We start from the raw sequence: 114063 nt of genomic DNA on the forward strand, positions 1-114063 counted from the left end.
AAGTTTCCCTGACGGATGACGGTGACGTCCCATCATTCGACATCCTTCCTCGACCGACGCGCGGTTGGCGACGTTTTGTGGGGGTTGTTGGGTTGTTGTGCTTATGGAGTCCGATGAGCTGTGCATTGTCGTTGCTTACGTGAGCTGGCATGTCGTTCCGTCCCCGCACCAACTCACTGGCACGACGCACCCGGCGCAGAGCTGACGCGCCTCCTGTTGCGCGATCATTCGTTCACGTAACCCATGTACTTGTCCCAGTCCCAGTTCGGACCGGGGTCTGTGTGGTCGTTACCGGGGACCTCGGCGTGGCCGACGATGTGCTCGCGGTCCCTCGGGATGCCGTATTTGTCGGTCAGGCTCCTCGTCAGCGCGGCCGAGGAGCGGTACATCTCCTCGGTGAAGTACGACGGGTCGTCGACGTAGCCTTCGTGCTCGATGCCGATCGCCGTGGGGTTGCCGTTACCGACGTGCCAGGCCGTGTCGCCGTCGTCGACCATCTGAGTCACCTGGCCGTCGGAGGAACGCACCACATAGTGGGCACTGACCTCTGCCTCCGGGTTCTTGAACCAGTTGATCGTGCTGTCGTAACTGCCCTGCGTGACGTGGATGACGATCTGTGAGATCGGCGCGCTCCGGCCGGGGGTGTAGTTCGCCGGGTTGGCCGGGTCGAAGTTGGGCGGTGCCGGTGCCGGTGCCGGTGCTGGTGCCTCGGCCGGTGCCGGTGCCGGTGCTGGTGCCTCGGCTGGTGCCGGTGCCGGAGCCGGGGCGTCGGCGGGTGCCGGTGCCGGAGCCGGGGCGTCGGCGGGTGCTGGTGCTGGTGCCGGTGCTGGTGCCGGTGCTGGGGCAGCGGGGGACGCTGGTGCTTGGTCCGGGAGGCCGTCGGCTGCGTGTCGTTCCGGTTCCTCGACTGGTGCCGGAGCGGGTGCGGGTGGCGGTGCCGGGGTGTCCGGGAGGCCGTCGGCTGCGTGTCGTTCCGGTTCCTCGACTGGTGCCGGAGCCGGAGGGCCGTCGTTCGCAGGCGGCGGTCCTGCAGGTGCCGGAGCTTGTCCCGGCGTCGGAGTCTCAGCAGTCGGCGGCGGTCCCAGAGGTCCCGGAGCCGGGGGACCGTCACCCGCGGGCCCGGGGGCCGGTGCTGGGCCGTTGTTTCCGGGCCCGGGCGGCGGACCTGGGGCGTGATCCGGTGTTTGAGCGTCGTTGGCGGGGCCGGGTGCCGGAGCGTTGTTGGCCTGGTCGGGTGCCGGGCCGTCGTTTCCGGGCCCGGGCGGCGGACCCGGAGTGTGATCGGGTGCCGGGCCGTCGTTTCCAGGCCCAGGCGGCGGACCTGGAGCGTGATCCGGTGCGGGCCCGTCACCCGCAGGCCCGATCAGGCCACCGTTCCCGGGACCAGGCGGCGGGCCCGCAGGTCCCGGTGGCGGACCGTCACCCGCAGGCCCCACCAGACCACCGTTCCCGGGCCCGGGCGCCGGTGCGTCGTTCGCGGGTGCCGACGGCGGGGAGGACGAGCTGGTGCCGGGCTGGTTGGAGAGGGGCCTTGGGCCGTCTTCATTGCCGCTGGGAGCGTTCTGGTGACCCTGGCCGCCGACGTTCCCCGGGCCTGCCTGGGCGCTCGATCGGACGCTGCCCTGAGCGTTGGTATTCGAGTCAGGACCAGGCCCCGAATCCGGGGCGGAGTTCGAGCTCGTAGTCGAGTTGGATCCGGGCCCGGAGTCGTCCGCGGATGCCGTTCCGGCGGCTACGGCACTCGCAACGATGGCGCCCGCGATGACGAATCCACTGCGCAGAGCGGCAGATCCCGGCAATCTACGATCCTTTGCCACTGTTGGACGACGGTGACGTCCTGCCATGCGTCTTCCTTTCTTCGACCGACGCGCGTTCGGCGCCGATTCTGTGGGTTTGTTGCGCTTCTGGCGTCCGATGAGCCGTGCATCGTCGCTACCTATGTGGTCCGGTCTGCTGAGATGGCCGCCCCGAACTCCTCCCGGGGCCGAGCTTGTTCAAGCAGTGCTCCCTTCTGGTCGGAGACCGGCGCTGACTTCCGATCAGTGCACGAACCGGCGGAGCCGCTCCGGCGACAGCGAGTCGCCGGTGCGGATGCACCAGACGACGTGGTTGTCGGAGACGGTGGTCTGCGGGACCGGTCCGGCGCATGCGTCGACCGCCAAGGGACAGCGGGTGCGGAACACGCAGCCGGACGGTGGATCGAGCGGGCTGGGCGGGTCGCCGCCGAGCAGGATCCGCTCACGGTCCTTCTCCGCGGCCGGGTCCGCGTCGGGTACCGCGGACATGAGCGCCTGCGTGTACGGGTGCGCAGGCTGGGTGTAGAGGTGGTCCGTGGTGCCTGTCTCCATGAGGCGGCCGAGGTACATCACGACGACGCGGTGGCTCATGTGCTCGACAGCGGCGAGGTCATGGGAGACGAACAGGTAGGTCAGTCCGAGTTCGCCCTGCAACTCCCGGAGCAGATTCATGATCTGCGCCTGGACCGAGACGTCGAGGGAGGCGGTCGCTTCGTCCAGGACGATCAGGTCCGGATTTGCCGCGAGGGCTCGTGCGATGCTCACGCGCTGGCGCTGACCGCCGGAGAGTTCGTGCGGGTACCGGGCGGCGGTCCGTTGTACGAGCCCTACGAGATCGAGGAGTTCGGCCACTCTTCGGTTGCGTTCGGCGCGTCCGGAAAGCAACCGGTGCACGTCCATGGGCTCCCGCACGGTCGCGCCGGCGGTGCGCCTCGGATCGAGTGAGGCGTACGGGTTCTGGAAGACCATCGCGATCCGTCGTCGCAGCTCGCGCGATGGAGCACCTCGCGCTGCCAGTACGTCCTGGCCGTCGAGGCGAACCGTTCCGGACGTGGGCGTCACCAGACGGGTCAGCGCGTTGCCCACCGTCGACTTGCCGGACCCTGATTCCCCCACCAGACCCAGCGTCTGACCACGGTCGACAGTGAAGGACACGTCCTCGACCGCGTGCACCCACGACCGGTGACGCCCCTCCCGCGGGCCCGGGAACCGTACGCACAGGTTCCTCACATCCAGCAGCGGTACGGACCGCGTGTCCCGGGCCGTGCCCGGACCTGGTTCGTATCTCACTGGTCCTCCGGGCAGAACGTGCGCGTGTAGTGGCCGCGCCCGACCTCCACGAGTTCCGGGACCTGGGTCTCGCACCGCGGATCTGCCTTGAGGGGACAGCGGTCGAAGAAGACACAGCCGGACGGCAGTTCACGGGGGTCGGGCGGTGTGCCCGGAATGGCGGTGAGTTGGTGGTGTCGCCTGCCGAGGACGGGACGTGCTCCCAGCAGGCCGCGTGTGTAGGGGTGTGCGGGCGTGCTGTGCAGGGTCTCGACGGGTGCCTGCTCGACCACTTGTCCGCCGTACATCACTACGACGTCGTCGGCGAGCCCGCCCACCACGGCGAGGTCGTGGCTGATCCAGACCACCGCCATGCCCAAGCGCTCCTGCCGTTCGCGCACGAGGTCCAGGATCTGCGCCTGCGTCGTGACGTCGAGCGCCGTGGTCGGCTCGTCCGCCACGAGGACGTCCGGTCCGCAGGACAGCGCGATCGCGATCATCACCCGCTGCCGCATTCCCCCGGACAACTGGTGGGGGTACGCGTCGAGTCGGCGGTCGGGGTCGGGGATGCCGACCGTTTCGAGAAGGGCGCGCGCACGGTCGCGGGCGGCCCGCCGGGTGGCGCCGAGGTGTTCCTCGATGCCCTCGGTGATCTGCCGTTCGACCGTGAGGAGCGGGTTGAGCGAGGTCATCGGGTCCTGGAAGACGAAGCCGAGCCGCCGTCCCCGTATGCCTTCGAGTTCACGCCGGGACAGCGTCAGCAGGTCCCGGCCGCCGAGCAGGGCGCTGCCGGTGACGGTCGCCGGCGGTGGGACGAGCCCCGCCGAGGCGAGCACCGTCATCGACTTCCCCGAGCCGGACTCGCCGACCACGCCCAGCGTCTGCCCCGCCTCGACGGACCACGACACCCCGCGTACGACGCGGGCCGCGCGCTTGCCCCGGCCGAGCACGACCGTGAGGTCGCGCACGGCGAATCCGGGTGTGTTCATCGGCCCCTCCTGGACTCCATGGCGGAACGCTGTCGGGGGTCCAGGACGTCCCGCAGCCCGTCCCCGACGAGGTTGAACGCGAGCACCGTGACGAAGATGGCGAGCCCCGGGAAGACGCTCATCCACCAGGCGTCGGTGAAGCCCTTGCCGTCGAAGAGCATCCGCCCCCAGGACGGTTGCGGCGGCTGCACGCCGAGCCCGAGGAAGGACAGCGCCGCCTCCGAGAGGATCGCGAACGCCAGGCTCAGCGAGGTCTGGACGATGACCGGTGCCGAGACGTTGGGCAGCACGTGGGTGCGGATGATGCGCAGCGGTCCGGCGCCGATGGCGGCGGCGGCCCTCACATACGGCTCCTCGCGCAGTGCCAGCGCACTCGCGCGCGTGACGCGGGCGAACACCGGCACGTACACCACGCCGATCGCCACCGTCGCGGTGGTCACCCCGGGCCCCAGCACCGCGACGATCGCGATGGCCAGAAGCATGATCGGGAACGCGAAGACCACGTCGACGAGCCGCATGATCACGGTGTCGGCCCAACCGCGGAAGTAGCCGGCGACGAGACCGAGAACCACTCCGACGACCAGCGCGATGCTCACACTGATCAGGCTGACCTCCAGGGAGACCCTGGCGGCGAGGACGACGCGGCTCAGGACGTCGCGTCCCAGGTCGTCGGTGCCGAACCAGTGCTCCAGGCTCGGGGGTTGCAGGGCACGGGTGACGTCGACGGCGTTCGGACCGTAGGGGGCGAGTTGCGGGCCCATTAAGGCGAGGGTCACGAGCAGGGCGACGACGCCGAGCCCGGCTGCCGACACGGGGCGCCGCAGCAGATGGCTCCACGCGGAGAACGGACGGGCGCTCATCGGATCGATATCCTCGGGTCGATTCGCGCGTACAGCAGATCGACGGCCATGCTGACGAGCAGGAACAGCGCCGCGACCAGCAGCACCGCCCCCTGCACCACGGGATAGTCCCGTGCCGAGACGGCGTCGAACGTCAGTCGCCCCAACCCGGGCCAGGCGAAGACCACTTCGATGACGATGACCCCGCCCATGAGGACCGCCGCCTGCACGCCGATCACGGTGATGACGGGGACCATCGCGTTGCGGACCACATGCCGGCTCCTCACGATGCGGCGCCGCAGGCCCTTGGCGCGGGCGGTGCGCGCGTGTTCGGAGCCGAGGGATTCAAGGACGGCGCTGCGGACGAAGCGGGTGATGATCGCTCCGGAGACCAGGCCCACTGCCGTCGCGGGCATGATCACCCTGGAGAGCCAGCCGAGGGGGTCCTGGGTCAACGGCACGTAACCGGACGGCGGCAGCCACCCCAGCGTGCTGGAGAAGAGCAGGATGAGCAGGATGCCCAGCCAGAAGTCCGGTACGGAGACGCCGAATTGGCTTACGACGCGCACGATCGTGTCGCTGATCCTGCCCTGGTGCGTCGCCGCGTAGACGCCGAGGGGAAAGGCGATTCCCACGGCGATGACCATCGCCGCGAAGGCCAGGGACAGCGTCGCCGGAAGGCGTTCGAGCAGTACGAGCGTGACCGGTTCCCCAGTACGGAAGCTCACGCCCAGATCACCGGTGACAGCGCTGCCCACGTAGTGGAAGTACTGGCTGACCAGCGGCCGGTCGAGCCCCGACGCGGAACGCAGCGCCTGGTAGGACTCCGGCGTGTACTGCGTGCCCAGCGCCACCCGCACCGGGTCTCCCGGCACGAGATGCATCAGGGCGAAGACGACGACCGTCACGCCCAGCAGTACGACCGCGGCGTGCCCGGCACGGGCCAGGGTGAAGCGCAGCATCAGTCGGCCGGCCTCACGTCACGGAAACGGGTGGCACCGTCGCTGCGGACCTTGTATCCCTCCAACTGCGGTGCCCACACCTGCACGATGTCGGGGTTGTAGAGATAGATGTAGCTCGCGTCGTCGGCGATCTGCCGGGCTGCTTCCGCGTAACGGTCCTTGCGGGCCTTCCTCCCGGACTCCTTCTGGCCCGCCTCCAGCAACCGGTCGACCTCGGGGTTCGCGTACTGCTGGAAGTTGAAGTTCCCCTTGGAGTGGTGCTGCGCGTAGTAGAAGTCCTCGGCGTCCAGATTGCCGAGCCAGCCGAGCATCAGCATGTCGTATTCGCCCTTGCCCTGCTTGTCCAGCCATGTGGCGAAGTCGACCTCGCGGGGCTTGACGGTGATCCCGGTCTTCTCGAGCTGGGACGCGATCACCTGGGCCGTGATGATGGTCTCCGGGTACTCCTTGGTCACCAGCATGTCGATCGTCAGGTCGTGCACGCCCGCCGCGGCGAGCAACTTGGCCGCGCGGCGCGGGTCGTGCGAGTAGGGCGAGTACGCGGTGTACCAGGGGTTGGTCTTCGGTATGGCCAGCTGGTTCACCGTCGCGTTGCCGTACTGCGTGGCCTGGACGATGGCCTTGCGGTCGATGCCGTAGGCGATGGCCCGTCGGACTCTCGGATCGTCGAACGGACGGCGGTCCTGGTTGGCCGCCAGATACCAGTAGTCGTTGCCCACGGCCGTGTCGAGCTTGAGGTCCTGGTTCTGCGAGACCCTCTCGACCTGCTGCGGCGGGATGTTGTCGGTCCAGTTGATCTCACCGGCCTCCAGGTCCGCGACGGCTGTCGTGGGCTCGGATATGAACCGGAACGTCAGCGTTGGGATCTTCGGAGCACCGCCCCACCAGTGCGGGTTGGCCTTCAGCCTGACCGACTCGCCGGGGTTGTAGTCGTCGAAGGAGAAGGGCCCGGTGCCGACCGGGTGGGTCTTGATCTTCCCGCTCTCGACGTTCTTCTTGTTGACGATGGCAAGCCCTTTGTGGCCGCCGATCCTGGAGAGCAGGTTGTACAGGGGCTTGTCGAGCTTGAGCACGACGGTCGAATCGTCCGGCGCCGAGATGTCCTTGACGCCGTCGAAGCGCCAGGCGTTGCCCAACTTCTCGTCGATGATGCGCCTGTACGAATAGACGACGTCGTCAGCGCCGAACGTGGAGCCGTCGTGCCAGGTGACGCCCTCGCGGAGGGTGAACGTCCAGGTGAGCCGGTCCTCGCTGACCTTCCAGCGCTCGGCCAGCGCCGGTTTCATGGCGAGGTTCCGGTCCGGCTCGACCAGTGTGTCGAAGGTGTTCTCCAGAACCTCGAAGGAGAAGTACGCCGATGTGCGGTGCGGGTCGAATTGATCCGGCTCGCCGGCGATCGCGGCCACGATGCCGGAGCCGTCCTTGCTGAGTCCGCGGTCCACTCCGGTGCCGGGCGAGCAGGCACCGAGTAAGGCCAACACGAGTGCCGCGCCTGCCCATCGGCTCAGCCGTCTCACGCCCTACCTCCCCCGTTTCGGGTGACTGGTCGTCGACACCCGCCATCATTAAGATGAAGGTGCATCATTATTGCGAAGCACGGCGGGCACGTTACGAACCTCGGCGAGTGAGGTCAAGACAGTGCCCGGAACCCGTTACCCGGAGATGACACGGGCAGCGGCCCGGCCGATCAGAGAGGAAGACGTGTGACCTATTCCCTGGTGGTACGGGACGGTGACGGGAGCTTCGGCGTCGTCACCGCGTCGAAGTCCCTCGCCGTGGGCGCCTCCGTACCCGCCGTGGCCGCGGACGCGGGCGCCCTCGTGACACAGGCCCACACCAACACGACGTTCGCCGAGCGTGGGATCACGCAGCTGCGTGCCGGATTCGACGCGGCTCAGACGGTCGAGCGCCTGATCTCCTCCGACCCGGGACGTTCACTGCGACAGCTCGCGGTGCTCGGTCCGACGGGTGAAGCCGCTGCGTGGACCGGCACCGACTGCACGAACGCCGCTGGACATCTCCTCGGTCCCGGATGCGTCGCCGCCGGGAACTGTCTGAGTGGAAGGCCAGTTCTCAGCGCGCTGCGGGACACGTTCCTGGCCTCGGTCGGCACGCTCTCCCATCGCCTGATCGCGGCCCTCGCCAGCGGCGAGGAAGCTGGTGGGGACCGTCGCGGCAGGCAGAGCGCCGCACTGCGCGTCGTCGGCCCGGCCGACGACGGCAACCTCCGAAGCGCGGCCCGTGTCGACCTGCGGGTGGACGATCACGAAGACCCCGTCGGCGAGTTGCGCCGCCTGCTCGCGCTGCACGATGTCTTCACAGGCGCGGCGGACCCGTCTCGGCATGGCCGCTGAAGGCGGTGCCGCCCGCCGCGTGGTTCACCGCGATAGCCCGAACCCGGCCTGCCGTACGGCCAGTTCGGCGTGCCGCTGCTGAACGCCCCGCCCGTGACGGGGCGTTCAGAAGGCCAGGGGGATGACCGCTCCGAGCACCACGGTGGTCTCCGTCCCGGGGTTGGCCCACCAGTGGGCGGCCGTGCAGTCGTAGGTGATCGTGTCGCCCTGCGACAGTTCGACGATCTCCTGACCGATGCTCACCTTGAGCCGGCCTGACAGCACGACGACGCACTCTTGGCCCAAGTGGCGATAGGAACGTCCCTCATTGCTGAACCCCGGAGGCACCTCGCTCCGGATCACTTGCAGACGTCCGCTCGACGGGGTCAGCAACTCGCGCAGCACCTGCGAGTCGCGTGTGTCATCGCTCGGCGCGGGCAGCCGGGGGCCGAGACCGGCGCGGACGACGTGGTGCTCGGGCTCGGGTGCTCCCTGGAGCAGCTGCACCAGTGGAATGCTGAGTGCGGCGGCCAGACGCTGCAGCGTCTGGAGGGAGGGATTGCCCTGACCGCGTTCGAGCTGGCTCAGCGCGCCCGTACTCACGCCCGCGCGGGACGCGAGCGCTTCGACGGTCATGCCCAGGACGCGCCGCGTCGAACGGACGGTCGTCCCGATGGTGGCCAGTTCGCCGTCACGGTCTCCGGCGGGAGCGCCCCGGGACTCTGCGAACTCCCCTGCTGAACCGTCGGGTTCCCCGGCGGGTTTCCCCGGCATCCATCACCCCTCGGTACACCGCTCCGGTCGGACGCCCTCATGAGCGCCTCAGGATTCTATGCGTCCGCGGTAGCGCGCCCGGAGCGCCGGCCCCCACATCCGTACGTGGCGCCGATTCCGGCCAGATCCGCTTCTTGCGCCCACCGTTGACCGGCTGGGCCCCGTGCTCGTGGCGAGGGAGACGTCCATGCCCGATGATCGCGCTCCCGTGGCGGTATCGCACGTACTTCGCCCGGTTGGCCCAGAGTCGCCTGTACGTACCGGGCCGCGCGCGGACACTCTGGGACGGACGGATCACGGAACCGAACGCCTATCCCGAAGGGAGGCCCGTGGACGGTGAGCACCGGCCGCCAGGCGACGGCGGTGTGCACGGTGACAGCCGGGACGGCAACTGTGGCAGTGGCAGTGGCAGTGGCAGGGCTGTGGCAGTCGGCATGCTCGTACTGACCGTGCTCACTGTCGTGATGGCCGCGGCCGCGGCCTGGCGACTGCTGTCGTAGATCCGGTCGCGTATGTGCCACAGCCGTGGACAGGCCGTTCCGCAGCCCACCCGACCCCAGCCACCTGTGTCCCCGTGCCGCTGTACACCAAGATCACGCTGTTCTAATCTTGGGCGCCTGCCCGGTGGTTGACGCTTCGTTCGGGAGGTTCGCGTGGTTCCGGAGCAGCAGGAGGCGGGTGCCTCCGCACGCACTTCGACGCCGGGCGACGAGACGACCTCCGTCGTCATCGTCGGGGCCGGCCCCGCGGGTCTCACTCTCGCGAATCTGCTCCACTCGGAGGGCGTCGGCTGCGTGCTGCTGGAGGCCGAGAGCCGGGAGTTCATCGAAGCGCTGCCCCGCGCGGGTTTCCTGGAGGAGTGGGCAGTACGGGCTCTCGAACGGCGAGGTCTCGCCGGCCCCGGTCTGCTCGGGGCGGAGGCGCAGGGCGACTGCGAGTTCCGGCTGGACGGGACGCGTCACGTCTTCCGCTACGGCGCGCTCTCCGGCCAGCGCCACATCGTCTACCCACAGCAGTTGCTGGTGACGGACCTGGTGCGCGCCTTCGCCGACGAGACGGGCGGCGACGTGCGGTTCGGCGCCAGGAACGTCGCGGTGCACGGCATCCGCACGGACCGTCCCTCCGTCTCCTACACCGATCCGGAAACAGGGCAACAGCGCACCGTCTCCTGCGACTTCGTCGCGGGCTGCGACGGCGCCCGGGGGTCCTCGCGTGCCGCGATCCCCGAGGGCGGCATCGAGATCTTCCGGCACGATCTGGGAGTGGGCTGGCTGGCGCTGCTGGCCGAGGCGCCGCCGTCCGCGGAGAGGGTCGTCTTCGGACTCCATCCGCAGGGCTTCGCGGCGCACATGGCCCGCGGGCCGCAGGTCACCCGCTACTACCTGGAGTGCCCGCCGGGGGATTCACCGGACAACTGGCCGCACGAGCGCGTCTGGAGCGAACTGCGCACGCGGCTCGGCGCACGCGACGCGGGGCCGCTGAACGAGGGCGAAGTGGTCGAGCGCCGCGTGCTCGACATGCACAACTACGTCGTGGAACCGATGACTTACGGCCGATTGCATCTCGCGGGCGACGCGGCTCACCTCGTGGCGCCCGTCGCGGCGAAGGGCATGAATCTCGCGCTGAACGATGCGCTGCTGCTGTCCGACGCCTTCCGCGCGTACTACCGGGAGGGCGACGAGAGTGGCCTCGAGGGATACTCCGACGCCTGCCTGAGGCGGGTGTGGCAGTACCAGGACTTCAACAAGTGGGTCTCGGAGATCGTCCACGGCCCGTCCTCCGGCGACCCGTTCAGGGCGGGGACGGCCGCCGCCCGGCTGCGGCGCATGACGCGGTCCGAGAAGGCGGGGCGGGCCGTCGCCGGGCTGTACATCGGCAGCGACGCCGACCACTGACTGCCCGCGGGGCGGTCGGCGGAGGTCTACGCGACGCCGTCGACGAAGAGCAGACGGCGGTCCAGGGCCGTGGCACGCAGCGCGAGAGCCTCGGCGTACTCGGGGGAGTCGTACCAGCGTCGCGCCGAATCCATGTCGGGGAACTCCACGACGATCAGAAGGGACTCCTGCGGCCAGGCGCCCTCGACCACTTCGGGGCGCTGCCCGCGGGAGAGATACCTCCCGCCGTGCAACTCGATGGAGGCGGTGGCCAGTTCGCGGTAGGTTCCGGCCTTCTCCTCGTCTAAAACGGTGACTTCGGAGATCACGTAGGCGGACATGGCACCGAGCCTAGTGACCGCCCCTCCGTCAGTCGCGGGGAAAGTTCTCCGTCGAGAGCGTCAGGCCGACGGGAGTGTCCGACAGGTCGACCTGTTCGCCGAAGTCCACGGTGAGATCCCGGCCGTAGCCTCCGTCCTTCGGGTGCGTGAAGAGACGGCAGCGGCCGACGTACGGGTCGACGATCAGGTACGCGGGGACGCTCGACGAGGCGTACGTCGCCAGCTTGGGGCCGTAGTCGTTGGCGGCGGTCGAGCGGGAGACGACCTCCATGACGAACTCGATGTCCTGCGGGGCGAAGAGACCGCGTGCGTCGGGGGTGGCGTCGTCGGCGATCTTGACCAGGTCGGGGGCGAACCCGTTGAGATGGCCGGGGAAGTCGATCCGTACATCGGAGTCGATCTCGGCTGTCTCGCCGAGATGGTTCTCCAGTTGCCGCAACACCCTTCGGATGATCTTCCAGTGGGTGCGACGCTGCGGCGACATGTGCACGGACCCCTCGACGATCTCGACCTTGTAGCCCTCGGGGACGGGCATCCGCTCCAGCCGCTCGAACAGCTCGTCCAAGGTGAGCTCGTCGGGCTCTGTCATCTCGATCCTGTCGGTCATGACGGTCACGGTGACGCTCCTCCCCGCCGCGCCGGATCGCGCAGCCGCGCAGTACAACGATACGCACAATTCGGGAGTTACGGCCGCCCCGTCCGTGTAAAGCCGTGGGGTTCGCCCCTGCGCTCAACTCAGGCGCAGCGCAAGGAAGAAGTCGAGCCTGTCCTCCAGGCGGGACAGGTCGCGGCCGGTGAGCTGTTCTATTCGGCCCATGCGGTACCGGAGGGTGTTGACGTGCAGGTGCAGCTGGTCGGCACAGCGCGTCCAGGAGCCGTCGGCCTTGAGGAACGCGGCGAGGGTGGGGAGCAGTTCGGCTCGGTGGCGGCGGTCGTAGTCGTGCAGCGGCGCCAGGAGACGTGCGGTGAAGGCGCGGCGGACGTCGTCCGGGACGAAGGGGAGGAGCAGCACGTGCGAGGCCAGCTCCTGATGCCCGGCCGCGCACACCCGTCCCTCGCGTGCGGCGGCGACCCGCCGCGCGTGGCGTGCCTCTTCGAGCGCGCCGTGCAGCCCGTCGGCGGAGTGCACGGTCGCGCTCACGCCGAACGTGAGCCGCTCGCCGTCGGCCAGCCCCCGTTCCAGCGGCTCGCGGACCGCGGCGAGCAGGGTTTCCGCGTCGAGGCCCTGTCCGGCGGAACGGAGAGCGTCCGGGTCGGCCGTGGCCTCGGTCGTTCCCGGTTCCGGTGTCGCGTCCCCGTCGTTCGCCGTGCCGCTGTCGTGTGCGAGGGCCGGCAGCGGCACGAGGGCGACGGCCTCGCTGCCGGTGTGCGCGACCGCGGTGCGGTCGGCCGTCTCCTCGCCGGTCGTACGGGGGTCGAGGAGGATCTCCTCCAGGAGCGACCGGCATTCGCGGCTGTCTCCGTGACGCGGGCCCTCCAGCCGCGCGACGACGACCTGCCAGTGGGGGGCGCTGCCCAGGCCGGGCAGCAGCACCGGGGCGGCGACGCGCAGGCGTGCGGCGATCTCGGCGGGCGGTGCCCCCGCGTGGAGGAGCTCCAGCACTTCGGTGGCCAGCCGGCGGCGGACCGCGCGGGCGGCGTCGCGGCGGTCGCGTTCGACGGCGATCAGCTGTGTCACGCCGTGCAGAAGGTCGAGGCGTTCGTCGGGCCAGTCGCCCGCGTCGTCGTCCACGGCGAGGAACCAGTCCGACAGGCCGGGGGCATCCTGCGGTGCGGCTTCGCCCCCCGGGCCGGGTGGCGGGCCGGTGCCCTGGACGGGGAAGAGCGAGTATGTGGTGCCGTCCGCGGTGACCCGGTGCGGGCGGAGGCCGGGACGCCTCCCGCGTGCGGTCAGGTGCGCGGCCGCCAGGCGGGAGCGCACCCGCGGTGTCAGGGGTCGCCGCCGCGGGCCGCCACCGGCTCCTCCGGAGCCCTCACCGGTGCTGCCGCCCGGGCCCGCCACCGTGCGGCCCGTGACGGACAGCACCCACGCCCGCAGGTCCAGGTCCGAGCCGAGGAGGTCGAGTACGACGTCGGGGCCGCCCCCCGTGGGGCCGGAGGACATCATCCGCCGGTGCCGGTCCACCACGGCGGCCAGGTCGCCCGCCCGTTCCGTGGAGACCTGCCGCAGTACATGCTCGGTCACGGTCGCGAAGGCGACGTCCTCCGTCACGGCGAACAGGGGCAGCCCGTGCTCGGCACAGGCCGCCACCAGCGGCTCCGGGACGAGGCCCAGCTCGGCCTCGCCCGCCGCCAGCCCCGCGACGCCGGCGCCCACGAGGATGCGGACGAAGGGTGCGGCATCCTCCGGCGCCCGGTACCAGGCGATGCCGGTGAGGACCAGCTCGTCCCCCGACAGGTAGCGGCCGGGGTCGCGCAGGTCGGTGGTCATGACGCCGCGCACCGTCCGGTCCAGCTCGTCCTCCCCGGTGAGGAGGCGCAGACCGAGGGAGCCCGTCTCCAGAAGTGCGCTCAGGCGCATGATCGTTCGCCCCGTTCTGTGGATGTCGTTCTGGCTCCGCCCTGGCTCCGGCCGGTCCTGCCGAGGCTCCGGGAGCGGAAGGGGGAGCGTAGCTGCGCGGGCGGAGCGGGGTTCCGGTGCGGTCCCGTGCTGTGCTCCGTGTGATGCCGCGAGCAGCGTGCTCCACGGTGTTCGTACGAATCTACAAGACGGCGGACGCGGAGGGGCAGGAGCTTCATGGTTTCCGTGACTCCCCGCCGCGGGCCAGGCATCGGTGTACTGAACCGGTATCGCCCGCACGGCGCGTACGCCGACGAGCCGGGCACGTCCGAGACTCCCGCGTACGTCAGCGACCCCAAGCGAACAGCGAATAGAGAAGAGCCCCATGGACTTCCTGCGTCCCGCCAGGTGGGAGGAGGCGCTCGCCGCGAAGGCCGAGCACCCCACCGCCGTGCCCATCGCGGGCGGCACCGACGTCATGGTCGAGATCAACTTCGACCAGCGCCGTCCCGCACAGCTGCTGGACCTGAACCGCGTCACCGAGCTGCACGAATGGGAGACGGGGGAGGAGAACGTGTCTCTCGGCGCGTGTGTCCCCTACACGCGGATCATCGAGAACCTCCGGCGTGAACTGCCGGGTCTCGCGCTCGCCGCACACACGGTCGGCTCCCCGCAGATCCGCAACCGGGGCAGCGTCGGCGGCAACCTCGGCGCCGCGTCTCCCGCAGGCGACTCGCATCCCCCGCTGCTCACCGCGGGTGCGGAGGTCGAGGCCGAGTCCGTACGCGGCTCCCGGCGCATCCCCGTCGAGGACTTCTTCACCGGCGTCAAGCGCAACGTGCTCGCCGACGACGAACTGATCAAGCGGGTGCACATCAAGAAGGCGGGCGGACCGCAGCAGTTCTCCAAGATCGGCACCCGCAACGCCATGGTCATCGCCGTGTGCGGCTTCTCCGTCGCCCTCCACCCCGAGCGGCGCGCGGTGCGTGCCGCTGTCGGCTCCGCGGCGCCCACGCCCTTCCGTGCGTCTGCGGCCGAGGACTTCCTGAACGCCGCCCTTGAGGAGGAAGGGCTCTGGGACAACGGCAGGGCCATCCCGCCGTCGGTGACGCAGCGGTTCGCCGCACTGTGCTCCGCGGCGTGCAACCCCATCGACGACGTGCGCGGCAGCGCCGCATACCGCCGGCACGCCGTCGGCGTGATGGCCCGCCGGACGCTCGGCTGGGTCTGGGAAAGCTACCGGGGCAGCGCCGTGGGCGGCGGCGCCGGCACCGACGAAGGAGGCGCCCGATGCGCGTGACATTCACCGTCAACGGACGGCGGCACGAGGCCGACGACGTGTGGGAGGGCGAGTCGCTGCTCTACGTCCTGCGCGAACGCATGGGTCTGCCGGGCTCCAAGAACGCCTGCGAGCAGGGCGAATGCGGTTCCTGCACGGTGCGACTGGACGGCGAGTCCGTGTGCGCCTGCCTGGTGGCCGCCGGGCAGGTCGAGGGCAGGGACGTCGTGACCGTCGAAGGGCTCGCCGACTTCGCACGGCAGCGCACTGAGGCCCCCTCCGCGGCCGCGTCCGTATCCACCTCTGCTGCCGATGAGCAGCGCTGGCAGGCCATGCCCTCGGTGGACGCCGACGTGCGCCTCTCGCCCGTACAGCAGGCGTTCATCGACGCGGGCGCCGTCCAGTGCGGCTTCTGCACCCCGGGTCTGCTCGTCGCCGCCGACGAACTCATCGAGCACAACGCGCGGCCCTCAGACGCGGACATCCGCGAGGCCCTCTCGGGGAACCTGTGCCGCTGCACCGGCTACGAGACAATCCTCGACGCCGTGCGCCTGGCCGCTGCCCGTACGGACCACGCGGAAGGATCCTCACCGGGCCCCGGAGCGGGCCCCGCACAGGGAGAGGTGGTCTGACGATGGCCGGCGCGAACCCGACCCGCGTCCCCACCGCCCTCAACCAGGGCACCGCCACCAAGGGCGGCATCGGCGAGTCCACGCTGCGGCCCGACGGGACGCTGAAGGTCACCGGCGAGTTCGCCTACGCCTCCGACCTGTGGCACGAGGACATGCTGTGGGGCTGCACGCTGCGCAGCCCGTACTCGCACGCCGAGATCCGTTCCGTCGACGTGTCGGAGGCGCTCAAGCTTCCCGGCGTGTACAGCGTGATGACGCACGACGACCTGCCCGCCAAGACGCACTTCGGGCTGGAGATCCAGGATCAGCCGGTGCTGGCGAAGGACCGCGTGCGCTACCACGGCGAGGCCGTGGCCATCGTCGCCGCCGACCATCCGGAGACCGCCCGCCGCGCCGCGGCGAAGATCCGCGTCGACTACGCCGAACTGCCGCCCGTGCACGACGAGGAGAGCGCGACCGCCCCGGGCGCGCCCGTGCTGCATCCCGGACGCGACGACCATCACGCGTCGCACGTGTCGCACCCCAACATCGTCCACAGGCAGCCCATCGTGCGTGGCGACGTGGCGGCGGCGAAGGCGAAGGCCGACGTCGTCGTGCGCGGCGACTACGAAGTCGGCATGCAGGACCAGGCGTTCCTCGGTCCCGAGTCCGGGCTCGCGGTGCCCGCGGAGGACGGCGGCGTCGACCTGTACATCGCCACGCAGTGGCTGCACGTCGACCGCGACCAGCTCGCCCCCGTCCTCGGACTCGCGCAGGACAAGGTGCGGTTGACGCTCTCCGGAGTGGGCGGCGCGTTCGGCGCACGCGAGGACCTGTCGATGCAGGCGCACGCGTGTCTGCTGGCGATGGCCACCGGCAAGCCCGTGAAGATCGTCTACAACCGGTACGAGTCCTTCTTCGGGCATGTGCACCGCCACCCAGCCAAGCTCACCTACGAGCACGGCGCCGACAGCGACGGCACGTTGCTGTATGTGAAGTGCCGCATCCTGCTGGACGGCGGCGCGTACGCCTCCTCCTCGCCCGCCGTCGTCGGCAACGCCGCGTCACTGGGCGTCGGCCCGTACGACGTGGACAACGTCGACGTCGAGGCGCTCGCCCTCTACACCAACAACCCGCCGTGCGGCGCCATGCGCGGCTTCGGCGCCGTGCAGGCCTGCTTCGCCTACGAGGCGCAGATGGACCGCCTCGCCGCCGAACTCGGCATGGACCCGGTCGAGTTGCGGCAGCGGAACGCGATGTCGCAGGGCTCGCTGCTGCCGACGGGACAGCAGGTCGATTCCCCGGCCCCGGTCGCGGAGATCCTCCGCCGCGTCAAGGCGATGCCGATGCCGCCCGAGCGCCAGTGGGAGACCTCCGGCACGGCCGGCAGCGGCACCGGTGTGGACGTACGGGCGCTGCCGGGCGGCCTGTCCAACACCACGCACGGCGAAGGCGTGGTGCGCGGAGTGGGATACGCCGTCGGCATCAAGAACGTCGGCTTCTCCGAGGGCTTCGACGACTACTCGACGGCCCGTGTCCGCCTCGAAGTGATGGGCGGAGAGCCAGTCGCCGTGGTGCACACCGCGATGGCCGAGGTCGGGCAGGGCGGCGTCACCGTCCACGCCCAGATCGCCCGCACCGAACTGGGTGTCTCGGGTGTGAGCATCCTGCCCGCCGACACACAGGTCGGCTCCGCCGGTTCGACGTCCGCGTCGCGTCAGACCTATATGACGGGCGGCGCCGTGAAGCAGGCGTGCGAGGCCGTGCGTGAGCGGGTTCTCCGGCTCGGCAGGGAGAAGTTCGCCGACGGGCACCCCGCGTGGGCGTCCGGCGGTGAACTCCTGCTGGAGGGTGGCAAGATCGTCACCGAAGCGGGCGAGGTCCTCGCGGCGCTCGCCGACGTCCTCGGTGACGAAGTCGTCGAGGAGGAGCTGGAGTTCAGGCACCGGCCGACCGAGCCGTTCGACCTGAAGACCGGGCAGGGCTTCGGCCACGTCCAGTACTCCTTCGCCGCGCACCGCGCCGTCGTCGAGGTCGACACCGAACTGGGCCTGGTCAAGGTCGTCGAACTCGCCTGCGCGCAGGACGTCGGCAAGGCCATCAACCCGCTCTCGACCGTCGGCCAGATCCAGGGAGGCACAACGCAGGGCCTGGGCCTGGCCGTCATGGAGGAGATCCTCGTCGACCCCGACGGGAAGGTACGCAACCCCTCCTTCACCGACTATCTGATCCCCACGATCCTGGACACCCCCACCATCCCCGTGGATGTCCTCGAACTCGCCGACGCGCACGCCCCGTACGGGCTGCGCGGTGTCGGCGAGGCGCCGACGCTCTCCTCCACCCCGGCAGTCGTCGCCGCCATCCGCGACGCGACCGGTCTCGCCCTGAACCGGGTCCCGGTCCGTCCCGAACATCTGACAGAAACGCAAGCGATCTAGCGCCCCGGCCGGTGCGGGACCCCCGCACCGGCCGCAGGCACCCCCGTACCGTCTCGGGCCGTCCCCCGGGTCGTGCATCCCAAATCCCCGCAGTGCCACGGCACTTCGGGGTGCCCCAGCGAAACTTGGGAGAACGCACACCATGACCCAGTCCAAGACCGCACATCCCGATCCCACGGGACACGCGGGTTCCACCGCTCCCGAACCACAGGCCGCCAGGGGACGCTCCTGGCTCGACCGGTACTTCCGGATATCCGAGCGCCACTCCACGCTCGCGCGCGAAGTGCGCGGCGGCGCCACGACGTTCATGGCGATGGCCTACATCGTCCTGCTCAACCCGGTCATCCTCTCCGTCCCCGACGCGGGGAACGCCACCCTCGACGCCGGGCAGGTCACCACGGCGACCGCCTTCGCCGCCGCGGCCACCACCCTGGTGATGGGCGTGCTCGGCAATGTGCCGCTGGCCCTCGCCGCGGGACTGAGCGTCTCCGCGGTGCTCGCCTACCAGGTCGCGCCCGAGATGACGTGGCCCAACGCCTTCGGGATGTGCGTCATCTACGGCGCGGTGATCATCCTGCTCGTCGTCACCGGGCTGCGACGGCTGATCATGGACGCCATTCCGCTCGCGATGAAGCACGCCATCACGATGGGCATCGGACTCTTCGTCACCCTCATCGGTCTCGTCCAGGCGGGATTCGTGACGAGCATGCCCGGGCCCGGCGGAGTCGCCGGCGCCAAACCGCTCCAACTGGGCACCCACGACATGCTCACGGGCTGGCCCGTGCTCTGCTTCGCCGTCACCGTGCTGCTCGTCTTCGTGCTCCAGGTGCGGCGGGTGCCCGGGGCGATCCTCACCGGCATCGTCGGCGGCACGGTCGTGGCGGGGCTCGTGCACCAATTCGCCGGGCTCGACAAGAAGGACTGGGGTGGACGGAACGCGCCGGAGCTCTCCGGAAGCGTCGTGAGCACCCCGGACTTCGGCCTGTTCGGCAAGGTCTCCTTCGACGGCATCACCGACGTCGGCGCCGTCACGGTCGGAGTCATCGTCTTCACGCTCGTCCTCGCGGGCTTCTTCGACGCCATCGGCACGATCATCGGCATCGGCCAGCAAGCCGGACTCGCCGGCAGCGACGGCCGCATGCCGGGTCTGAACAAGGCCCTGGCCATCGACGGCGCGGGCGGAGTCGCCGGCGGACTCACGGGTGCGTCCGGGCAGACCGTCTTCGTGGAGTCGACGGCAGGCGTCGGCGACGGCGCCCGCACGGGCCTGGCCAGCGTCGTCACGGGACTCGGCTTCACCCTCTGCCTGTTCTTCACGCCGCTGGCCCGGATCATCCCGACGCAGGTCGCCGCCGCGGCGCTCGTCGTCATCGGCGCGATGATGATGACCAACGCCCGGCACATCGACTGGAACGACCTCGCCACCACGGTCCCCGTCTTCCTGACCACGGTGCTGATGCCGTTCACGTACTCCATCACCGCGGGCATCGCCGCCGGCAGCATCTCCTACGTCGTGATCAAGGCCGCACAGGGCAAGTGGCGCGACGTGGGACCGTTGATGTGGGGACTGGCCGCCGTCTTCCTCCTCTACTTCGCGCTCAACCCGCTCGAAGGGTGGCTCGGCGTGAGGTGAGGCGGACGGTCACGTGGGACCGCACCGGCAGAGGGACGGACCGGGCCGCGCACCGCCGCCGGGCGTAAGCTCGCAGGCCGCAGCCCAGCGCATGCGAGTGAGGAGTCATCGATGCTGGACATCGCCGCCGAACTGCACCGTTGGTGCGAGGAGGAGCGCGACTTCGCCGTCGCGACCGTCGTCGCTGTGAGCGGCAGCGCGCCCCGCCAGCCGGGCGCCGCGCTCGCCGTGGACGCCGGCGGCGAGGCGGTGGGCAGCGTCTCGGGGGGCTGCGTCGAGGGCGCGGTCTACGAACTGTGCCAGGAGGCGATGGAATCCGGGCGCAGTGTCCTCCAGCAGTTCGGCTACAGCGACGAGGACGCCTTCGCGGTCGGGCTGACCTGCGGCGGTGTCATCGACATCCTCGTCACGCCGGTCCGTACGGGCACGGACGCGTATGCGATGTACGCGGGCGCGGTCGCGGCTGCCGCCGGTGGCCGCGCCGTTGCCCTCACCCGGGTCGTCGAGGGACCGGAGGATCTGCTGGGCGGTGCCATGTTCGTACCGGCCGACGGTCAGGCCTCCGGCACCCTCGGCGGCTCCGCCGCCCTCGACGACGGAGCCGCCGCTCAGACCCGCGCCCTGCTGGACGCGGGACGCACCGCCACCGTCGAAACCGGTACGGAGGGCGGCCCGCCCGGTGCCGGCGGGCGCGGCGCCGCCGGCGACGGCGACCCGCTGTGCGGCCCGTCGGTGACGCTGCTTGTCGAGTCGAGCGCGCCGCGGCCGCGGATGCTCGTCTTCGGCGCCATCGACTTCGCGAGCGCGCTCGCCCGCACGGGCGCCTTCCTCGGCTACCGGGTCACCGTCTGCGACGCGCGTCCCGTGTTCGCCACCGAGGCCCGCTTCCCCGACGCCGACGAGGTCGTCGTGGAGTGGCCGCACCGCTATCTCGACTCGCAGGAACTGGACGCCCGCACGGTCGTGTGCGTCCTCACGCACGACGTGAAGTTCGATGTGCCGCTGCTGGAACGGGCGTTGCGGCTGCCCATCGCGTACGTGGGCGCCATGGGTTCGCGCCGCACCCACCTCGCGCGGCTGGAGCAGCTGCGCGAGGCGGGTATGAGCGATGCCGAACTCGCCCGGCTGCACTCGCCGATCGGCCTCGACCTCGGTGCCCGCACCCCCGAGGAGACGGCACTGTCCATCGCGGCCGAGATCGTCGCCGTACGGCACGGCGGCACCGGCGTTCCGCTCACGGGGGCGCACACCCCGATCCACCGCGAGCCCGGAACGGTTGGCCGCGGGGCGCGTGGGCTCGGCGAGGTGGCATAGGCCGTCCCGTCGGCGGTCGCCAGTCACCACGGAGGCGTGGGCGCTCAGGGGCGTGGGGCGGGGACCGGAGTCAGGCCTCCCCGCGGGTGAGTGCGGCCGCCCAGCCGCCCTGGACCATGGTCTGGAAGTACCACTCGCCGTCCCGCTTGACCAGGATGTCCGAGTAGCTCATCGACGTGCTCTCCGAACCCACCGTCATGGTCGACTCGGTGAACACCACGGCGATGCTCCGGGAGAGGAAGTGCGGTGTGCGCCGGGACTCGAAGTGGACCTCCTCGCCACCGCCGTCACCCATCACCGCGGACATGGTGCGCACGAACTCCTCACGGCTCCACTGCCGGGTCACGCCGGACCCGGGAGCGGCGTCGTCCGTGACGAGGTTGAGGGGGAACAGAGCCATCGAAGCCATCGCCTCGACGTCCGCCTTCGCGGCGTGGCCGTCATAACGCGCGAACCATGCCTCCAGGTCACGGTTGTCCTGGTCCGTCGCTGTGCGGGTCGTCGATTCCGGCACGGAGCCTCCTCGTTATTGATCCAATTTGACTACTCGCTTCGGCAAGAGTCCCTCCTGTGTACCAATTAGTCAAACTTGATTAACGGAGATGGGTGGGGCTGCGGGCGTGCGCTGAGAGGGCCGGCGAGCTCAGAACAGCTTGAGCTGCAGGTGGCACCAACCAGGCCCGCGCACTGGTCAGTTGCTGAACCTGTCGATGAGCTGCCGCAACGTCTCGAATGCCGGCTTGGGGGAGTAGTCGTCGGTGGTGAGTCCGAACTGGTGGAACAGCCCCGGGTTCGCGCTGTCGGCGTCGCGCAGCGCGAAATGTGTGTAGCCGCTGAGTCCGACCTGCTCGGCGTGGGCCGCGATGACGTTCACCACGGTCTCGACTACGTCGGCCTGCTTGTGCGTGGGCCGGTCCGGCCCGGTCGGCCAGCCGTGCTCGGTGATGTGCAGCGGCAGATGCCCCAGGCCAGCAGGTGCCAGCACCACACCACGATGGTGGCGAAGCAGCCCCTCCACCGCGGCCGCCAGGTCGGGAGCGGCCACGGGTCGGAAGACGTCGGGGAAGAAGTCGAGCCCGACGTAGTCCAGATCGCCGACGAACTCCGGGCCCCCGTGGCGTGTCAGGTCGGTGAGGAAGGAAATGCCCTCCCCGAAGAGGGGAGTCGTGTTGAAGCCGACCCGCAGGTGCTTATACCCGAGTTCACGTGCTCGCGTCTTGGCGGCGCGCACCCCGTGGACGATCGCGTCACGCACCCTGGGGTGGTGGCCGTCCAAGTTGGGGTTCGAGGTGATGTTTGGCTCCTCGGTGATCTGCAATGTGTCGGTCAACGGGCCGTACTGCGAGACCAGTTCGCGCAGGAAGCCGCAGTAGCCTTCCACGTCCCCGTCGGCCGACTGGAATTGGGCGACCAGGTCCAGTCGGCGACCGCGAACGGCGTACCGGGCTGCGGCGGAGGGGGTTGCGGTCGCGTGCGGCCCACCGAGGCTGGTGGAGTCGTCGAACCCGACGTATGCGCGCACCAGAAACGGGCGCCCCGCCACTCCCTGAAGCTGGTTGAGCGCGCTGGCGATGCGAGTGGGATCGTCGGGCGGTCCGCTCGCCAGGCCACCGGTGTCGTCACCGGCGACTCCGCCCGGGTAGATGCCGAAGAGCAGCCCCTCACGCGCCGTCGGTGTCATGCGTGTGCTTCCTCTCTGCCGAATCCGGCAACGGCGATGCCGCCGCGGAGTCGGGCCAAATGAGCGTGCGCGCGCGGATTTCCCCGATGACCGAGTCGATCCACGCCATCTCGGCGCGAGCGACGCACAGCGCGTACTCGGCTTCGATCACGTGGAGTCGTGGCACTCCGGTCGCCAACGCGTCCGTGAGACGCCCCTCGTCCGCGGCGGTACGTTGCCGAAGTCGCCCGGCCCGCTCGGTCAGAGCGTCGACCGCACCGCTCGGCCCGAGCGCGCCCAGGTATGTGATTGCGCCCAGGAACTGCGAGAACTCCCGTTCGGGGTTGCGAACCCGGGAGTCCAGCCGTCGCACCAGTTCGACGTGCCCTGCTTGTGTGAGTGCGTAGACGGTCCTCTCGGGGCGTTTTCCGGAGCGCTGCTGGCCCTGCACGCTCACCCAGCCCGCTTCGACCAGGGCGGCAACGGTGTTGTAGAGCGTGCCCCGCGTGATCACCGCTGTGTGGCTCTCACTTCGCTGCCGCAGTTCGGAGAGCATCTGGTACGGGTGCGAGGACTGTTCCAGCAGAAGACCCAGCACTGCCAGCACGATCGGGTTGTCGAGAGCACGGCGAGGCATGGTCGAACTCTATCAGTCCAAATAGACTATTTCCCCGTCCTGTTGCGGCGGACGGGAAGGCTGGTGAGGGTCAGGCGTGACTCGTCACAGGGGGATCGGTGTGCTGGTCCGGCGCCGATGTGCTCCGGGTATCAGCGGCCCAGGTGTTCGGCCTCGAGCGTTCAGAACAGCTTCAGATCCGCCAGCACGGCCAGGTGGTCCGAGCCGTCCAGTTCGAGGAACTGCGCGTCGACCGCCGTCAGCGGGTCGCTGACCAGAACGTGATCGATCTGGGCGCCCATGGGGCGCAGCGGCGTGTTGTTGGGCCATGTCGGCGTGCGGGACTGGCCGGTGAGGCGGGCGGAGTCGTTCAACCCGGTCCGCAGCAGGGAGCGGAAGGCGGCGTGGTCCTGGGAGGAGTTGAAGTCGCCCGCGACGATCGTCGGCGTGCTGCCTCGCGAAGCGCCGTACGCCCGGAGCGTCTTGAGCTCCTTGCGCCAGCTGCCCAGGGACTCCGGGCTGGGCGGCATCGGATGGGCGACCTGCACCTTCACACTCGTGCCGGCGATGTCGGCGACGGCGCTCGGCATGGCCATACGCCCCGGCAGCGAGGACTTCTTGTCCAAGGGGAACGCGCTCAGCAGCGCCGAACCGCTCGCGCCGCCGCTCTCGATGATGTTCCGGTGCGGGTATGTCTCGTACATCCTCGCGCTGCGCAGCGCTTCCACGCACCGGGTGTCGCACTCCTGGACGGCGACGATCTGGGGGCGTTCCCGGCGCAGGGTCTGCACCAGTGCCTCGGTCGCGCTGCCGTAGCGCAGGTTGGCGGTCAGGACCCGGAAGCGTGCCTTTCCGGTCCGCTCGGAGACGCCGGCGGGCGCGTCCGGACCCTGGGGCAGGGTGTATCCCACGGTGGCGGCGAGGACAGTGATCGCCCAGACGGCGAGAAGGCCCCGGCGTGCCAGCACCGTGTACAGCAGTGCCAGCCACCCCGGCACGAGGAACCAGGGCAGGAAGGCGAGGAGTTGAGCGATGGGTGTGGGCCCGTCGTCGTTCATGCCGCGGAAGGTGAGGGGCACACTCAGTACCGCCAGCACCAGGCCGATGAACCAGGCCATGGGGCGCCGGCGCGTCCGGCGCGGTTTCTGTTCCCGCCGTACACGCTCATAGCGGGGGCGGACGGGCCGTGCGGTGGCCTGGAAGTGATGCTCGGTCACCGTGCCACGGCCGCCGCCCCGCTTGATGCGATGGTTCCGGTCCCCCGTCAACACGTTCTTGATGGTGCCCCATCCCGCGCGCAGGAGTGCGCACGTCCTTCCGATCTTTTCTTCGTCCGCGCACTTCCCTACGAGTCCTGACGGTCCTGTCGCGCATCCGTCAAGAACTCCACGCGGACCTGGGGTGAGGCGGGTGCCCTTGCCCCGTTTTTGCCAGGTGAGACCCTTTCAGGGCGATGAATTCCGGCACCGGCCCGTGTCGTCATTTGTGACGGTCCCCGAAGCGCGGGGACCGGCGTGTGACGAGGAGGCCGCCATGAAGTTCATGATCATGCTCCAGGGGACGCAGTCCGAGTACGACGCGATGGACGGCAACGCCTCGGCGGAAGCACCCGCCTGGACCAAGGACGACCTCAAGGCCATGTTCGGTTTCATGCAGAAGCTGAACGAGGATCTCGCCGCCTCCGGCGAACTCATCGAGGGCCAGGGCCTCACCGCACCGTCGAAGGCCGGGGTCGTCACGGGCGAGAAGGACGGCCGCCCCGTGGTGTCCCGTGACGGGTACGGCGTGGAACAGGAAGTACTGGTCGGGTACTGGCTGCTGGAGTGCGAGAGCTTCGACCGGGCGACGCAGATCGCGGCCCGGGTGCACAGCTGCCCGGTCCCGGAGGGCGCGGTCAGCCACCCGGTGATCGTCCGCCCCGTCCAGGAGGAGCCCCCGGTCGCGCAGTAGCCGTCGGCGCGTGACCGCGTCGTACCCCGTCCTTCCGGCCGTGGGGATACGGCCTCTCGCCCAGGCACCGCGGGCCGGCCGGTCGTCGAAGCCCCGTCAGCCGCGGGATGCCGGTGAGGGATCCGCAGGCTCGGGCGGCAGGCAGGAGGCGACACGGTCCGCGCTGGCCCGCGCCCGGGGACCGGTGGTGAGGAACGCCAGCAGCAGCACGGCCGCGCCGCATCCGGTGAAGATCCACCAAGCCGTCACATCCGAACCGGCGGCGACCGCTGCTCCGATGACGGCGACGCCCAGCGCCGAGCCGACCTGACGGCTCGTCGAGGCGATGCTCGCAGCCACCCCGGAGCGTGAAAGGGGCATCCCGGAGACCGCGGCGTTGGTGATGGGGGCGTTGACCAGGCCGAAGCCGATGCCGAACAGGACGTACGCGGTGAAGAGCAGCATGTCCGTCCGCTCGGCGTCGAAGAGCGCGAACAACACGCCGCTCGCCGTCATGAACACACCCGCGAGCAGCAGCGGCAGCCGTGCGCCGCGTACGGCGACCAGATGCCCGGACAGCGGGGCGAAGACGGCGGTCATCGCGGCCATCGGCAGCAGATGAAGCCCTGCCTCGAACGCCGAGAGGCCGCGGTCGTTCTGCAGATGCAGGGTGCTGAGAAAGAGGAATCCGGTCAGCGCGGCGAAGGATGTGACCGCCGTGAGCGTGGCGCCGGAGAAGGGGACGCTGCGGAAGAAGCGGAATTCGACGAGCGGTTCGGCACGGCGCCGCTCGTACAGCGGCAGCGCCGCGGCCGCGCACGCGCTGGCACCGAAGCAGCCGAGGATCAGCGGGGAGGTCCAGCCGGCGTCGCGGCCCTCGATGATGGCGAAGGTGAGCGTGCCGAGCGCGGTCATCACCAGCAGCTGACCGCCCGGGTCCAGCCGTCGCGGCTGCGGTGCGCGCGACTCCGGTACGAACAGCGCGGTCAGCAGCAGCGCCGCGAGCCCGATGGGGATGTTCAGCCAGAAGATGGCACGCCAGCTCACCGACGCGACGAGCGCGCCGCCCATCAGCGGCCCGGCCGCCATGGAGATGCCGACGACGCCGCCCCACACGCCGATGGCCCGCGCACGCTCCCGCGGTTCGACGAAGGTGTTCGTGATGATCGACATCGCGACGGGGTTGAGCATCGAACCGCCGACCGCCTGGAGCGCGCGGAACGCGACGAGCCAGCCGAGTCCGGGCGCGAGGGCGCACAGCAGCGAACCGCCCGTGAAGAGCACGAGCCCGGTCTGGAAGACGCGGCGCCGCCCCACTCTGTCCGCCGTCGAGCCGGAGAGCATCAGCAGGGAGGCGATGACGAGGGTGTAGGAGTCGAGCGTCCACTGCAGCCCGGAGACGGATGCGTTCAGGTCCCGCTGGAGCGAGGGCAGCGCGACGTTGAGCGCCGTGTTGTCCAGGCTGACGATCAGCAGGCTCATGCAGCAGATGGCCAGCACCAGCAGGCGCCGGGTGGTGCTCGCACTCGTCGCGTCCGGGGAGGCCGGTGACATCTCTCCAGCATCCACGGCGCACGGACGAACTGCTGCCCGGGGGTGGTGCCGGGGCGCTCGGTGACTCAGGATGATCCGCAGTGTGACCAGCGGCGGACCGTGGAAGCAGCCCCCGGAGGGACCTTCGGAGGGAATCCGGGCCCCGCGGTCGCACCGGCAGCACAGAGCGGCATCCGAGGAGTTGACGATGACGGCGACCGAGCCCACCAGCCCCACCGACGCCTTCCGCGCCGCCCGGGACACCCTGCTGCGGCACCGGACCGATTACGACACCGCGCGAAGCGCCTTCTCTTGGCCCAGGCCCGAGTACTTCAACTGGGCGCTCGACTGGTTCGACGCCGTCGCCGAGGGGAATGACCGCACCGCACTGCACATCGTCGAGGAGGACGGCACCGCGGCCCGCTACTCCTTCGCGGAGATGCGCTCACGTTCGGCGCAGGCCGCCAACTGGCTCCGTGCACAGGGCGTCGAGCCCGGTCATCGCGTCATCGTGATGCTCGGCAACCAGGTCGAACTGTGGGAGACGCTGCTGGCCTGTATGAAGCTGCGCGCCGTTGTCATCCCGGCGACCCCGCTGCTCGGCCCGGCCGACCTCACCGACCGGATCGAGCGCGGCGAGGCCCGTCACGTCGTCGTACGGGCCGAGGACGCGGCCAAGTTCGCGACCGTGGAAGGCGACTACACCCGTGTCGCCGTCGGCGGCGGGAGCCTGCAGGAGGGCTGGCTCGCCTATGAGGACGTCTACGGCGCCTCCCCGGACTTCGAGCCCGGCGGTCCCACCCGTGCCCAGGACACGCTGCTGCTCTACTTCACCTCCGGCACGACGGCCCGGCCCAAGCTGGTCGAGCACACCCATGTCTCCTATCCCGTCGGTCACTTGGCGACGATGTACTGGATCGGGCTGGAGCCGGGGGACGTGCACCTCAACATCTCCTCGCCCGGGTGGGCCAAGCACGCGTGGTCGAACGTCTTCGCCCCCTGGAACGCAGAGGCGACGATCTTCATCTACAACTACACGCGCTTCGACGCGGACCGGCTCCTCGCCGAGATCGAGAAGGCCGGCGTCACCAGCTTCTGCGCGCCGCCCACCGTGTGGCGCATGCTCATCCAGGCCGACCTGAGCAAGCTGAAGGCCGTGCCGCGCGAGGTCGTTGCCGCGGGCGAGCCGCTCAACCCCGAGGTCATCGAGCATGTGCGGCGCGCCTGGGACAGGACGATCCGCGACGGCTTCGGCCAGACCGAGACGGCCGTGCAGGTCGCCAACTCCCCGGGACAGCAGCTCAAGCCGGGGTCCATGGGACGGGCCATGCCGGGGTTCGAGGTGACGCTGCTCGACCCGGTGACGGGAGAGGCGGACGCCGACGAGGGCGAGATCTGCCTCGACCTGTCCGCCCGTCCCGTCGGGTTGATGACGGGTTACCGCGGCGACGACGAGCGCACCGAGGAGGCGATGGCCGGCGGCTACTACCGCACCGGCGACATCGGTGCGCGCGACGAGGACGGCTACATCACCTACATCGGGCGCTCCGACGACGTGTTCAAGGCGAGCGACTACAAGATCTCGCCATTCGAGCTCGAGAGCGCGCTGCTGGAGCACGAGGCGGTGGCCGAGGCCGCGGTGGTGCCTTCGCCGGACGAGCTGAGGCTGGCCGTGCCCAAGGCGTACGTGGTTCTCGCGGAGGGCTGGGAGCCCGGGCCGGAGACGGCGAGGGTGATCTTCGCGCACTCGCGGGAGACGCTCGCGCCGTACAAGCGGGTCCGCGTCGTCGAGTTCGCCGAGCTGCCGAAGACGATCTCCGGGAAGATCCGCCGCGTCGAGCTGCGGGCGCACGCGGCCCAGGAGCCGGGGGAGGAGTTCCGCGAGGAGCGGTGATCGGGCTGCTGCCGCTGAGCGGGCGGGGCGTCCGCCGGGAGGGCCCGGGCGTCCCGTGTCAGCAGACCGAGCGGACCAGGTCGTCGGCCGGGTCGTTCACGGCCTGCGGCATGCCTGTCAGATCGAGGACGAACAGCGGCACGGACAGCGCGTCCGCGCGGGTGCGGGCCTCACGCGAGTAGCCCGCGAGGGAGAAACAGGCCGTCCCCACCTCTTCGTTGAGCCCGTTCAGCCAGAGCGTCTCGACCTCGCGCAGGGTCGTCGGGGCGGTCGTGGGGTCGACGTGCGCGATGATGCCCGCGCCGCGTACATCCACCCCGGACGCCGGACGCTTCTCCGTCACCCGCACCCCGGGGAATCCGAGCCAGCGCAGATATTCGGCGGCTGCCGTGCGGGCGTCCTGGGCGGTGCGGATCGTGACGGGACGGAAGGCGGGGCGCGCCGCGTGCAGTGGCTGCTCCTGCGTGCCGTGCGCCTTGAGCGGTGCGGGAGCGGTGAAGGGGCCCGCGCTTCCTGTCGGTGTGCCCGCGGGCGTAGGTGGTGCCGCTGCGGTGTCGGCGCTTTCGGCGCCGGGGAGTTCGGCGGCGTCCGGCGGACGGTCGAGGTTCGCGGCACTCGCCGGGTCCGGGCCGTCGGCGGTGCCGGACAGTTCCCCGGAGGCGGGCCCGGGCTGCGGCGGCACGACGGGCATCCGCAGCAACGTGCCGCACCGGCAGCCGAGTTCGGGCTGCGGCCACTCCCTGGACGTGCCGCACGCCGGGCAGCGGACCTCCACCCAGGACCCCGCCCAGGTGCGGTGCCTCACCTGTGCTGGTGTGCCGTCGCGCAGCAGTGGGAGCGTGACGGGAGCGCCGCAGTCGCAGGGGTAGACCGGCGGCGTGTAGGTGTGCTCGCGGCGGCACTCGGGGCAGCGCACGGGCACGCTTTCTGCCATCTCTTCGGCTCCAGCGGCATCAGCGGAACGGGAACGGTCGGCGGGATCAGGGACGACGGGCCTTGCGGCCCTGCTCATATCGTCCCTGAAAGGGCGGGGTTTCCGAAGAGGAACGGAACAGAAATCGGTGCGAACGGGGCCGGCGGCCTTCCGCGTGCGGCGGGCTGTGGGACCCGCTGCACGCGGAAGGAGCCGGTTCGGCCGGTCGGCGGTGGAGCCGGAGGGCGCGACATGACAGTTGCCGGCGCCACCGCCGCCCGGGGTCTGCGGGCAGATCCGCCGGGCCGGGCGCGACGTTGATGGCCGCCGCCGCGCCCGGCCGAACGGGACCTGTCCCCGTGGCCGTTACGCCTCCTCGAACTCCCGCACCGCGTCGATGTCCGGCCCGTGCGGCGTGTTCGCCTCGCGTTCGATCATGATCTCCACGAGTACGGGACGCGAGGTGGCCACCGCCTCCTTGCGTGCCCACTGGATCGCTCCGGCGATGTCCGCCGGCTCCCACACGCGTTGTCCCGAACAGCCGTAGGCCTCCATGAGCTTGACGTTGTCCGTGCCGAACTCGTCGTAGTGGATGTCGACCTGGTAGTTCATGCCGTAGCCGATCTCGGCCTGCCGGATCAGGCCCAGGTACTCGTTGTTGAGCATGATCAGCACGTACGGCACGTTGTACTGGGCGGCGACCGCCAGCTCCTCCACCAGGTACTGGAACCCGTAGTCGCCGACGATGCCCACGACTTCGGCTTCCGGCTTGCCCATCCCCTCCAGTGCCTTCTTCACGCCGATCGCCGCCGGAACCTCCCAGCCCAGCGGGCCCGCCTGTCCGCAGACCTGGTAGTGCCTCGGCAGGTATGCCTTCTGATGCTGGCCGCCCCAGATCTGGTAGAGCCCGATCGCGGTGACGAAGTAGGTGTCCTCGTCGAAGGCCTCGTTGATCTCCTTGTACGCGCGGGGGGCCTTCACCGGCGTGGAGTCGAAGTCCTCCCGGCGCACCAGCGTCCGCTTCAGCTCCTGGCAGCGCTCGACCCAACTCCCGACGTCCGCCTGCGCCTTACGCTTGCGGGCCTCGGCCAGCAGCGCCGTCAGGAAGAGACCGGCGTCGGAGACGATGCCGAGGTCCGGTTCGAAGACCCTGCCGATCTGGCCCGGTTCGATGTCGACGTGCACGAAGGTGCGCTCACCGCGGTAGATGTCGATGTTCGCGCCGGTGTGCCGGTCGCCGAAGCGCGCGCCGACGGCGAGCACGAAGTCGGACTCCAGGAACGAGGCGTTGGCGTAGCGCTGCGAGGTCTGGATGCCGGTCGTGCCGAGGTTCAGTTCGTGGTCGTCCTCGATGACGCCCTTGCCCATCAGGGTGACCTGGAAGGGAACCCTCAACTCCTCGACCAGCTCCCGCAGTTCCGAACCCGCGTCGGCGAGGATCACGCCGCCGCCCGCCAGGATCAGCGGCCGCTCGGCGGCCAGCAGCATGTCCAGTGCCCGCTCCACACGCGGCAGATGAGGTTCGACGGCGGGCACAGGAAGCCGCGAGTCGATCTCGGCGTCGTAGGTGATCTCCCGCTTGGCCAGGTCCAGCGGCAGATCGATGAGTACAGGGCCGGGACGGCCCGTACGGGCGATGCGGAACGCCTCGCGGAAGGCCCAGGGGATCTGCGCCGGCTCCTTGATCTGCACGGCCCACTTGGTGACGGGCTTGGCGATCTCCACGATGTCGACGGCCTGGAACGCCTCCTGGTGCAGCTTCGGTGAGACGGCCTGGCCGGTGAGGCACACCATCGGGATGGAGTCGGCCTGCGCGGTGTAGAGGCCGGTGACGAGGTTGGTCGCCCCCGGCCCCGAGGTGGCGATGGCAACGCCGACCTTGCCGTTCGTACGGGCCCACCCGTCCGCCATGTGGGTCGCGCCCTCCTCGTGGCGGACCGTCAGGTGATCGATGCGGCCGTCCTCCTCCATCGCCTTGTACAGCGGGAGGATCGCGGCACCGGGGCAGCCGAAGGCGATGTCCACCCCCTCGTCGACCATGATCGAGACGGCTGCGTTCATCGCGGGCATTCGCTTCGGGGCCATGCGTCAGTCCTCCACCTTCTCGCCGGAGAGGCGTCGCACGCCGCGCACCAGCGCGGAGTGGTCGAGTCCGCCGTCGCCCTGCTGCCGCAGCGCCGCGACGAGTTGGGCCAGCAGCGCACCCGCGGGGACGGTCGCGCCGACGTTGCGAGCCGCGTCGGTGACGATTCCCATGTCCTTGTGGTGCAGGTCGATCTTGAAGCCGGGCCGGAAGTCGCCCGCGAGGATGCTCTCCTTCTTGCGGTTCAGCACGGTGGAGCCGGCGAGTCCGCCGGCCAGTACGTCCAGCGCCGCCGGGAGGTCGACGCCGGACTTCTCCAGGAAGACCACGGCCTCGGCGACCGCCTCGATGTTGACGGCGACGATCAGCTGGTTGGCCGCCTTCACCGTCTGCCCCGAGCCGTGCGGGCCGCACAGCACGATCGTCTTTCCGAGCGCCTCGAGAACGGGCAGTGCCGCGTCGAAGGTCTCCTGCTCGCCGCCGACCATGATGGACAGCACGCCCTCAACGGCTCCGGCCTCGCCGCCGGAGACGGGAGCGTCGAGCACGTCGACGCCCTTGGCGGCAGCTGCCTTCGCCACGTCCACCGACGTCTGCGGGGTGATGGAGGACATGTCGATGAGCAGGCCGCCCGAGCGGATGTTCTCCAGCACCCCGCCCTCGTTCAGCACGACCTGCTCGACCTGCGGCGACGCCGGGACCATGGTGATGACGACGTCGGCTCCGCGGACGGCGTCCGCGATGGAGGACGCGGCGCTGCCGCCGTTCTCGACGGCCTGGTCGACGCGAGCGGGGTCGAGGTCGAAGGCGGTCACGGCGTAGCCGGCGGAGACGAGGTTGCGCACCATGGGCGTGCCCATGATGCCGAGACCGATGAATCCGATCTTCGTGTTGTCCGGGGTGTGGCTCATGGGCTCATGCCTTTCGAAGTCTGTTGCCTACGGGCGTACTTGGCGGGGAGCTCGTCACCCGCCCGGGAGCGCGTCCGGCCGAGTGCCGGGGCCCGGGCCGGAGTTCGGACCGTGGCGCCGGTGCGGGCCGAAAAGGCGGCTCGCACCGAGCGCTCAGGCGCGGCGCAGCGGACGCGGCAGCCATTCGAAGCTCTCGTCGCTCGGCAGGTCGCCGGGCTTGTACTCCAGGCCGATCCGGCCCTCGTAACCCGCCTTGGCGAGGCGTTCCAGCAGGTCGGGGAAGTCGAGTTCGCCGGTGCCGGGAGCACCGCGTCCCGGACTGTCGGCGATCTGGACGTGTCCGGTGCGGGCTGCGTGGTCGTCAATGACCTTGTGCAGGTCCTCGCCGTTCATCGCCAGGTGGTAGAGGTCCATCAGGAACCTCGTGTTGTCCAGCCCCGTCGCCTCGTTGACCTTGTCCACGACGGAGACGGCCTTGGGGGCGCTGACGATCGGACAGTGCGGCGACTCGATGGCGTTGAGGGCCTCGATGAGCAGCACCGCGCCGATGCCGTCGGCCGCGCGTGCCGCCGACGCCAGGTTCTCCAGGGCCAGTTGGTCCTGCTCGTCCGGCGCGGCCCCCGATACGCGGTTGCCGTAGAGGGCGTTGAGCGCGGTGCAGCCGGTCGACTGTGCGAAGTCCACGGCGACGTCGATGTTCCGGCGGAACTTCTCGGACTCCTCACCCGGCACGGACAGCGCTCCGCGGTCCGGTCCGGGCAGCCGGCCCGCGTAGAAGTTCAGGCCAGTCAGCCGGGTGCCGGCGTCGGTCAACGCCCGCCGCAGCGAGTCCAGTTCGGCCCGTTCCGGTACGGGAGCGTCCACCCACGGCCACCACAGCTCCACCGCGGTGAAGCCCGCGGCCGCGGCAGCGGCCGGGCGTTCGAGCAGCGGAAGCTCGGTGAAGAGGATCGACAGGTTGACGGTGTAGCGGTGTTCGGTGCCGCCGATGCCGGCGAGCTCGGATTGGGACGCCACGGCGATCGCCTTCCTCCGGTCGGTGTGGATAGAATTTCGTATCGTGAAAGTTGATTTCTGCTTTATGGAAGACTGCTCTCGGATCCCGGACGCTGTCAAGGGGTCTGCCGCAGGCTGAGATCACGGGGAGCGCTCTGCGCCGCCGTCCGTCAGCCCTTCCGATGGCCGCTTCCCGCGGCGTTCGCGTAGGTTGACGACGTGCGATTGCGAGTTGAGTTCACGACTGAACCCTTCGATCTGGACGAGGCGCCGCGGCATGCGCTGGTGGCCCGCGAGGTCGTGCAGAGCGCGCCGCTCGACTCCGTCGACGTGGGCCCGTTCGGCAACACGGTGGAGGGTCGCGCCGAGGACGTGCTCGACGCCGTCCAGGCCCTGCTGCGTGACTCGCTCGGCGCCGGTGCGACCCGCATCTCGCTCCAGCTCAACGTCCTCGCGGACACGGAGCCGGGCGCCGCCGGGGGCGGGGCATGACCGCTGCCGACGCACCCGAGGGGCGCCGCTTCGCGGACGCGGTCAAACCGCTGGTCGACGCCATGGGCGGCGAGATGGTCGCGCCGGAGGAGGCGCAGGGCGACGACGTGGTCCTCGCCTGGGAGGGACGGGATGTCGTCGCCGTGCGGCTGCCCCACCTGTCCGACTCGCTCGACCACATCCTCGCCGAGCTGGAACGCCGCCACGGGATGCCGCTCGCCGAACTGGACCGCAGGACGAAGCAGTCGGTCGTGCGCGTGCTGGAGAGCCGGGGCGCCTTCTCCGTGCGGCACGGCGTCGAGACCGTGGCGGGTGCGCTCGGTGTCAGCCGCTTCACCGTCTACAACTACCTCAACCGCGAGACCCGCGAGGGCGGCGAGCAAGGGTCCGCGGGGGCCTGAGCCGCACGCCCCGCTGCGGGCGGCTCAGGGCGTCGGTCACGCCGTCCCGTTCCATCTGCGGGAACGGTCCGGGATCTTGCCGGAGCCGCAACTCGGGACAAGCCTGCAGGGCATCTGACGCTCGGGATTCCGGGCGGCGGTGATTCCGGTCCGGCCTGGTTCAGCCTGGAAGACGTGTGATGTCCCGAGGTGGCGACCGTCGGCTTCAGTCTTCGTCGCCCTGGAGCGCAGCCAATCGACGCTCGTGCTCAGCCTTTGTGATCAGACCGCAGGCAAGCCTTCGGTTCAGCTCGGAAATGGCGGCATCCTGGGCCAGTTCCGCCGCCGACTCGGCGCTTTCCCTGCCCCTGCGGGCCCCGTTCGCTCGCTGTTCAGCGCGGGATTCGGCGTTCATCTCATCTGCCATCCGCGCGATCTGTTCGGCGAACCTGTAGTGGATACTCGCCATTCAGCCGTTCTCCTCCGCCGACCGGTCGTCGAAGGGGAGACGTCGTGGCGCTCGCCACCCCACGCCGAGCATGCCCAGGGTGGGCATTCTCGACACACGTGCACGAGGCGTGGAAGAACGGGATTTTCCCTCATGGGGCGGGCGCCTGTGAACGTTCGAGCAGGCTCAGCATCGCTTGCCGGAAGTCGGTGCGCTGCCGCTCGCTCCAGCCTTCGGTGAGCCGGGCGAAGACGGCTTCCTGCCATTCGTGTGCCTCGTCGAGCATGGCAAGGCCCGCCGGGGTGACCGACAGCTCACGGCGCCGGCCGTCGGCTTGCGGCGCACGCATCCGCAGGTATCCTGCCGCGACCGCGCTCTTGACCAGGCGGGATGCGCCGCTCTGGTCGATGCCGATCTCGTGCGCCACCGCGTTGACGGTCGCGGGCTCCCGTCGCGCCAGGGAGTGGACGGCCTCCGTGACGAGCACGAGACGTCCCTGCTCCGCCCCCTGGGGTTCGCTCGCGTGTGGGCGGCGCGACCAGTGGCGGACGAACTCGAAGAGCACCTGGCCCGGGCCGCGAGCGGCGCCGGGTCCGGCGTTGGCGGTCCCGCTCACTCCGTGGCTGCCATCTCGCGGCAGATGTATGCCAAGTCGAGTGCCGAGTCGAGGTCGGGCAACCGCAGCGAGGCGGACACCCGCTCGCCGGTGACCCGGAAGAGCGTGGCCACCCTGGTCGGGATGTGGCTCCCGGGCCAGGTGGCGTCCTCTTCGACCACCATCAGCCGCTTGCTGACGGGATGCCAGGTCTGCGGGGCCAGCTTGGTCCCGGTCCGCTGCACCCAGTCCGCGAACTCGGCGGACGTGATCGCGCCGGCGCCCTTCGGGCCCAGCACGACGACCGGATCGGTGACCGCGTCCGCGGCCGCACTCGGGTCGCCGTCGTTCACCGTCGCGTGCCAACGGTCGACGGCTGCTTCCAGTACGGACTCCATGAGTGCACTGTATGCGAATCGCATGTAATTGTGCAGTGGCAGAGTGGCGGCGGCGCAGCCCGCCACGCGCGGCGGAGGCCGAGACCGGCGAAATCCCTTCCGCGCGGCCGGAGTTCCGGCTGCCGCGCAGGGCCTGTACGCCCGGCAGCCGGATCCCCGTCGCACGCACGGGGAGTCATTCACCGCGCACCTGAATTTCAACAAACTGTTGACGTTGCTCTCCTCCGGGGTTTAGCTGTTCCCAGTCCGAACAGTCTCCGGAGGCATACGTGACGCCTTCCCCTTCCCCTTCGGCGCCGGGTCTGACCTGGCTCAACTCCGCCGTGGACAGCGATGCCCGCACCGCGCTCCACGAGGTCTGCGCCGCCCGGGCGTGGGCGGGTGCGGTGCTCGGCGGCCGCCCGTACGCCACCCCGGCGGAACTGCTCGCCGCGAACGACGCGGCCATGGCGGAGCTCACCGCCGAGGACCTCGCCGAGGCCATGGCCGGGCATCCGCCCATCGGACGTCCACGGGCCGGCGACCCGTCCTCGGCGCGCGAGCAGCGCGGCATGGCCGGGGCCTCCGAGCGGCTGAAGGAGGAAATGCTGGAGCTGAACCTGGCCTACCAGGAGCAGTTCGGCCACGTCTTCCTGATCTGCGCGACCGGCCTGAGCGGCGAGCAGATGAGGGACGCCGCACGCAGCCGCATCGGCAACTCACCCGAAGAGGAACGTGAGATCGTCCGCACCGAACTGACGAAGATCAACCGGATCCGGCTGACCTCGCTGGCAGAGACGGCACGTCCGGCAGATATGGGAGGCGAGCGAGCATGAGCGGCAACCCGGGCAGCGCGACGGCATCGGTGTCCACGCACATCCTCGACACCAGCGTCGGCCGTCCCGCAGCGGGCGTCGGCGTGGTGCTGTCCGTGCGCACCGACAGCACCGCGCCATGGTCCGCGCACTCCGCCTCGACGACGGACGCGGACGGACGCTGCAAGGACCTTCCGGCACTGCCGGAGGGAACCGCACACGCCCGGTTCACCTTCGGGGTTGAGCCGTATCTGAAGGCGAACAGGACGCACGAGGACCACGGGGCGGGGGAGCAGGGGAGCTTCTTCCCCGAGGTGACGGTCGTCTTCGCGGTCGCGCCCGGCGAGCACTATCACGTGCCGCTGCTGCTCAACCCGTTCGGCTATTCCGTATACCGAGGGAGCTGACAGCGAATGACGGTGCCGACCACGATTCTCGGCCAGAACCAGTACGGCAAGGCGGAGAACCGCGTCGTCAAGATCACCAGGGACGGCGCGACCCACCACATCAGGGACCTCAACGTCTCGGTCTCCCTCAGCGGTGACCTCGACGAGGTCCACTACTCCGGCTCCAACGCGAACGTCCTGCCGACCGACACCACCAAGAACACCGTCTTCGCCTTCGCCAAGGAACAAGGCATCGAATCCGCCGAGCAGTTCGGCCTCGCGCTCGCCCGTCACTTCGTGGACGCCACCGAGCCGATCCGCACCGCACGCATCCGCGTGGAGGAGTACGCGTGGGAGCGCATCGCCACCTCCGAAGGCGAGGCACCCCACTCCTTCGTCCGGCGCGGGCAGGAGACCCGCACGGCGCAGGTCACCTACGACGGCTCCACCGTCGAGATCCTCAGCGGGCTCAAGGGACTCACGGTCCTCAACTCCACCGACTCGGAGTTCTGGGGCTACATCAAGGACAAGTACACGACCTTGAAGGAGGACTACGACCGCATCCTCGCCACCGAGGTGAGCGCCGTGTGGCGTCACAGCTGGAACGGTGAGGACGATGCGTCGGCTCCCGACTGGCAGAGCTCCTACGAAGGCGCGAAGGCGCTCATGCTGCGTGCCTTCGCGGAGACCTACTCGCTGTCCCTCCAGCAGACCCTCTACCGGATGGGATCCCAAGTCCTGGAGGGAAGGCCCGAGTTGGAGGAGATCCGCTTCTCCATGCCCAACAAGCACCACTTCAAGGCCGACCTGGAGCCGTTCGGCATCAAGAACGAAGCCGCCGACGGCGCCGTCTACATCGCCGCCGACCGCCCGTACGGGCTCATCGAGGCGACGGTGCTGCGCGAGGGCGCCGAGGCGCGGATACCCCTCGACCTGACCAATCTGTGAGAAGCGGCGGACCGGATCCGGCGGGCTCCCGCGATCAGGCGCCCGCCCCCGACTTCCGTCCGGCGCAGCTGCTTTCGCTGTCCCTGTACCTGTTCCTGTCCCACCGGCATCAAGGACTCCTGACACCATGACTGATCCGGCAGACCGCACAGCGCGCACCGTCATCGAGAACTGCGCAGTCGCCACCGTCGACGCGCACGGCACCGAGCATGCCAGCGGCCACGTCGTCGTCGCCGGCAACCGGATCGAGTCCGTCGGCGAAGGCAGCGCACCCGCGGGCCTCGGCAACGTCGTGCGCCGCGTGGACGGCACCGGGCACCTCGCCACGCCGGGTCTGGTCAACACCCACCACCACTTCTACCAGTGGCTCACCCGCGGACTCGCCCAGAACGCCAACCTCTTCGACTGGCTCGTCGCCCTCTATCCCGTATGGGCACGCATCGACGAGGACATGGTGCGCGCCGCCGCGCGGGGATCCCTCGGCATGATGGTGCGCGGCGGCGTGACCACGGCGATGGACCACCACTACGTCTTCCCGCGCGGCTCCGGCGACCTCCTCGGCGCCGAGATCGGTGCCGCCCGCGACATCGGCGTCCGCTTCAACCCCACCCGCGGCTCGATGGATCTGGGCGCCTCCGACGGGGGACTGCCCCCGGACTTCGCCGTCGAGACCACCGACGACGCCCTGGCCGCCACCGAAGAGGCCATCGACACCCACCACGATCCGTCCTTCGATTCGATGCTGCGCATCGGCGTCGCACCCTGCTCGCCCTTCTCCGTGACGACCGAACTGCTGCGCCAGGCAGGCGAACTGGCCCGCCGCAAGGGCGTACGTCTGCACACGCACGGCTCGGAGACGGTGGAGGAGGAGAAGTTCTGCCACGAGCGGTTCGGCATGGGCCCCACCGACTACCTGGAATCGGTGGGCTGGCTCGGTGACGACGTGTGGATGGCGCACTGCGTCCACATGAGCGACTCCGACATCGCCGCCTTCGCCCGCACCCGCACGGGCGTGGCCCACTGCCCCTCCTCCAACGCCCGCCTGGCCGCAGGGATCGCACGGGTGCCGGACATGCTCGCCGCCGGCATCCCGGTGGGCCTCGGCGTCGACGGCACCGCGTCCAACGAATCCGGCGAGCTGCACACCGAGTTGCGCAACGCCCTGCTCGTCAACCGGCTCGGCGCGCACAAGGAGAAGGCCCTCACGGCCCGTGAGGCGCTGCGCCTGGGAACGTACGGCGGGGCCGAAGTCCTCGGCAGGGCGGACGAGATCGGCTCCCTGGAGCCCGGCAAGCTCGCCGACCTGGTGCTGTGGCGCATCGACGGCATCGGGCACTCCTCGATCGCCGACCCGGTCGCCGCGCTCGTACTCGGCGCCGCAGCACCGGTCACGCTGTCGCTCGTGGACGGCCGTACGGTCGTCGAGGACGGCCATCTCACCAACGCCGACGAGGACTTGATCGCACGCGAGGCGCGGGACGAAGCCCGGCGGCTCGCCCGCATCGCCGCGGACGAGGGCTGAGGCCCCGAGCCGCGACAACCCAAAGACACCGGCCGGGAGGGACGGCTCCCGGCCGGTCCAGACCCACATACAAGCCCTTCCCGGGGGCGTGGCCCAACCCCTCACGCCCCCGGGACGGTCCGGCACAACCGGCTGGGGGCACCGCCCGGCGACAGCCGGGGAGGCAGCGCACAGAACCACCGTGAACGCAGGTGAGCTGTGAAGACCGATAGGAGGACCCCGCCGTGACCGATACGCCCGCACACGACGAGAAGCCGGGGGGCGGCAGCGACCGGCAGCCCGCACAGGACCCGGAAGCCGCCCGCGATACCGCACCGGCACCCGGCGCGGCGACCCCGCCGGAACCCGGTGGGCCACCGGGACCCGCCACGCAGGGCAAGCACCCCGTCGACCAGACGCTTCCGCCCCTGAAGCTCATCACCACCGGTCTCCAGCACGTGGCGGCCATGTACGCGGGTGTGGTGGCCCCGCCTCTGATCATCGGCACGGCGGTCGGGCTGTCCGTCACCGAACTGACCTTCCTCACCGGCGCGAGCCTGTTCCTGGCGGGCATCGCCACGCTGCTGCAGACCTTGGGCGTGTGGCGGATAGGCGCACGGCTGCCCTTCGTCAACGGCGTCACCTTCGCCTCCGTCGCGCCGATGCTGGCCATCGACAAGTCGGAGGGGCACGAGGACGCGCTGCCCGTCATATTCGGCGCCTGCATGGTGGCAGCCGCCCTCGGCTTCGTACTGGCTCCCTACTTCAGCAAGCTGGTGCGCTTCTTCCCGCCCGTGGTCACGGGCAGCGTCATCACGCTCATCGGCGTCTCGCTGATGCCCGTCGCCTTCAACTGGGCGCAGGGCGGCGACCCGGAGGCACCCGGCTACGGTGCGACGAAGAACATCGCCATGGCCGGTGTCACCCTCCTCGTCGTCCTGCTGCTGAGCCGCTTCACCCGCGGCTTCGTCAAGCAGATCGCGGTGCTGCTCGGGCTGGTCGTGGGCACGCTGATCGCCGTTCCCGTCGGCATCACGGACTTCGGTGCGCTGAGTGGCGCGGGCATCGTCGGTTTCCCCACGCCCTTCCACTTCGGTGCGCCGCAGTTCGCCGTCGCCGCCGTCGTCTCGATGTGCATCGTCATGCTCGTCTCGATGACGGAGTCCACCGCCGACATGCTCGCTCTCGGAGAGATCGTGGACCGGCCCGCGGACGAGAAGACCATCGCCGCCGGGCTCCGCGCCGACACGCTCGGCTCCTTCATCAGCCCCTTCTTCAACGGATTCCTGGCCACCGCGTTCGCGCAGAACATCGGCCTCGTCGCGATGACGAAGATCCGTAGCCGCTTCGTGGTCGCCGCGGGCGGCGGCATGCTCATCCTGATGGGGCTCTGCCCGGTGGCCGCTGCCCTGATCGCGACCGTGCCGCAGCCGGTGCTCGGCGGGGCGGGCGTCGTCCTCTTCGGCTCCGTCGCCGCCAGCGGCATCCGCACCCTCGCCAGGGCCGATCTGGGCGACGACAGCAACATCGTGATCGTCGCGGTGTCACTGGCAGTCGGTGTCGTCCCCGTCGCCGCCCCGGACTTCTACGACGTCCTCCCGGGCAGCGCACGGATCATCCTGGACTCCGGCATCTCGACGGGCTGCGTCACCGCGGTCGTCCTGAACCTGCTCTTCAACCACCTGGGCCGACAGCGGCGCGGCGATGGCGGCGAGGCCCCGGTGCCGGAGCCGCGCGCCGGCGAGGTGACGGCGGAGCAGCCCGCGCGGTGACCGTCCCGTTGCTGCGGTCCGCGTCCGTCGGGTCGGGCCGCACGCCGCACAAGCCCCCTGCCTTCACGAACAGGGCCCCGCACCTCATCCGTTGCCGCACGCCATGACGAGGCGGCGCGTGGGGTGCGGGGGCGCGGGCGGAGACTTCGCGAGTGGCCCTGCCGTCACTCGTACCGGTAGTCGCGCATCTTGTACGAGGCCTCGTCGTCGGCGGTCTTCTCGTGCTGGTCGAGTTTCACGCCTGCGGGACGGCGCCTGCCGTCGTACGTGACCTCGGCCCTGTGCGCTTCCGCTTTCCGCGCACGCTCGACCCTCTTCAGCAACTCCTCGACGGAGAAGACCCAGTCACTGAGCTTGCCGGGTGGCCTCTTGCCTCCACCGAGGAGCCGGGCCCGTACGACCTTGCCGTCCGTGACATGGATCCGGAAGCTCTCGTTCATGACCATGTTGTGTGACTCGAGCGTGTAGCTGTAGCGGCGAGGCGCGTTCCAGTCCGTCCCGCCGGTGTAGCCGCTCCCGCAGCCGGTGAGCAGGGCTCCGGCCAACGCGGCACCCGCGCCGGCCCGCAGCGCGGTGCGGGCGTTCCCCCATGCATGACTCATGTGCACTGCGACGTTGCCCTCAAGCGCCTGGTTCCGCGTGCCGGTTGGGGACGACCTGTCAGGTGCCCGGCCCTTGCCGAGTGGGTCCGCACGGTCGCTTCCGAGCCCGCCGGAGGAGGAGCGCTATCGTCGCGAGCGTGCGACTGCTGCTGACCACGGACACCCATCTGCCCAAGCGCGCCAAGCGACTCCCGGGCCCGCTGCTCGACGAACTGGACGCTGCCGACGTCGTCTTCCACGCGGGGGACTGGGTCGACACCGACACCCTCGACCTGTTCGAGTCGCGCGCCCGGCGGCTCGTCGGCGTGTACGGCAACAACGACGGCACCAACCTGCGCGCGCGCCTGCCCGAGGTTGCGGACGTCGAACTGGCAGGGGTGCGCTTCGCGGTCGTGCACGAGACGGGGGAGGCGCGAGGACGCGAGCCCCGCTGCGCCGAGCGCTTCCCCGAAGCGGACGTACTGGTTTTCGGCCACAGCCACATCCCCTGGGACAGCACCGCCTCCGGGCGTCTGCGCCTGCTCAACCCGGGCTCGCCGACGGACCGCAGGCGCGAGCCGTACTGCACATACATGACCGCCGAGGTGACGGAGGAGGGCCTGTCACAGGTGCAGCTCCACCGGCTGCCCCGCACCAACTGAGCCAACTTGCAACCGATGTGGAGCAGTTCAGATGGAGGCGTCCACGCAGAGCCCGGCGGCCGGCCGCACTCGGAAGCTCCTGGCGGACAGGCGGACTTGGCCGTGACCCGTCCACCAGGAGCCCCACTGCCCGGGACCGGAAGTGCCTACTCCCGGGCCTGACCCGGATCGATCGGAATCTCTCGCGCCGTGCTCTCGCCGCGCTCCTCGGCGATCGACTGCCGCCCCGCCGTCCCGCAGCAGCGGTCGTACTGGTTCTGCCAGTCCGCCATGAAGGTGTTGTAGCTGGAGCTGCCGGTCAGCTTCAGGTCCGACTCGTCGTTGTGCCAGACGCCGTTGCTCGTCCAGTTCGAGGAACCGACGAACACAAGCTTGGAGTTGGCCGTACCTGCGTAATTCCCGCTGACCATCATGTACTTGTCGTGCGTGTAATGCTTGGCGTAGCCGTTCGCGTCGGTTTCGCGGGTGGTGTCGTGCACGTTGATGTTCGCCCGGTTCTTCAGGTAGTCCTGCACGCTGTCATCGACCATTCCCGCGGTGATCAGAATGTTGATCTTGACGCCGGTCTTTGCCAGGCTCACCAGCTTCTTCGGCAGTTCCAGATAGTTCCGCTGGCCCGGCTTCCCGTGCGCGGTCCACTGGAACATGGCGATGTTGATCGTGGCCGGGGCCTTGATGTTGTTCAGGAAGTCGACCCAGGTGTCGCTCCTGGAGCGCGCCTTGGGCCACTGGTAGGAGGGCGGGGACAGCTTCCTGGCGGCTGTGCCCTTGGTGGAGCTGTAGTAGTCGGGTGCCAGCGGGCCCGGGCCGTTGAGCGCCCCCTTGGCCATGGCGGTGAAGTAGCTGACGTAGGAGTTGTACAGGGCGACGTTGCCCTTGACGGTGGCGCTGCTGTTCCACGCGGTGCCGGCCTGGGCGGAGGTGGGGTTGGCGCTGCTGACGGTCACCGACCTGTTCGCATCGAGTCCGCCGCTGAACATGTAGAACTTCGCGTGCAGGGAGGAGCCGGCGTAGTGGGTCAGACAGCCGCCCGGGCACATGGCGGCGAAGCTGGAGGCCCGCGGGTCGTTGCCCAACTCGGTGACCATCGACTGCCAGACCGCATTGTCGCTGTGGACGTCCATCAGCGCCTTGACGATGACGCCGCGCTGGTGCGCGGCGATCAGGGCGTCGGCGAATTCCGGGCCCGGCTGTGCGCTGCTGATCGAATACATGGCGACGCGAATGGTCTGCCCGCAACTGGCGCTGTTGATCGAGTCGATGATCGGGCCCATGACTTCCATCTGGGCGTCCGGGTCCTCCGGGTCGTTGAAGCGCGGGCCCGGACTGGAGGTGAACGTCCGGTACTCGCAACTGAGCGGCGCCTTGGCCTTCTTGACCGCGGCGTGCGCCGGTGTCATCGGCAACATGGCGACGACCAGCGCGATGATCAACGTAATCGTTCGCTTCATGGGCGGCGGCCTTTCGCTGGGCTGTTGATGACGAAGAGGCGGGCCCTCGCAAGAGGCCCGCATGAGCGGTGCCGCCGTCGGCGGAATCCACGGCCGTTCCACCGATGTCCTGATTGATCAGGAGGAATCTTCAAATCCCCGGACTGCGCATCGCAGGTTTCCTCGAGCAGGGATGCGCGGTCGCGGGGCGTTGCTCTGCCGGTCGACCGACTTGTGGCCGACGTGGGGAGTGACAGGCGCCTGGTGCCGCGATCTGTCCATGCCGTAGGGACGGCGCTCGCGCCGCCCGTGCCCCCACCTGCTTCTGACACGTCCGCGACTGCGGCGGACGCCTTGCCCCCCGACTGAGAAGGGCGTACGAACCCTCTTGGGTCCGTGGATATCGGAGCGTTTTCGCTCGCACTGTGCTGAGGCTGTCGCACCGATGGCGACAGCGAGATGACCAACTTCAAGGTCCCCCCGAGCATCCTGAACGTTGCCACGAGCCGCCGATGACGATCGGCGCCTGCACCCCACCCCTGCTTGTCTTGCAACGGACCGACGGGCGAGTCCCGAGCGGGACATATCACGCCAAATTGGTCCTACTCTCCCTTCAGAGGATTACCACGAGAGCTTCACGTAAAACTCTACAATCACCCGTAAGTGAGGATAGTAAGGCTTTTGCAACCTGGCTGAGCAGCAAGCCTGTTGGCGCGGGCGGCGTTGGGCCGAGCTCGGCCGTCCGCTCCTGCGGGAGGCGGTTCGAGGACGACTACGGCGCCGAGCAGCAGTTCGGCGGCGACGGCTGCCGCGGAGTGGTCCGAATCCGATCGCGCCGGGCCTGCGACGGGCCGTAGCGTCGTCCGCATGGAACTGCACTCCGTCAACATCGGTCATCCCCGCCCCAATCCCTGGAAGCGGCTGGCCGCGACGGGGATCGACAAGCGGCCCGTTGACGGTCCCGTGGCGGTCACCGCCCCCGGCCCCAAGGGCGACGGAGCAGTCGGCCTGGCCGGCGACAGGGCCTACGACGTCAAGCACCACGGCGGATACGACCAGGCCGTGTACGCCTACACCCGGGAGGATCTCGACGTCTGGGAGACGGAGTTGGGCAGGGCCCTCCCCAACGGCGTGTTCGGAGAGAACCTCACCACCCTCGGTCTGGACGTCAACGCCGCCCTGATCGGAGAGCGTTGGGGCATCGGCGCGACTGTCGTCCTCGAAGTTTCCTGCCCGCGGATCCCATGCGGGACCTTTCAGGGCTGGCTTCAACGGGACGGGTGGATCAGACAGTTCACACTGGCGGCACGTCCCGGCGCGTATCTGCGCGTGATCGAGGCTGGTGAGATCCGGGCAGGCGACCCTGTCGAAATCCGGCACCGGCCCGATCACGACGTGACCGTGTCCCTCGTCTTCCGTGCGCTGACACGTGAACCGAGGCTGCTGCCGAAGTTGCTGGCTGCGGACGCACTACCGCTGGAGGACAAGGAGCACGTCAGTAAGCGGATCGAGCGATAGGGGCCCGGCAGGGCGCGATGTGGCTCCGGGGCCACGTAGGGGGAGACGTCCATCCCGTGCGGCGTGCGCTGCTCCGGGCCGACGGCGGAACGGCTCGTGGACCTCGCCGGCGACACCCCCGCCCGGCGCCACCCGCGAGAGGGGGCACCGCCGGCGGCGTCGAGGTCGTGAGGGCGACGAGAAGTTGCTGGGCTTCTGGATGGATCGGGTCGGATTCGGCCGATCCTCCCACCGTGCCGGAAATCCCCGGAGTCGTCCTGACGAGGTCTTTTGCTGATGGCTCATCCGCCGCGTACGGCCCGCCGCGGGCGAGTACGGTGACGTCTCACCGAACGACCCCGCGTCGACCGACATCCCGGGGGAGACATGGAGCCGGCACCCCGGCTCCGCGGCTGAGGCAGTGAGGAACGGTGTTTCGGTGACTGCGGACCATCAACAGGAAGATGTCATGCCAGGGGCCTCACTTGGACGTCACGAGGACCAGGCGGCCGCCGTGCCGCCGGAGGCCGGCGCACCCTCTCCCGCGGAACGCTCACTGGTCCCCGCGGGCCTTCCCGAGCGTGCCGTCCCGCTCAGACGTGAGGTGCTCTGGGCTCTGGGGGCCGCCGCCTCCTACGGAGTCACGCTCTTCGTGGCCAGCGACGACCTCGTGCTCCTCGCGATACCCGGACTTCTCGGGCTCGTCGTCCTCGAGGTCATCGCGGTGCTGTACCTGCTGCGCAGGCCGTCGAGAGGCGCCCCGGCCCCCTTTCCCACCGACGGCAGCGATCAGCGGGGCCCGGTGAACTTCCTCTACGCGGCCCTGCTCAAGCGCTACGCCGCCCTCGTGGTCTCCAGCGTCGTGCTCATGGCCGTGCCGCTGGTGACCAGGGCCACCTACCTCATGCCACTCCTGATTGTGGGTCTTCTCGGCATCGCGCTGGCGACCGTCTTCTGGCTGGACCAGCTCCGCTGGGTGCGGCAGTGCGCCCGCATCCTGCACGTCTACCCCTTCGAATTCCGCGCTCCGATCTACGGGTTGGAGCTGTTGAAGCATGGAAAGCGCGTGGTGGTCCTGGGCTACCAGGGCCTGGAGTCGCCGGACATGATCGCCCGGGAGCCGATGGGCCATCCCCGGTGGCCCGACCGGATCGCTGACGGGGGCTGGTTCGCCGGGGACGAGGTCTTCGGCGGTGTGCTGCTCGTCCCGGGGACGGGTGAGCTGATGTGCATGCAGCCGGTCGACTGGGACGACTTCAAGCAGTGGCGGGACGAGGCGGGGGAGGAGCGCCGCGCCCAGGCGAAGCGGGCCGGGATCGACGGCCGGGCCGTCTGACGCGCGCCGGGCGCTGCCCGGTCCTCCACCTGGATCAGGGCCTTCCCGCCGGAGCGAACCCCGGACCCCGGTGCCTCGGGTGCCCGCACCCCACTCCGTCCCCGCGACCGGCGAGCCGCCTCCGCGTGCCCGTGGGCGCGGGTCAGGATGGTGCCCCCGATCCAGGAGGAGGGCGCCGGCATGGACTTCCGTGACCCGCCGAAGGCCGCCGCGTGGCAGCACATCAAGGCCCGAGCGGGCTTCGAGGTCGTCTACTTCGAGACCGCCGACGACGGCTGGCGTATCCACGGCTGCACGACCGCCGTTGAGGACGGCCGCTCCTGGATCGTCGACTACGCGATCGAGCTCGATGACGCCTGGGTCACCCGCTCCGCGCACATCTCCGGCCGATCGGCCGAAGGTCACCGCACGAGGTCGATCATCACCAACGGCGAGGGCCACTGGCAGGTCGACGGCGTGGTCTCGCCCGAGCTCGACGGATGCCGCGACATCGACCTCGAATCCTCCGCGATGACGAACGCGCTCCCTGTGCGGCGGCTGCGCCTCGTGGAGGGGGTCCGTGCCGAAACCCCCGCCGTGTACGTGCGCGCCGCGGACCTCACCGTCGAACGGCTCGACCAGACCTACGAGCTCGTCCGCGACAAGGCAGGGCGGCAGCGCTACGAATACTCCGCCCCCGCCTTCGACTTCGGCTGCCACCTCGCCTACGACAGCGCGGGCCTCCTCCACGACTACCCGGGCATCGCCATTCGCGTCACCTGACGGCTCCGTACGGGGCAGCGTATGGCGAGGTTCGGGCAGGCACGCCTCTGCGACGCCTCAACGACGGGGGACGTGTCAGACGTGGACGCCCGCGTACGACACAAACGCGTTCCAGGCGGCGGGGGAGAGGGACAGCTGAGGGCCCGCGCTGTCCTTGGAGTCCCGGACGAGGACGGATTCCGGACGCTTGGCGACCTCAACGCAGCTGTCACCTTCTGAGCCGCTGTAGCTGCTCTTGAACCAGGTCAGGGCGACCTCCAGACAGCTGTCGCCGTCCGATCCGCTGTAGCTGCTCTTGAACCAGGTCAACTCGCTCATAGCGTGCCTCGCATTCGCTTCAACAAGCCCATGGAGTCGTCTGGGGTCTCGGCCTGTGAGCGAAGTTTTGCATACCTCTGCGAGAGGACACTGACCTCTCCAGGCTCGGTGATCAGCATGCCGCTGCGCTGTGCTTCGGAGTAGCCCAGCCACTGATGTCGGGGGGTCTCCAGCAGTTGCATGGGCCCGTCGGCGCCAGCATGCCAAGGCTGACAGATGGGCATCACTTGTAGCTCCACGTTCGCGAGTTGTGCGCACGTGACCAGGTGATCGATGAGCTCCCGCGTGACGTCGACGCCACCTACCCGGCGCTCGATCAGCGCCTGTTCGATGATGAAGCTGTACGCCGTGTTCGGCCTGTCGTGCAGCAGGTGTTGCCGATCGAGCCGTGCCGAAACCTGGGCTGCGACCTGATGTTCACTCTTGGGCGGCGGCACGCTCACCGTGACCGCCCGCGCATACGCCTCCGTCTGCAACAGGCCCGGGATCACACGGCATTCGTACGTGCACAGGCTCACCGCCTCCTCTTCGAGACCGGCCCATTCGCGGAACCACGACGCGAGGCCGGGCCTGCGCACGGCATGCCGGGCGGCCGCTCTGAGCGCCCCGAAGGCGTCCAGCACTGCCTCCGCACGCTCGACGAGATCGGCGGGCGGCATCCTCCGCCCCTGCGCGACCGAGGCGATGGTCTGCGCCGAGTACCGTACGCGCGCCGCCAGTTCGTCCTGCGTGAGCTGTGCGCGCTTGCGGAAGGCCTTGAGAACCGCGCCGAACGCCTTGAGGCTGTCGGAGCCATCCGGTTCGCCGCCGTTCCCCGTCGCATCGCTCCCCGCCATCTCCGGCCACCTCCGGTGCTGCCCGAGCCGTCTCCGGCTGGGAACGCCATGGTTACGTTCGGTGACTCGCACCGTCCACGGAGGCAAGTCGTACGCATCACTGCGTACGGGTGACGGTGCTGGTCAACTCGCTTGTTGAGGCGGCAGGTTGGGCGCATGCCAGCCCGAACCCCGGCCCCCGACGCCGTCACCGTAAGTGTGTTCGCCCAGCGATTCAGCGCCACCCGGCGCGGTGCCAGGCTCGCCCGGCACCTGACCCTGCACCAACTGGACGTGTGGGGAGTCCCCTACGGCTGCGGGTCGTCGGACGACATCGCGGCCGTGGTCGGGGAACTCGCCGCCAACGCCGTCCTCCACGGCCGCGTGGCGGGACGGGACTTCGGTCTGGTGCTGCGGTTCGGCGGCGACCACGTCCGGGTGGAGGTCACAGACACGAGGAGCGAGCGCCGGCCGACCGCGCCGGACCGGGTGGCCGAGCCCGTACCCGAGTCGGAGTCGGGGCGGGGGCTGCTGCTCGTCTCGGCGCTTGCCGCCCGCTGGGGAGTCACGGACAACGCGCCCGCGCCCGGCAAGACCGTGTGGGCGGAGATCGGGCTGCCGCCCGCACCGAGTGCCCCCTCCCGCCGTGGCCGCACGGAAAGGGCTTGAGTCTCCAGCCGCTGGAAGGTCCAGACTCCCGGTATGAGCGACGAACACACCGAGTTCCTGACCATCGGCCGGCTCGCCGACCGCACGGATGTCTCCGTGCGCACGATCCGCTACTGGTCGGACGTGGGCGTGCTGACACCGCTGCGGCGCTCCGAGGGCGGCTACCGGCTCTACGGTGCCGAAGCCGTCGCGCGCCTCGAACTCATCCGGACGCTGCGGGAGTTGGGGCTGAGTCTGGACGAGGTGAGCCGCGTGGTGCGCAGCGAGGCGACGGTCGCCGAGGTCGCCGCCACCCATGTCGCCGCTCTCGATGCCCGGATACGGGCCCTGAAGGTGGGCCGGGCCGTCCTGGCGACGGTCGCGGAACGGGGATCCACAGCCGAGGAGACAGCGCTGATGAACAGACTCGCGCGACTCTCGGTCGCCGAAAGAAGGAACATCATCGAGGACTTCATGAAGGAGGTGTCCGACGGTCTGGAAGGCACCGCGGACATGCGTGAGGGTCTGCGGAGACGTCCCGTCGAACTTCCCGACGACCCCACCACCGAGCAGGTCGACGCCTGGCTCCAGCTGGCCGAACTCCTGCAGGACGGGGAATTCCGCTCCCTCATGCGCCGGATGCTGGAGCTGAACCCGAAGGGGAGTCCCGGCGGCTCCATATGGTTCACCCTGCACGTGGTGGAAGCCGTCAGGGAGGCCCGGGAGTCGGGCGTGGAGCCGGACGGTGCCGAGGCATCGGCCGTTCTGGAGCGACTCTTCCGGGACGCGGACCGTGGCGCCGTCCTGGAGAGCCTGGAGGCCGGGCTGGAGGCGGGAGCCGAGCGGTACCGGCACCTCCTCCGGGTCGTCAGGGGACATCCGGCGGGGCCGTCACGCGACGCGGATCACGAGTGGCTCGCTCGGGCGCTGCGAGCCGAGATCCGGCGCGTGACGGCGAGTTGAACGGGGTCGGAGTATGGGGGTCCGCTCGCCCTCACGTCATGACATCCGGTCAGCGGGTGACTCTCATCCGTCCGACGCGTCCGGGCGTACGTAGGTCAGCCGGGGCTCGTTCTCCGCCTTCTGGGTGAAGGACTTGCCGTCGGCGGACAAGGTGAACTGGACGCTCTTCGGGGGGCAGTTGGCGCCCGGCTCGCCCTCGATGACCTTCGGGGGACGGGAGGCCACGTTGGACAGCGTGTCCACCCGGAATGTGTACAACTCGGCCCGGGCCACGCAGTGTTCGCCCTTCAGATTGGTGAAGACCGCGACCGGCTCCCTCGGCCGGGGTTCCTTGATGGTGACTCGCTGGCTGCCGTCCTCGAGCTCCCAGCTGCCCAGCCAGTCCTTGTCCACGCTGTTGACCGGCTCGGGAGGATCCGGCAGTTCGCGTTCGGCCTGGTCGGGCTTCGTCCTGGTGAAGGTGAGTTTCGAGACCTGGAAACTCAGCCGGGTGCCGGCCTTGCCGAGTTTCATGAACTCGAACTCCCCGTACATGGGGCACTCCTCGGATCGCTCTCCCGACTCGCGGGAGACGGCGGTGAATTCGCCGACGTTCCTGCGGTTGGGGTGGAGACCGGCGCGGGTCACACACCGGTCGCCGGAACGGGAGAAGAACGTCGCCACGCCCCCGTTGCCGCTCCTCTGGACGGCCAGTCGCTGTGAGCCGTCCTCGGACTTCCAGCTGCCGAAGAACCTCTCGTCGAGCTTTCGGGCAGGCCGGGCCTTCTCGGTCGGGCCGGAGAACCCGCCCTTCTCCGACCACTGCAGAGTCTTGATCTTCTCCTCTGTGTAGAACAGGAAGGCGGCGCGCTCACCTCCTGCTCCGACGTTCGCCTTGTCCCAGCCGTCGAAGCCGTCCTGCCGGTTCACGCCCCATTCGGTGAACGCGCCCGTTCCCACGGCGGCGATCGACTCCTCCGGCGGCTCGCCGTCGTGGCAGAACTGGCCGAAGTCCGCGATCACGGCGACCGTGCCCTCGGTGGCCGCGAGTTCGATGCTCTGGCAGGCGTCTTTGTCCGACTTGTGGATCAGCTTCGTCGCAGACCACTTCTTGGTCCCGGGGTCGTAGTGCCGCTCGCCCAGACCCTTGTTGTCGACGTAGCGGATCTCCACCTGGTTGCCGTCCGGCAGTTCGATGGTCGCTTGCTCGTCGCCCTCGGCGCGTATCGCGGCCTTCGTCGGAGTGCCCTGCGCGGAGGTGGATCCGGCGTTCGTGATGGCGAACACTCCCCAGCCGACGCCCGTCAGCACCGCAACGACGCCCCCGACGGTGAGTGCCCCAGCAGTACGGCTACGCATGCGTCCCCCAGCTTGTCCGCTCGCGGTCCGGTGCGGTCAGCACCCTTGGGGGAGACGGACGGGGCGGGGGAGACGGCCGGTTGCGCAGAGCCTGGAGGCACTCGATGTCGATGCCCTAACGTGACGCGGCCGTTCTCGGCGGGATGCCTGCCGGACCGATCTGTCGCGCTTGTCCGGCCGTCGGCCGCCGCCCGCCGTCCGGGGACGAGGGCGACGGCCGGGAACGCGACGCCCGTTGGGCCGCTACTTCTTCATGAGGAGTTCGACCGCGGTGCGTTCGAGGCCCGCGCACGACTCGACGGCGTCCGCCATCTCGTCGAACAGCTGCCGCCGCGTGCTCCCGTCCGGTGCGTCGTACTCCGCGGCGAGGGCCTCCGCCCGCTCTTCGAGGGCGCGGATCTCCGTGGCCGCGGCCCTTCCCTGCGACATGATCAGCTGCATCCGCTCCTCGCAGATCTCGGTGTAGTCACCGAGCTGCGAGACGGTCTCGAGGGCCAGCGCCGCCAGCCGCTCCCAGCCGCGCCCCGACTCGCCGAAGAGCCCGGCCGCTTCCTGATGGCCGGCCAGTTCCAGGAAGCGCGCGTACAGGGGGCGGGTGGCCCCGGGGGAGGTGTACTCGAGCTCCAGGCACTCGTAGAGCCTGCGCACACCGTGGAAGAAGGGGATCGCAGCGCCGAAGCGCCGCTCCCACCCCGACTTCGTCCTGGCGTCCCGCAGTTGGGAGGCCAGCTTGTCCATGCCGGAGAAGCCGAAGTTGACGTCGAAGCTGTTGCCGAGCACGGGCCCGGTCAGATGCGCACAGGTGGTCGCGATCGCCCCGGCCACCTCGGGCTCACCCGAAGGCGGGCCGGACGGCACGATCATCTGGTGCCGCCCCTTCTTGTGCGAGGACCACGCCTCGCCGAACTCCTCGGTGCCGATGGCGTGCGGCATGACCGACTCGTCGTCGACGTACAGGGTGTCGCCGTCATACCCGGCGATCACGACGGTGTACGGGTCGTTCCCGAAGCCGGGCACCATCCCGTGCCAGGGCAGCCGTGACTTGTCCACGGTGCAGAAGACGGGACGGCCCTCGTCCAGTGCCGCACGGACCCGCTCCCAGCGGGGCTTGGTGCTGTGCTGTTCCTTCCAGGGGACGCCGAGCCGGTCCAGGGCCGCAGGCACCCAGGGCTCGGGGTGGTGCTGCGCGACGATCGTCATCATCGGCGGAATGTCCTTGTACTCGAAGACGAAGTACATGAACCCGATGCCGCCGGCCAGACCCGCGACCAGCGCCTCGTCGTGGACACCGCCGAGCGCGTGCCGGACGAGGGACGCCTCGTGGTGCTGGTCCGTCCCGAACTCCCCGTAGACCAGGCCGCTCGGCTGGGCAGGGGCCTCGGCACGGGCCGCCTGGGCCAGTACGTGCCGCCGGGCCGTCGTGTACGACTCTCCGGTACGGGCCATCCGTTGCCGTACCAGCTTCTTGAGCGCTCGCTGCTCCGTCATCGTCGATCCTCTCAGGGCACACGATGCGAGCCCCTCACGCGGGCCCACCACCGTCGCCACGAAAGGACAGGCCGACAAGGCAGACAAAGGAACACGCCCGCGATGACAAGGAGATCACCTTCGCCTCCGCGCTGCCCCGCAGCGTGAGTGCCGGGTCAGGAGGTCGGGCGCACAGGCGGCGCCGGAGGCGCAGTCTAGCCCTTCGTCTCCTGCCCCGGCACTCGGCGGAGCGGAATCAGCCGAGCAGCTCGTACGCGGGCAGCGTCAGGAACGCCTCGTACTTCTCGTCGAGCGCGACCCGCAGCAGCAGGTCGTGGGCCCGCTGCCACTCGCCCGCCTCGAAGTCGGCGGCTCCTGACTCCTCGCGCAGCTGCGCGAGGTCCTCGTCCGCGACGCGGCGCACCAGCTCGGGCGTGACGCGCTGTTCGCCCTCCGGGGTGTCGGGGAGCACCACGCCGGCGTTGACCCACTGCCAGATCTGCGAGCGCGAGATCTCCGCGGTGGCGGCGTCCTCCATGAGGCCGAAGATGGCGACGGCGCCCCCGCCGCGCAGCCAGGACTCGATGTAACGCGTGCCGACCTGGACCGCGTTGCGCAGGCCCGCGTACGTCGGCTTCGCGTCGGTGGAGTCGACGGCGAGCAGTTCGGCGGCGTTGACCTCCACGTCCTCGCGCAGCCTGTCCTTCTGGTTGGGACGGTCGCCGAGGACCGCGTCGAAGGACTCCTGCGCGACGCTGACCAGGTCGGGGTGCGCGACCCAGGAACCGTCGAAGCCGTCCGCTGCCTCGCGGTCCTTGTCGGCCCGGACCTTGGCGAAGGCCTTCTCGTTGGCCTCGGGGTCGCGCCGGTTGGGGATCTGGGCGGCCATGCCTCCTATGGCGTGGGCACCGCGCTTGTGGCAGGTGCGCACGAGCAGTTCGGTGTAGGCGCGCATGAACGGGGCCGTCATCGTCACCGAGTTGCGGTCCGGCAGGACGAACTTGGAGCCGGCGTCACGGAAGTTCTTGACGATGGAGAAGAGGTAGTCCCAGCGGCCGGCGTTCAAACCTGAGGCGTGGTCGCGCAGTTCGTAGAGGATCTCGTCCATCTCGTACGCCGCGGTGATCGTCTCGATCAGCACGGTGGCCCGGACGGTGCCCTGCGGGATACCGCAGAAGTCCTGGGCGAAGACGAAGATCTCGTTCCACAGCCTGGCCTCGAGGTGCGACTCCAGCTTGGGCAGGTAGAAGTACGGGCCCTTGCCCATGTCGATCAGGCGCTGCGCGTTGTGGAAGAAGTAGAGGCCGAAGTCGACGAGGGCGCCGGGGACTTGCTCGCCGTCCACCCGGAGATGGCGCTCGTTGAGGTGCCATCCGCGCGGACGCATGACGACGGCGGGCATGCTCTCGGCCGGGCCGAGCTTGTAGGACTTGCCCGAATTCTCGTCGGTGAAGTCGATGGTGCGCTCGTAGGCGGAGATCAGGTTGAGCTGTCCGCCGACGACGTTCTCCCACGTGGGGGCGGAGGCGTCCTCGAAGTCCGCGAGCCACACCTTGGCTCCGGAGTTGCACGCGTTGATGGTCATCTTGCGGTCGGTGGGACCGGTGATCTCGACGCGGCGGTCCTGAAGCGCCTCGGGGCAGTCGGCCACCTGCCAGTCGCCGTCACGGATGTGCGCGGTGTTGGGCAGGAAGTCGAGGGTAGAGGTGCGGGCGATCTCCGCACGCCGCTCCGCGCGCTGGGTCATCAGCTCGTCGCGGCTCGGTGTGAACCGGCGGTGCAGGGCGGCGAGGAAGTCGAGCGCCGCTTCGGTCAGCACCTCCTCCTGGCGCTCCACGGGAGTCGCATCGACGATCTCGACGGCTGAGGGCGCTCCTGCGGGCATGGTGGGTCACTCCTTAGGGCGGCGTGCGGTCACGGCCGCCGATTGCGTGCGTCCGGCACGGAGTGCCGCGGGCCGAGCGGCGCTCGTGGAAGCGGTCCGGTTCCTCGGGGAGAGAAACGCAAACGCTTCTGAACAGTGGAGACTAGTTTCCTTATGGTGGAACAATCAAGGGTCTGTTGACGTCGAGAGACACCTCTCACCCTCTCCCCTGTTCCGCCCGGTGGCCCTGGGTGCCATCCCGAAGGGGCCGCAGTGCCCCGGGCGGGAGGCGAGGGTGGAGGCTGGGTTCCGCGGTCGTGCGCGGCGAAACCCGAGCGCATACCGAAGCCCCGGCATCCGCCTCGTGCCCTCACCCGCCGACCGGAATTCGTGCCGCGGCCCGAGTTCTCGGTCGGCGCATCCGGCGGCGCCCCGCGCGCCGCCCCGCTCACGAGCCGATCCGCTTCAGGCGCTCCAGATCCAGAGGGGTGTCGATGTCCGTGGGGTCGGCGATGTCGCCGCACTCGACCAGCTCGATCTCGTCCGCACGCGTGGAGAGATAGGCACGCGCCCCCTGGTCCCCCTCCGCGCTCTTCGCGATCCCCGTCCAGTGCTCCGATCCGAACAGCACGGGATGTCCACGGCGCCCGCCGTAGGACGCGGCTGCCAGCGTGGCGGGGGAGCGGCAGGCCGAGCGCACGCGGGTGACCGCACCCGGGCCGATCCACGGCTGGTCGACGAGCAGAAGGACGGCCGCGTCCGTGCCCGTACCGGTGAGCGAGTCCAGGCCGACCCGCAGAGAGGAGCCCATCCCCGACTCCCAGTACGGGTTGTCGAGCACCGTGCAGCCGGAGAGTTCCGCCCGTGCCCGTACCTGCCCTGCGGCCGCGCCCAGCACCACGTGCACGCGGTCGCAGCCACCGGCACGCAGGGTCCGCACCGCGTGCTCGATCAACGGCCGTCCGCGCAGGGGCAGCAGCGCCTTGGGCCGCCCGCCCAGGCGCCGTCCGCCGCCCGCCGCGAGCAGCAGCCCGGCGACCACGGGGGCCGGCCGGTCTTCCTCCTCGTACCGCTCGCCCGTCATCCGGATCTCTCCTCTTGCCGTGCCCGTCCTTGAGCCGGTCCCCCCGCCCGTCCGTCTCCTCCGTCCCGATGCCGCAGTCTCGCCGCAGAGGCGCGTGTGCGACAGCTGTGCACCTCCATAACGCACGATTGTGTACGAGTCGCGCAAGGCGTTGCGAACTTGACGTTGCACGCCCCGAATTTCGCGCTCCGTGTGGCGCGATGTGCAGAGAGTGGCGTTTACTTGGGCGAGCCGGCCGCGTTCGGTCCTGTGGGGGATGGGCGCGCGGCATCATCTGTGTGGGGGCGAACTGTGGCGCGAAGCGATGCTGTGGGGCAGCGTGCGATACCTGTGGCCGACAGCGGGGACGATCCCCGCGTCGCCGGGCTGGGTGCTGCCGTGGCCCGTCTCCGGGCCGAACTGGACGCTTATCCCGCCCAGTTGTACGACAGGTACGCGGCCGAGGGCGAACTCGCCGCCCTCGCCGATCAGGTCGCCGAGGGTGTTCCCACAACCGAGGTCCTGCGCAGCTCCCTGCTGCAGATCGTGGCCGCCATCGGTTCGGTGAGCGCTCTCGCGGATGCGCTCTTGGCGCTGCGGAACGCGATCGAGCTCTTCGGCGAACCGCTGGGCTTCCAGGGCGTCAACTAGCGTCCGTCCCAAGGCGGTTCCGGTACGGAGCGGTCGATGCAGGAGCGTGATCGTCGCTTGGCGGTGACGCCGGGCGGCCGACTCCCGTGACGGCTTCTGCCCGCTCGGCAACGACCCGTCTCTGATCCTCGGTGAGCGACCCGGTGTGCGCTGCCGGCAGCCATCCACCGCATCCTCCGCATCTTCCGTGTGATCGAGCCCCGCGGCCATGCGGCCCGGCAGTCATGCATGGCTCGCCAGCCAGATCTAGGCTCTGATCGTGATGCCCCCCGTGCCCTCCATCGACCGGCGGCGGCTGCTCACCCGTGCGTTCCCTGCGGTGGCTGCGACCTTGCTGACCGCCGGCGCCTGCTCACGGACCGGCGCCCGGCCGCAAGCCGAGCCGCTCCTGGCATTGGTCTACCGCGGACCTGCGGCCAGTGAGGGATGCCCGGAGGCCGTGGCTGCTCTCCTGAAGAGGGCCTCGCGCCCGTTCACCGTCAGGTACGTCGGCCCCGAGGAGGACGTGCCCCTGACCGCCACCGGTCTGGCGGACGCCGACGTGTACGCCCAGCCCGGCGGCGGCGACGACCTCGACGGGGCCTGGGAGGAGCTGAAGGGTGCCGCAGGGCCGATCCGGGACTGGACGCGGGACGGCGGCCGCTACCTCGGATTCTGCATGGGTGGCTATCTGGCCGGGAGGGACCCGGGTTTCGGCCTGCTGCCCGGCGACACCGACGAGTACATCGCCTCCCCCGGCGCCTCGGTCCACGACGGGCGGGACACGGTCGTGGCGGTGAGATGGAAGGACGAGCGGCGTCACATGTACTTCCAGGACGGGCCGGTCTTCAACCTGGACGACGGTGCCGACGCGTCCGTGCTCGCCACCTACGACAACGGGACCTCGGCTGCCGTCGTCGTGCCGTACGGCAAGGGCCGGGTCGGAGTGGTGGGGCCCCACCCGGAGGCCGACAGGTCCTGGTACTCGGACGAAGGGCTGAGGAATCCCGACGGCGTGCGCTTCGATCTCGGTCTCGACCTGGTCGAGGAGACCGTCCACGGACCGTGACACCCCCTCGCGGCGAGAGCTCGCGGCTTCCGGCCATCGTGGCAACACGTGCCGGGGCTCAGAACGCGACCAGTCCGGGCGGTCGTCCGGCCGGACACCTCGGCTTCGCCATCCGATCCGACCCGCCCGGGTCCCCGCCGTTCGACATGCAAGGCGGCTCCCTGACCTGCTCGCACGCCGACGGGGCAGGGGCCGGTGCCGAGCGCAGCGGAACGGCCGCGGTCGGACGTCAGGGTTTTGTCCGAGTCCTTACATGCCCATGACGCCAGGGCCCAACCGGTGGCTCACCGCACGTCGTTGAGGCGAGCGTGTTGGACCGGTGAGAGCAACCGGAGGAACGTCATCCGGCTCATCGGAGACCCATCACGCGAAAGTGAGGAACCAACGTGCGTGCTCACAAACGCAGTCGGGCCCGGCGCCACGGCATCGTCGCAGCTGTCGCGCTGCTGATCGGAGGCGGGGGAGTCGCAGCCGTCAGCGTCAGTGCCAACGCCGGCCAGAGCGGAGCGCATGCCGTCCGGACGGTCAGCTGCCCCTCCGTCGAGGACCGGCTCGAAGGCGTGCCGGCACAGGCCAAGGACGAGGTGGACCGCAATCTGGACCTGCTGAAGACCCAGGTCGAAGAAGCGAACAGCCGACTCGCCTCCTCGTCCGGCGAGGGAGGCCGGGACTTCGCCGAGAACGCCGTCCTCCGCCCCCTGAAGGCCAAGCGAACCGCCACTCTGGAACGCATATCCACCGCCGTCGGCCGCTCTGCCGACCGTCCCGAAGGTCTCGGCGTGCTCGCCCCCTGCGCGCTCGCGGCTGCGGACAAGGCCACCGGCGAAGACGCCGCAGCAGGCGGACATCCGTACGGTCACGGCAACCGGACAGGCGGCGGTGCCGAGGAAGGCGGCCCGGTCAGGGGCGACTTCGTCGACATCACCAAGGTCCCCGGCAACGTCGAGCAGCCGCAGACGGGCCCTGACGCCTCCACCGGCTCCTTCACCTCCTCCTGCGGCACCAACTCCGGCGACCAGCACAACTCCGACAACGTGATCGTGGCCCCCGGCGTGGCCAACGGCGCGCACCACACCCATGACTACGTCGGCAACAAGCAGGTCGACGGCGACTCCACCGACGGATCGCTCGCCGCCCAGGACACCACCTGCACCAACGGCGACCAGTCCACCTACTACTGGCCCGTGCTCCGCGACCGTACGAAGAAGGGCGAGGACGCCGACAAGCCGGGCGGCGGCGCCGAGGGCAATGACGGCGCGATCATCGAACCGGCATCCGTCGACATCACGTTCCGCGGAAGCCCCAGGGGTGACGTCGTCGCCATGCCACGCTTCCTGCGGATCATCACCGGTGACGCGAAGGCGTCGACGAACGGTGGCGCGAACGCCAACGCCTCCTGGTCCTGCACGGGCTTCGAGGACAAGGTCCAGCTGAAGGACAAGTACCCGGTCTGCCCTGGCGGCAGCAGGGTCGTCCGTACGTCCTCCTTCCAGAGCTGCTGGGACGGCAAGAACACCGACAGCGCCGACCACCGCTCCCACGTGGCGTTCGCCGGGGCCGACGGATCCTGCCCCGCAGGCTTCAAGGCCGTGCCGCAGCTGATCCAGCGCCTGACCTATGAGGCGCCCGATGCGCCGGACTTCGCCGTGGACACGTTCCCGGAGGAGAAGCACAAGCCGGTCACGGACCACGGCGACTTCATCAACGTCATGCAGGACGGCCTCATGAAGGAAGCGGTCGACTGCATCAACTCCGGCCGCCGCTGCGGCTGACGGAACAGCAGCCTGCCGGGCCACGACCCGGACACCGCGCCCGCTTTCCTGGACAACTGCCTGGGAACGCCTGGCCGGGGCCCAGCCCCGGCCAGGCGGGCGCCCGTACGACCCGTACCGATCGTCGTCAGAGGGGCCCTGTGAGCATGGACGATTACGAATACCCCCGCATCGTCCCCGGCCGGACGGACGGGGAGGACCTTCCCTTCGGCACTCGGCGTCCGCCCTCGCTCGTGCGGCCGTACGCCGAACTCTCCGCCCACACGGTGGAGTCGCCCCTACCGGCTGATACCGCTTCCGATGCCCCGGCGGAGCCGGGCGACGAGGTGTGGGGTCCGCTTTCCGGCGGCGGCCGCCAGGGCGGTCCCGGGCGCAAGCTCATGCGGCGGCTGACGCATGGCCCGGTGCGCGGCCTCAGGGCGGTGCGGGCCGTGACGGCGGGCGGCGGCGCGGTCGCGGTGGTGCTGCTGTTGATGGCGGTGGTCCTTCATCAGACGGGTGCATGGCCGTTCGCCCGGGACGACGGCGCGGCCGAGCGGTCCGTTCCCGACGCGAGGCTGCCTCTGCCGCCGTCGGTCGTCGGATCAGGTGGCTCCCCGTCCGGCAGCGAGGACGACGAGGACGGCGACCAGGGCCGGAGCGACGAGGACGGCCAGAGCGGCGGGGGAGACGAAGACCGCCCGGGGCAGAGCCCGTCCCCGCCGGCAGCGAGCATGCCGGCGCCCGGAGGAGGCGGCGGCCCGACGGCGAACTGCGGCTGCCGGGCCACCTGGCACGTGGACAGTCAGGGGGAGGATTTCAACGCGATGGTGCGGGTCGTCAACACCGAGAGGCAGCCGGTCCGCGCGTGGCGGATCACCTGGACCTGGCCTGCCGGTCAGCGGCTCGTCAAAGGCTGGAACGCCGGCTTCCGTGAGTCGGGCGGGGTTGTGACCGTGCGCAACGGCGACGGCAACTCACGGATCCCCGCGGGCGGTGAGACCACGTTCGGCCTCCAGGCCGCTGGAGGCGGAAGTCCCGCACCGCGCCTCGTCTGTCACGTTCTCTGAGGCCGTGCGCAGACACCGCGCCACGGTCCCAGGGTCAAGGACGGCAGGGTGCCGGCGAATCGTGCCGCCGGCGGGTCTCCTCAGGCTCCCGTGCCGCCGTTGCTCGCGAGGGCTTTGGAGAGCTGTTCGGCCACCTCGTGCATGAGCGGTACGAACTTGTCGGTCGCTGCCTCCGTGACCCTGCCCGCCGGTCCGGAGATCGAAATCGCCGCCGCCGTCGGTGAGTCGGGCACCGAGACGGCGATGCAACGCACGCCCAGCTCCTGCTCGTTGTCGTCCATCGCGTAGCCCACCTCGCGGACGTGTTCCAGTGCCGCGAGGAAGCCCTCCGGTGTGGTGATGGTCCGCTCGGTCGCCGCGGGCATGCCGGTACGGGCGAGCACCGCGCGCACCTCTTCCGGCGAGCTTCCGGCCAGCAGCGCCTTGCCCACGCCCGTGGAGTGCGGCAGCACGCGCCGTCCGACCTCGGTGAACATCCGCATCGAGTGCCGGGAGGGCACCTGCGCCACGTAGACCACCTCGTCGCCGTCGAGCAGCGCCATGTTGGCGGTCTCGCCCGTCTCCTCGACCAGCCGCGCGAGGTGTGGGCGTGCCCATGTGCCCAGCAGCCGGGAGGAACTCTCGCCGAGGCGGATGAGGCGGGGGCCGAGCGCATAGCGGCGGTTGGGGTGCTGGCGCACGTAGCCGCAGGCCACAAGGGTGCGCATCAGCCGGTGGATGGTGGGCAGGGGCAGCCCGCTGGTGCCGGAGAGCTCGCTCAGTCCGACCTCGCCGCCGGCGTCGGCCATCCGCTCCAGGAGATCGAAGGCGCGCTCGAGTGATTGGACGCCGCCCGACTGCCCCGTGGAGGCAGAGGTGGCTGCGGTGGCGGGGTTTCGCCGGTCGGACGACGGCACGTCGCGTTCCTTTCCTGCGGGTGGGGCGCATGCTACCGGCACGGGATCACCGGGCCCCGCGACCGCTGAACCTGCGGATCTGTGGGCCGATCACAGCGCTTAATTCTGCATCGCGGAATACTACTTCCATTTTGCGGAATCCGCCATGGTCGGCGTCTTGACGCGGCAAGGATCTGCCAAGAGGATCTGACATCAACAGAATGTTGAAGAGAAGGGGTGGTCAGGTGCCCGGCGTCCAACTCGTCCTGCGCTCGACGCGCGTCGTCACACCCGAGGGTACGCGGGCGGCGTCGGTGAGTGTCACGGACGGCAGGATCACGGAGGTCGGTCCGTACGACGCGCGGGTGCCGGACGGGGCAGAGCTGGTGGACGCGGGCGACGACGCGGTGCTCCCCGGACTCGTCGACACCCACGTGCACGTCAACGACCCGGGCCGAACCGAGTGGGAGGGATTCTCCACCGCCACCCGCGCCGCGGCGGCGGGCGGCATCACCACCCTCCTCGACATGCCGCTCAACTCCCTGCCGCCGACCACCACCGTCGCCCACCTCCGTACGAAGCAGCAGACCGCCCGCCCGCAGGCCCACGTCGACACCGGCTTCTGGGGCGGTGCGATCCCAGGCAACGTGGCGGACCTGCGCCCGCTCCACGAGGCGGGTGTCTTCGGATTCAAGTGCTTCCTCTCGCCCTCCGGCGTCGAGGAGTTCCCCGAACTCGGCCCCGCCGCCCTTGAGTCGGCGCTCACCGAGATCGCGGGCCTGGGCGGCCTGCTCATCGTGCACGCCGAGGACCCCTCGCACCTGGCCGCGGCACCGCAGAAGGGCGGCCCTGCCTACGCCGACTTCCTCGCCTCCCGGCCGCGTGCCGCGGAGAACGACGCGATCGCGCGGCTCATCGACCTGGCCCGGAAGCTGGACGCACGCGTCCACGTCCTGCACCTGTCCTCCGGGGACGCACTGCCGGCCATCGCACGGGCCCGCCGGGAGGGCGTGGCGATCACCGTCGAGACCTGCCCCCACTTCCTCACCCTCTCCGCCGAGGAAGTCCCGGACGGCGCGACGGAGTTCAAGTGCTGTCCGCCCATCCGCGAGCGGGCCAACCAGGACGCGCTCTGGCAGGGCCTGGCCGACGGCGACATCGACTGCGTGGTCTCCGACCACTCGCCCTGCACCGCCGAGCTCAAGGACGGCGACTTCGGTACGGCGTGGGGCGGCATCTCCTCGCTGCAGCTCGGCCTGCCGGCGGTGTGGACGGCGGCGCGCAGAAGGGGCCACACACTCGACGACGTCGTGCGCTGGATGTCCTCGGGACCCGCCCGGCTCGCCGGGCTGGACGGACGCAAGGGCGCCGTCGCGCCCGGCCACGACGCGGACTTCGCCGTTCTCGCGGCCGAGGAGAGCTTCACCGTCGACCCCGCGCGGCTGCACCACCGCAACCCCGTCACCGCCTACGCCGGCAGCACCCTGCACGGCGTCGTCCGCACAACATGGCTGCGTGGGCAGCGGATCGCCGAGGACGGCCGCCCTCTCCGGCAGAGCGGACGGCTGATCGAGCGGACCGAGTACGCCGGCAGGACCGAGACCGAGAGGACCGAGAGGCCCACCGCATGACAGACACGCGGCAAACCGCCCCCGCCCCCGCCCCCGACTCCGCGACGGCCACGGGCCCCGACTCCGTGCTCCCGCGCTTCACCGGCGACGCGAACCCGTACGGGGGTGGCGATCCCTACGCCGACTACCGCACCGCCGAGTTCCCCTTCGCCCACCTCGCGGATCTGGCCGACCGCCGGCTGGGCGCCGGAGTCGCCGCGGCCAACGACGAGTTCTTCGCGGAGCGCGAGAACCTCCTCGTGCCGGGCCGCGCCGAGTTCGACCCCGAACGCTTCGGCCACAAGGGCAAGATCATGGACGGCTGGGAGACCCGCCGCCGCCGCGGAGCCGGCGCCGACGTCCCGCACCCGACCGCGGACGACCACGACTGGGCGCTCGTGCGGCTCGGAGCGCCCGGCATCGTGCACGGGATCGTCGTCGACACCGCCCACTTCCGCGGCAACTACCCGCGCGCCGTGTCCGTCGAGGCCGCCTGCGTGCCCGGTGCGCCCTCGCCGGAGGACCTGCTCGCCGACGGCACCGAGTGGACGGTCCTCGTCCAGGAGACCGTCATCGGGGGGCACGCCGCCAACGGCTTCGCCGTCGAGGACGGCCGCCGCTTCACACATCTGCGCCTCAACCAGCACCCCGACGGCGGCATCGCGCGGCTGCGCGTGTACGGCGAAGTCGCTCCCGATCCCGAGTGGTTGGCGGCCCTGGGCACGTTCGACCTGGTGGCTCTGGAGAACGGCGGCCGTGTTCAGGACGCCTCGGACCGGTTCTACTCGCCGCCCAACAACACGATCCTGCCGGGCCGTTCACGGCAGATGGACGACGGCTGGGAGACCCGCCGCCGCCGCGACAACGGCAACGACTGGATCCGCTACGCGCTGACCGCGCAGGCCGCCGTCCGTGCCGTCGAGATCGACACCGGTTGCCTCAAGGGCAACGCTGCCGGGTGGGCGGCCCTTTCGGGCAGGGACGGTGAGGACGGCGGGTGGCGCGAGCTGCTGCCGCGCACCCGGCTTCAGCCGGACACCGCGCACCGCTTCCTGCTCCAGGACGCCCCGCCGGTGACCCATGTGCGGCTCGACATCTTCCCCGACGGCGGAATCGCGCGTCTCCGTCTGCACGGATCACTCACCGCGCAGGGCGCCCGTGACCTCGGCGAACGTCACCGGAAGGCGGCTGCCGGGAGGTGAACTCCCGCCAAAAATCCTTCACTTGGCGTTGACATGTCATCTACGCGCGTCAGAGTGGATGTATGAGATTCCCCCCACGAATCGCGCGCGTCAGCGCCCTCAGTGCCCTGTCCCTCACTCTCCTCGTCGGCGGTCCCGCCGCGATCGCGCAGGCGACCGCGGACGCCCCGAAGGCCTCCGCTCCGGCGGCCGTCGCACCCGCGGACGTCGGAAATATCTGCGAGACGAAGCTGCCGAAGGAGGCCCACGAGACGCTCGACCTCATCGACAAGGGCGGCCCCTACCCGTATCCGCAGGACGGGACCGTCTTCCAGAACCGCGAGGGCATCCTCCCGGACCAGGACGACGGCTACTACCACGAGTACACCGTTGAGACGCCCGGCTCCGACGACCGCGGAGCCAAGCGCATCGTGACCGGTGAGGAGAAGCAGGAGGACTACTTCACCGAGGACCACTACGAGTCGTTCGACAAGGTCGACTTCAGCTGCTGACGCCCGTCAGCGCCGCCCGTCCGGTCATCCGGCGGGTGCCGCGGGCCAGGTGAAGGTCGCGACGGCACCTGCCGGAAGCTCGTACGCCAGCGAGTGACCGGACTCCGTGACGGAGAACTTCCGTGCGGAATCGGCGGAGTTGAGGACGACGGCCGCCCGGGAACCGTCCGGGTTCTCGAAGACCACGTCCTCGACTCCGCCCGGCTGCTGAGTGGTCGACCCGATGCGGTGCGCGCCGCGTTCCACGAATTTGGAGACGTGGCCGAGCGTGTAGTACTCGGCGTTCCTCGCGACGTTGCCGCCGTCGATCTCGACGACGCCGTTGCACCTGGTCCCGCAGTTGCCGAAGTGCGGACCGCCGCTCTTGTCGAGAGCCATGTTCCACAGCACGACGGTCTCCGCGCCCGCCCGCATGCTGCGCACGACCAGGTTCTCCGTCTGCCACTTCAGACTGTCGGCGAACGTACGGCCCGGATCGTCGCTGTCGGTGCCCGAGCACTCGGTGAAGAAGACCCGGCTGCCCGCGTCGCGCACCTGCTGCTGCGCCTCGGGCTCACCGCCGTAGCAGTGGAAGGCCGCCCCCTGGACGCGGTCGATGTCCCCCGTCTTCTCCAGGACTTCGAGCGGGTACTCGGGCTTGTCCCAGTTGTGGTCGTAGGCGAAGAGCTCCGTGTCGAGTCCGGCCGCGGTCAGCTTGGCGTCCAACACCCGCAGGAAGTCTGCCTGTTCGGCGGCCGGCATCCCCATGGACGGGTAGGTCGTCTCGAACAGCGGCTCGTTCTGGGCCGTCAGATCGTGGACTGGCACGCCCTCCTCGGCGTACGCACGGACCGCCTTCACGAGATAGTCCGCGTACGCCTCGTGGTTCTCCGGCTTCAGGCTGCCGCCCTCCAGCTTCCCGCTGTCCTTCATCCAGGCGGGCGCCGACCAGGGCGTGCCCATGACGCGGATGTCCGGGTTGATGCCGAGGGCCTGGCGCAGCAGGGGAAGGATCTCCTTCGTGTCGCGCCCGACGGAGAAGGAGCCCTGATCGTCCTCGTAGCTGTAGTAGGGAAGTTCGGCGACGAAGTCGGAGCCGCCGAAGGGCTGGCGCAGATAGTCCAGGCCGATTCCGTCGCCGTCCGTGGAGAACAGGGACTTCATCAGTTTCTCGCGCTCGCTGTCCGGCAGTCCGCTCATCAGCCGCGCGGACGCCTCCGTGACGGACGCACCGGCACCCGTGAACTTCTGTGCGCGCTCGGTCGCGTCGACGGCGATGTCGATGTCCTGCCGCTCATCGTCGAAGGAGACGTCCTCGCCGCGCTCCAGGCGCTTGTTCCCGTCGGCGGTGGTCACCCAGACCTGGGCGGAATCGGCCGCTGCCGCCCGGGCGCCGGGTGGTCCGTCGCCGTCCGCGTGGGCGGCCCCGCCGGCGAGGACGTGGGTGCCGGCGAGCAGTGCGAAAGCGGTCGCCGAAGCGGCGAGTCTGCGTCGTTGTGTCACGGTGCGGCTCCTTCGGGTGCGGGGGCGGGAAGGGCTGGCGTTCCTGGAGGCGAGGGCCGGGAGTTGAGGCGGGACGGCCTACGCCGCCCGGCGGGCGCGGCGCCTGTGCTTGCGGATGATGTCCGCGTAGTGGTGGCCGCTGCTCTTGATCGTCCGCCGCTGGGTCGGGTAGTCCACGTGGACGAGCCCGAAGCGCTTGTCGTATCCGTAGGCCCACTCAAAGTTGTCCATCAGCGACCACGCGAAGTAGCCCACCAGCGGCACACCTTCGTCGACGGCGTCGACGCAGGCCGCCAGGTGCTCATCGAGGTAGCGGACGCGCTCCGGGTCGTCGACCTGACCGTCCGGGCCCACCACGTCCGGGTACGCGGAGCCGTTCTCGGTGACGTACAGGCGGCGGGCACCGTAGTCGTCGGTCATCCGCAGGAGCGTCTTCGTCAGGCCGGACGGGTGCACCTCCCAGTCCATGTGGGTGCGGCGTGCCCCGGCCGGTACGACCTGGCGGGCGCGGGGGAGGGCACCTCCGGGGTCGTCGGCGACGAGGTTGCGGAAGTAGTAGTTCAGGCCCAGCCAGTCCAGCGGCTCGGCGATGGTCTTCAAGTCGCCCGGCTGCTCCGGCAGTTCGACCCCGTACAGCTCCAGCATGTCCTGCGGGTAGCCGCGGCCGTGCAGCGGGTCCAACCACCAGCGGTTGGTGTGCCCGTCGGCGCGCACCGCGGCGGCGACGTCGGCCTCCTTGTCGGACGCCGGCTCGCAGTGGGTGAGGTTGTTGACGATGCCGGCCTGCGCGTCCGGCACCGCCGCGCGGATCGCCTGCACGGCCAGGCCGTGACCCAGGTGCAGGTGGTACGAGGCGCGCACCGCAGCTTCGATGTCGGTCAGCCCGGGTGCCATCGCTCCTTCCAGGTGGCCGATCCACGCGGAGCACAGCGGCTCGTTGAGCGTCGCCCAGTTCTTGACGCGGTCACCGAGCCGCTCCGCGACCTTCGAGGCGTACGAGGCGAAGTGCTCGGCGGTCTCGCGCACCGGCCAGCCGCCGCGGTCCTGGAGCGCCTGCGGCAGGTCCCAGTGGTAGAGCGTCGGGAAGGGCGTGATGCCCTCCTCCAGCAGTGCGTCGGTCAGCCGGTCGTAGAAGGCCAGCCCGGCCTCGTTGGTCCTCCCGCAGCCGCCGGGCACGACGCGCGGCCAGGCAACGGAGAACCGGTAGGCGTCCACGCCCAGTTGCTTCATCAGGGCGATGTCCTCGCGCCACCGGTGGTAGTGGTCGCAGGCCACATCGCCGGTGTCGCCGTTCGCCACGGCACCGGGGACGCGGGAGAAGGTGTCCCAGATGGACGGCTCGCGGCCGTCCTCCGCGGCGGCACCCTCGATCTGGTACGAGGCCGTGGCCACGCCCCAGAGGAAATCGGCGGGCAGCGCGAACGGTGACGTCGCCGGGGCGTGGGAGGCTTCGGTCGCTTCGGACACGGGCTTCCTTTCGTACGGGGCGAGTTGGGCCCGGACAGGCTTGTGACGGGTGACGGGTGACGGGTGACGGGTGACTGATGTCAGGAGGGCGTGCGGAGCCGTGACGGCAGGGCGGCGATGCGCCGCACCGTCACGACCCGAAGGACGGGCTCACAGGCTCACTTGACGCTCACTTCACGGCGCCCGCTGTGAGACCGGCGACGAGATAGCGCTGCAGCAGCAGGAACCCGGCGACGATGGGCACGCTCGCGACGAGCGAGGCGGCCATGACCTGGTTCCAGTACACCTGCGTCTGCGTGGCGTAGCCCTGGAGCCCGATGGCGAGGGTGCGGGTGGTCTCGTTGGTCATGACGGACGCGAAGAGGACCTCGCCCCACGCCGTCATGAACGAGTAGACGGCGACGGCGACGATGCCGGGCACCGCGGCCGGCACCACCACGCGCATCAGCGCCCCGAGCGGCCCGCAGCCGTCGGTGAGGGCCGCCTCGTCCAGGTCGCGGGGTATGGAGTCGAAGTACCCGATCAGCATCCAGATGGAGAAGGGGAGGGTGAAGGTGAGGTAGGTGACGATGAGCGCCCCGCGCGAGCCGTAGAGCGCTATGCCCGTGGCGTTGCCGAGGTTGACGAAGATGAGGAAGAGCGGCAGCAGGAAGAGGATGCCGGGGAACATCTGCGTCGAGAGGATCGTGACCGTGAACAGGCGCTTGCCGCGGAAGCGGTAGCGGCTGACGGCGTAGGCCGCGAACGTGGCGATGAGCACCGAGCACCCGGTCGCCGCGCCCGCCACGATCAGCGAGTTGAGGAAGTAGTCCGCGAGCGGCACCGTGCTCCAGATGTCGACGTACGGACTGATCGTCAACGAGCTCGGAATCCACCGGAAGCGGTCCGAGACGTCCTGAAGCGGCTTGAGCGAACTGCTCACCATGACCAGCAGCGGCGTCGCCGCGAAGATCGTGAGCAGCGTCAGGACGATGCGCCGCGTCCAGACGAAGGAGCGTGGCGGCGCCGAGGGGGAGACCGTGCGGGAGCCGTGCGTCGTGCCCTTCGCGGTCCCGCCAGGGGCGGTGGCCGTGACCTCAGACATCGCGCTTCCTCCCCGCGCCGGTCGCCAGCAGATAGCAGCCCGTCACCACGAGCAGGAAGAGCAGCAGCAGTACGGACATGGCCGAGCCGGAGCCGAAGTCCCAGGTGACGAAGGACGATTGGTAGATGTGGATCGAGACCAGGTCCGCCGCCTCCGGTGCCGACTTGCCGAACAGGATGTACGGGACGTTGAAGTCGTTGAACGTCCACAGGAACAGCACCAGCACCAGCACCTGGTTGACGGGGCGCAGCGAGGGCAGCGTGATCCGGCGGATCTGCTGCCATATCCCGGCGCCGTCGACCTGCGCTGCCTCGTACAGCTCCTTCGGGATGTTCTGCAGCGCGGCCATCAGGATGAGGAAAGCGAACGGCCAGGTGCGCCACACGGCGACGACGACCAGCGCGACGAAGCTGTTGTCGCCGATCAGCCAGAACGGTTCGGAGTCGGTGAGCCCCAACTGGTCGTGGATGACGTGGTTGACCATGCCGCCGTCGCGCTGGAGCAGGAAGGACCAGGTGATGACGGCGGTGTAGACGGGCAGCGCGTAGGGCGTCAGGAACAGCGCTCGCAGCACACCGCGTCCGCGGAAGGACTCCTGCATCAGGATCGCCGCCGTCACCCCCAGCAGCCACGCGAACGAGACCGCCAGCACCGTGAAGGCGCAGGTGACGAGGAACGAGTGCAACAGGGCTTCCCCGACAGGGGCGTTGACGTCCACGGCGATGCGGAAGTTGTCCGCACCTATCCACGGCGCCGCGCCCCAGTCGCGGATGTACTGCTGCGTCAGTTCCTTGAAGCTCATCACCACGCCGACGACCATCGGCGCCAGGTGGATGAGGATCTCCAGGACGAGGGCCGGCAGCAGCAGGAGGTACGGCAGTCCGGCCCGGCGCAGGCGGTCGGGGAGGATGCGCCTGCGCCGGGGGAGTGAGGGCCCGTTGCCGGCCGGGGCCGCCTCAGGTGCCGTCGTGCCGGCCGTGCCCGGTGGGGGGCTGAGAGTCGTCATCTGTGCGCTTGCTCCTGTGGTGCAGGGCTGGGGCCGGATCGCTGCCGGGGCGATCCGGCGTCCACCTTCCCCGCAGGTGAGGGAACACCACAAAGATCATTTGGGCTCAACTGTCAGTCCTCCCCCATAGGTTGGTGTGCATGTCTGCGGAAGCGAAGACGGAGGATACCGGGCACGCCCGGTACACTTACCGGCTTCGTCTGTCGGCGACGTCCCGGCGTGAGCTGGAGGCCGAGTGGGACCGGTGCCGCTGGATCTGGAACGAGTGCGTCGCGAAGTCCAAGCAGGTCCACGCCTGCTCCAAAACCACGGGCGAGAAGCTGACGTGCGGTCCGGCCCAGTTGAGCCAGATGCACACGGAGGCCAGGCGTGTCATGCCGTGGCTCCGCGATGGCGCTGCGGTGCCCCAGCAGCAGATCATCCGGGACTTCGGCAAGTCGCGGGCCAAGGCGCTGAAGGACATCAAGGACCGGCTGCCGGTGCGGCAGCGGGCCGGGATGCCGAAGTACAAGAAGAAGCGCGAGGCTGCGCCGACCCTGAACTATGTCAGGACGGGCTTCCGCCTCAAGGACGGCCGTCTGTATCTCGCCGGCGGGATCGTGGTGCGGCCGGTGTGGTCGCGGGAGCTGCCCAAGGAACCCTCGTCGGTGCGCGTGTACCGGGATGCGGTCGGGCATTGGTGGGCGTCGTTCGTCGTCCCCTCTGTTACCGAGCCCCTGCCGGAGACTGGTCGTGTGATCGGGGTCGACTGGGGTGTCAAGGAGACCGCCACCACCACATCCGACGCCCACGATCTCCCCCACGCGCATCACGGCAAGACCGCGGCGCAGAAGCTCGCCAGGCACCAGCGGATGATGGCCCGGCGCCGACCGGCGAAGGGGCAGGCCGCCTCGAAGGGCTACCGCGAGGCGAAGCGGCAGACCGCCAAGCTGCACCGGAAGATTGCGGCTCAGCGAGCCGATACCGGCCGCAAGTGGGCCAAGAAGGTTGTGCGCGACCACGACGCGCTCGCAGTCGGGAACTTTCGCCCGAAGTTCCTGGCGAAGTCGACCATGGCCCGCAAGGCGGCAGACGCCGCGATCGGCGCCACCAAACAGGCCCTGATCGAGATGGCCTGCAAGCACGGGCGCATCATCCTCCTGGTCCACTCCGCGCACACCACCATGGACTGCGCGCACTGCGGCGCGAGAACCAAGCACGCACTACCTCTTTCCGAACGGACGTATACCTGTACCGCGTGCGGGGCCGTATCGCCTCGCGATAAGAACTCCGCCCGCGTGATGCTGGTCCGGGCTGGTCTCAACCCGGCTGGTGCTGATCTTGTAAGACCTGCTACCTGCTAGGTGTCAGGCGAAGTGAGCCAGGAATCCCCCTGATACGAGGGGGAGGAGTCAATTCCGCATCTGCTGCTGCGCCGCGGACAGTTCCTTCTTCACCGACTCGGAAGTGACCTCGCGTCCGGCGGCCGCGTCGGCGAAGAGCTCCTTGGTGGCGTTGCCGACGAGCGTCTCGAACTTCGACTCGTCCTTCACCTGCGGCAGCGGCGCGGAGGAGGTCGTCAGCACATCGCGCAGCACCTTCAGGTCGGGCGTCTCGAAGGCCTTGCCGGTCTGCGCCGACTTGACCGGCGGGATCGATCCGTACGTCTCGTTGAGGAGGCGCTGCTCCTTGTCGGACGTCATGAACTTCGCGAACTTCACCGCGCCGTCGATGTTGTCGGAGTTCTTGAAGACCGCCAGGTTGATGCCCGCGACCATCGACCGCGTGCCCTTCTCGCCCGAGCCGGGTGTCTGCACGGGTATCGGTGCGACGCCGTACTCGTCGGGCTTCATGCCGTTGGCCTTCAGGCCGTTCGCGGCCGCCTGCCACATCAGCATGCCTGCCTTGCCCTTGGCGAAGTCGCGTACCGACTCGTCCTTGGAGTACTCCGCGTTGCCGGACGACGCGATCTTCTCGGAGGCGACGAGGTCCACGTACTGCTTGATGGCCTTGACGGCGCCGGGCGAGTCGAACGTCGCCTTGCCGGAGGGGTCGAAGAAGTCGGCGCCGTGCTGCTTGCCGAGGATGAAGGCGTGGTGGGAGTTCTCCACCGGGTCGCCGCCCTCGACGGCTATCCCGTACTTGCCGTCACCGGTGAGCTTCTTGCCGTCCTTGACCAACTCGTCCCAGGTGGCGGGCGGTCCGTCGATGCCCGCGTCCTTGAACATCTTCTTGTTGTAGTAGAGCCCGTACGCGAGGGAGTAGAGCGGCAGCGCGGCGGGGTCCTTCTGGGGTGCCCCGGCGGCGGCCAGCGCGGCGGGAGTGAAGCGGTCGGCTCCGCCGACCTTTGCCAGGTTCTTCTTGTCCCAGGGCAGCAGCGCACCCGTCGCCTGGAGCGAGGCGGACCAGGTGTTGCCGATGTTCAGCACGTCGGGGCCCTGGCCGGAGGACGTGGCAGCGAGGATGCGGTCCAAGAGGCTGTCCCACGGGATGACTTCGAGCTTGACCTTGATCCCGGTCTGCTTCTCGAAGCGCTTCAACTCCGGGGTGAGCACACGCTTGTCATGGGCGAGGCTGGTGCCCTGGTTGCTGGCCCAGTACGTGAGCTCCTTCGGATTGTCGTTGCTGCCCTCGCCGTCGGTCGAACTGCCGCCGCCGCACGCGGCGGTGACGGCCGTCATTGCGGCGGCAAGTGTGACGGTGACTGCGTTGCGTGCCCGGCTTCTGCGCATGGACGAATGCCCCTCCCCGAGGCGCCTGCGTTCGGACCCTGAATGGTCCGAACCATTAATTTCACGCCGTGAGTTAAGTAGTGAGAGAAGGGGGCGTCAAGAGTTCTGACAGAGGTATGTTGACAGAGGAGGGCAGCTGATGGGCGGATACGACGGGCGAACAGTACGCGACCTGCGGCGTAGCAACCGCGCGTCCGTGCTTCGCCGGCTGTATTTCGAAGGTCCGCTCAGCAGACAGGAGTTGGGTCCCGCCACGGGCCTCAGCTCCGGGTCGATAAGCAATGTCGTCACCGAACTCCTCGCCGAGGGCGTCCTGGAGGAGGCCGGATCGGTCGGCTCCGACGGCGGCCGCCCGCGTACGCTACTGCGCGTCGCGTCCCGGAGCGCCTGTCTCGTCGGCGTCGACGTCGGCGAGACGCGGGTACGGGTCGAGCTGTTCGACCTGAAGCTCACCGAAGTGGCCCGCAGCGAACAACCGTTGGACGACGGCAGGCACGACGCGGCGCTCGTCGTCCAGCTCATCGAGAAGGGCCTCGCCGCAGTGCTCGCCCAAGTCGGTGCGTCCACGGGGCCGTTGCTGGGCGTGGGCATCGGCGTGCCCGGCATAGTCGAGCGGCGCGAGGACCGCGGAGCGGTCGTGCACGGCCAGACGATCGGATGGGACGCCGTCCCGCTGGAGGCCATGCTGCGCGAATCCGCCGGGCTCCCCGAGGGGGGAGCCCTCGCCGGAGGGCAGCGGGCGCCGCTCCACATCGACAACGGCGCGAAGACCCTCGGCCAGGCAGAGATGTGGTTCGGGGCGGGACGCGGAGCACGCGACGCCGTGATAGCGCTCATCGGCTCCGGCGTCGGAGCGTGCGTGGTCACCGGCGGCGAACCCTACGGCGGCGCCTCCAGCGGCGCCGGGGAATGGGGCCACACCGTGCTCACCGTCGGCGGCCGCCGCTGCCGCTGCGGGGCGCGCGGCTGTCTGGAGGCGTACGTGGGTGCCAGTGCGGTGATCGAGCGCTGGTGCGAGGCGGGCGGCGAACCCGGTACCGACGACGAGGAGTCCGCCCTCGCCGCACTCCTGGCCACGGGACAAGGTGAGGGAGCCGATGCCCGCATCGCCGCGGACCTGTTGGCGGAGACGGCCGAGTACCTCGGCGCCGGCATCGCCGATCTCGTCAACCTGTTCAATCCTGAACGGATAGTGATCGGAGGGTGGGCCGGACTGTTGCTGGGGCCACAGCTTCTTCCTGCTGTGCGGGAGGCGACGGGCGCGTACGCTCTCCGGTACCCGGCGGCCCGTACGGCCGTCGAACTGTGCAGGCTCGGCCCGGACGCCGTGACCGTCGGCGCGGCAACGCTGCCGCTGCGCCGCTTCCTCGACGGGGGAGGAAGTCCCCCTCCGGGGGTGGCATTGTCCGTGTGAACGGGTAACGTTTCCACAGAGAGTGATGCCTTGGTGGCAGATGTGGGGAGAAACCGGTGGTAAACGGACCGGAGGCCATTACCTGCGGTGAGGCGATGCTGCTTATGCTCGCCGAGCCCGGCATGCCACTGGACCGCGCGGCCTCCTTCCGCCGTTCCGTCGCGGGCGCCGAGTCGAACGTCGCCCAGGGTCTCGCCCGCCTCGGCCACTGGGCCCGCTGGATCGGCCGCGTCGGCGACGATCCTGCCGGTGAGGCCGTGCTGCGCGAGCTGCGCGCGGACGGGGTCGACGTCTCCGGCGCCGAGATGGATCCCGCGGCGCCGACCGGTCTGCTGCTGCGCGACAGCCACGCGCAGCGCGTGATCGACGTGCAGTACTACCGCGCCGGCTCCGCCGGATCGCTGCTCTCGCCGGACCAGATCCGCCTGGAGACGCTGGAAGGAGCCCGGGTGGTGCACGTCTCGGGCATCACACCCATGCTTTCGGAGTCGGCGGCGCAGGCCACTTGGGCGCTGGTCGAGCGCGCCCGCCAGGCCGGCGCCGCGGTCTCCTTCGACCCGAACGTGCGCCGCAAGCTGGGGACCGAGCACGAGTGGATCCGCACGGTGGGTCCGCTGCTGCGCGAGGCCGACCTCGTGCTGGCGGGGGAGGACGAACTGGAGCTGCTGCTGGGCGGGGGAGCCGAGGAGACATCGAAGGCCCTGCTGACGATGGGGCGTGCCCGCACCGTCGTCGTCAAGCGCCGCGACCACTCGGCGGCCGCCCTAGGGCGGGACGGGGAGTGCACACAGGAACCCTTCGACGTTCCGGTGTGCGACCCGGTGGGCGCGGGCGACGCGTTCGCGGCCGGCTGGCTCTCGGCCTGGCTGCGCGGCCGGAGCGCCGAAGAGGCTCTGGCCGAAGCGGCATGCGTCGCCGCCCTGGTGGTGCAGGCGCCGGGGGACACCGACGGGCTGCCGACGGCCCACGTCCGGGACCGCGCCCTTGCGAGGTTCCTGAAGGGCTCCGATTCCGTGCATCGCTGACCGCGGGTACGGCGCCCCGTTGCGGCAACAAGACCCCTTATCGCAGACCGAGAGTGCGAGCACGACCAGACCGAGCGCACCGCGAGAGGCGGGGCGCGGCGGAGGAACGGACCGCGACGCCCGCCCCGCCGACCGCCCGGCCGGACGAGAAGAGAGGCGGCGACTGCCGTGTACCGATGGGAGATCACCCGAACCGCTCTTGAGCAGCGCGTCTTCGCGATCATCCGCAGTGACGGCTACGAAGGAGTCACCTCCACGGCGGACACCCTCATCGGTGCGGGCATCAACAGCCTGGAGATCTCGCTGACCACGCCTTACGCCCTGGACGCCGTGGCCACGCTGCGCCGCGAGGCAGGGTCGGAGTGCATCATCGGCGCCGGCACCGTCCTCGACGCGGCCTCCGCCCGCGCCGCGATCGATGCCGGCGCGCTCTTCCTCGTCTCGCCCGCCCTGGACGCCGAGGTCATCCGCACCGGCCACCGCTACGGCATTCCCGTCTTCCCCGGTGTCGCCACGCCCACGGAGATGGTGCGGGCTATGGAGCTCGGTGCCGACGCGCTCAAGCTCTTCCCCGCGTCCGCCCACGATCCGTCCTGGCTCAAGGACGTGCGGGCGGCGCTGCCGCAGGCGCCGCTGCTGCCGACCGGGGGCGTCACCGTCAAGAGCGCTCCCGAGTGGATCGCCGCGGGCGCCGCCGCGTGCGGCATGGGCTCGGCTCTCACGCAGGGGGACAGGGAAGCGGTCGCCAAGCGCGTCAACACTCTGCTGCAGAAGCTCGAGGAGGCCGTGCCCGCCCCGTCCCGCAGACGCGGCCGCTGACCCGCTCCCCGCATCGGCGCCGTTACGGGTTCCGTCTCCCGGGTTGACGCACCGTTCGATCGGCGGTCCTGAGACCGGCCCGAGGGGGGAAGCGCATGTTCCGCCTCACATGCCTTCGGAACCGCCACCTCAACGGCACAAGAAGAATCTAGTCTGTCGGCAATGCAAATCAGAGAGTGCCGGGAAGCAGACGTGGCATTGCTCCAAGAGCACATGCCCTCGCCCGGTGCTGCCTGCGACCACGCCTCCCGATTCCTCCGCCACCGCGAGGGCGACACCACGCTTCTCGTCGCATGGCGCGACGGACTGCCCGTCGGCAGCTGCGACGTCGTCTGGGAGGGCTGTCAGGCACCGGAGGTCAGGGCCGTCCACCCCGACTGCTCCGAGATCAGCGGCCTCGGCCTCTGGCCGGAGACGCTGCGCACCCAGGGCGTCGGCACCGCCCTCATCCAGGCAGCCGAGGGGCTCGTGCTCGCGCGGGGCCGCGTGAAGGTCGGCGTCGGCGTGGAGAAGAACAACCCGCGCACGCAGGACCTCTACAAGCGGCTCGGCTACCGCGACTCGACGCCCTATCTCGACTGCGGTTCGTACGAGGACAGCGCGGGTCTCATCCACCGAGTCGCCGACGCCTGCACGTTCATGGTCAAGCTGCTGCAGCCGACGGAGGCCGCCGTCCAACAGCCCTGAGTCCGGGGCGAGTTCAGGGCAGTGCGGCGCGGCCGACCTGAGCACGCGACCGCTCCTGGCGGCACCTTCGGCGCCCAGCCGAGCCCACGTCCCGCCTCGCGCTCCCGCCTCCGCCCGGCACTCTCGCGGGCGGCGATCCGTTCACCCGGCAGCCGTCCGTTCCAGCCCGAGGAGACGTCACGTTGGTGCCCGGACCGTTCGACGCGGCCCTCGACTCGTGGCGCGTGTGGCAGGAGAGCCCCTGGGGCCGGTTGCGGTACAGGCTCGCCGAGTTCAATCTGCAGCGACGGCTTGAGGAGCTCGGCCCGGTGCCGCTGCGAGTGCTGGACCTCGCCGGGGCCGACGGCGGTGACGCGCTGCCGCTGCTGCGGCGCGGACACCACGTGACCATCGCCGACTTCTCCCCTGGCATGCTCGCCGCGGCACGCGAAAGGGCTGAGCGGGACGGCACCGGCGAGCGGCTCGTCACCGTGGAGGCCGACGTCTTCGAGCTGCCCGGGTCGGTGACCGGCAGCCGGTACGACGTGGTGCTGTGCCACAACCTCCTTCAGTACCTGGACGATCCGGCGCCGGCGGTCCGTACCGCGGCCTCGCTCGTACGCGACGGCGGCGTCCTGTCCGTCATGGCGCTCAACCGGCACGCCACGCCGCTCGGCCTCGCGGTGCGCTCGCTGGATCCGGCCGCCGCGCTCGACGCGCTGGACCGGCGCACGACGCACGGCGAGACGTTCGCGACCGAACTGACCCTCCACACGGCGGAGGAGATCACGCCGCTGCTGGCCGATTCGGGCTGTACCGCCATCGAGCACTGCGGGATCCGCAACGTCAACGATCACATCGTCGACGACTCCCGCAAGCACGACCCGGACTTCTTCGCCACGCTGGAAGCCCTGGAACTGGCGATGACCAACCGCCATCCGTACCCGCACACGGCGAAGATCTTCCAGCTCCTGGCACGCGTCGTGGAGCCGCCCGCCACACCCTGACCTGGGTGCTCGGGTCCCCGTGGCCGCCGCTCAGGCGAGGCGGTCGTACGCCGACGCGTGGATCTCGTGCGCGAGCGGACGGCCCTGGAGATACGCCTCCGTCTCGTCGACGACGGTCCTGCCCTGGAGCCTGTACCCCTGGTGCGTGGCCCCGGCGATGTGCGGGGTGAGGACGACGTTCGGCAGGTCCCACAACTCGCTGTCCGCGGGCAGAGGTTCGTCGTCGAAGACGTCGAGCGAGGCACTCAGCCGCCCCTGCCGCAGCTCCGCCGTCAGCGCGGCGGTGTCGCAGAGCGCGGAGCGTGCCGTGTTCACCAGGATGCCCCCGTCCGGCATCATCGCCAGCCGCTCCGCACCGAGCATGCCGCGCGTCTCGTCGGTCACGGGAGCGTGCAGTGCGACGACGAAGCAGGTGCGCAGCAGCGTCTCCAACGGCGTGGCGAGGACGCCCAGTTGGCGGGCCTCCTCGTCCGAGAGATACGGGTCGTGGACGACGACGGTGGCACCCAGGGCGCGGACCAGTTCGATGTAGACCCGCCCGACCCTGCTCGCGCCGATGACGCCGATGCGGGTGCCTTCGACGGTGCGTCCGAGACCGGGCGACCGCGCCGGCTCCCAGTCGTGCCGCTGCCGCATCGCCTTCTCGACGATGTGCATCGAGCGCAACTGGCCGATCGTGAACCACAGAGCGGTCTCGGCGACGGAGCGGGCCATGGCGGCCGAGGCATGGGTGAGCCGGATCCCGTCCGAGAGCAGGGACTTGGGCACCAGATGCCGCACGGTGCCCGCGCTGTGTGCGATGAACCGCAGCCGCCACCCGCCCCCGCGGCGGGCCGGCAGAGGCGCCGATCCCCAGCCGGTGACCAGGACATCGGCCTGCAGCCGCCGCTCCGCGTCACCGTCGATGCCCGGTGTGGTGCGCGTGACGGTGCCCAGGGCTTCCAGCCGTGCGAGTGACTCCGCGTCGAAGAGGCTCTGTTCCAGGGACGGGGCCAGGTCGAGGACGATCGCGGGCTCGGGGGTCTCTTCGGTCATGCCGGCTGCCTTCCGCTGCGAGTGCGTCCGGGTCGGTCGAGGCGGTGACCGGCACGCCGCCGTCACTGCCGGGTGATGAGCCTTCGCCGTGCCCGGGGCGCGGCAGGCGGCGTGAGAAGGGCGCGTGGATGCCGTGACAGTGTCGCAGGGTGCCGGGGCGGCAGCGGTTCCGCCCGGCGGCTAGGGTCCGGACATCCGTCCCCGGCCCTCCGGGCCGGCCGACCCAGGGAGCTTCGATGTCCGTCCGCCGCGTCGTACCCGACATCCGCAGCGAGGCCATGGAGGACAGCCGCGACTTCTACGGGCTGCTCGGCCTCGAGGAGGTGATGAACATGGGCTGGGTCATGACACTCGCCTCACCGTCCAACCCCACCGCGCAGGTCATCTTCATGAGCAGCGACGAGACCGCGCCCGTCCAGCCCGACATGAGCGTCGAGGTGGACGACGTGGACGCTGTCTACGCGGCCGTCGTCGACAGCGGCGCGCAGATCGTGCACCCGTTGCAGGACGAGGAGTGGGGTGTGCGCCGCTTCTTCGTCCTGGATCCGAACGGGTGCGTGGTCAACGTGCTGAGCCATCGCTGAGGGGGTGCCGCCCAACACGCGGGCACCGGCGGCGCTCAGGGCGTCCCGTCGAGCACATCTGTTGCGGCGGCGATGAGTTCGTCGTCGGAGAGGGTGACCATGCCCGGACGCTGCAGCGCACGGCGCCCGTGCCGCGAAGGGATTCCCGGGCGGTGCCGGCCGACCGCCGCCCGCCCGCGGGGGCGCCCGGAGAGACGCCCCGCCGGCACGTCGTCAGGACAGCTCCGCCACCGCCACCGGGCGGGCCTCGCGGCGCGAGAGCTCGCACGCCTCGGCGATGCGGAGCGCGGCCAACGCCTCATATCCGTCGCAGGGGTTGGGCGCTTCGCCCCGCACCGCCCGTACGAACGCGGAGAGTTCGGACTCGTACGCCGGGGCGAACCGCTCCAGGAAGCCCGGCCAGGGAGTGCCCTGCGAGGGGCTCGCCGTGGGCTCGACGGACGTCAGCGGCGTACGGGCGTCGAGGCCGACCGCGATCTGGTCCTTCTCGCCCGCGAGTTCCATGCGCACGTCGTAGCCGGCGCCGTTGACGCGGGTGGCCGTGGCCGTGCACAGCAGGCCGTCGTCCAGCGTGAGCAGCGCTGCGGCCGTGTCGACGTCGCCTGCCTCGCGGAACATCTCCGGGCCCGCGTCCGAGCCGGCCGCGTACACGGAGAGCACCTCGCGGCCCGTCACCCAGCGCAGCGCGTCGAAGTCGTGGACGAGGCAGTCGCGGTAGAGCCCGCCGGAGAGCGGGATGTAGGCGGCGGGCGGCGGCGCCGGGTCGGAGGTGGCCGCCCGTACGGTGTGCAGCCTGCCCAGGGAGCCGGAGCGCACGGCGGCGCGTGCCGCCACGTACCCCGCGTCGAAGCGCCGCATGAAGCCGATCTGCAGCAGGGTCCCGGCATCCTCGACCGTGCGCAGGGCGTCCATCGTGCCGGGCAGGTCGAGCGCTATCGGTTTCTCGCAGAAGACGGGCAGTCCGCGCTCGGCCGCCGCCTGGATGAGGCTCGCGTGCGACGAGGTCGCCGAGGCGATCACGACGGCGTCGAGGTCGTGGGAGAGGAGGTCGTCGGGGGAGGGGGCGACTGCCGCTCCGAGGCCCTCGGCCACCTCGGCGGCGCGCGGGGCGTCGACGTCGGTGACGAGCAGCTCGCTCACCTCGGGTTCGCCGCTGAGAGTGCGGGCGTGGAAGGTGCCGATCCGGCCGGTGCCGATGAGTCCGATGCGCATGTGGGTACGTTCGCCTGCCGGTTCGAGAGCTGTCAATACTTTGTCAGGACAATTGGACGAACCACGAGGGGGGACGAGTTCGCTACGTTCTGCTTTGTCCGGACAACCGAACTTACGCCTTCCGGTGGACCGCCCCGCGCACTACGCTCCCCCCGTGGCAAAGAATGATCCGGTGGACCTCGAGTTCAGCGTGGACCGCAGCAGTCCCGTCCCGCTGTACTTCCAGCTCGCCCAACAGCTCGAGTCCGCCATCGAGCGCGGCAAACTCTCCCCCGGCAGCCTGCTCGGCAACGAGATCGAGCTCGCGGGGCGGCTGGGTCTGTCCCGTCCCACGGTGCGCCAGGCCATCCAGTCGCTCGTCGACAAGGGCCTGTTGGTGCGCCGCCGAGGAATCGGCACCCAGGTCGTGCACAGCCAGGTCCGGCGTCCGCTGGAGCTGAGCAGCCTCTACGACGATCTGGAGGCGGCCGGCCAGCGCCCGGCCACGCAGCTGCTGCGGTACGAGAAGGAGGAGGCGACGGCCGAGGTCGCCGCCGCGCTGGCCGTCGCCCAGGGTGCCCAGGTGCGCCGCGTGGAGCGGCTCCGGCTGACACATGGCGAGCCCATGGCGTTCCTCCGCAACCACCTGCCCGGCGACCTGCTGCAGGGGGAGAGCGGCGAGGAGCTGGAAACCACGGGCCTCTACCGGCTGATGAGGGGCCTCGGCGTCACGCTGCACAGCGCACGCCAGTCCGTCGGCGCCCGGGCCGCCACGGCGGAGGAGGCGAAGCTGCTGGGGGAGGACGTGGGTGCACCGCTGCTGACGATGGAGCGGACGACCTTCGACGACACGGGTCGTCCCGTCGAGTACGCCTCGCACCTGTACCGGGCCTCGCGCTACGCGTTCGACTTCCAGTTGCTCGTGCGGTCCTGAGCCGCGAGCCCTTCCGGGGAGGCCGGCCCGCACGCCTTTGCAGGCGGGGTCGGATGCGTGACAGCGACGCCAGAGTTTGTTCGGACAAACTCTCATGGAGAATGTTCGGACAAAGTATTGACGGCCCGCTCCGGGCACGGCTAGAACTCCGCTCATGGTCCTTCGGCGTAGAGCACGTAGAGCGACAACGGTGGCTGCAGTCCTGACGAGCGCGGCCCTCCTCGCGGCCGGCTGCAGCAGCTCCGGCGGCAAGAGTGGCGAGGAGCAGAGCAACGGCGCGGGCGGCGGCAAGGGTGTCGACACCCCGCGCATGACGATCGCGATGGTCTCCCACTCCGGGGACGGCGACACCTTCTGGGACATCGTGCAGAGCGGCGCCAAGGACGCGGCCCGCAAGGACAACGTCCAGTTCGACTACTCGCACGACGAGGAGGCGGGCCGCCAGGCGCAGCTGGTGAAGTCGGCCATCGACAAGAAGGTGGACGGCCTGATCGTCACGCTCGCGAAGCCCGACGCGATGAAGGGCGTGGTGAAGAAGGCGGTCAAGGCCGGGATCCCGGTCATCACCATCAACTCCGGCGGTCAGTACTCCTCCGAGCTCGGTGCGCTCTCGCACATCGGCCAGGACGAGGCGATCGCGGGCGAGGCCGTCGGCGACGAACTGAACAAGCGCGACCGCAAGAAGGCGATCTGCGTCATCCACGAGCAGGGCAACGTCTCGCTCGAGGAGCGGTGCGACGGTGCGAAGAAGACCTTCGACGGGGAGATGAGCACGCTCAACGTGGACGGCACGAACATGCCGGACGTGCAGTCCTCCGTCGAGGCCAAGCTCCAGTCGGACAGCGACATCGACACCGTGCTCACGCTCGGCGCCCCGTTCGCCGCCACCTCGGCCAAGGCCAAGGAGAAGGCGGGCAGCAAGGCGGAGATCGACACCTTCGACCTCAACGCGCAGGTCGTGAAGGGGCTGAAGGACAAGAGCTTCGGCTTCGCCGTCGACCAGCAGCCCTATCTCCAGGGCTACGAGGCAGTGGACGCGCTGTGGCTGCACGCCTACAACGCCAACGAGCTCGGCGGCGGCAAGCCCGTCCTGACCGGACCGCAGGTCGTCACGGACAAGGACGTGCCGCGGCTGGAGAAGTACACCAAGCGCGGAACCCGGTGAACTTCCCCCGCGGGCAGGCCCCCGATACTGGCGCGGACGTCCGCGCCGGTACGGGGTGCCGCCGCGGGCGCCGCGACGAACAGAAACACCCGTACCGAGAGGTCAGCAGTACGTGTCCAGGCTGGAAAGGTTCCGCCGGAACCGCGCGGCAGCGCGCGCGACCCGGACCGCGACGGCAGCGGCCGTCCTCGTGACCGTAGGGCTCGCGTCCGCCGGACTCGCGGGGTGCAGCAGCACCGGCGGAAAGCGGGCGGAGGAGGAGCGCAACGCGGCGGTCTCGGGGGACGCCGCGGTCGGTACCCCCCGCTGGAAGATCGCCATGGTGAGTCACTCCGGCGAGGGTGACACCTTCTGGGACATCGTCCAGAGCGGCGCCGAGCAGGCGGCCGCCAAGGACAACATCGAGTTCCACTACTCGCACGACAAGGAGGCGGGCCGCCAGGCGCAGCTCGTGAAGGCCGCAGTCGACAACGACGTGGACGGCCTGATCGTCTCCCTCGCCAAGCCGGACGCGATGAAGGGCGCCATCAAGAAGGCCGTCAAGGCCGGCATACCCGTCGTCACCGTCAACTCCGGCCAGGACAAGTCCGAGGAGTACGGCGCGCTCGCCCACATCGGCCAGGACGAGGTCCTCGCAGGCGAGGCCGTAGGGCGGGAGCTGAACGAGCGCGGCCGCAAGAAGGCCGTCTGCCTCCTGCACGAGCAGGGCAACGTCGGCCACGAGGAACGCTGCCGCGGCGTGCGCAAGACCTTCGACGGCAAGGTGCGCAACCTGCACGCCGACGGTACGAACATGCCCGCCGTCGAGTCCTCCCTGGAGGCAGAACTCCAGTCGGACCGCAAGATCGACACCGTTGTGACACTCGGCGCTCCCTTCGCCCCCACTGCGGTCAAGGCCGCCGAGGGCGCGGGCAGCACGGCGGAGACCGTCACCTTCGACCTCAACGACCAGGCGGCCAGGGAACTCAAGGACGGGTCGATCGGATTCGCCGTGGACCAGCAGCCGTACCTGCAGGGTTACGAGGCGGTCGACCTGCTCTGGCTGGAGCGCTACAACGCCAACATGCTGGGCGGCGGCAAGCCTGTGCTGACCGGCCCGCAGATCCTCACGAAGAAGGACGCATCCACCGTGCAGAAGTACACGAAGCGGGGAACGCGATGACGGCTGCATCCACACCCACACCACCCGACGCCCCCGAGGCGGCCGAAGGCGGCACGGCCACGGAAGCACCGGCGGACAAGAGCCCCCGAGACTCCGCACCGCCCGGGAAGGCCGACGAGCGCCTGGTCCACCGGCCGTTGCTCCAGCGCATGCTGGGGCGGCCCGAACTCGGCGCCGTCGTCGGCGCGATCGCCGTCTTCATCGTCTTCTCGGTGGTCGCCGACAGCTTCCTGCGCGCCTCCAGCCTCTCCACCGTGCTCTACGCCTCCTCCACGCTGGGGATCATGGCGGTGCCGGTGGCGCTGCTGATGATCGGCGGTGAGTTCGACCTGTCGACCGGCGTGATGGTCACCAGCTCCTCGCTGGTCTCCTCGATGTTCAGCTACCAGATGACGGCCAACGTCTGGGTCGGCGTCGGTGTCTCGCTGCTGGTCACGCTCGGCATCGGCCTCTTCAACGGCTACATGCTCGTCCGCACGAAGCTGCCGAGCTTCATCATCACGCTCGGCACGTTCCTGATGCTGACAGGGCTCAACCTCGGCCTGACCAAGCTGATCAGCGGCACCGTCTCCACCAAGACGATCTCCGACATGGAGGGCTTCGCCTCGGCCAAGGCGCTCTTCGCGTCCGAACTGACCATCGGGGCCGCCGACATCCAGGTCACCGTCGTGTGGTGGCTGGCCCTGGTGGCCCTGGCGACATGGCTGCTGCTGCGTACGAAGGCCGGGAACTGGATCTTCGCGGTCGGCGGCGGGGAGCACACCGCACGCGCCGTGGGTGTCCCCGTTGCCCGCACCAAGATCGGTCTGTATCTCGGGGTGGCGCTGGGTGCCTGGATATCGGGCCAGCATCTGCTGTTCAACTACGACGTCGTCCAGTCCGGCGAAGGCGTCGGAAACGAGCTGATCTACATCGCCGCGGCCGTCATCGGCGGCTGCCTGCTGACCGGCGGCTACGGCTCGGCGGTCGGTGCCGCCGTGGGCGCGTTCATCTTCGGCATGACGAGCAAGGGCATCGTGTACGCGCAGTGGGAGCCCGACTGGTTCAAGTTCTTCCTCGGGGCGATGCTGCTGGTCGCCGTCCTGCTGAACGCGTGGATACGCAAGCGTGCGGAGGCGAGCCGATGACCACGGACAAGGGCACGGAGAGCGACGCGGACAAGACCGCGGACCAAATCACGGACAAGATCACGGACACGGGGAAGGACGCCGGGACGGACATGGACCGCGACAGCGCACCCCGGGACGCCGTGCAGTCGACGACCCCGCTCGTGGAGCTGGCGGAGGTCAGCAAGTTCTACGGCAACATTCGCGCGCTGGAGGAGGTCTCCCTGCAGGTCCACGCGGGCGAGATCACGTGCGTGCTCGGAGACAACGGCGCCGGCAAGTCGACGCTCATCAAGATCGTCGCGGGGCTGCACCAGCACGACGCGGGCACCTTCCGCATCAACGGTGAGGAGACCCGGCTCTCCTCGCCCCGCGAGGCCCTGGACCGGGGCATCGCGACCGTCTACCAGGATCTCGCCGTCGTCCCGCTGATGCCGGTCTGGCGCAACTTCTTCCTCGGCTCGGAACCGACCAAGGGCCGGGGCCCCTTCGCCCGGCTCGACGTGGAGCACATGCAGCGCACCACGCACAGCGAACTGCTGCGGATGGGCATCGACCTGCGCGACGTCGACCAGCCCATCGGCACCCTCTCCGGCGGCGAGCGGCAGTGCGTGGCGATCGCCCGCGCCGTGTACTTCGGCGCGAAGGTCCTGGTGCTGGACGAGCCGACGGCGGCCCTGGGCGTCAAGCAGTCCGGCGTCGTGCTGAAGTACGTCGCCGCGGCCCGCGACGCGGGCCTGGGCGTGGTGCTGATCACGCACAATCCCCACCACGCGTATCTGGTGGGGGACCGCTTCGTACTGCTCAAGCGGGGTGCCATGGCCGGCAGCCACCACAAGGACGGTCTGCAGCTGGAGGAGCTGACACGGCAGATGTCCGGCGGCAGCGAGCTGGAACAGCTCAGCCACGAGCTGGAGCGCGCGCCGGTCCCGCAGCATCTGACGTGAGAGCGCGAATCTGAAGTGAGAGCGGCGGCGCGGGGCACCGTCAGCGGCCGGGACCACCGGCACGCGTCGGAGGCCTCCGCGTCCTGGCTGGTCAGAGGCGTGTGGCTTCGCGACCTCGCGCGGTAAGGCAGAATCGGCCTGTGGGCCGGGGTACGGGCTCACCGTCCCGCCCGGCCCACCGACCGACCGACCCGTGGCCCAGAGCCAGCAGCCGCGCACAGAGGAAAGGCCGCGCAGTGAGCATGTACCGAGAGCGCGCGGACCGGGACCGTCTCTACCGCCGGTCCGCGCCGAGCGCCAGCGTCCTGCGGACGGTCAGCACCCGCGAGCGGCGCTCGCCGCTGTCCGCGCCCCGGGTCCCCACGGTCGGCATCGACATCGGCGGCACGAAGGTGATGGCGGGCGTCGTCGACGCCGACGGGCAGATCCTGGAGCAGGTGCGGGCCGAGACTCCCGAGAAGTCCAAGAGTCCCAAGGTCGTCGAGGACACCATCGCCGAGCTGGTCCTGGATCTCTCCGACCGCCACGACGTGCACGCCGTCGGCATCGGCGCGGCAGGCTGGGTGGACGCCGACCGCTCCCGCGTCCTGTTCGCGCCGCATCTCGCCTGGCGCGACGAGCCCCTCAAGGACGCGCTGACCGCACGTCTCGCCGTCCCCGTCATGGTCGACAACGACGCCAACACCGCCGCCTGGGGCGAGTGGCGCTTCGGCGCCGGACGCGGCGAGGACCACCTCGTCATGATCACGCTCGGTACGGGCATCGGCGGCGCCATCCTGGAGAACGGCCAGGTCAAGCGCGGAAAGTACGGTGTGGCGGGCGAGTTCGGGCACATGCAGGTCGTGCCCGGAGGTCATCGCTGCCCCTGCGGCAACCGCGGGTGCTGGGAGCAGTACAGCTCCGGCAACGCCCTGGTGCGCGAGGCCCGCGAGCTGGCCCTCGCCGAGTCCCCCGTCGCGTACGGGATCATCGAGCGCGTCGGCGGCCACGTCTCGGAGATCACCGGCCCGCTCATCACCGAACTTGCCCGCGACGGCGACGCCATGTGCACCGAGCTGCTCCAGGACATCGGGCACTGGCTGGGCGTCGGCATCGCGAACCTCGCCGCGGCACTCGACCCCGGCGGCTTCGTGATCGGCGGCGGCGTGAGCGCCGCCGACGAGCTGCTCATCGACCCGGCACGTGAGGCGTTCAAGCGTCATCTGACGGGTCGCGGATACCGGCCGGAGGCCACCATCGCCAAGGCACAGCTCGGGCCCGAAGCGGGCATGGTCGGCGCCGCCGATCTCGCCCGTCTCGTGGCCCGCCGATTCAGGCGCGCCAACCGGCGCCGGCTCGAGAGATACGAACGCTACGAACGCGCCGCCGACAATCTGCGCCGGGCGGTGGGCCAGTGACGACCACCACGCCCCCGAACGTGCGCCCGTCGCAGAGGCCGCCGCACCGTCCCCGCCACCGGCTCCTCACCCTGCTGATAGTGGTACTGCTGATCGCGGTACCGGGGGGATACCTGGTCAAGTCGGCGTTCACGAGCCGCGACAGCGGCGAGAAGAAGGAGCGCATCGCGGCTGCCACCAACCTCACCTACGGCTGGCCGAGCAAGGTGCAGCGCAACGTCTACGACGTGCCTCTGCCTTCCAAGTCCACCCACTACGCCTACTACGAGACGAACTCCTGGCAGACCAGCACGCTCTACGTGCAGTTCCGGCTCCCGGAGAAGAAGCTCGACGATTTTCTCGAGGACGTCGGTACCAGCTCTTCCGCGCTGAGGTCCGGACACGTCACCATCGGCGACAGGCATGCCGAGAGGATCGGCTGGGATCTGGAGAAGGAGGGACACGACTACGCGGGCACCACGTTCCGGCAGGGCGGCAGCCGTCCGGACGTGGCGATCACCGTCGACCGCACGTACGAGAGCATGCCGCGTGTGTATGTCGTGTCCACCGTGAAGTTCTGATGTACAGAGCAATGCCCCCGTGGTCGCGCCCCACGGAGTGCTGGGTAGCGTGGCCGCGTGAGCGAGAAGCAGAGTGACCGGATGTTGCAACACCGCCTGGACGGCCCCGACGACGCCCCCGTGCTCGTGCTCGGTCCGGCCCTCGGAACGACGTGGCACATGTGGGACCGGCAGATACCGGAACTGACCCGCAACTGGCGCGTTCTCCGATTCGACCTGCCCGGTCACGGCGGAGCCCCCGCCTACCCCGCGGACTCGGCGACGTCGCTCGCCGAGCGCGTTCTGGCCACGCTCGACTCCCTCGGCATCCAGCGCTTCGGCTTCGCCGGGTGCTCCATAGGCGGTGCCGTCGGCATACAGCTCGGGCTGCTGGCCCGTGAGAGGCTCTCCTCGCTCGCCCTGATCTCCACCTCGTCCCGCTTCGGCACCGCCGACGCCTGGAGGCAGCGCGGCGTCGTCGTCCGCACCAACGGGCTCGACCCCATCGCCCGCTCCACGCCCGAGCGGTGGTTCACCGAGACGTTCATCGAGGCGCAGCCCGCCATCGTGGAGTGGGCCGTGCAGATGGTCCGCACGACCGACCCCGGCTGCTACATCTCGGCCTGCGAGGTGCTCGCCGCCTTCGACGTACGCAGCGACCTGGGCAGCATCGGCGTTCCGACGCTGGTCGTCGCGGGTGCCGAGGACGAGGCGACACCGCCCGCCGACGCCCGTGCGCTCGTCGCCGGCATACCGGACGCGAGACTCGCGATAGTGCCCGGAGCGTCGCACCTGACGCCCGTCGAACAGCCGGGGGCCGTCACCGAGTTGATCATCAGGCACTTCACCACCAGCTGGCAGGAGTCGCCCGCGGGCCCGCCCGCGCCCGCTCCCGTGATCACTCCCGCGCCGGTCAGGCCCACCGGCGCCGTCGCGGAGCTGGAGTCCGCGGATCTGGTCGCGGCGCGCGGCGACAGCTACGACGCGGGGATGAAGGTCCGCCGTGAGGTCCTCGGAGACGCGCATGTCGACCGGGCGCAGGAGAACGCGGACGACTTCACCCAGGACTTCCAGGACTTCGTCACGCGCTACGCCTGGGGCGAGGTGTGGACCCGGCCGGGCATCGACCGGCGGACGCGCAGCGTGATCACCCTCACCGCGCTCGTCGCCCGCGGCCACTTCGACGAACTGAACTTCCACATCCGCGCGGCCCTGCGCAACGGGCTCACCCCGGAGGAGATCAAGGAGGTGCTCCTCCAGACCGCCGTCTACACGGGCGTTCCGGCCGCGAACTCCGCGTTCGCCGTCGCCCAGGACGTGATCCGGGAGGAGACCACGCCCGAGGAGTAGCGCCCGCGTCGCGCGGAGATCCGCACGTCGGCCGAACCTCCGCGCACAGCAGGCACAATGGCCCCCATGGAGCTGATCAAGAAGGGCCACGCCTGCGTACGGGTCTCGAAGGACGGACGCACGCTCGTCATCGATCCCGGAGGCTTCAGCGAGGGCGACGCCGCCGTCGGAGCCGATGCGGTGCTGGTCACGCACGAGCACCCGGACCACTTCGACGAGGGCAGGCTGCGTGCCGCAATGGAGGCCAACCCGGCCGCGAAGATCTGGGCGCCGCGCAGCGTGTCGGAGAAGATCTCCACCACCTTCCCCGGCCGCGTGCACACGGTCGGGGAAGGCGACACCGTCGATGCCGCCGGCTTCGAGGTCGAGGTCCACGGGCAGCTGCACGCCGTCATCCACCCCGACATTCCGCGGATCGCCAACTGCGGCTACGTCGTGGACGGTTCCCTCTTCCACCCCGGCGACGCCCTGACCGTGCCGGGCCGCCCCGTGGACACGCTGCTGCTGCCGGTGCACGCGCCGTGGAGCAAGGTCTCCGAGGTCATCGACTATCTGCGCGAAGTGGCGCCGCGCCGCGCATTCGACGTGCACGACGGGCTCCTCGCGGATCAGGCACGGCCCGTCTACGACCGGCTGATCGGCGACCTGGGAGGCGTGGAGCACGGCCGACTGGCCCCCGGCGAGTGTGTCGGTGTCGCGCGGTAGATTTCACGGCATGCGTATCGCGACCTGGAACGTCAATTCCGTCGGTGCCCGACTGCCGCGGCTGCTGGAGTGGTTGGAGTCCTCCGGCACCGATGTGATCTGCCTCCAGGAGCTGAAGTGCTCCGCCGAGGCCTTCCCCGCCGCCGAGGTCAAGGCGCTGGGTTACGAGTCGCTGGTCAACGGCGACGGACGGTGGAACGGGGTCGCGGTGCTCTCCCGCGTCGGCCTGGCCGACACCGTCATCGGCCTGCCCGAGGGGCCGGCATACGACGGCGGGCAGGAGTCACGCGCCGCGGCGGCGACGTGCGGCGGTGTGCGCGTGTGGTCGGTGTACGTGCCCAACGGACGCGAGGTCGGCCACCCGCACTACGACTACAAGCTGCAGTGGCTCGAGGCGCTCCGCCGGACCGCCCGGCACGAGGTGTCCGGCGACCTCCCCTTCGCGATACTCGGCGACTACAACATCGCCCCGACCGACGAGGACGTCTACGACCGGTCCGTCTTCGAGGGCTCCACGCACGTCACCGAGCCGGAGCGCGCCGCCCTGAAGGCGCTGCGCCAGGAGGGCCTGTCCGATGTGATGCCGCGTCCCCTCAAGTACGACCACCCGTACACGTACTGGGACTACCGGCAGCTGTGCTTCCCGAAGAACCGGGGCATGCGCATCGACCTCGTCTACGGCAACGCCCCCTTCGCGGCGGCCGTCAAGGACGCCTACGTCGACCGGGAGGCACGCAAGGGCAAGGGCGCCTCCGACCACGCCCCCGTGGTCGTCGACCTGGACGACTGACTGTCCCGGCGGGTGGCTGCCGCCGAAAGCTCCGTGCGGTGCCCCTGTCCGGTCCCGGCCGTGGCCGCGGTCCTCGCCCCGGCTGCCGGGGGGCCCTGCGCAGTGCGCCGCGCTTCTGGGCGGTGGTGAGGCGCATCCTCGGCCCGGGCCGAGGATGCGGCACAGGTCGATGCGTTGTCAGTGGCCTGCACGCGTTCGCCCTGGCGTCATCGTTTGCCGACAGGGTGGACGCGGTTTCGAGCGGCACTGCTCGCTGCGATCAGGCTTGCACGGTGGGGCGGATGACGATCTCACTGACGTCGACGCCGTCGGGCTGTTCGATGGCGTAGCCGATGGCGGAGGCGATCGCCGAGGGCGGCATGGCGATCTCGTCGCGCTGCTGGGTCATGGAGGCAGCGGCCTCGGGGCTGGCCCCCTTGCCGACGCCTTCGGTATTGGTGAAGCCGGGCGAGACGAGGGTGACGCGCAGCTCGGGTCCCGATTCCTGGCGCAGGCCCTCGGTAAGCACCTTTACCGCCGTCTTGGTGGCCGCGTAGACCGCCTGGGGGGTTTTGACGACATAGGCCGCAGTGGAGCCGACGTTGACGAATTGGCCGAAGCCCTGCCTGCGGAAGACAGGCAGGGCCGCCCCGATGCCGTTGAGCAGGCCGGTGATGTGGGTGGAGACCATGGCGTCCCAGTCGTCCTGTCGCAGGTCATCGAACGGCGAGACGGCCATCGTGCCCGCATTGGAGACGAGGACGTCGAGTCGGCCGTACTGGTTGAGAGCCATGTCCGTCAGACGCTGGAGGTCTTCGCGGCGGGCGACGTCGACGATGACGCCGGCGGCGGTGCCGCCCCTCGCCGTGATGCTGCTGACGACGGAGTTCAGTCGCTCCTCGCGCCGCGCTCCGAGCACGAGTTGCGCGCCCTTTTCGGCGAGGTAGGTCGCGGTCGCCTCACCGATGCCGCTGCTGGCACCTGTGATCGCGATGACCTTGCCCTGGATACCCGACATGATCGGCTTCCTTTCCCGGCGTGCGCGCAGGTCAGAGGTGACCTACAGTGAAACCGGAGGCGTCCCCGGTTAAATTGAATCCTAAGTGGGGGTGTCTCCGTTTAGCAAGTCGAGGGGCTGCGAGAAGGGATGGCGAGCACTGATGACCGACGGAACGCCTCGGCCGTTGCGGGCCGACGCACGGCGAAACCGGGAGAAGATCCTTACAGCTGCTGTACGCGTCTTCACGACGGAGGGACTGGACGCGCACCTGGAACGCATCGCCAAGGAGGCGGGCGTGGGCAGTGGGACTCTGTACCGCAACTTCCCCACCCGGGAGGCCCTGATCGAGGCGGTCTACCGCAACGAGGTGGCCCACCTGTGCAATGCCGCCCCGGCTCTGCTCACACAGGAGTCGCCGGCAGAGGCCCTGCGCGCGTGGACACGCCTGTTCCTGGATTACGTCACTGCCAAGCACGGCATGATCGACGCCCTTCGCGCCATCGCTGCGACGGGAAGCAATCCTTTTGGTCATAGCCGGGAGATGATCCAGGCCGCCATCACCTCGCTCATGGATGCTTGCACGGCCGCCGGAGAGATCCGTACTGACATCCAGCCCGCCGACATCGGCGCTGCCCTGGAAGGCATCGCCCTCACTTCGGCGGGTGCAGAACACCGACAGCAAGCAGAGCGCCTGCTCGACCTCACCCTGGACGGCCTCACCGTCCGCCCGTGAGGACTCGTGTTGCGTGGGTCCGCTCCACCACCACAGGGCCTCGTCGGTCATTCGTCACCGTCGTCGTCCTCGTCGAGACCAGCGGCCCCGGGTCACGCAGCGGGCGCAGGGCGACCGTCGACGGGGAGGCACGCAAGGGCAGGGGTGCTTGCGACCACGCCCCCGTCGACTTGGACCACTGACCGGACGGGAGAGGGGCGCCCGCGGCCGTTCCGCGTGACGCCCCTTCCCGGCCGCGTTTGCGGCGGTGTGCGGCTACGGCACGAGCTTGTTCAGGTCCACCGACTCGCCCATCGCCTGGTATCCCGCGTCGCCCGGGTGCAGATGGTCCCCGCTGTCGTACGCGGGCAGCATCCGCTGAGGGCGCGCCGGGTCCCGTACGACCGCGTCGAAGTCGAGGACCGCGTCGAAGGTTCCCTTGTTGTCGCGGACGAAGGCGTTGACGGCGCTGCGCTTGGCCTCGACCTCCGGGAAGCAGTCCTTGTAGCCCTCACAGGGCGTCAGCGTGGCCCCGACGACGCGCAGCCCGCGCTCGTGCGCGCGCCGGGCGACCTCTTTGAGACCCGCGATGACCTCGTCCGCCGAGGCGCCCCACCGCACGTCGTTGATGCCTTCGAAGACGACGACGGTGTGTGCGTTGGTGTGCGCCAGCACGTCACGCTCCAGCCGGTGCAGGGCGCTGACGCCGCCGGTGTCGTCGCTGACTCCGTCGCCGGGGTAGCGGTCGGAGACGACGCGGTTCGCGGAGATCCCCTGGTTGAGCACTCCGTACTTCGGCACCTCCTGCTGCGCGCGCAGCCGCCGCGCCAGCACGTCCGGCCAGCGCCTGTTGGTGTCCGTCGTGGAGCGCACCCCGTCGGTGATGGAGTCACCGAACGCGACGACCGATCCCGGGCCGCCCCGCACATCGACGCCCGTCAGGAAGGGCCACACCTCCAACGAACCGGTGAAGGCGGCTCCTTCCTGGTCTCCCGTGCGGTCGCCGCTGCCACTGGGGCTGACGTAGCTGCGCTGGCTGGTCGCGCTGTGCACCGGCGCGGCCGCCACAGGCCCCGGCAGATGGATGCTCACCAGCAGATTGCTGTCAGCAGGCACCTGGAAGCCGACGGGATCGCTCACCGCGTGCGCGCCCGCGGGCATCACCACACCGTCACGGCCGCCGAATTGAAGCTTCACCGGCCGTCCCCTGCCGGTGGCACCCTCGCTTTGCGCGACGACGGAGGCCCGCCCGATCTCGACCGGCGCCGAGGCGAAGGTGTTCGCCAGCCGGATCCGTGTGCGCGAGCCGCCGGCGGAGGTGTGCACGACGAGACGGAGCGTCTGGTTCGTCCAGGGACCGACGGTGGTGTAGCCGGCGGTGCTCGTGGTCCAGCTCTCCGTCCACGTCGGCTCCTGCCGCCGTACCGACGCCGCGAAGACGTGCAGATCGCTCTCCGGGCCGGCGTCGCGCGGAAGGGTCACCGAGCGGATGGAGCGGCCCTCGTGGACCGGAACCGTCACCGCGTACAGCTTGGCCTTCTCCGTCAGGGGCGTGCCGGAGCGGGTGTTGACGTGCGGCAGGGCGACGGCCTTCGTCGCGAGGGGACCGCCGCGCCAGTCGGGAGCGGTCAGCGTGTACGTGGACGAGGAGCCGTCCCAGTAGCGGACGGTGCCCGTGCCGGTGACGCCGGCGCCGGGGCCGCCGCTGCGGGAGGTGCCCGCGACCAGCAGCGACACCGCGTTTCCGGATCCGCTGACCCGGACCTGCTGCCCGTCGGCGCGTACGTTGTCGGGCCGTCCCGGCTGCGTGTGGGGCCAGCGCAGGGAGGCGGAGTCGAGTCCGAGCAGGCGGCCGGGCTCCCAGCCGGCGGCCCTGAGGTCTTGCGCGGAGAGGGAGTTGCCCGCCCCGTCGAAGTCGGCCTCACCCGGACGTGCGTCGTCGCTCACCGCCCGGTTGTCGAAGAGCCGCTCCAGAGGGAGCGGCTCTTCGCTGGTCGTTGTCGTGCGGTCTTCCGCGACCGCTACCGCGGGGGCACCCGCGAGGGTCAGCAGGATCACGAGGGGAACACTCCACAGACGTCCGCGCACGCCGACGGTCCTCTCTCTTCGTCCGGCACCAACACCCTTTCCGCGCGCCCCGATTCGACCGAGGCCCGGTGAAGGTAGAGAGACGGCAAAGCGGCGTCAAGGTGTCCAGTCGGGACACCCACCGTTTTTTCCGCACGCCTGTCGATGCACAGCGTGCCTGTGGTGCTCGCCCATGTGGGGATGACACCCTGAAGCGCATGAACATCCCCTTCCTGGACAACTGGCGTAAGCGGCACGGCGCCGCGCAGAACGCCTCGATCGCGGACGCGGTGTCCAGCGACCCGGAGGGCGCCGCGCAACTCCTCTCGGAATGCGAACTGCTGCGGCACCACGCGGGGGATGCGGGAGTCGAACTCGACGACACGGCCGAGTCGTTGGCCGCCCTCGACCAGCTCCTTCCGCGCTGGCGCGAGGACCCGGAGATCACACCCTGGCTCGGCAGCGACGCGGGCCTGTACCTGGGGACGGTTCTCGTACGCACGGTCGCGGACGCCGAGTGGCGGCTGCGACAGGACGGTCAGCCGGTGGTGCGACTGGGTTCGGGCCGGGAGCTGGACGTCCTGGAAGAAGGGGCCTCGTGGGCGGAGACGGGCACGCCGGAGCTGTCGCAGCTGTACGCGGAGTTCTCCGAGGGGTGAGCCCGACCGCGAGCCGGGGACGAGGTACCTGCCCGAATCCATGTGTGGGGGCGTGCGGGCCGCGGCCGTGGCGCTGCCCGTGGTTCAGCTCTTCGCCCGGTGGCTGCCGCGACGTCCGCCGGATTCCGGATCGGCGGCGGAGACCGGCGGCGCGGTCGCGGCGCGGGTGACGTCGGCGACGAGCTCGACCACGTCCGCCCCGTACGCCTGGGAGTTGACGACCCTCAGCAGCACGCAGAAGTTCCCGTTGGCCCCGTACTTGCGCGTCAGCTGGTCCTGGTTCCGGACCAGATAGCGGGCGGCGGCCTGGTGGGTGACGGAACGCTGTCCGCAGAGGAGGAAGACGGGGCGGGCGGTGTCGCTCTGCCCGGCGGTGAGGCGGGCGAGCAGCACGTGCTCGCGCACGCCGGGCTCAAGCAGATGACGCTCGCCGCCGATGGTGAACGCGCCCCGGTCCGGGCTGCTGCCGGTCTCGGTGTCGATGTGGACGCCCGGCAGCAGGGACTGCAAATGGGCCGCCATGCGCCGGTTCGAGACAGGTCCGCCGATGCAGAACTCCGTGCGTTCCCCGAAGCCCTGCTGTGCCATGTCGTGGGATATGACGTCCGCGTTCGCTCCGCACTCCTTGACGACAGCCGACAACTCCAGCAGGGCGAAGACGTCGTTGCGGGCGACCGACCACTCGGCGGTGGCCGCGTCGCGGTTGACGACCATCAGGCATTCGGAGTGGTGCGGCAGTCCGAAGAACCGCTGCTTGCGGCTCAGTCCGCGTTGCCACAGGAAGTTGCGCGCGAACCAGCCCAGCGCGACGGCCAGGGCCACCGCGACGACACCCAGCACGAGAGCAGGCAGGTTCACCGTCATGGGGCGGCAGCGTACATGCGCAGGCGAGCGGGGTGCAGGGGAGTCGGCGGGATCGGAGCAGCACCGGTACTGACGCGTCTTCGGCGGCGGGCTAGTCTTCGCTGACCCGTCCCGTCAGGAGGCCCCAATGCGGCGCATGACCAACCGCCGTTCCGTCAGACTCTTCGCCGTGATCACCGCCACCGCGGCCGTCGCCACGGTGGGCGCGGCAGCCGCGCCCGCCCTCACCGGAAGCGGCCAGGACGGCGGGCACGAGCCGGCCAAGAAGCCCGTAGCGGTCGGCTACGGAGGTGCCGTCTCCAGCGTGGACGCCGACGCGTCCGCCGCGGGGATCAAGGTACTCAAGCAGGGCGGCAACGCCGTCGACGCCGCCGTCGCGACGGCGGCCGCACTCGGCGTCACCGAGCCCTACTCGGCGGGACTCGGCGGAGGCGGGTACTTCGTCTCCTACAACGCGGCGGACGGGAAGATACGCACCCTCGACGGCCGCGAGACCGCCCCGAAGAGCGCCGACGCGAAGCTCTTCCAGGAGGACGGCAAGCCCATTCCGTTCGACGAGGCCGTCACCAGCGGCCTGAGCGTGGGCACTCCCGGCACGCCCGCCACTTGGGAGAAGGCCCTCGGCAGGTGGGGCACCAAGTCGATGGGGAAGGTCCTCGCCCCCGCCGAGAGGCTGGCGCGCGACGGCTTCACCGTCGACAAGACCTTCCGCCAGCAGACGGCCGACAACGAGGAGCGCTTCCGCAAGTTCCCCGACACCGTCGACCTGTTCATGCCCGGGGGCAAGCTGCCGGAGACGGGCAGCACGATGCGCAACCAGGATCTGGCCCGTACGTACGACGCCATAGCGCGTAAGGGCACAGGGCAGCTCTACGACGGGGCGATCGCCGACGACATCGTCAAGACCGTGCGCAAGCCCCCGGTCGACCCCGACAGCGGGGACAAGGTGCGCACGGGCGACCTGACGCGCGACGACCTGAAGGCGTACGGGGTCAGGAAGCAGGCGCCCTCGCACACCCGGTACCGCGGTCTGGACGTCTTCGGCATGGCTCCCTCGTCCTCCGGCGGCACCACGGTCGGCGAGGCCCTGAACATCCTGGAGCGCGGCGACCTGAGCAAGCTCAGCGAGAAGAAGCTGCTGCACCGCTACATCGAGGCCAGCCGCGTCGCCTTCGCGGACCGCGGACGCTGGGTCGGCGACCCGTCGGCGGAGGACGTGCCCACGAAGGAACTCCTCTCGCAGCGCTTCGCCGACTCGCGTGCCTGCCTCATCAAGGACGACAAGGTGCTCAAGAGCCCCGTGGCGCCGGGAGATCCGCGTGATCCCTCGGACTGCGGCTCCGGCGACAAGGCCGCCCCGACGACGTACGAGGGTGAGAGCACGACGCACCTGACGACGGCGGACAAGTGGGGCAACGTGGTCTCCTACACCCTGACGATCGAGCAGACCGGCGGCAGCGGCATCACCGTCCCCGGGCGGGGCTTCCTGCTCAACAACGAGCTGACGGACTTCTCGTTCGCGCCAGCCGACCCGGACGTGCACGACCCGAACCTGCCCGGTCCGGGCAAGCGTCCGCGCTCGTCCATGTCGCCGACGATCGTGCTCGACGACGGCAAGCCCGCCTTCGCACTCGGATCGCCCGGCGGCGCCACGATCATCACCACGGTGCTGCAGAGCATGATCAACCACGTGGACCGTGGCATGCCGCTGGACAAGGCCCTCAACGCGCCACGCGCCAGCCAGCGCAACGCGGCGAAGACCGAGATCGAGCCGAAGCTGTACAACAGCGATCTGCGGCCCGAGCTCGAGGATCTCGGCCATGCCTTCACCAAGATCGAGGAGCTGGGCGCGGCGACCGCTGTGCAGCCGCTGCCTGACGGACGGTGGCTCGCCGCGGCGGAGAAGGAGCGGCGCGGCGGCGGCTCGGCCATGGTGGTGCGCCCCTCGAAGTAGGCGCCAGGAGAAGCCGGCAGGACCGGACGGTCGCAGGGAGCGGGACGAAAACCGCCCGTAGCATCCCGGTCACACTCGCTGTAACACGGCGGGTGTGCAATGCGGGGCATGTCAGATGTGCCCGCTTCCGCGACCGCCCGGCCGACCCTGGACCCGGTTCGTAGCTTCGCTGCCGAACTGGCCGCGCTGGTCGGGAAGTTGGATCCCGATGACGGCTGGTACGCGGTTTTCGGCGCTCATGACCCAGAGGGTCTGCGGGACTGCCTGTCGGCTCGTGAGGTTCCGCCGTGGGATGTCGTGGCCTCGCTGATCGAGGACTTCGCTCACCTGCACGGGCCCGGTGCCGCAATGCGGACGCAGGAGCGCCTGCGCCGGCTGCACTCCGCCGCGACCGCCGCGTACGACGTCCGGGCCGGCGGCGGTCCCGTGCTCCGGAGCCGACTCGCCCTGGTGGAGGGGGAGTTGGCCGAGGCGGCAGCGCGCGTGCGCGCACTTGAGCCGGACGGCGGCGCGGAACTGGCATGGGCGCGGGACCATCTCGCACGGGCCGAGGCGCGGCGCGCGGAACTGCGCGCCCGCCACGCCGCGCTGGACGACTCCACGGGGGATGAGCGGGGCGAGCCGGCGCACGTCCCGGGGCACAGCGAACCGGCTGCCCCTCCGGACGCCCTGGCGCGCCCCAACAGACGGCTGCGCACGGGCGGTTCGCGTTTCGCCGGGGCCCCCGCCGAAGAAGCGGACGCCTCCGGGCCCGTCGCGATCCTGCCGCCCGGCGCTCCCTCGCCCGACCTCGCTCCCCGCGCAGCTGAAGATGCGGGCGTCGCCGCGGCCGATGAACCGGTCCCGCGTGGTGCACGGTTCGCAGGGGCGGTGCGGCGCGCGGCTGCGGCAGTACCCGCCCCGGGGGAGGTCGCCGAGGCGCGGGCGGCCGCGGAGGATGCCGCCGCGCGGCTCGTGCGCCTGCGGGACGTGGGAAGCGGAGGTGAGGCGCACGCGCTGCTGTGCGACGCCGCGAGCCGGAAACCCCTCCGATTCGCCGCGCTGGTCGAGGAGTTGCGCCGACGCGGCATGGCCTCGGACGCGGGGATCCTGCTGTGGGAGGCGGCGGCCCTGCCCGTGGACGCCTTCGCCGCCGCAGCCGACGCGCTGTCCTCCTTGGGCCGCGTCGAGGACAGCGCGCGGATGCTGCGTCAGGGGGTGCACCGGCCGCCGCAGCAGATCGCGGAGGCCGCCCTGGCCCTGGACCGGGCAGGCCGCCGGGACGAGGCCGCCGAGCTGCTGGCCGCCGTGATCCGTGCCCGTACGCCCGCGGGAGCCGCCCAGGTGGCCCTTGCCGCGCCCGGGGTGCTGGTCGGCCTCGTCCTCGACGCGGCACGGGCGCTGTCCGAGGAGCAGTGCCGCAGGGTCGGCGACGCTCTTCGGACCGCGGGAGTTCCCGGCGTGCCGGGAGCGCCGTGACGGGCCGGCCGGGGATCGGGGTGCGCCACCGCCGCCGGCGGTTCTGCCTGGTGGACGAGTGTGTGCGCCGGTGCGGGCCGCCCGCGGGCACGTCCGCGGAATGCCAGATCGTTCGGGCGACGTGGCGCAGATGCCCTTGCCACCGTGCGTGACCCGACCTACGGTCACATTCTCACGTGGATCTACGCGTGTCGAATGGCCTTGACCTCCCGGCAAAGGAGCTGCTCATGCCCGATGTTGTGCGCGCCGCCCTCGTGCAGGCGACTTGGACAGGCGACACCGAATCGATGATCGAGAAGCATGAGCAGCACGCACGCGAGGCGGCCCGGCAGGGCGCCAAGGTCATCGGATTCCAAGAGGTCTTCAACGCCCCGTACTTCTGCCAGGTGCAGGACGCCGAGCACTACAAGTGGGCCGAGCCCGTGCCGGACGGCCCGACCGTGCGGCGGATGCAGGAGCTGGCACGCGAGACGGGCATGGTCGTCGTCGTCCCGGTCTTCGAGAAGGAGCAGTCCGGCTTCTACTTCAACACCGCGGCCGTCATCGACGCCGACGGCACCTTCCTCGGCAAGTACCGCAAGCACCACATCCCCCAGGTCAAGGGATTCTGGGAGAAGTTCTACTTCAAGCCGGGGAACGTGGGCTGGCCCGTCTTCGACACCGCCGTGGGCAAGGTCGGCGTCTACATCTGCTACGACCGCCACTTCCCGGAGGGATGGCGCGCGCTCGGCCTCGCGGGGGCGCAGCTCGTCTACAACCCGTCGGCCACGCACCGCGGCCTGTCCTCCTACCTGTGGCAGCTGGAACAGCCCGCCGCCGCCGTCGCCAACGAGTACTTCATCGCCGCCATCAACCGCGTCGGCCAGGAGGAGTACGGCGACAACGACTTCTACGGCACGAGCTACTTCGTCGACCCCCGCGGCCAGTTCGTCGGTGACGTCGCGAGTGACAAGGAAGAGGAACTCATCGTGCGCGACCTCGACTTCGGCCTGATCGAAGAGGTTCGCCAGCAGTGGGCCTTCTACCGGGACCGCCGCCCCGACGCCTACGACGGGCTGGTGCAGCCCTGATGAGCGCTCAGAACACCGCGGGCTCGTCGGCGGCGCTCCTGCAGCGTCACCGCGCCGTACTGCCCGACTGGCTCGCGCTCTACTACGACGAGCCGATCGAGATCACCCACGGCGAGGGACGCTACGTCTGGGACGGCGAGGGCAAGCGCTACCTCGACTTCTTCGGCGGCATCCTCACCACGATGACGGCGCACGCGCTGCCGGAGGTCACCAAGGCCGTCAGCGAGCAGGCCGGGCGCATCCTGCACACCTCCAGCCTGTATCTCGACCGGCCGATGGTGGAGCTGGCCGAGCGCATCGCCGCACTGTCCGGAATCCCCGACGCCCGCGTGTTCTTCACCACCTCGGGCACCGAGGCCAACGACACGGCGCTGCTGCTGGCCACCACCTACCGCCGCTCCAATCAGATCCTGGCGCTGCGCAACAGCTACCACGGCCGTTCCTTCTCGGCGATCGGCATCACGGGCAACCGTGCCTGGTCGCCCACGAGCCTCTCGCCGCTGCAGACGCTCTACGTGCACGGAGGCGTCCGAACCCGCGGTCCCTACGCGGCCCTGGACGACGCGGAGTTCATCGAGGCCTGCACCGCGGACCTGGAGGACATGCTCGGCCAGACCGGTGGTGACGTCTCAGCACTCATCGCCGAACCGGTGCAGGGCGTAGGCGGGTTCACCTCTCCACCCGACGGTCTGCTCGCCGCGTTCCGCCAAGTCCTGAACGAGCGCGGCATCTTGTGGATCAGCGACGAGGTGCAGACCGGCTGGGGACGTACCGGCGAGCACTTCTGGGGCTGGCAGGCGCACGGTCAGGCCGGCCCGCCCGACATGCTCACCTTCGCCAAGGGCATCGGCAACGGCATGTCCATCGGCGGCGTCGTCGCACCGGCCGACATCATGAACTGCCTTGCGGCCAACTCCATCTCCACCTTCGGCGGCAGCCCCGTCACCATGGCTGCCGGCAACGCCAACCTCAACTACCTGCTGGAGCACGACCTTCAGGGCAACGCCCGCCGCGTCGGCGGCCTGCTCCTGGAGCGGCTGCGTGCCGCGTCCGCCGGCCTGGGCGTCGTACGCGAGGTCCGCGGCCGGGGCCTGATGGCCGGGGTGGAACTGGTCGAGCCGGACACCGACATCCCGTCGCCGAAGGCAGCCTCGCTGGTGCTGGAGGCCGCGCGCGAGCGGGGTCTGCTCGTCGGCAAGGGGGGCGGCCACTCCACGAGCAGCGTGCTGCGCATCGCGCCACCGCTGAGCCTCACCGTCGCCGAGGCGGAAGAAGGCGCCGAAATCCTGGAGCACGCCTTGCGTACGGCCAACAACGAGCTGGGAGGGAAGAGAACGCAATGACGCACTCACGTACGGTCGTTCGCGGGGGACTCGTCATCACCGCGTCCGACGAGACGCACGCGGACGTACTCGTCGAGGACGGGCGGATCGTCGCCACCGCGGCCACCGGAAGCAGCGTCGCCGAGGGCTGGAACGCAGAGCACACGATCGACGCCACCGGCAAGTACGTCATCCCGGGCGGCGTCGACCCGCACACCCACATGGACATGCCTTTCGGCGGCACCTTCTCCGCCGACGACTTCGAGAGCGGAACCAGGGCCGCCGCCTGGGGCGGCACGACCACCATCGTCGACTTCGCCATCCAGACGAAGGGCCACGCCCTCCGTGAGGGGCTCGACCGCTGGCACGCCAAGGCCGACGCCCAGTGCTCCATCGACTACGGGTTCCACATGATCCTCTCCGACGTCAATCAGGGGACGCTGAAGGAGATGGACATGCTGGTGGAGGAGGGCATCACCTCCTTCAAGATGTTCATGGCCTACCCGGGCGTCTTCTACAGCGACGACGGGCAGATCCTGCGCGCCATGCAGCGCACCGCCTCCAACGGCGGCCTGACGATGATGCACGCGGAGAACGGCATCGCCATCGACGTCCTCGTCGAACAGGCACTGGCCGCCGGCCGCACCGACCCGCGCTACCACGGCGAGGTGCGCAAGGCGCTGCTCGAGGCGGAGGCGACGCACCGGGCCATCCAGCTTGCGCGGGTGGCCGGTTCACCGCTGTACGTCGTGCACGTCTCCGCGGAGGAGGCCGTTGCCGAGCTGGCGACGGCACGCGACAAGGGCCTGCCGGTCTTCGGGGAGACCTGCCCGCAGTACCTGTTCCTCTCCACGGACAACCTCGCCGAGCCGGACTTCGGCGGCGCCAAGTACGTCTGCTCGACGCCGCTGCGGCCGCGCGAGCACCAGGCCGCGCTGTGGCAGGGACTGCGCACCAACGACCTCCAGGTGGTCTCCACCGACCACTGCCCGTTCTGCTTCGTCGGCCAGAAGGAGCTCGGCCGCGGCGACTTCTCCAAGATCCCCAACGGGATGCCGGGCGTCGAACACCGCATGGATCTGCTGCATCAGGCCGTGCTCGACGGCCACATCTCGCGACGCCGCTGGATCGAACTCGCCTGCGCCACACCGGCCCGCATGTTCGGGCTGTATCCCAAGAAGGGGACCTTGCAGCCCGGTTCGGACGCCGACATCGTCATCTACGACCCGCAGGCTCAGCAGACGCTCTCCGTCGACACCCACCACATGAACGTCGACTACTCGGCGTACGAGGGCAAGCAGATCACCGGTCAGGTCGAGACGGTGCTCTCACGCGGCGAGACCGTCATCGACAGGCGCACCTACACAGGACGCGCGGGGCACGGGCAGTACACCCCCCGCGGTCTGTGCCAACTCCTCGACTGAAACCAGCGGTTGAAAGGAACGGACAGGCATGGACTTCGGACTCGTACTGCAGACGGACCCGCCCGGCTCGCGGACGGTCGGCCTCATGCGGCGTGCCGAGCGGCAGGGCTTCCGCTACGGGTGGACCTTCGACTCGGCGGTGCTGTGGCAGGAGCCGTTCGTCATCCACAGCCGCGTGCTGGAGAACACCGAGCGGCTGATCGTGGGCCCCATGGTCACCAACCCCGGCACCCGCTCATGGGAGGTCACGGCCTCGACCTTCGCCACCATGAACGAGATGTACGGCAACCGCACCGTGTGCGGCCTGGGCAGGGGCGACTCGGCGATGCGCGTGGCCGGGCGCAAGCCCAACACCCTCGCGCGGGTCAGCGAGGCGATGTCCGTGATCCGCGACCTCGCGGAGGGACGTGAGGCGGTCGTCGACGGCACGCCGCTCAAGCTGCCGTGGGTGCGTGACGGGAAGCTGCCCGTGTGGATGGCGGCGTACGGGCCCAAGGCCCTGGCCATGGCGGGCCGCGAGGCGGACGGCTTCATCCTCCAGCTCGCCGACCCCTATCTGACGGAGTCGATGGTGAAGGCGGTGCGCGTCGCGGCCGCACAGGCCGGCCGTGACCCGGACGACGTCACCGTCTGCGTGGCCGCGCCCGCGTACGTCGGTGACGACATCCAGCACGCCCGGGAGCAGTGCCGCTGGTTCGGCGGCATGGTCGGCAACCACGTCGCCGACCTCGTCGCACGCTACGGCGAGGACTCCGACCTGGTGCCGTCGGCGCTGACCGACTACATCAAGGCACGTCAGGGCTACGACTACACGCACCACGGTCGCGCCGGGAACCCCGACACCGAGTTCGTCCCCGACGAGGTCGTCGACCGTTTCTGCCTGCTGGGCCCTGCCGAGGCGCACATCGAGAAGCTGCGCACCCTGCGGGACCTCGGAGTCGACCAGTTCGCCGTGTACGCCATGCACGACGCCACGGAGTCGGTCATCGACGCCTACGGACGGGACATCATCCCCGCACTGAACAAGTGAGCGGCCGCCGGCCGGGCAACGCGGGCACCGCTCGCCCGTAACGCCCGGCCCCGTACCGACGATCTCGTACCCACAACCGAACAACATCCCAGCACCGAGCAGAAGAGGTGTGTGCCATGACCGGGACCGTTCCAACCGCCGCACCGGGCCCGCAGGACGTGCCCGGTCACGGCAGCACCGAAGAACTCACCCATCCCGACGGCCGGGTGGAGCTCGCCGAGGGCGCGATACCGGAAGGCAGCCGGTTCGCCAACGCCGACCTTCATCCGGTGCCTATGACCAAGCGGCACTGGACCACGTACAACTTCGTCGCCGTGTGGGTCGGCATGGCCCACAACATCCCCTCGTGGATGCTCGCTTCGGGTCTCATCGCCTTCGGCATGGACTGGAAGCAGGCCGTCCTCACCATCGCCCTGGCCAATGTGATCGTGCTGCTGCCGATGCTGCTGACGGGCCACGCGGGCCCCAAGTACGGCATTCCCTTCCCCGTCTTCGCACGTGCCTCCTTCGGAGTGCGCGGGGCGAACCTTCCCGCGATGATCCGTGCGGCTGTGGCGTGCTGCTGGTTCGGCATCCAGACGTGGATCGGCGGCCAGGGCATCTTCGTGCTGCTCGGCAAGATCTTCGGCGGCTGGACGGAAGCCGCGAAGATCGGCGGTGAGCCCTGGACGCTGTGGCTGTGCTTCCTGCTGTTCTGGGCGCTCGAACTCGCCATCATCTACCGGGGGATGGAGACGCTCCGCCGCTTCGAGAACTGGGCGGCGCCGTTCGTCCTCGTCGGTGCGGCGGTGCTCCTGGTGTGGATTGCCGTCAAGGCGGGGGGCTTCGGGCCGCTGCTGGACGAGCCGTCGAAGCTGGGCTGGGGCTCCGAGTTCTGGCCGGTCTTCTTCCCCGCGCTGATGGGCATGATCGCCTTCTGGTCGACCCTGTCGCTCAACATCCCCGACTTCACGCGCTTCGGCGCCGGCCAGCGGGCGCAGGTGTGGGGCCAGTCCCTGGGCCTGCCCACGACGATGACCCTTTTCGCCCTGATGTCGGTGTTCGTCACCTCCGGCTCGCAGGTGCTGTACGGGGCCTCGGTGTGGGACCCGGTGGAACTCGCAGGGAAGACCGACAACGTCTTCGGACTGCTCTTCGCCCTGGTGACCGTGCTCATCGCCACGATCTCCGTGAACATCGCGGCGAACGTCGTGTCACCTGCGTACGACCTGGCGAACCTCGCGCCGAGGTTCATCAACTTCCGTACGGGCGCGCTCATCACGGGCCTCATCGGAGTGGTGATCATGCCGTGGAAGCTCACGGAGACGCCCGAGCTGTACATCTACACCTGGCTCGGCACGGTCGGCGGCCTGCTCGGCACCGTCGCAGGCATCCTCATCGCCGACTACTGGATCGTGCGCCGCACCCGCCTGCACCTGGCCGACCTCTACCGCGAGGGCGGCGCGTACTGGTACAGCGCCGGCTGGAACTGGCGGGCAGTCGTTGCGTTCGCGGTGGGCGGGCTGCTGTCCGTCGGCGGCTCCTACTCGGCCAAGGGGAAGGGCCCCTTCCCGGCCGACGGTCTGATCCCCTTCCTCCAACCCCTCGCTGACTACGGCTGGTTGGTCGGCGTCACGAGTTCGCTGCTGCTGTACGTGCTGCTGATGCGGGTGAGCCCGCCGAAGGCGGCAGTCGGGGGGTGACTGGCGAGCGCCCCCCGTCGGGGGAGACCCCGTGAACCTGGCACTCAGCTGTGTCCGGGTCTCTGCTCGCCGCTGTGGTTGCCCCCGCCGCAGCGGGTGTAATGCGGTGGCCGCGGTTCGCGGCCTGGTGTTTGGATGCTTGGCGTGACTTCTGTGGATCTTGATGATCGTCGTGAGGTACTGGACCGGCTTGAGCAGTATTACGACGCGGTTCCTCGCCCCGGCGCACGGGTCGAGGACATGGTCCGCTGAGCCTGTTCATCCGGGAGGGCCAGGGCTGGCCCCTCTATGCACGCCCGGCCCTGGGGTCGTCCGGAGCCGTCATTGCTGCCCAAGTGAGCCGAGCACGCGCCCGGCAGCGGGAGTTGGGCACACCGGAGAGTTTCGAGTGGGTCGCCGAGACGACGCCGAAGTTGCGGGCCGCAGCGGAGGAGGCAGGGCTGGTGGTGCACGAGCACCCCTTGATGGTGCTCGGCCCCGACGTTCCGGACCCGCTCATGCCGGAGTCTGCCGACGGCACAGTGGTGCGGACCGTGGGACCGGACGATCCGGCCCTGCCGAGCGCCGTGGCCGTCCCTCACCTGGCCTTCGCCGAGCCCGGAACCCTTCTCGGCGTGGCCGGGGTGGCCGAACTGGGGGAAGCGGTACGTGACCGCATCCATGACCGCTCGGTGGAGCACACGGCCTCACGCATCCTCTCCGGCCTGACGTGTGTTGCGGCCGCGGTGGAAAACGGAACGGCGCTTTGCTCCGGCCAGCACCAGCCGGTGGGGGCAGTCAGTGAGATCGTCGGCGTGAGTACCCTGCCCACCGCGCGCCGACGTGGCCTCGCGCGCGCCGTAATCGCGGCGTTGGTGGCCGATGCACGGTCAAGTGGTGTCAAGACTGTCTTCCTGTCTGCGGGCGACGACGACGTCGCCCGCATCTACAGCGGGCTCGGTTTCTGCCGCGTGGCCACCGCTCTGATCGCGGAGCCTCCCGAGTAGCGCCTTGCCGGTACGCAGGGGAGTCCTCGGGCTCCGCAACGGGTGTGGCCCACCCCTCCGCGATGTGGAGGGAGTTGTTCGGCAGGGGCGGGCAACAGGGCAGCCGGCGCGCCCGTCGCCCGCCGGGCCAGGGCCTGATGCGCCTGTCGCCGCCCTCGTCAGGCGGAGACCGCGCACACCCGGAGGCCGGGCATCATGGGGTGATGAACCAGAACGGAACCCCGATGGCGGTGCTGCTGCATGGCTGGCCGGTCACGACCGGTCACTGGCGATTCCTGATTCCGGCGCTCGAAGCCGCCGGCATCACCGCGGTCCCGGTCACGCTTCCGGGACTTGGGGCCGTTCCGGCCGCCGCGGTGACCGACTACCGCAAAGCGGCACTTGCCGACCGGGTCCGGGCACGGCTGGCACAGGAGGGTGTCACCCGCTGCGCCGTCGTCGGTCACGACTGGGGCGCGACGGTCGGATACTTCATCGCAGCCTCCGCACCCGAGTCGGTCAGTGCGCTCGTGATCGAGGAAGAGATCCTTCCCGGTGTCGACGTGGAGATCCCAGTGGCCGGCCGCGACTTCTATCCGACCTGGCACGGCCCTTTCAATCGGCAACCCGGCCTCGCGGAGAAGCTCGTGCCGGGCCGGGAGGCGGCGTATTACGGCACGTTCCTGGAACAGAGTGCCGGACCGAGCGGCCTCCATGCGGACACCCAACAGGCCTACGTCGAGGCCTACAGCACTCCTGGCATCCTGGACGCCGCTCTTTCCTACTACCGCACCCGGTCCGAAGACATCGACGACGTTCAGGCACTCGCCACCCGTCCCGTGTCCACGCCTGTTCTGGCGATCGGAGGCCGCCGGGCAATGGGTGAAGCCGTCGCCGAGGGAATGGCCACCCTCGCAACTGACGTCACCCGGCTCGTTCTCGAGCAGTCCGGCCACTACCCGGCAGAGCAGGAACCAGAGAGCGTGAACCAGGCGATCGTACGGTTCCTCCGGCAGCACTCCTGAGCACCGATGCCGCCTCTCAGAACAGGGACTTGAGGTATCGGCATCAGCTTGGGAAGCACCGGCCTATAGCCGAGACCCGTCCAGGTCGTAGTCGAAGGTGTACGGGTAGGACGTTTCGCCTTGCCTGGCCGTGTAGTTGCCGGTTCCGCGCAGCCCTGTGAGGTCTTCGGTACCTGAACCGGACACCACCTCGAAGGTGCAGTGCACGGTGCCGTCCGCGTCGAACCAGCCGCGTTCCTCCAGGACGAAGGTGCCCTTCCGGCCGTCGAGGTGGCCCGCGAGCAGTTCCATGCCGGTGAACGTACCGGCGGTCTCCGAGATGTAGGCGACGGCGTACTCACACGTGGTGTCCGCGGCCTCGACACCTCCGGAGAAGGTGTTGGTGACGGAAGCACGGGCCAGTCTCGGGTTCGTTCCGCTCGTGCCGACCGCGCTCTCCTCCCAGTTGGCGAAGGTGAAACGGCCGGTGGTCCGCTCGGGCATGGGTGTCCTCTCGGTCGGCGGCATCGGATCGCGCCGCGGTCTCAGAGATCAGCCTCGTCGCCGTACCTGACACCTTCTGTCAGGTACGGAAGGACAATGGCTCCATGCGTGCCGACCGGCTTCTCTCCCTGCTCCTGCTGCTCCAGAACCGTGGGCGGATGACCGCCCCCGAACTAGCGGCGGAGCTGGAGGTGTCGGTACGTACGGTTTACCGGGACGTCGAGGCGCTCAGCGCGTCGGGCGTGCCGGTCCGTGCCGACCGCGGGCCCTGCGGCGGCTACCGCCTGATGGACGGGTACCGCACGCGGCTGACCGGGCTCACGGACGCGGAGGCCGGCTCCCTCTTCTTCCCCGGAGCACCGGGGCCGGCGCGCGACCTGGGCCTCGGCGCGGTGCTGGCGACCGCCCGGCTGAAGCTTCAGGCCGCTCTCCCCGCCGAACTGGCCGAACGGGCCAGGCGCGTGGAGGACCGCTTCCATCTGGACGCGCCGGCATGGTTCCGCGACGCCGACCCCGTCCCGTATCTGGCACCGGTAGCGCAGGCGGTGTGGGAACAGAGGGTGCTGCGTGCGCACTACCGGAAGTGGAACGGCGAGGTGCGCCGGGAGCTGCACCCGCTGGGCATCGTCCTCAAGGGCGGCATCTGGTATCTCGTGGCCCGGGCCGACGGAGGCGTGCGCACCTACCGGATATCGCGGCTCCTGGCCCTGGACACGGCGGATGAGGTCTTCGAACGACCGGCGGGATTCGACCTGGCCGCCTATTGGGAGGAGTCGTCCCGGCGTCTGGAGTCGGCACTGCACAAGGGCACGGCCCGCCTGCGGATCTCGCCCTGGGCACAGCGGCTGCTGCCCATGCAGTTCGGTGCGGTGGGCGCGCGAGCCGTCGAGAGCGCGGGCCCGCCGGACGCGGAGGGCTGGGTGCACGTGGAGATACCCGTGGAGACGCAGGCCGTCGCCGTCGGTGACCTGCTCAGGCTCGGTTCGGACGCCGAGGTGCTCGGTCCGCCCGAGTTGCGGCAGGCCGTCGCGGAGGCCGTTGCCGTACTGGCCGCCCGCTACGCGGCGCCATGACTCCCGACTGGTGCGCCGCCCCCGCACTCCGCACGAGCGCTGAAGGACAAGGGCCGCAGGGACGCGCCGCCGGATGGGCGCGCCCCGTCACAACTCCGCGTCGAGGGAGAGGCGGTGGACTCCAGGGAGGTAGGCGTCGAGCTCTCCCGGGGTGAAACGTGTCATGCCGACGACGTGCCAGAACTCGCCCGCCACATCCCCCTCGTACTTGTATCCGCCGCTCGGCGTCAGCGCCGCCCAGCCGCCGGGCACACCGATCAGCGTGGCCCGCAGTTCGGGGGTCTCTTCGGGCTCCGTCCCGTCGGGGAGGCTCCACAGGCGGACCGTGCCGTCCTCGCCGCCGCTGGCCAGCTGCGTACCGTCCGGGCTGAAGGCGAGGGTGTGCACGCGGCCGGTGTGGCCCGTCAGCCGAGCGGTCATCTCGCCGCTGTCCGCGTCCCACAGGCAGATGGCGCGGTCGTCCCCGGCGGTCGCCAGCAGCGGGCGCCGCGGGTGCGCCGCCGCCGTCCACAGCCGTCCGCGGTGCCCGCGCAGCACGTGCCGCTGCTCGCCGTCCTCCCACACGACGGCCGTGCCGTCCCAAGAGGCGCTCACCAGTGCGCTGTTGCCGCAGCAGAAGGTGACGGCGTACACGCGGTCGGCGTGCCCTTCGAGGTCGGCGACGAGGCGTCCGGTCGAGGGCTCCCACAGCCTGACGTGGCTGTCGTCGCATCCGGTGGCGAGGAGTTCGCCGTCCTCGCGGAACGCGATGGAGCGCACCCGACCGCGGTGCAGCGTCAGCGTCGTCAGATGCGCACCGGTGGCCCGCCACCACAGCTGGACGGTGTCGTCGTCGTTGGCGGTGGCCAGGAGTTCACCGTCGCCGCTGAAGGCCTCCGCCCACGTGTGGTCGGTCTCGACGTCGATCTCCCGCAGGTATTCGCCGTTCGTGGCGTTCCACAGATAGACGTCGCCGTCGTTGCTCGCCGTGCCGAGCAACGGACCGGCGGGGCTGAAGACAGCGGAGACCAACCGGTCGCCGCGGCCGGAGAGTTCGGTGGTGCGGCGTCCCGTGCGGGCGTCCCACATTCGCACGAGTCCGTCGTTGCCGCCGGTGGCGAGCAGGGCGCCGTCGGAGCTGAAGGCGAGCGTGTTGACGCGACGCCCGTGGCCGCGCAGGATCCGCTTGCCCTGACCCGTACCGGCGTCCCAGATCTGTGCACCGCCGTCGTTGCCGACCGTGAGCAGCTGACGGTCCTGCGGGCGGAAGGCACACGCCCAGGCGGAGCCGCGGTGTTCGATGGGCTGCTGCGGCAGCAGAGCCACCGAACGCCCGCCCGTTCCACGGGCGTTCACCCGCCACAGCCGCACTGCGCCGTCGCTGTCGCACGCGGCCAGGAGCCGGCCCTCGTCCCCGAACAGCACCTGGTAGACGGCACCGGTGCCGCGCTCCAGCGTGCCGGCCGGCGCCCCCACGCGGGGATCCCACAGGCGTACTTGGCCGTCGGTGTCTCCGCTGACGAGCAGGCCGCCCGCCGGGTGGAAGTCGAGCGTGTAGACGTGGCCCGAGTGGCCGGTGAACTCGTGCAGCAGCCGGGGCGCGCCCTCTCGCGGCCCTTCTCCGGAGGCCGCCATGTTCCAGACCCGTACGGTGCCGCGGCCTTCCGCGCCGCGGTCGGCGGTGGCCAGCAGTGTCCCGTCGGGGCTGAACCTGGCTCGGTAGACGGCCCCTTGATGACCGTCCAGTTCAGCGGCGCACCGCCCCGTGCGGGTGTCCCAGACCCGCAGGGCCGCGCCCGCGTCACCCGTGACGAGTGTGGCGCCGTCGGGGCTGAAGACGGCTGTGTACACGGGCACGGTGTGGCCGGGCAGCCGGTGCAGAGGCTCACCGGTGGCCACGTCCCACAGCGTCACCAGCCCCTCGGCGTCACCGGTGGCCAGCAGCCGTCCGTCGAGGTCGAGCGAGACGGGCCAGACGCCGCCTGGGTGGACCTCGATCCGGTGCCGGCAGCTGCCCGAGACGGGGTCCCACAGCCGCACCTCCCCGTCGGCCGCGCCCGTGGCGAGCACGTTCGCGCGGAACTTGACGGCGTACACCCGTCCTTCGTGGCCGTGCAGCGTACGCACCGCCCGGCCGGTGTCCGCAGCGCACACCAGCACGCCGCCGTCCTCGCTGCCGACGGCGAGCAGTTCACCCTCCGGACTGTAGGAGACGGGCTCGGGCAGCCGGCTCGTGCGCATGTCGAAGCCGTAGGGGACGCCTACGCCCGAGGGACGCAGCCCCGCCTCGACCGGCATGCCCGGGGCGATGGCGGCAGTGGCCAACTCCGGTGCCGTTACGGACTGTTCGTCGGTGACCGGGTCGATCAGCGCGGCCCTGTTCCAGCGGCTGTCCGTCAGCCGGGTGCCGCGCAGATCGGTCCTGGTCAGCCGCGCCCGGCGCAGGTCCGCGCCGGTGAGGTCGGCGCCGCTGAGGTCCGCCTCGTCGAGCCGGGCGCCGACGAGACGGGCACCGCGCAGCACCGCACCGGAGAGATTGGTGCCCAGCAGCCGGGCGTCGGTCAGGTCGGCACCGGTCAGGTCGACGCCGGAGAAGTCACGTGCGGAGAGGTCCTCCCCGACGAGACGGGCGCCCCGCAGGTCGGCGTCGGCCGGCACCCGCAGACGGTCGATGACACGCACCGCGTTGGCGCGGGCGGCCTCGCTCGTGCGGGGCCCGGGGGAGTTGAGCACGTCCTGGACCCACTCGGTGCACAGCGAGTGGTCCGCCAGGTCGCAGAAGAACTCCACGGCGAGCTGGGTGAGGGGACGCGCGGCGAGCAACGTGTCGTCGCCGAGCGCCAGTTGGGACGCAGCCTCGCGGGCGATGAGCCATTCCACGACGGAACCGTGGATGAAGTGGAAGAGCCCTTCCTCCGTGCGCACGAGGAGACTCCCCGCGCCGACGGCCTGCGCGCTCTCCTGGGTGGACATCGAACCGCTGCCCACCAGCCCGCTGAGCGTCTCCGCGACGGTCTCGGTCAGTTCGTCCAGGCGCAGCGCGCTGCGGCCGCTCTCCCACAGCCGCTGTGCGAGGGCGGTGACCGCGGCCCACAGGTGGTCGATGCTCAGCCCGGGAGCGGCGCCGGGACCGCCCTGGCCGCGGCGTTCCTCGAAGGCGAGCCAGGCGGCGAAGACGTCCTCGTACAGGCCCGCGGGGCTCAGCGCGCGGCCCGCCCCCGCCACCGCGCGAAGCTGCTCGGTCCCCAGGTCGGCGACGAAGCTGAGCAGCCGCGGATTGCGGCTCAGCTCCAGCAGGTCGGGAATGTTCTGCAGCAGGCGGAAGCGCTCGTCGGCAAGTGCCTCGTCGCCGTAGCGGTTGACGAGATAACTGCGGATCTGCGCCGGGACGAAGCCTTCGAGGGAGAGCACGCGGCGCCGGGGGAGCATCCCGACGCGCTCGCCGAGCGCGGTGAGCACCTGCGCCTGCGACTTGAAGTGCTGGGTGCGGCTGCTGACCACGATCTTGGCGTTGTCGACGGACGCGTCGAGCAGGACCTGGAGGTGGTCGGCGGCCCGGTCGTAGCTGACGCGGTTGACCAGTTCGTCGAAGCCGTCGAAGAGCAGCACGACGCGGCCTTGTCCGAGCATGTATCGCAGCGCCCGCAGGTCGATGGTGTCGACGCCGCTGCCGGCCAGGTGTGCCGCGACGAGACCTTCGAGGCTGTGCGCTCGGTCGAGGGTGTTGAGCGGGATCAGCAACGGCGTGAGATGGGGCAGCTGTTCGGGAATGCGGCGGGCCAACTCCCGCAGGGCGAAGGTCTTTCCGTGCCCGAAGTCACCGAGGAGCAGGACGAAGCGGCCGTGGTCCGCAGCCAGCAGGTCGAGCATGTTCTCGACGAGGCCGTCGCGTTCCTCGCCGTCCGGCCGTTCCGCGTCGCGGTAGCGCCCGGGGAGGTAGAGGCCCGGCGCATAGCGGTCGTCGGCGCTGAGACTCGCCGTCTGCGCGGCGACGTACGTGCGCAGATCGAGCAGCCCCTGGAACTCGAGGAAGCTGCGGACGCGGATGCCACGCCGGCCGGCCCGTTCACGCAGAGACCGGTCCGGCGCGGGACCTTCGTGGACGATCTCCGCCTCGGAGCCGGTGTCGGTCGCGTGGGCCTGCGCGATGAAGCGGTCGATCTCCTCTTCCGCCGGAGTGGCCGGATGGACGGCGATGCGCTGCTGCCGCACCACCCCTTCCTCGTGCCAAGTGGCCATGATCTGGGCCATGTCGTGCGGATCGCGGCGGGGGACGTCACGCAGGCGCACACTCTCGTGGCGGGCCCGGCACACCTCACGTACGCGCTCGGCGAGCGAGTCGGCGGGTTCTTCGAGGGGGCGGCTGTCCCTGTCGTCCTCGGCCGCCGGTGCTGCGGGGACCGGGACGGGCAGGGGCGCCGCGGACTCGTCGGCGACGGCGAAGATCCGGTGGGCGGCGCGCCATTCGAGGGGAAAGTCCGAGGGCTCGCTGCCGGCTTCGTCCGTCCAGCGCGTGACGCCGTCGGCGCCGACGCGCAGCAGTTCGCAGCGGGCCGGTGCCGCGGAACCGAACACGGGCAACTCGCCCGCGGGCGTGACCAGTCGGGTGTGGGACGGTTCGGAGGAGGTGGTGCGGGGACCGCCGGTGGGACCGTGGAGCACGAAGTGCAGGCGGCGGGCGGTCAGCCGGGCGAAGGTGTCGGCGTCCCGCAGGGGGCCCGGGCCGCCCGGAGCGTCACCGGGCCGCTGCCGCCCCTCGTTCAGCGGATGCCGCACCACGCCGATGCGCAGCCAGCCCTCCTCCTCGTACGTGCGCAGCGCCTCGGAGAACCAGGTGGCCTGGTCGCGTCCCAGGAAGCCGTACTGGTCGTCCTCGCGGTGGCTGAAGGCGATGGAGGAGTTGAACCCGGCGACGACGGTGTGCAGTTCGGGCACGGGGAACAGCGTCCATGGCTGGTCGCTCTCGAAGACCGTGTCCATGCCCTGGTAGAGGCCGCGGAAGAGCCGTGTGTAGTGGCGCCACTTGGGCCAGTACGGCGGCTGCGGCGGCACCTCGTCGGCCTCGCAGGTGTGGAAGTAGCCGAGGCA

The 114063-nt window shown here is 70.1% G+C and carries 101 protein-coding genes and 2 pseudogenes (1 of these 103 cut by a window edge); 60 read left to right on the forward strand and 43 right to left on the reverse strand.

Annotated elements, in window-relative coordinates; translation table 11 throughout:
* Positions 1 to 224: 224 nt before the first annotated feature.
* From I004_RS40385 to I004_RS0119130, 6 genes and pseudogenes are all read right to left on the reverse strand, one after another.
* Positions 225 to 665, reverse strand: a pseudogene (locus I004_RS40385) (N-acetylmuramoyl-L-alanine amidase); the annotation flags it as partial.
* A gap of 1374 nt (positions 666 to 2039) precedes the next feature.
* Positions 2040 to 3086 (reverse strand): ABC transporter ATP-binding protein, encoded by a 1047-nt coding sequence (locus tag I004_RS34830; RefSeq protein WP_051345193.1) that lies wholly within the window; start codon positions 3084 to 3086, stop codon positions 2040 to 2042.
* Positions 3083 to 4054 carry an ABC transporter ATP-binding protein gene (locus I004_RS0119115; protein ID WP_028436815.1) on the reverse strand — a complete coding sequence of 324 codons (972 nt, stop codon included), beginning with the start codon at positions 4052 to 4054 and terminating at the stop codon, positions 3083 to 3085. The genes I004_RS34830 and I004_RS0119115 overlap by 4 nt, the downstream gene beginning before the upstream one ends.
* Complete coding sequence (locus I004_RS0119120; RefSeq protein WP_028436816.1) at positions 4051 to 4914, reverse strand: ABC transporter permease; 864 nt, start codon at positions 4912 to 4914, stop codon at positions 4051 to 4053. The genes I004_RS0119115 and I004_RS0119120 overlap by 4 nt, the downstream gene beginning before the upstream one ends.
* Positions 4911 to 5855: an ABC transporter permease gene (locus I004_RS0119125; RefSeq protein ID WP_028436817.1), complete on the reverse strand. Its 945-nt coding sequence runs from the start codon at positions 5853 to 5855 to the stop codon at positions 4911 to 4913. The genes I004_RS0119120 and I004_RS0119125 overlap by 4 nt, the downstream gene beginning before the upstream one ends.
* Entirely contained in the window at positions 5855 to 7372 is a 1518-nt protein-coding gene (locus I004_RS0119130) for an ABC transporter substrate-binding protein (protein WP_028436818.1), read from the reverse strand. The genes I004_RS0119125 and I004_RS0119130 overlap by 1 nt, the downstream gene beginning before the upstream one ends.
* A gap of 186 nt (positions 7373 to 7558) precedes the next feature.
* Between I004_RS0119130 and I004_RS34835 the strand changes: the two genes are divergently transcribed.
* Positions 7559 to 8209, forward strand: a complete 651-nt coding sequence (locus I004_RS34835; RefSeq protein WP_051345194.1) for a DUF1028 domain-containing protein — start codon at positions 7559 to 7561, stop codon at positions 8207 to 8209.
* 105 nt (positions 8210 to 8314) lie between these two features.
* On the opposite strand, the gene I004_RS0119140 is transcribed toward I004_RS34835, so the two are convergent.
* Positions 8315 to 8962 (reverse strand): XRE family transcriptional regulator, encoded by a 648-nt coding sequence (locus I004_RS0119140; protein ID WP_078511453.1) that lies wholly within the window; start codon positions 8960 to 8962, stop codon positions 8315 to 8317.
* Between the two features lie 194 nt (positions 8963 to 9156).
* Here I004_RS0119140 and I004_RS0119145 point away from each other — a divergent pair, with 194 nt between their 5' ends.
* A complete protein-coding gene (locus tag I004_RS0119145) occupies positions 9157 to 9462 on the forward strand; it encodes a hypothetical protein (RefSeq protein ID WP_028436820.1) in 306 nt (101 codons plus the stop codon).
* Positions 9463 to 9615: 153 nt separating this feature from the next.
* On the forward strand, positions 9616 to 10857 hold the full coding sequence (locus I004_RS0119150; RefSeq protein WP_078511455.1) for a 4-hydroxybenzoate 3-monooxygenase: 1242 nt from the start codon (positions 9616 to 9618) through the stop codon (positions 10855 to 10857).
* Positions 10858 to 10883: 26 nt separating this feature from the next.
* Here the strand turns inward: I004_RS0119150 and I004_RS0119155 are convergent, their stop codons facing one another.
* From I004_RS0119155 to I004_RS0119165, 3 genes are all read right to left on the reverse strand, one after another.
* Entirely contained in the window at positions 10884 to 11177 is a 294-nt protein-coding gene (locus I004_RS0119155) for a DUF1330 domain-containing protein (protein ID WP_028436822.1), read from the reverse strand.
* A 28-nt stretch (positions 11178 to 11205) separates the two neighbouring features.
* Positions 11206 to 11784 carry a Uma2 family endonuclease gene (locus I004_RS0119160; protein WP_078511493.1) on the reverse strand — a complete coding sequence of 193 codons (579 nt, stop codon included), beginning with the start codon at positions 11782 to 11784 and terminating at the stop codon, positions 11206 to 11208.
* A 123-nt stretch (positions 11785 to 11907) separates the two neighbouring features.
* A complete protein-coding gene (locus I004_RS0119165) occupies positions 11908 to 13698 on the reverse strand; it encodes a PucR family transcriptional regulator (protein ID WP_028436824.1) in 1791 nt (596 codons plus the stop codon).
* Positions 13699 to 14062: 364 nt separating this feature from the next.
* On the opposite strand from I004_RS0119165, the gene I004_RS0119170 reads away from it, so the two are divergent.
* The 5 genes from I004_RS0119170 to I004_RS0119190 all read left to right on the forward strand — a co-directional run bounded on the left by I004_RS0119170 (position 14063) and on the right by I004_RS0119190 (position 20952).
* Positions 14063 to 14977, forward strand: a complete 915-nt coding sequence (locus I004_RS0119170) for an FAD binding domain-containing protein (protein WP_028436825.1) — start codon at positions 14063 to 14065, stop codon at positions 14975 to 14977.
* Positions 14968 to 15588, forward strand: a complete 621-nt coding sequence (locus I004_RS34840) for a (2Fe-2S)-binding protein (RefSeq protein WP_051345195.1) — start codon at positions 14968 to 14970, stop codon at positions 15586 to 15588. Before I004_RS0119170 ends, I004_RS34840 begins: the two co-directional genes overlap by 10 nt.
* Before the next feature lie 2 nt (positions 15589 to 15590).
* Positions 15591 to 18005, forward strand: coding sequence for a xanthine dehydrogenase subunit D (gene pucD, locus I004_RS0119180; protein WP_028436826.1), 2415 nt, complete (start codon positions 15591 to 15593; stop codon positions 18003 to 18005).
* A 142-nt stretch (positions 18006 to 18147) separates the two neighbouring features.
* Positions 18148 to 19638, forward strand: a complete 1491-nt coding sequence (locus I004_RS0119185; protein ID WP_028436827.1) for an NCS2 family permease — start codon at positions 18148 to 18150, stop codon at positions 19636 to 19638.
* A 111-nt stretch (positions 19639 to 19749) separates the two neighbouring features.
* Positions 19750 to 20952, forward strand: a complete 1203-nt coding sequence (locus I004_RS0119190) for an XdhC/CoxI family protein (protein WP_028436828.1) — start codon at positions 19750 to 19752, stop codon at positions 20950 to 20952.
* 70 nt (positions 20953 to 21022) lie between these two features.
* Here the strand turns inward: I004_RS0119190 and I004_RS0119195 are convergent, their stop codons facing one another.
* From I004_RS0119195 to I004_RS34850, 4 genes are all read right to left on the reverse strand, one after another.
* Positions 21023 to 21466 (reverse strand): nuclear transport factor 2 family protein, encoded by a 444-nt coding sequence (locus I004_RS0119195; protein WP_028436829.1) that lies wholly within the window; start codon positions 21464 to 21466, stop codon positions 21023 to 21025.
* A gap of 177 nt (positions 21467 to 21643) precedes the next feature.
* A complete protein-coding gene (locus I004_RS0119200) occupies positions 21644 to 22633 on the reverse strand; it encodes a hypothetical protein (protein WP_199779423.1) in 990 nt (329 codons plus the stop codon).
* Entirely contained in the window at positions 22614 to 23249 is a 636-nt protein-coding gene (locus I004_RS34845; protein ID WP_051345196.1) for a helix-turn-helix transcriptional regulator, read from the reverse strand. The genes I004_RS0119200 and I004_RS34845 overlap by 20 nt, the downstream gene beginning before the upstream one ends.
* Positions 23250 to 23410: 161 nt before the next feature.
* Complete coding sequence (locus tag I004_RS34850) at positions 23411 to 24499, reverse strand: endonuclease/exonuclease/phosphatase family protein (RefSeq protein WP_486580130.1); 1089 nt, start codon at positions 24497 to 24499, stop codon at positions 23411 to 23413.
* A gap of 262 nt (positions 24500 to 24761) precedes the next feature.
* Here I004_RS34850 and I004_RS0119215 point away from each other — a divergent pair, with 262 nt between their 5' ends.
* Positions 24762 to 25178, forward strand: coding sequence for a YciI family protein (locus I004_RS0119215; RefSeq protein WP_028436831.1), 417 nt, complete (start codon positions 24762 to 24764; stop codon positions 25176 to 25178).
* Positions 25179 to 25274: 96 nt separating this feature from the next.
* Here the strand turns inward: I004_RS0119215 and I004_RS34855 are convergent, their stop codons facing one another.
* Entirely contained in the window at positions 25275 to 26711 is a 1437-nt protein-coding gene (locus tag I004_RS34855; protein WP_078511458.1) for an MFS transporter, read from the reverse strand.
* Between the two features lie 187 nt (positions 26712 to 26898).
* Between I004_RS34855 and I004_RS0119225 the strand changes: the two genes are divergently transcribed.
* Positions 26899 to 28584 carry an AMP-binding protein gene (locus tag I004_RS0119225; RefSeq protein WP_028436832.1) on the forward strand — a complete coding sequence of 562 codons (1686 nt, stop codon included), beginning with the start codon at positions 26899 to 26901 and terminating at the stop codon, positions 28582 to 28584.
* 58 nt (positions 28585 to 28642) lie between these two features.
* Here the strand turns inward: I004_RS0119225 and I004_RS0119230 are convergent, their stop codons facing one another.
* The 4 genes and pseudogenes from I004_RS0119230 to I004_RS0119245 all read right to left on the reverse strand — a co-directional run bounded on the left by I004_RS0119230 (position 28643) and on the right by I004_RS0119245 (position 33481).
* Complete coding sequence (locus tag I004_RS0119230; protein ID WP_028436833.1) at positions 28643 to 29518, reverse strand: hypothetical protein; 876 nt, start codon at positions 29516 to 29518, stop codon at positions 28643 to 28645.
* 345 nt (positions 29519 to 29863) lie between these two features.
* Positions 29864 to 31582 (reverse strand): glyoxylate carboligase, encoded by a 1719-nt coding sequence (gene gcl, locus I004_RS0119235; RefSeq protein ID WP_037976907.1) that lies wholly within the window; start codon positions 31580 to 31582, stop codon positions 29864 to 29866.
* 3 nt (positions 31583 to 31585) lie between these two features.
* Positions 31586 to 32494 (reverse strand): annotated as a pseudogene (locus tag I004_RS0119240) (2-hydroxy-3-oxopropionate reductase); the annotation flags it as partial.
* A 150-nt stretch (positions 32495 to 32644) separates the two neighbouring features.
* The gene (locus I004_RS0119245; RefSeq protein ID WP_028436836.1) at positions 32645 to 33481 is read right to left on the reverse strand and encodes a TIM barrel protein; all 837 of its coding nucleotides are present in this window, start codon (positions 33479 to 33481) and stop codon (positions 32645 to 32647) included.
* Between the two features lie 225 nt (positions 33482 to 33706).
* Between I004_RS0119245 and I004_RS0119250 the strand changes: the two genes are divergently transcribed.
* Together I004_RS0119250 and I004_RS34860 are read left to right on the forward strand one after the other, a co-directional pair.
* The gene (locus I004_RS0119250) at positions 33707 to 33979 is read left to right on the forward strand and encodes a YkoF family thiamine-binding protein (protein WP_028436837.1); all 273 of its coding nucleotides are present in this window, start codon (positions 33707 to 33709) and stop codon (positions 33977 to 33979) included.
* Positions 33976 to 34380, forward strand: a complete 405-nt coding sequence (locus tag I004_RS34860; RefSeq protein ID WP_037976914.1) for a helix-turn-helix domain-containing protein — start codon at positions 33976 to 33978, stop codon at positions 34378 to 34380. The genes I004_RS0119250 and I004_RS34860 overlap by 4 nt, the downstream gene beginning before the upstream one ends.
* 205 nt (positions 34381 to 34585) lie before the next feature.
* Here I004_RS34860 and I004_RS0119260 read toward each other — a convergent pair whose 3' ends face one another.
* The 3 genes from I004_RS0119260 to I004_RS0119270 all read right to left on the reverse strand — a co-directional run bounded on the left by I004_RS0119260 (position 34586) and on the right by I004_RS0119270 (position 35800).
* Complete coding sequence (locus I004_RS0119260) at positions 34586 to 34828, reverse strand: hypothetical protein (protein WP_028436838.1); 243 nt, start codon at positions 34826 to 34828, stop codon at positions 34586 to 34588.
* 130 nt (positions 34829 to 34958) lie between these two features.
* Complete coding sequence (locus I004_RS0119265) at positions 34959 to 35423, reverse strand: MarR family winged helix-turn-helix transcriptional regulator (protein WP_051345197.1); 465 nt, start codon at positions 35421 to 35423, stop codon at positions 34959 to 34961.
* The gene (locus I004_RS0119270; protein WP_028436840.1) at positions 35420 to 35800 is read right to left on the reverse strand and encodes a hypothetical protein; all 381 of its coding nucleotides are present in this window, start codon (positions 35798 to 35800) and stop codon (positions 35420 to 35422) included. Before I004_RS0119270 ends, I004_RS0119265 begins: the two co-directional genes overlap by 4 nt.
* Positions 35801 to 36069: 269 nt before the next feature.
* On the opposite strand from I004_RS0119270, the gene uraD reads away from it, so the two are divergent.
* From uraD to I004_RS34865, 5 genes are all read left to right on the forward strand, one after another.
* A complete protein-coding gene (gene uraD, locus I004_RS0119275; protein ID WP_028436841.1) occupies positions 36070 to 36615 on the forward strand; it encodes a 2-oxo-4-hydroxy-4-carboxy-5-ureidoimidazoline decarboxylase in 546 nt (181 codons plus the stop codon).
* The gene (gene uraH, locus I004_RS0119280; protein WP_028436842.1) at positions 36612 to 37001 is read left to right on the forward strand and encodes a hydroxyisourate hydrolase; all 390 of its coding nucleotides are present in this window, start codon (positions 36612 to 36614) and stop codon (positions 36999 to 37001) included. Before uraD ends, uraH begins: the two co-directional genes overlap by 4 nt.
* Before the next feature lie 6 nt (positions 37002 to 37007).
* Complete coding sequence (pucL, locus tag I004_RS0119285; protein WP_028436843.1) at positions 37008 to 37928, forward strand: factor-independent urate hydroxylase; 921 nt, start codon at positions 37008 to 37010, stop codon at positions 37926 to 37928.
* Between the two features lie 127 nt (positions 37929 to 38055).
* Positions 38056 to 39450: an 8-oxoguanine deaminase gene (locus tag I004_RS0119290; protein ID WP_028436844.1), complete on the forward strand. Its 1395-nt coding sequence runs from the start codon at positions 38056 to 38058 to the stop codon at positions 39448 to 39450.
* Between the two features lie 224 nt (positions 39451 to 39674).
* Positions 39675 to 41201 carry a nucleobase:cation symporter-2 family protein gene (locus I004_RS34865; protein WP_051345198.1) on the forward strand — a complete coding sequence of 509 codons (1527 nt, stop codon included), beginning with the start codon at positions 39675 to 39677 and terminating at the stop codon, positions 41199 to 41201.
* A gap of 164 nt (positions 41202 to 41365) precedes the next feature.
* Here I004_RS34865 and I004_RS0119300 read toward each other — a convergent pair whose 3' ends face one another.
* Positions 41366 to 41803: a DUF6174 domain-containing protein gene (locus I004_RS0119300; RefSeq protein WP_028436845.1), complete on the reverse strand. Its 438-nt coding sequence runs from the start codon at positions 41801 to 41803 to the stop codon at positions 41366 to 41368.
* 137 nt (positions 41804 to 41940) lie between these two features.
* On the opposite strand from I004_RS0119300, the gene I004_RS0119305 reads away from it, so the two are divergent.
* The gene (locus tag I004_RS0119305) at positions 41941 to 42444 is read left to right on the forward strand and encodes a metallophosphoesterase family protein (RefSeq protein WP_028436846.1); all 504 of its coding nucleotides are present in this window, start codon (positions 41941 to 41943) and stop codon (positions 42442 to 42444) included.
* Positions 42445 to 42590: 146 nt separating this feature from the next.
* Here the strand turns inward: I004_RS0119305 and I004_RS0119310 are convergent, their stop codons facing one another.
* Positions 42591 to 43895 (reverse strand): phospholipase D-like domain-containing protein, encoded by a 1305-nt coding sequence (locus I004_RS0119310; protein WP_028436847.1) that lies wholly within the window; start codon positions 43893 to 43895, stop codon positions 42591 to 42593.
* Positions 43896 to 44741: 846 nt separating this feature from the next.
* Between I004_RS0119310 and I004_RS0119315 the strand changes: the two genes are divergently transcribed.
* From I004_RS0119315 to I004_RS0119325, 3 genes are all read left to right on the forward strand, one after another.
* Complete coding sequence (locus I004_RS0119315) at positions 44742 to 45392, forward strand: MOSC domain-containing protein (RefSeq protein ID WP_028436848.1); 651 nt, start codon at positions 44742 to 44744, stop codon at positions 45390 to 45392.
* A gap of 448 nt (positions 45393 to 45840) precedes the next feature.
* A complete protein-coding gene (locus I004_RS0119320) occupies positions 45841 to 46707 on the forward strand; it encodes a hypothetical protein (protein ID WP_051345199.1) in 867 nt (288 codons plus the stop codon).
* Positions 46708 to 46887: 180 nt separating this feature from the next.
* On the forward strand, positions 46888 to 47469 hold the full coding sequence (locus I004_RS0119325; RefSeq protein WP_028436850.1) for a putative glycolipid-binding domain-containing protein: 582 nt from the start codon (positions 46888 to 46890) through the stop codon (positions 47467 to 47469).
* 75 nt (positions 47470 to 47544) lie between these two features.
* Here I004_RS0119325 and I004_RS0119330 read toward each other — a convergent pair whose 3' ends face one another.
* Both I004_RS0119330 and I004_RS0119335 read right to left on the reverse strand, forming a co-directional pair.
* Positions 47545 to 47787 carry a DUF397 domain-containing protein gene (locus tag I004_RS0119330; protein ID WP_028436851.1) on the reverse strand — a complete coding sequence of 81 codons (243 nt, stop codon included), beginning with the start codon at positions 47785 to 47787 and terminating at the stop codon, positions 47545 to 47547.
* Entirely contained in the window at positions 47784 to 48623 is an 840-nt protein-coding gene (locus tag I004_RS0119335) for a Scr1 family TA system antitoxin-like transcriptional regulator (protein ID WP_028436852.1), read from the reverse strand. Before I004_RS0119335 ends, I004_RS0119330 begins: the two co-directional genes overlap by 4 nt.
* Positions 48624 to 48779: 156 nt before the next feature.
* On the opposite strand from I004_RS0119335, the gene I004_RS34870 reads away from it, so the two are divergent.
* Entirely contained in the window at positions 48780 to 49271 is a 492-nt protein-coding gene (locus tag I004_RS34870) for an ATP-binding protein (protein WP_051345200.1), read from the forward strand.
* A 33-nt stretch (positions 49272 to 49304) separates the two neighbouring features.
* On the forward strand, positions 49305 to 50213 hold the full coding sequence (locus I004_RS0119345; RefSeq protein ID WP_028436853.1) for a MerR family transcriptional regulator: 909 nt from the start codon (positions 49305 to 49307) through the stop codon (positions 50211 to 50213).
* Positions 50214 to 50276: 63 nt separating this feature from the next.
* Here I004_RS0119345 and I004_RS37620 read toward each other — a convergent pair whose 3' ends face one another.
* The 4 genes from I004_RS37620 to I004_RS0119365 all read right to left on the reverse strand — a co-directional run bounded on the left by I004_RS37620 (position 50277) and on the right by I004_RS0119365 (position 55966).
* Positions 50277 to 51551 (reverse strand): hypothetical protein, encoded by a 1275-nt coding sequence (locus tag I004_RS37620; RefSeq protein ID WP_158677056.1) that lies wholly within the window; start codon positions 51549 to 51551, stop codon positions 50277 to 50279.
* Positions 51552 to 51794: 243 nt separating this feature from the next.
* Entirely contained in the window at positions 51795 to 53039 is a 1245-nt protein-coding gene (locus I004_RS0119355; RefSeq protein WP_028436854.1) for a BtrH N-terminal domain-containing protein, read from the reverse strand.
* A 235-nt stretch (positions 53040 to 53274) separates the two neighbouring features.
* Positions 53275 to 54903, reverse strand: coding sequence for a malate synthase A (gene aceB / locus I004_RS0119360; protein ID WP_028436855.1), 1629 nt, complete (start codon positions 54901 to 54903; stop codon positions 53275 to 53277).
* A gap of 427 nt (positions 54904 to 55330) precedes the next feature.
* Positions 55331 to 55966, reverse strand: a complete 636-nt coding sequence (locus I004_RS0119365) for a nucleotidyltransferase family protein (RefSeq protein ID WP_051345202.1) — start codon at positions 55964 to 55966, stop codon at positions 55331 to 55333.
* Between the two features lie 330 nt (positions 55967 to 56296).
* On the opposite strand from I004_RS0119365, the gene I004_RS0119370 reads away from it, so the two are divergent.
* The 4 genes from I004_RS0119370 to I004_RS0119385 all read left to right on the forward strand — a co-directional run bounded on the left by I004_RS0119370 (position 56297) and on the right by I004_RS0119385 (position 60465).
* Entirely contained in the window at positions 56297 to 56596 is a 300-nt protein-coding gene (locus I004_RS0119370) for a DUF5955 family protein (protein WP_486580131.1), read from the forward strand.
* Between the two features lie 319 nt (positions 56597 to 56915).
* Positions 56916 to 57644 (forward strand): BPL-N domain-containing protein, encoded by a 729-nt coding sequence (locus tag I004_RS0119375; RefSeq protein ID WP_486580143.1) that lies wholly within the window; start codon positions 56916 to 56918, stop codon positions 57642 to 57644.
* 386 nt (positions 57645 to 58030) lie between these two features.
* Positions 58031 to 59416 carry a DUF1996 domain-containing protein gene (locus I004_RS0119380; protein WP_028436859.1) on the forward strand — a complete coding sequence of 462 codons (1386 nt, stop codon included), beginning with the start codon at positions 58031 to 58033 and terminating at the stop codon, positions 59414 to 59416.
* A 146-nt stretch (positions 59417 to 59562) separates the two neighbouring features.
* The gene (locus I004_RS0119385; protein ID WP_037976919.1) at positions 59563 to 60465 is read left to right on the forward strand and encodes a cellulose binding domain-containing protein; all 903 of its coding nucleotides are present in this window, start codon (positions 59563 to 59565) and stop codon (positions 60463 to 60465) included.
* Between the two features lie 80 nt (positions 60466 to 60545).
* On the opposite strand, the gene I004_RS0119390 is transcribed toward I004_RS0119385, so the two are convergent.
* Positions 60546 to 61361 carry an IclR family transcriptional regulator gene (locus I004_RS0119390; protein WP_028436861.1) on the reverse strand — a complete coding sequence of 272 codons (816 nt, stop codon included), beginning with the start codon at positions 61359 to 61361 and terminating at the stop codon, positions 60546 to 60548.
* A gap of 200 nt (positions 61362 to 61561) precedes the next feature.
* Here I004_RS0119390 and allB point away from each other — a divergent pair, with 200 nt between their 5' ends.
* From allB to I004_RS0119405, 3 genes are all read left to right on the forward strand, one after another.
* Positions 61562 to 62971 (forward strand): allantoinase AllB, encoded by a 1410-nt coding sequence (gene allB, locus I004_RS34880; protein ID WP_051345204.1) that lies wholly within the window; start codon positions 61562 to 61564, stop codon positions 62969 to 62971.
* A complete protein-coding gene (alc, locus tag I004_RS0119400) occupies positions 62968 to 64152 on the forward strand; it encodes an allantoicase (protein ID WP_078511460.1) in 1185 nt (394 codons plus the stop codon). The genes allB and alc overlap by 4 nt, the downstream gene beginning before the upstream one ends.
* 62 nt (positions 64153 to 64214) lie before the next feature.
* Complete coding sequence (locus I004_RS0119405) at positions 64215 to 64643, forward strand: ribonuclease domain-containing protein (RefSeq protein WP_028436863.1); 429 nt, start codon at positions 64215 to 64217, stop codon at positions 64641 to 64643.
* A gap of 24 nt (positions 64644 to 64667) precedes the next feature.
* Here the strand turns inward: I004_RS0119405 and I004_RS34885 are convergent, their stop codons facing one another.
* The 4 genes from I004_RS34885 to I004_RS0119425 all read right to left on the reverse strand — a co-directional run bounded on the left by I004_RS34885 (position 64668) and on the right by I004_RS0119425 (position 69682).
* Positions 64668 to 66125 carry a glycoside hydrolase family 30 beta sandwich domain-containing protein gene (locus I004_RS34885; protein WP_051345205.1) on the reverse strand — a complete coding sequence of 486 codons (1458 nt, stop codon included), beginning with the start codon at positions 66123 to 66125 and terminating at the stop codon, positions 64668 to 64670.
* A 78-nt stretch (positions 66126 to 66203) separates the two neighbouring features.
* On the reverse strand, positions 66204 to 67592 hold the full coding sequence (locus I004_RS0119415; RefSeq protein ID WP_051345206.1) for a GH1 family beta-glucosidase: 1389 nt from the start codon (positions 67590 to 67592) through the stop codon (positions 66204 to 66206).
* Between the two features lie 169 nt (positions 67593 to 67761).
* Positions 67762 to 68676, reverse strand: coding sequence for a carbohydrate ABC transporter permease (locus I004_RS0119420; protein ID WP_028436865.1), 915 nt, complete (start codon positions 68674 to 68676; stop codon positions 67762 to 67764).
* Complete coding sequence (locus I004_RS0119425) at positions 68669 to 69682, reverse strand: carbohydrate ABC transporter permease (protein WP_028436866.1); 1014 nt, start codon at positions 69680 to 69682, stop codon at positions 68669 to 68671. Before I004_RS0119425 ends, I004_RS0119420 begins: the two co-directional genes overlap by 8 nt.
* 140 nt (positions 69683 to 69822) lie before the next feature.
* Between I004_RS0119425 and I004_RS0119430 the strand changes: the two genes are divergently transcribed.
* Positions 69823 to 71025 carry an RNA-guided endonuclease InsQ/TnpB family protein gene (locus I004_RS0119430; RefSeq protein WP_028436867.1) on the forward strand — a complete coding sequence of 401 codons (1203 nt, stop codon included), beginning with the start codon at positions 69823 to 69825 and terminating at the stop codon, positions 71023 to 71025.
* Between the two features lie 48 nt (positions 71026 to 71073).
* On the opposite strand, the gene I004_RS0119435 is transcribed toward I004_RS0119430, so the two are convergent.
* Positions 71074 to 72393: an ABC transporter substrate-binding protein gene (locus I004_RS0119435; protein ID WP_028436868.1), complete on the reverse strand. Its 1320-nt coding sequence runs from the start codon at positions 72391 to 72393 to the stop codon at positions 71074 to 71076.
* A gap of 139 nt (positions 72394 to 72532) precedes the next feature.
* On the opposite strand from I004_RS0119435, the gene I004_RS0119440 reads away from it, so the two are divergent.
* The 5 genes from I004_RS0119440 (at position 72533) to I004_RS0119460 (ending at position 77324) form a co-directional block, all read left to right on the forward strand.
* Positions 72533 to 73807 carry an ROK family transcriptional regulator gene (locus I004_RS0119440; protein WP_028436869.1) on the forward strand — a complete coding sequence of 425 codons (1275 nt, stop codon included), beginning with the start codon at positions 72533 to 72535 and terminating at the stop codon, positions 73805 to 73807.
* A 95-nt stretch (positions 73808 to 73902) separates the two neighbouring features.
* Entirely contained in the window at positions 73903 to 74832 is a 930-nt protein-coding gene (locus tag I004_RS0119445) for a sugar kinase (protein WP_051345207.1), read from the forward strand.
* 168 nt (positions 74833 to 75000) lie between these two features.
* Positions 75001 to 75651 carry a bifunctional 4-hydroxy-2-oxoglutarate aldolase/2-dehydro-3-deoxy-phosphogluconate aldolase gene (locus tag I004_RS0119450; RefSeq protein ID WP_028436871.1) on the forward strand — a complete coding sequence of 217 codons (651 nt, stop codon included), beginning with the start codon at positions 75001 to 75003 and terminating at the stop codon, positions 75649 to 75651.
* Positions 75652 to 75843: 192 nt separating this feature from the next.
* Positions 75844 to 76338, forward strand: coding sequence for a GNAT family N-acetyltransferase (locus I004_RS0119455; protein ID WP_486580132.1), 495 nt, complete (start codon positions 75844 to 75846; stop codon positions 76336 to 76338).
* A gap of 185 nt (positions 76339 to 76523) precedes the next feature.
* The gene (locus I004_RS0119460) at positions 76524 to 77324 is read left to right on the forward strand and encodes a methyltransferase domain-containing protein (RefSeq protein ID WP_028436873.1); all 801 of its coding nucleotides are present in this window, start codon (positions 76524 to 76526) and stop codon (positions 77322 to 77324) included.
* Between the two features lie 30 nt (positions 77325 to 77354).
* On the opposite strand, the gene I004_RS0119465 is transcribed toward I004_RS0119460, so the two are convergent.
* Entirely contained in the window at positions 77355 to 78359 is a 1005-nt protein-coding gene (locus tag I004_RS0119465; protein ID WP_028436874.1) for a hydroxyacid dehydrogenase, read from the reverse strand.
* A 236-nt stretch (positions 78360 to 78595) separates the two neighbouring features.
* Here I004_RS0119465 and I004_RS0119470 point away from each other — a divergent pair, with 236 nt between their 5' ends.
* Entirely contained in the window at positions 78596 to 78943 is a 348-nt protein-coding gene (locus I004_RS0119470; RefSeq protein ID WP_028436875.1) for a VOC family protein, read from the forward strand.
* A gap of 213 nt (positions 78944 to 79156) precedes the next feature.
* Here the strand turns inward: I004_RS0119470 and I004_RS0119480 are convergent, their stop codons facing one another.
* Positions 79157 to 80155, reverse strand: a complete 999-nt coding sequence (locus tag I004_RS0119480) for a Gfo/Idh/MocA family protein (RefSeq protein WP_028436876.1) — start codon at positions 80153 to 80155, stop codon at positions 79157 to 79159.
* Between the two features lie 190 nt (positions 80156 to 80345).
* Between I004_RS0119480 and I004_RS0119485 the strand changes: the two genes are divergently transcribed.
* From I004_RS0119485 to I004_RS0119530, 10 genes are all read left to right on the forward strand, one after another.
* Positions 80346 to 81068, forward strand: coding sequence for a GntR family transcriptional regulator (locus I004_RS0119485; RefSeq protein ID WP_037977015.1), 723 nt, complete (start codon positions 80346 to 80348; stop codon positions 81066 to 81068).
* A gap of 154 nt (positions 81069 to 81222) precedes the next feature.
* Positions 81223 to 82233, forward strand: coding sequence for a sugar ABC transporter substrate-binding protein (locus I004_RS0119490; RefSeq protein WP_078511462.1), 1011 nt, complete (start codon positions 81223 to 81225; stop codon positions 82231 to 82233).
* 190 nt (positions 82234 to 82423) lie between these two features.
* Entirely contained in the window at positions 82424 to 83395 is a 972-nt protein-coding gene (locus I004_RS0119495) for a sugar ABC transporter substrate-binding protein (RefSeq protein WP_028436879.1), read from the forward strand.
* A gap of 149 nt (positions 83396 to 83544) precedes the next feature.
* On the forward strand, positions 83545 to 84522 hold the full coding sequence (locus I004_RS0119500) for an ABC transporter permease (RefSeq protein ID WP_486580144.1): 978 nt from the start codon (positions 83545 to 83547) through the stop codon (positions 84520 to 84522).
* Positions 84523 to 84614: 92 nt separating this feature from the next.
* On the forward strand, positions 84615 to 85448 hold the full coding sequence (locus tag I004_RS0119505; RefSeq protein ID WP_051345238.1) for an ATP-binding cassette domain-containing protein: 834 nt from the start codon (positions 84615 to 84617) through the stop codon (positions 85446 to 85448).
* Positions 85449 to 85690: 242 nt separating this feature from the next.
* Positions 85691 to 86845, forward strand: a complete 1155-nt coding sequence (locus I004_RS0119510) for an ROK family glucokinase (RefSeq protein ID WP_051345239.1) — start codon at positions 85691 to 85693, stop codon at positions 86843 to 86845.
* A complete protein-coding gene (locus I004_RS0119515) occupies positions 86842 to 87405 on the forward strand; it encodes a hypothetical protein (RefSeq protein ID WP_028436883.1) in 564 nt (187 codons plus the stop codon). The genes I004_RS0119510 and I004_RS0119515 overlap by 4 nt, the downstream gene beginning before the upstream one ends.
* Positions 87406 to 87486: 81 nt before the next feature.
* Positions 87487 to 88734 carry a bifunctional 3-oxoadipate enol-lactonase/4-carboxymuconolactone decarboxylase PcaDC gene (pcaDC, locus tag I004_RS0119520; protein WP_037977018.1) on the forward strand — a complete coding sequence of 416 codons (1248 nt, stop codon included), beginning with the start codon at positions 87487 to 87489 and terminating at the stop codon, positions 88732 to 88734.
* A 66-nt stretch (positions 88735 to 88800) separates the two neighbouring features.
* Positions 88801 to 89439, forward strand: coding sequence for an MBL fold metallo-hydrolase (locus I004_RS0119525; protein WP_028436885.1), 639 nt, complete (start codon positions 88801 to 88803; stop codon positions 89437 to 89439).
* A gap of 10 nt (positions 89440 to 89449) precedes the next feature.
* The gene (locus I004_RS0119530) at positions 89450 to 90229 is read left to right on the forward strand and encodes an exodeoxyribonuclease III (RefSeq protein WP_028436886.1); all 780 of its coding nucleotides are present in this window, start codon (positions 89450 to 89452) and stop codon (positions 90227 to 90229) included.
* A 259-nt stretch (positions 90230 to 90488) separates the two neighbouring features.
* On the opposite strand, the gene I004_RS0119535 is transcribed toward I004_RS0119530, so the two are convergent.
* Positions 90489 to 91226, reverse strand: a complete 738-nt coding sequence (locus I004_RS0119535) for an SDR family oxidoreductase (RefSeq protein WP_028436887.1) — start codon at positions 91224 to 91226, stop codon at positions 90489 to 90491.
* A gap of 142 nt (positions 91227 to 91368) precedes the next feature.
* On the opposite strand from I004_RS0119535, the gene I004_RS34890 reads away from it, so the two are divergent.
* The gene (locus I004_RS34890; RefSeq protein ID WP_028436888.1) at positions 91369 to 91941 is read left to right on the forward strand and encodes a TetR/AcrR family transcriptional regulator; all 573 of its coding nucleotides are present in this window, start codon (positions 91369 to 91371) and stop codon (positions 91939 to 91941) included.
* Entirely contained in the window at positions 91938 to 92123 is a 186-nt protein-coding gene (locus I004_RS39530; protein WP_158677057.1) for a hypothetical protein, read from the forward strand. Before I004_RS34890 ends, I004_RS39530 begins: the two co-directional genes overlap by 4 nt.
* A 73-nt stretch (positions 92124 to 92196) precedes the next feature.
* On the opposite strand, the gene I004_RS0119545 is transcribed toward I004_RS39530, so the two are convergent.
* Positions 92197 to 94008, reverse strand: coding sequence for an SGNH/GDSL hydrolase family protein (locus tag I004_RS0119545; RefSeq protein WP_028436889.1), 1812 nt, complete (start codon positions 94006 to 94008; stop codon positions 92197 to 92199).
* Between the two features lie 197 nt (positions 94009 to 94205).
* Here I004_RS0119545 and I004_RS0119550 point away from each other — a divergent pair, with 197 nt between their 5' ends.
* On the forward strand, positions 94206 to 94646 hold the full coding sequence (locus I004_RS0119550) for a DUF6278 family protein (RefSeq protein WP_028436890.1): 441 nt from the start codon (positions 94206 to 94208) through the stop codon (positions 94644 to 94646).
* A gap of 84 nt (positions 94647 to 94730) precedes the next feature.
* Here I004_RS0119550 and I004_RS0119555 read toward each other — a convergent pair whose 3' ends face one another.
* A complete protein-coding gene (locus I004_RS0119555; RefSeq protein WP_028436891.1) occupies positions 94731 to 95510 on the reverse strand; it encodes a hypothetical protein in 780 nt (259 codons plus the stop codon).
* Positions 95511 to 95646: 136 nt separating this feature from the next.
* On the opposite strand from I004_RS0119555, the gene ggt reads away from it, so the two are divergent.
* The 9 genes from ggt (at position 95647) to I004_RS0119600 (ending at position 107440) form a co-directional block, all read left to right on the forward strand.
* A complete protein-coding gene (ggt, locus tag I004_RS0119560) occupies positions 95647 to 97464 on the forward strand; it encodes a gamma-glutamyltransferase (RefSeq protein ID WP_106965395.1) in 1818 nt (605 codons plus the stop codon).
* Between the two features lie 108 nt (positions 97465 to 97572).
* On the forward strand, positions 97573 to 98922 hold the full coding sequence (locus I004_RS0119565; RefSeq protein WP_158677058.1) for a hypothetical protein: 1350 nt from the start codon (positions 97573 to 97575) through the stop codon (positions 98920 to 98922).
* Between the two features lie 227 nt (positions 98923 to 99149).
* Positions 99150 to 99992: a nitrilase-related carbon-nitrogen hydrolase gene (locus I004_RS0119570; protein WP_028436894.1), complete on the forward strand. Its 843-nt coding sequence runs from the start codon at positions 99150 to 99152 to the stop codon at positions 99990 to 99992.
* On the forward strand, positions 99992 to 101335 hold the full coding sequence (locus I004_RS0119575; RefSeq protein WP_028436895.1) for a class-III pyridoxal-phosphate-dependent aminotransferase: 1344 nt from the start codon (positions 99992 to 99994) through the stop codon (positions 101333 to 101335). The genes I004_RS0119570 and I004_RS0119575 overlap by 1 nt, the downstream gene beginning before the upstream one ends.
* Complete coding sequence (gene hydA, locus I004_RS0119580) at positions 101332 to 102738, forward strand: dihydropyrimidinase (protein ID WP_028436896.1); 1407 nt, start codon at positions 101332 to 101334, stop codon at positions 102736 to 102738. Before I004_RS0119575 ends, hydA begins: the two co-directional genes overlap by 4 nt.
* Before the next feature lie 28 nt (positions 102739 to 102766).
* Entirely contained in the window at positions 102767 to 103768 is a 1002-nt protein-coding gene (locus tag I004_RS0119585) for a TIGR03842 family LLM class F420-dependent oxidoreductase (protein WP_028436897.1), read from the forward strand.
* 116 nt (positions 103769 to 103884) lie between these two features.
* Positions 103885 to 105450 carry an NCS1 family nucleobase:cation symporter-1 gene (locus I004_RS0119590; RefSeq protein WP_028436898.1) on the forward strand — a complete coding sequence of 522 codons (1566 nt, stop codon included), beginning with the start codon at positions 103885 to 103887 and terminating at the stop codon, positions 105448 to 105450.
* A gap of 335 nt (positions 105451 to 105785) precedes the next feature.
* Complete coding sequence (locus I004_RS34895) at positions 105786 to 106436, forward strand: GNAT family N-acetyltransferase (protein ID WP_486580133.1); 651 nt, start codon at positions 105786 to 105788, stop codon at positions 106434 to 106436.
* Positions 106437 to 106639: 203 nt separating this feature from the next.
* On the forward strand, positions 106640 to 107440 hold the full coding sequence (locus tag I004_RS0119600) for an alpha/beta fold hydrolase (RefSeq protein WP_028436899.1): 801 nt from the start codon (positions 106640 to 106642) through the stop codon (positions 107438 to 107440).
* Positions 107441 to 107503: 63 nt separating this feature from the next.
* On the opposite strand, the gene I004_RS0119605 is transcribed toward I004_RS0119600, so the two are convergent.
* Positions 107504 to 107923 (reverse strand): DUF3224 domain-containing protein, encoded by a 420-nt coding sequence (locus tag I004_RS0119605; RefSeq protein WP_037976928.1) that lies wholly within the window; start codon positions 107921 to 107923, stop codon positions 107504 to 107506.
* Between the two features lie 104 nt (positions 107924 to 108027).
* Between I004_RS0119605 and I004_RS0119610 the strand changes: the two genes are divergently transcribed.
* The gene (locus I004_RS0119610; RefSeq protein ID WP_028436901.1) at positions 108028 to 108996 is read left to right on the forward strand and encodes a WYL domain-containing protein; all 969 of its coding nucleotides are present in this window, start codon (positions 108028 to 108030) and stop codon (positions 108994 to 108996) included.
* An 87-nt stretch (positions 108997 to 109083) separates the two neighbouring features.
* Here the strand turns inward: I004_RS0119610 and I004_RS0119615 are convergent, their stop codons facing one another.
* Positions 109084 to 114063, reverse strand: partial view of a WD40 domain-containing protein gene (locus tag I004_RS0119615; RefSeq protein WP_037977025.1) — the 3' portion only. 921 nt of this gene lie beyond the right edge of the window; the window shows 4980 of its 5901 coding nt (coding positions 922-5901); its start codon lies beyond the right edge, outside the window; it ends in the stop codon at positions 109084 to 109086.

The organism is Streptomyces sp. TAA486, from assembly GCF_000426165.1.

Excerpts from the sequence above, each read along its gene's own strand:
- I004_RS0119225 (WP_028436832.1), top strand. The coding sequence starts at position 26,899 with ATGACGGCGACCGAGCCCACCAGCCCCACCGACGCCTTCCGCGCCGCC.
- I004_RS0119170 (WP_028436825.1), top strand. The coding sequence starts at position 14,063 with ATGGACTTCCTGCGTCCCGCCAGGTGGGAGGAGGCGCTCGCCGCGAAG.
- I004_RS0119525 (WP_028436885.1), top strand. The coding sequence starts at position 88,801 with ATGGAGCTGATCAAGAAGGGCCACGCCTGCGTACGGGTCTCGAAGGAC.
- I004_RS0119190 (WP_028436828.1), top strand. The coding sequence starts at position 19,750 with ATGCTGGACATCGCCGCCGAACTGCACCGTTGGTGCGAGGAGGAGCGC.
- I004_RS0119300 (WP_028436845.1), bottom strand. The coding sequence starts at position 41,803 with ATGAGTCATGCATGGGGGAACGCCCGCACCGCGCTGCGGGCCGGCGCG.
- I004_RS0119120 (WP_028436816.1), bottom strand. The coding sequence starts at position 4,914 with ATGAGCGCCCGTCCGTTCTCCGCGTGGAGCCATCTGCTGCGGCGCCCC.
- I004_RS0119230 (WP_028436833.1), bottom strand. The coding sequence starts at position 29,518 with ATGGCAGAAAGCGTGCCCGTGCGCTGCCCCGAGTGCCGCCGCGAGCAC.
- hydA (WP_028436896.1), top strand. The coding sequence starts at position 101,332 with ATGACGCACTCACGTACGGTCGTTCGCGGGGGACTCGTCATCACCGCG.
- I004_RS0119260 (WP_028436838.1), bottom strand. The coding sequence starts at position 34,828 with ATGGCGAGTATCCACTACAGGTTCGCCGAACAGATCGCGCGGATGGCA.
- I004_RS0119185 (WP_028436827.1), top strand. The coding sequence starts at position 18,148 with ATGACCCAGTCCAAGACCGCACATCCCGATCCCACGGGACACGCGGGT.
- I004_RS0119420 (WP_028436865.1), bottom strand. The coding sequence starts at position 68,676 with ATGTCTGAGGTCACGGCCACCGCCCCTGGCGGGACCGCGAAGGGCACG.
- I004_RS0119355 (WP_028436854.1), bottom strand. The coding sequence starts at position 53,039 with ATGACGGAGCAGCGAGCGCTCAAGAAGCTGGTACGGCAACGGATGGCC.
- I004_RS0119565 (WP_158677058.1), top strand. The coding sequence starts at position 97,573 with ATGTCAGATGTGCCCGCTTCCGCGACCGCCCGGCCGACCCTGGACCCG.
- ggt (WP_106965395.1), top strand. The coding sequence starts at position 95,647 with ATGACCAACCGCCGTTCCGTCAGACTCTTCGCCGTGATCACCGCCACC.
- pucD (WP_028436826.1), top strand. The coding sequence starts at position 15,591 with ATGGCCGGCGCGAACCCGACCCGCGTCCCCACCGCCCTCAACCAGGGC.
- I004_RS0119160 (WP_078511493.1), bottom strand. The coding sequence starts at position 11,784 with ATGACCGACAGGATCGAGATGACAGAGCCCGACGAGCTCACCTTGGAC.
- alc (WP_078511460.1), top strand. The coding sequence starts at position 62,968 with ATGACAGACACGCGGCAAACCGCCCCCGCCCCCGCCCCCGACTCCGCG.
- I004_RS0119465 (WP_028436874.1), bottom strand. The coding sequence starts at position 78,359 with ATGACCGAAGAGACCCCCGAGCCCGCGATCGTCCTCGACCTGGCCCCG.
- I004_RS34890 (WP_028436888.1), top strand. The coding sequence starts at position 91,369 with ATGACCGACGGAACGCCTCGGCCGTTGCGGGCCGACGCACGGCGAAAC.
- uraH (WP_028436842.1), top strand. The coding sequence starts at position 36,612 with ATGAGCGGCAACCCGGGCAGCGCGACGGCATCGGTGTCCACGCACATC.
- I004_RS37620 (WP_158677056.1), bottom strand. The coding sequence starts at position 51,551 with ATGCGTAGCCGTACTGCTGGGGCACTCACCGTCGGGGGCGTCGTTGCG.
- I004_RS0119430 (WP_028436867.1), top strand. The coding sequence starts at position 69,823 with ATGTCTGCGGAAGCGAAGACGGAGGATACCGGGCACGCCCGGTACACT.
- I004_RS0119320 (WP_051345199.1), top strand. The coding sequence starts at position 45,841 with ATGCCAGGGGCCTCACTTGGACGTCACGAGGACCAGGCGGCCGCCGTG.
- I004_RS34840 (WP_051345195.1), top strand. The coding sequence starts at position 14,968 with ATGCGCGTGACATTCACCGTCAACGGACGGCGGCACGAGGCCGACGAC.
- I004_RS0119530 (WP_028436886.1), top strand. The coding sequence starts at position 89,450 with ATGCGTATCGCGACCTGGAACGTCAATTCCGTCGGTGCCCGACTGCCG.
- I004_RS0119600 (WP_028436899.1), top strand. The coding sequence starts at position 106,640 with ATGAACCAGAACGGAACCCCGATGGCGGTGCTGCTGCATGGCTGGCCG.
- I004_RS34860 (WP_037976914.1), top strand. The coding sequence starts at position 33,976 with ATGACCGCTGCCGACGCACCCGAGGGGCGCCGCTTCGCGGACGCGGTC.
- I004_RS0119270 (WP_028436840.1), bottom strand. The coding sequence starts at position 35,800 with ATGGAGTCCGTACTGGAAGCAGCCGTCGACCGTTGGCACGCGACGGTG.
- I004_RS0119570 (WP_028436894.1), top strand. The coding sequence starts at position 99,150 with ATGCCCGATGTTGTGCGCGCCGCCCTCGTGCAGGCGACTTGGACAGGC.
- I004_RS0119335 (WP_028436852.1), bottom strand. The coding sequence starts at position 48,623 with ATGGCGGGGAGCGATGCGACGGGGAACGGCGGCGAACCGGATGGCTCC.
- I004_RS0119165 (WP_028436824.1), bottom strand. The coding sequence starts at position 13,698 with ATGCGCCTGAGCGCACTTCTGGAGACGGGCTCCCTCGGTCTGCGCCTC.
- I004_RS0119425 (WP_028436866.1), bottom strand. The coding sequence starts at position 69,682 with ATGACGACTCTCAGCCCCCCACCGGGCACGGCCGGCACGACGGCACCT.
- I004_RS0119510 (WP_051345239.1), top strand. The coding sequence starts at position 85,691 with ATGTACCGAGAGCGCGCGGACCGGGACCGTCTCTACCGCCGGTCCGCG.
- I004_RS0119290 (WP_028436844.1), top strand. The coding sequence starts at position 38,056 with ATGACTGATCCGGCAGACCGCACAGCGCGCACCGTCATCGAGAACTGC.
- I004_RS34855 (WP_078511458.1), bottom strand. The coding sequence starts at position 26,711 with ATGTCACCGGCCTCCCCGGACGCGACGAGTGCGAGCACCACCCGGCGC.
- I004_RS0119605 (WP_037976928.1), bottom strand. The coding sequence starts at position 107,923 with ATGCCCGAGCGGACCACCGGCCGTTTCACCTTCGCCAACTGGGAGGAG.
- I004_RS0119385 (WP_037976919.1), top strand. The coding sequence starts at position 59,563 with ATGGACGATTACGAATACCCCCGCATCGTCCCCGGCCGGACGGACGGG.
- I004_RS0119490 (WP_078511462.1), top strand. The coding sequence starts at position 81,223 with ATGGTCCTTCGGCGTAGAGCACGTAGAGCGACAACGGTGGCTGCAGTC.
- I004_RS0119500 (WP_486580144.1), top strand. The coding sequence starts at position 83,545 with ATGCTGGGGCGGCCCGAACTCGGCGCCGTCGTCGGCGCGATCGCCGTC.
- I004_RS0119325 (WP_028436850.1), top strand. The coding sequence starts at position 46,888 with ATGGACTTCCGTGACCCGCCGAAGGCCGCCGCGTGGCAGCACATCAAG.
- I004_RS0119330 (WP_028436851.1), bottom strand. The coding sequence starts at position 47,787 with ATGAGCGAGTTGACCTGGTTCAAGAGCAGCTACAGCGGATCGGACGGC.
- I004_RS0119480 (WP_028436876.1), bottom strand. The coding sequence starts at position 80,155 with ATGCGCATCGGACTCATCGGCACCGGCCGGATCGGCACCTTCCACGCC.
- I004_RS34845 (WP_051345196.1), bottom strand. The coding sequence starts at position 23,249 with ATGCCTCGCCGTGCTCTCGACAACCCGATCGTGCTGGCAGTGCTGGGT.
- I004_RS0119315 (WP_028436848.1), top strand. The coding sequence starts at position 44,742 with ATGGAACTGCACTCCGTCAACATCGGTCATCCCCGCCCCAATCCCTGG.
- I004_RS0119535 (WP_028436887.1), bottom strand. The coding sequence starts at position 91,226 with ATGTCGGGTATCCAGGGCAAGGTCATCGCGATCACAGGTGCCAGCAGC.
- I004_RS0119435 (WP_028436868.1), bottom strand. The coding sequence starts at position 72,393 with ATGCGCAGAAGCCGGGCACGCAACGCAGTCACCGTCACACTTGCCGCC.
- I004_RS0119440 (WP_028436869.1), top strand. The coding sequence starts at position 72,533 with ATGGGCGGATACGACGGGCGAACAGTACGCGACCTGCGGCGTAGCAAC.
- I004_RS0119585 (WP_028436897.1), top strand. The coding sequence starts at position 102,767 with ATGGACTTCGGACTCGTACTGCAGACGGACCCGCCCGGCTCGCGGACG.
- I004_RS0119505 (WP_051345238.1), top strand. The coding sequence starts at position 84,615 with ATGGACCGCGACAGCGCACCCCGGGACGCCGTGCAGTCGACGACCCCG.
- I004_RS0119215 (WP_028436831.1), top strand. The coding sequence starts at position 24,762 with ATGAAGTTCATGATCATGCTCCAGGGGACGCAGTCCGAGTACGACGCG.
- allB (WP_051345204.1), top strand. The coding sequence starts at position 61,562 with ATGTTGAAGAGAAGGGGTGGTCAGGTGCCCGGCGTCCAACTCGTCCTG.
- I004_RS0119610 (WP_028436901.1), top strand. The coding sequence starts at position 108,028 with ATGCGTGCCGACCGGCTTCTCTCCCTGCTCCTGCTGCTCCAGAACCGT.
- gcl (WP_037976907.1), bottom strand. The coding sequence starts at position 31,582 with ATGGCCCCGAAGCGAATGCCCGCGATGAACGCAGCCGTCTCGATCATG.
- I004_RS0119555 (WP_028436891.1), bottom strand. The coding sequence starts at position 95,510 with ATGACGGTGAACCTGCCTGCTCTCGTGCTGGGTGTCGTCGCGGTGGCC.
- I004_RS0119445 (WP_051345207.1), top strand. The coding sequence starts at position 73,903 with ATGCTGCTTATGCTCGCCGAGCCCGGCATGCCACTGGACCGCGCGGCC.
- I004_RS0119155 (WP_028436822.1), bottom strand. The coding sequence starts at position 11,177 with ATGTCCGCCTACGTGATCTCCGAAGTCACCGTTTTAGACGAGGAGAAG.
- I004_RS0119145 (WP_028436820.1), top strand. The coding sequence starts at position 9,157 with ATGATCGCGCTCCCGTGGCGGTATCGCACGTACTTCGCCCGGTTGGCC.
- aceB (WP_028436855.1), bottom strand. The coding sequence starts at position 54,903 with ATGCCCGCAGGAGCGCCCTCAGCCGTCGAGATCGTCGATGCGACTCCC.
- I004_RS0119310 (WP_028436847.1), bottom strand. The coding sequence starts at position 43,895 with ATGAAGCGAACGATTACGTTGATCATCGCGCTGGTCGTCGCCATGTTG.
- I004_RS0119125 (WP_028436817.1), bottom strand. The coding sequence starts at position 5,855 with ATGCTGCGCTTCACCCTGGCCCGTGCCGGGCACGCCGCGGTCGTACTG.
- I004_RS0119115 (WP_028436815.1), bottom strand. The coding sequence starts at position 4,054 with ATGAACACACCCGGATTCGCCGTGCGCGACCTCACGGTCGTGCTCGGC.
- I004_RS0119590 (WP_028436898.1), top strand. The coding sequence starts at position 103,885 with ATGACCGGGACCGTTCCAACCGCCGCACCGGGCCCGCAGGACGTGCCC.
- I004_RS34870 (WP_051345200.1), top strand. The coding sequence starts at position 48,780 with ATGCCAGCCCGAACCCCGGCCCCCGACGCCGTCACCGTAAGTGTGTTC.
- I004_RS0119140 (WP_078511453.1), bottom strand. The coding sequence starts at position 8,962 with ATGCCGGGGAAACCCGCCGGGGAACCCGACGGTTCAGCAGGGGAGTTC.
- I004_RS0119365 (WP_051345202.1), bottom strand. The coding sequence starts at position 55,966 with ATGACGGGCGAGCGGTACGAGGAGGAAGACCGGCCGGCCCCCGTGGTC.
- I004_RS0119405 (WP_028436863.1), top strand. The coding sequence starts at position 64,215 with ATGAGATTCCCCCCACGAATCGCGCGCGTCAGCGCCCTCAGTGCCCTG.
- pcaDC (WP_037977018.1), top strand. The coding sequence starts at position 87,487 with ATGTTGCAACACCGCCTGGACGGCCCCGACGACGCCCCCGTGCTCGTG.
- I004_RS0119200 (WP_199779423.1), bottom strand. The coding sequence starts at position 22,633 with ATGACACCGACGGCGCGTGAGGGGCTGCTCTTCGGCATCTACCCGGGC.
- I004_RS0119550 (WP_028436890.1), top strand. The coding sequence starts at position 94,206 with ATGAACATCCCCTTCCTGGACAACTGGCGTAAGCGGCACGGCGCCGCG.
- I004_RS0119345 (WP_028436853.1), top strand. The coding sequence starts at position 49,305 with ATGAGCGACGAACACACCGAGTTCCTGACCATCGGCCGGCTCGCCGAC.
- pucL (WP_028436843.1), top strand. The coding sequence starts at position 37,008 with ATGACGGTGCCGACCACGATTCTCGGCCAGAACCAGTACGGCAAGGCG.
- I004_RS0119575 (WP_028436895.1), top strand. The coding sequence starts at position 99,992 with ATGAGCGCTCAGAACACCGCGGGCTCGTCGGCGGCGCTCCTGCAGCGT.
- I004_RS0119470 (WP_028436875.1), top strand. The coding sequence starts at position 78,596 with ATGTCCGTCCGCCGCGTCGTACCCGACATCCGCAGCGAGGCCATGGAG.